This is a genomic window from Vibrio profundi, from assembly GCF_043642225.1.
Taxonomy (GTDB): domain Bacteria; phylum Pseudomonadota; class Gammaproteobacteria; order Enterobacterales; family Vibrionaceae; genus Vibrio; species Vibrio profundi_A.
Map to the genome: position 1 here is coordinate 1 of NZ_JBHZSF010000010.1, position 115,343 is coordinate 115,343.

The following is a 115,343-nucleotide window of genomic DNA, read 5'->3' on the forward strand; positions in this document are numbered from 1 at the left end:
GTAGTTCAGTTGGTTAGAATACCGGCCTGTCACGCCGGGGGTCGCGGGTTCGAGTCCCGTCCACTCCGCCACTTATTCAGAGTTTCAGCTCTTTAAAACTGAAAATAGGGGTGTAGCTCCAATTGGCAGAGCAGCGGATTCCAAATCCGCGTGTTGGGAGTTCGAATCTCTCCACCCCTGCCATATTTAAAGCCTCAGCAGAAATGCTGAGGCTTTTTTGCATCTATCAACCTATGTTTGCTCTTCTCAATATTGATAGAACATCACTTTATACCGATTTCCTTCCCGAAAAATTAGCGATATATTTCGAAAAAGTTTAAGAACAATGGCAAGATATTTTCAAATTCATACCAAATAAAAATATGACACCAATCACCGCTCTTGCTCTCGTTATCGAGCAACAGCAGGAAGTTCTTGTGGGATAAATAAAATCCCATCAGCAATTGATGTCGGAGTATAGATAGGTAGGCTACCACCAGCGAAGCGAATTGTTTGAGGCTGATTAAATAAAGCTGTTGATGTAGATTGAGATTTAAAATCAATGAAAGTATCAGGAAAGCCTAAGCTGAATAGTGAATGGTTAACTGTTCTTGCTTCTGAATAATAAGGCACGGTATTAATTGCCCACTGCGAACTATCTGGGGTGTAAGCGGCTAAACGCCCTCGGTAAGTCAGTTGTATCACATTATAAGTTGATTTATCAGGATACCGTTTATGAATGGCATCTGTTACTGAACCATGGATAGGTATGGCGTGAATGTTGTGAGCCCATATGGCTGTTTGCCCGCTATCTGGCAGGTTGAACCACTCCTCCCTTAACCAGCGAATGTTTTCAGCTGATTGATTATCAGTAAAAGCATCTTCTAATCCGTTTATTTGGAAGTAGCTATGAGCAGATAAGCTTTTCGCTACCTGTAACCAAAATGATGCGTAGTTTCTAAATTCTCTAGGTGATGTCGGATCGTAATCTGGAATCATTTCAAGTTCTTTCTGAGTCGTAAGGGTGGAGATTAATTCAGATAGAAGTGAAGTTAGCTGATGATGGTCAGTCACAGTGAATTCTCGGTCTGCATACCAAGGGCACATCATTATCGGAGATAATGATTTAATGGTGGCGAAGCTTTCTTGATATAAAGATTGGGAGACTAAATAATTTTCTAGCTCATCGAACATGACACTACATCCTGGATCGCTGTTGATTCTTGCATCGTATCCAATGAGTAGTAGGGGGGTAGTGTCTTTCGGTAACTGATCTACATAATTAAACAAATGTGCTAACTCTGCACTATAGCGGTGTCCGAACATATAATTGGCATCAGGTCCTGTAACCGCGTCCAGCAAATTTTGCTCATCAGCCAGATAGTTTTGCCATGCGGCTAATCCATCATATAACCCTGCTTCGAATGCTATGAAATCAAGATTACCTTCTTCATGGAGGGCTTTTAACATCCGTGCTCTGTAGCTATAGGCTTTAGAGCCCTGATGACTAGCTTCACCTAACCCAATAAAGTCATAGCCAGCAGTCGCGCTGACAAATTGTCTAAGATCTGAGTTACCATAGATGAAGCTTGTACTTTCGAGTGGTGAATGTTCGATTGTGAGGTTTTCTGTATCACTGTTACATCCCATTAATAGAGTAAGCCCAATCAAACTTAATTTTTTCATTATTTAGTCCTTTAGATTGTTTAAAGGTATTCCACTCTATGCTTGGTGAGTTGTTTAGAAGGGGTTTTATAATATGCGACTGATTTTTTAATTTATATTTGTATTTTGCGGTAAGCATTGTGTGAGAATTAACCTAAAATTCATTTTTAGACTATGATGAAATGTTGAAAATTAAGGAAGGTTAATTGTGTTGCGTTTTATAACTGTACTTCTGGGCTGTTGGCTTATAAGCACTTTCACTTTTGCAACTCCGTGGGAAAGTTTTACCACACCTTCTACACAACCCACTCAATCTATAGGCAGTTATGCTAATGGTTGCCTTGCTGGTGCTGACACTCTTCCTTTACAAGGTGAGGGATACCAGGTTATACGCCCTCAAAGGCAACGTTACTACGCTCACCCTAATACCATCACCTTCATTCAAAGTTTAGCTAAGGAGTTGCAGGAAAAAGAAATACCTAGAATATTGATCGCTGATATTGCTATGGCCAGGGGGGGATTATTTTCTTTTGGGCACAGTAGTCACCAAACGGGCTTAGATATTGATGTTTGGCTCAGAGTTACAAAGCTACCTCTGTCAGAAAAAGAACTAGAGAATCCACGAGCGACGAGTGTTGTAGATATTCCTAATTATCGGACTAATCAACATTGGCAGCCATACCATTTTGACATAGTAAAGAGTACAGCGCTAAAGGAAGATGTGGCTAGAATATTTGTCCATCCAGTGATTAAAGAAGCGTTATGCTCAGCTGAAAGCACAAATGAACGGGAGTGGCTAAGAAAAGTGAGACCATGGTTTGGGCACCACTCTCATATGCATATTAGGCTTAAATGTTCTGAAGAAGATATACACTGTATTGAACAAGCACAACCGCCAGAAGGTGATGGTTGCGGTGAAGAACTTGCAAGTTGGAAACCAAAGAAAGGGCAACCTGCTGATAAACCAAATTACATTAAGAAGGCGAAAAAAAAGCCTGAACTTTGTCAGGCTCTTTTGAGAGAGTAAGGGAAGACTATGTCATTCCTTGTATGATAACGAACTTTTCTAGAAGCTCTTCATCAGTCTCAATATTATTAGGATCTGTGATGATACATTTTGTTATTGGGCACACAGATTGGCACGTCGGCTTATCATAGTGCCCTTTACATTCAGTACATAGCGCGGGGTCAATCTCATAGATTTCGTCACCCATAGTAATGGCACCATTAGGACATTCTGGGTCGCACATGTCGCAGTTAATGCAGCTATCTTGAATCAGCAGTGCCATTATTACTTACCAGAAGCGTTACGCGTATCTTGACCTTTGCTCAAGTTACGCATTAGTAGACCGTATTCTAAATCTAGGTCTGCTGGCACAGGAATGAAGACAAAATGCCCGTTGCCTTTAGCATCGTCAACCGCTTCAGATTTTCGGTTTTCCATGACTTCTAGCTTAAACACAACGTTACCTTTCGGCGTCATCATTTCTAAGCTGTCGCCAACTAGGAACTTGTTCTTCACCTCTACTTCCGCAAGGTCGCCACGGCGCTTACCTGTGAATTCACCAACAAACTGTTGAGTATCAGAGATAGAGTAACCGTACTCGTAGTTTTGGTATGCATCGTGTGTATGACGACGTAAGAAGCCCTCAGTGTAACCACGGTGAGCTAGGCTCTCTAGTGTGCCCATTAGGCTTTCATCGAATGGTTTGCCTGCCACTGCATCGTCAATAGCTTTACGGTAAACCTGAGCAGTACGTGCACAGTAGTAGAAAGACTTAGTACGACCTTCAATTTTCAGAGAGTGAACCCCCATCTTAGTTAGGCGCTCAACGTGTTGGATTGCACGAAGGTCTTTTGAGTTCATGATGTAAGTGCCATGTTCATCTTCAAACGCTGCCATTTTCTCTTCTGGCTTGTGTGATTCAGAAAGCAGAACCACTTCGTCTGTTGGTTTACCAAGACCTAGTGTGTTGTCTGGACGTTCGTCTTGAACTTCAACGTCTTGAATCTCAACACCTGTTGGGTTTGCTTCAACGATCTGACCGTTCTCGTCTTCTTTTGCCGCTTCTGTCTTGTATTCCCAACGACAAGCGTTAGTACAAGTACCTTGGTTTGGATCGCGCTTGTTCATGTAACCAGAAAGTAGGCAGCGACCAGAGTACGCCATGCAAAGAGCACCGTGAACAAAGATCTCTAGTTCTGTTTCTGGGCAGTGTTCGCGAATTTCTTCGATCTCTTCAAGTGATAGCTCACGAGATAGGATCACACGCTCAACGCCTTGTGTAGCCCAGAATTTAACGGTCGCCCAGTTTACAGCGTTAGCTTGAACTGAAAGGTGGATTGGCATTTCAGGGAATGCTTCACGAACCATCATGATAAGACCTGGATCAGACATGATTAGGGCATCAGGACCCATATCAACAACCGGCTTAAGGTCGCGAATGAAAGTTTTTAGTTTAGAGTTATGCGGCTGGATATTACATACCACGTAAAGCTTTTTGCCTTGAGCATGTGCTTCGTTGATACCAATCTGTAGGTTTTCGTGGTTGAACTCATTGTTGCGCACACGAAGGCTATATCTAGGCTGGCCTGCGTAAACTGCATCAGCGCCATAAGCGAATGCGTAACGCATGTTTTTAAGGCTTCCTGCCGGTGATAGTAGTTCTGGTACAAATGGTTTTTGTGTAGTCATTGCTCTTTCTCTAAGTTCTGATCTCAAGTCAGGCCAATATCACTAGATGATATTGGAGGGGCGCAAATTCTACGCTAAAAACGCTGAGCTGAATAGCCCTAATCATTCTAATGAGAATAGAGGGGGAGATTTCGGGAAAGGACTCGCCCAGAAAGAGTATCTAGGCGAGGGAGAGCTATTAAGCGTTAGGGTGAGGTAGGCCGCCTAACGACTCAAATAGGTTTGGTAAGAAAGCACTGAATTCACCACATAGAAGTGAGAAATCTGCATCGAAGCGAGCTGCTTGATCTTCACGTGGGATATCATCATTTTCATCTTTCAAGTCATCGCTGTATTTTAAGCGCTTGATGCTGCCGTCTTCGCCAAGGATAAACTCGATACGATCTTGCCAATTGATCAATAACTTGGTTACGACTTTGTTTGCTTCAATGTGGCTTTGAATTTCATCGGCAGAGAGTTCTTGGCTCTTACAGCGAATAACACCGCCGTCTTCCACTATCGCTTTGAGTTCAGCTTCATCGAGAACTTGGATACCTTGAGGGGTTTCACCTGTTTTTACCCATTCAGTCAATGTGTTTTCAATCGGTTGTTCAGGGATTGCAGGTACCACTGGCAGGCTGCCCATTGTTTTACGAAGTAGTGCTAACACATCTTCTGCTTTTTTGTAGCTGCTCGCGTCTACCACAATAAAGCCTTCTTTTGGCATGATCAGCGCGTAAGTAAAGCTACTGCGGCTGAATGCTCTAGGAAGTAAATCGATGATGATGTCTTCTTTTAGGTTATCTTTTTCTTTCTTTTTTAATGGCGTGCCGGTTTCAGCTTCCAGAGTTTCCACTTTTGCATTCAGAGATTCTTTAATCACTGAAGCTGGTAGCATTTTTTCTTCTTTCTTTGCGCAGATAAGAATGCGGTTTTCTGAAACGTGCGTCATCATGTCGCCATGTTTACCCATCGCATGTACCCAACCAAACTTTTGCTTGTCTTGGCTGCCGCATGGAGTAAAGCGGAATTCTTCAAGCTGTTTTTCTAGCTGATCGGCGTTGAACTCAATATCACGATTGAAGCGATAAACTAGGCAATTTTTAAACCACATAATATTTCTCTTACCTTTTTTAGAAGACGCTCATGATAGGAGATTTCCTATCGTTTGTCTTAGATGATATTCAAAAAGTAAAAGTGAATCGTGTGAGACAGTTATGTGAAAATTTGTTTGCAAAGGTCACAAAAGTGTCATAATTAATGCTGATAATGCAATGCGTTGATTAAATACAAAGGTTTTCAATTATGTCGAGAAGGATTCTGGTTGTTGAAGATGAAGCACCTATTCGAGAGATGTTGTGTTTTGTTCTTGAGCAAAAAGGTTATCAAGCAGTAGAAGCCGAAGATTATGATACGGCGGTAACTAATTTATGCGAACCTTTCCCAGATCTAGTGTTACTAGATTGGATGCTACCTGGCGGTAGTGGCATTAACTTTATCAAACATATGAAACGTGAAGAGTTAACCCGTAACATTCCAGTAGTGATGTTGACGGCACGTGGTGAAGAAGAAGATAAAGTACGCGGGTTGGAAGTGGGTGCGGATGATTACATTACTAAACCTTTCTCTCCAAAAGAGTTGGTTGCACGTTTAAAAGCCGTTATTCGCCGTGTGACACCTACTGCACTTGAAGACGTAATTGATGTGCAAGGTTTGAAACTGGATCCTGTTTCTCACCGAGTAACATCGAACGATGGTCCAGTTGATATGGGACCTACAGAATTTAAGATGCTGCACTTCTTTATGACTCACCAAGAACGTGTATATAGTCGTGAACAATTACTAAATAATGTTTGGGGAACCAACGTTTATGTAGAAGATCGCACCGTGGACGTTCATATCAGACGTTTACGTAAAGCACTGGAATCAGCTGGGCATGACAAGTTGATTCAAACCGTGCGTGGTGCAGGTTACCGTTTCTCAACCAAAGCCTAATTGAGATTTGTGTAACCGACAGCGGAGTTATTGATGGTTGAAAGGTTAACCTGGAAAAAGCTGGCTTGGGAGCTGGCTTTTTTTTACGCACCTTGGGTGTTTGTTGGATGGATATTCGGATACATGCCGTGGCTGCTTTTAGTGGCTACGGCTTTGCAGCTTGTATGGCATTTGCATAATCAAATGCGTTTGTCGGCTTGGCTATGGGATGAGAAACGCCTTACTCCTCCTTCTGGGACGGGGAACTGGGAGTCGTTGTTCAATGGTATCTATCGACTTCAGCAGCGCCAGCGTAAGAAGCGTAAAGAGCTGACGAATTTAATTCGCCGTTTCCGAAATGGTGCGGAATCTCTACCCGATGCTGTGGTCGTATTTCGTGGCGAAGGCAACATTGTTTGGTGCAACAAACTAGCGCAACATCTTCTGGGCTTTCGTTGGCCGGATGATTCGGGGCAGCCCATCTCAAATCTCATCCGTACACCTGATTTTATCAAATACATCAATCGTCAAAACTTCTCAGAGCCACTAGAGATGCCTTCACCACTGAATGTGGAGCGCATGTTAGAGCTACGTATTGTGCCTTACACCGAAGGTGAGCACTTGATGGTGGTACGTGATGTTACTCAGCTCAAACAGCTAGAGGGGATGAGACGTAATTTCTTCGCGAACGTTTCACATGAATTACGAACCCCTATGACGGTACTTCAAGGCTACCTTGAAATGACGGAAGACCCTGACATGGTGGTGGGCCCAATGTGGCCTAAAGCTCATGGTGTAATGACTGAGCAATTGAATCGAATGAATAGCTTGGTCAATCAACTGCTGACACTCTCAAAAATTGAAGCAGCACCAATGCATGAGCTTGATGAAGTTGTGAATGTCCCGGCTATGTTGGAAGTGTTAGAGAAGGAAGCGGCGAGCTTAAGTGGTGATCAAGCGCATAAGCTCAACTTTAATATCGATAATAGTTTGCGGGTGTTAGCAGACGAAGATCAGTTACGCAGTGCAATTTCTAACTTGGTTTATAACGCGGTGAAGTACACTCCGGCAGGGGCTGAAGTTAATGTGCGTTGGTATCAAACCAGTCAAGGAGCTTGTTTAGAAGTCTCTGATACCGGAGAAGGGATTGAGCCACAGCATCTCCATCGTTTAACTGAACGTTTTTACCGAGTCGATAAAGCTAGGTCACGAGATACCGGAGGCAGTGGGCTCGGTTTGGCTATCGTAAAACATGCGTTGACTCATCACGATTCCCATTTGGAAATACACAGTGAACTTGGTGTAGGCAGTACTTTTTCTTTCACTTTACCTAATCGGTTAACGGTATGAAGAAAGTAATTCTAGCCTTATGGGCCAGTTTCAGCTTATTGGCGACTCAAGCCGCTAATGCCGACGAGTTAGATAATTATCAAAAGATCCCTGGGGTGTCGGGTAACTTGCTTTCTGTTGGTTCAGATACTTTGGCAGGAATGACGACTCTATGGGTAGAAGAGTTCAAAACTTATTACCCAAATATTAATGCTCAAGTTCAAGCTTCAGGTTCAGCCACAGCGCCTCCAGCACTGACTGAAGGAACTGCACAATTTGGCCCTATGAGTCGGCCAATGCGCTTAAGAGAAATCGAAGCTTTTGAGCGAGAACATGGTTATAAACCGACGGCACTTCGTGTCGCCATTGATGCTATTGGCTTATTTGTTCATCGTGATAACCCTATCGAAGGACTTAACTTCCAGCAAATTGATGCCATTTTTTCCGAAACGCTCCGCTGTGGAGCCAACGAAAAAATGAAAACGTGGGCTGGATTAGATGTAGGTGAACCTTGGTCTAATCGCCATTTTCAATTGTTTGGACGCAACTCGGTATCTGGCACTTACGGTTATTTCAAACAAAATGCCTTATGTGGTGGCGATTTTAAGAATCGAGTGAACGAACAGCCAGGGTCGGCCTCGGTTGTTCAGTCGGTGGCCTCATCTATTAGTGGAATTGGTTATTCAGGAATTGGTTATCGAGTAGCAGGCGTTAAATTAATTCCCATTGCCCAATCTGGTGATGATTACGTACACGCTAACCGAGAAAATATTTTGAATGGAACCTATCCTCTTTCTCGATTCTTATATGTTTATGTAAATAAACACCCGAATAAACCTTTGTTACCTGTCGAAAAAGAATTCCTGACGTTTATATTTTCTAAGCAGGGGCAGGAGTTGGTAGAGAAAGATGGTTACCTTTCGATACCAAAGGAATTCGCTAAGCAAGAACTTGCCAAAGTTGGGCTTTAGCTCGCTTACCTTATCGAAATCAGGTTGGTAGCGAGAGCTGCCAGCCTATGCTTTCCCATAGCACCTGCTCATTGAAAAAATCCGCGGCGAGTAGCTTGTTGTCTTCAAGCCAATGCTTATTTGTGCACGTTAAAGCCCACTGATCGGTATCGATCAGTTTGATCGCTAGATCTAATTGTGGCGCGTCACTGCGTTGCCCGTTAACCAGAATCGCAATCCTAAGAATTCGAATTAAATCGATGACTTGCTGATCTTTAAACAAATTGAAAGTAGGCATTTCATGGATCTTCAGCGCTTTACGTTGAAAGCGAGCCAAAGTAGATAGCAATAACTGTTGCTCAGTATTAAATCCCGGCATTGTAGTGTGGCGAAGAATGTACGCCGAATGGCGATGAAACGCTCGAAAGGCAATACTAAGTCCTACTTCATGCAACAACGCTGCCCAGTTGAGCAAATCGAACAGCTCGCTGTTTTTTTTGATGCCTAGGAGCTGGTGAGATTGTTTTAGTAATAGGTGAGCTTGCTGCTTCACGTTGTTCGCATGTTCGATATCTACATGATGCTTTTCAGCGAGGTTCTCTGTCGTGCGCATTCGAATATCGGTGCGGTGGAAGCGCTCTTCCATTTCATAAAGCAGCCCCTCTCGCAGTGCGCCATCCGAGTAATGCAGCTCTGACACCTCTAAGTCTTGAAGAATGGCGGATAAGATAGCCACACCAGCCGCAAAAACGGGTTTACGTTCTTCACTTAACCCTGAGAGCTTTAAGTTATCGACGCTACCAAATTCACATAACTTTTCGATTAACTTTTCTAAGCGTTTAGGGGTGATGATGCCATCGGAATAGTTCATCCCGATTAATACTTCTTTGATTGCTTTGATGGTGCCTGATGAGCCTATGGCTAAGTCCCAGCCATGCTTCTTATATTGATTGGTAAGAGGTTCAATTTTTTGTTCGGTGGCTAATATCGATTTAACGAAGTTAATTTTAGCTAGCTTTCCTTGAGTAAAGTATTTGTCGCTAAAACTGACACAGCCCATTTGTTTACTGTTGACGTATTTAGCAGATAGGTGATTACCAATGATAAGCTCGGTACTGCCACCCCCGATATCAATGACTAACTTGGAAGGTGACTCAGTTTGTGTATGAGCGACGCCCAAATAAATAAGACGTGCTTCTTCTTCTCCTGGGATGACCTCAATGGGGAATGGCAGTATCTCTTTCGCTCTCTGAATAAAAATATGAGCGTTATTGGCTTGACGTAAAGTATGGGTTGCAGCGATACGGACATTGTCAGGAGCGAAATCGGTGAGCCTTTCAGCAAACATCGCTAAGCATTCTAAGCCGCGTTCAATGGCTGCATTGCTCATGTTTTTTTGCTCATCTAACCCTTGAGCAAGACGAACCCTTTGCTTGTGTCGACTGACTAACTGCAAATCTTGTCCTACGACTTTGGCGACGACCATATGAAAGCTATTTGAACCAAGGTCTATGGCTGCAATTTGTCTGACGGTCTGATTAAGGTTCTTGCTCATGGGTAATTGATTTCTCCCGACTCTTACGAGTTTGTTTCTCTACTTGCTTTAAGTATTCATAAATTGCGATTTGAGAACGACGCTTTTTCTTGTTGCCCCTTGGAACGTAACGATTACTCATCTCTTTATCAATCAGTCGAGCTTTTACGGTATCAGTAAAGTGAAGCTCGATGATGTCTATGATCCTTTGTTTTAACCTATCGTCTAGGATTGGAGTTGCGACTTCTATTCGGTGATCCAAATTACGAGTCATCCAATCCGCTGAAGATAGATAAACAAGTGGGTCGCCATCGTTATGCAAAATCATGACTCTTGGGTGTTCTAAAAAACGGTCAATAATACTGATGATTTGGATATTCTCGCTGACTCCTTCTATTCCTGGAACCAGTGAACACATACCACGAATAATCATTCGTATTTTGACTCCTGCTGAGCTGGCTTCGTAAAGTCTGCTTATGAGTTTTTTGTCGACCAGATTATTCATTTTTAGTGTGATCTTGGCCTTTTTGCCAGCTTTAGCATTGTCTATTTCATTTTCTATCAGCGCATTAATTTTTTTACGCGAATTGCGTGGTGACACTATCAGTTCATTGAACTTGACGGGGCGATACGGGTTTTCAATGTAACCGAAGACGTTTCTTACTTCATAAGCGATATCGTGATTTGCCGTCAATAAGGAAAAGTCAGTATAGATACGGGCATTCTTCTCGTGAAAGTTACCCGTTCCAATATGCACGTAGTAATTGATTTCATCTTGTTCGCGGCGGCTGATAAGCAAAAGCTTTGAGTGAATTTTAAGGCCAGGGACGCCGAACACTACATGCACACCAGCTTCTGTCAGTAGCTTTGCCCATTCAATGTTTGCCTCTTCATCAAAGCGAGCTTGAAGTTCAACTACAACTGTGACTTTTTTCCCATTATGTACCGCATCAATAATTGAGCTCATGAGTTTTGAATTTTTTGCCACACGGTAAATATTGATTTTGATGCTTAAAACCCCAGGGTCAAAAGAAGCTTGTCGAACCAATTCTGTGATGTGGTTAAAGGTGTGGTAAGGGTAATGAAGCAAGATATCTTGCGCTTTGATGGCATCAAAGTGGTTGTTGTAGTGATCGAAATCAGCACAGGTCATCGGAGTTAGGGGTTTATTTTCTAGATACTCTCTACCCATGTTAGGGAAATCGATAAAGTCTTTGAAATTATGATAGCGTCCTCCCGGGATCAAACTGTCGTAATTCGAGATGCCAAGTTTAGCGCAGAGAAAATCCAGCATCGCTGGTGGCATGTCTCGTTCATACACGAACCGAACCGGTAATGCGGTCAGCCTTTGTCCAAGCCCTTCCGACATTTGCTCAAGCAGACTGTGCTCCACCTCATGGCTTAAATCATATTCAGCATCACGGGTCATTTTCATCGCATAGCAGTTGAGTTGATCATACTCAAAAAAACCATAAAACAGTTCGTTGAGGCAATAGCGGATGATATTGTCGAGCAAAATAATGGTTTTACGCTGCTTACCTTTTTGCTCTGGTAAAGTTACGAAACGGGGCAGGTGATCCGTTGGGATCTCTAAAAGGGCATATTGCGCCGCGCCTTGGTGGATGAGTTCCACAGTAAGGTAAGCGTACTCATCTTTCAAAAATTGCAATACATCGATATCTTCAGTGATGAGTAAAGGGGTAATGTGCGGAAGAACTTTCTTTTTAAAGTATTTTTTTACCCATTTTTGTTGAGCTTCATCGAGCTGATTTTCATTGACGAGGAAAATTCGGCGACGAGCCATTTCTAAGATCAGCTCGTTATAAAGCTCGTCGAAACGCTGATTCAGTTTTAACGCTTTTGCCTGCATTTTGGTGAGCAGGTGCTTGGAATTATCATTTCCCCCACGTTCTTGGCTGATTAAAATCCGACGCTTAACATCCGAAAAGCGTACCTTGTAGAACTCGTCGAGGTTATTTGAAAAAATGCCGAGGAAGCGAATTCGCTCGATTAAAGGAACCGATTTATCAGCAGACTCTTGTAAAACTCTCTCGTTAAAAGATAACCAGCTTAGTTCTTTTTCGATATAGAGTTTTTCTGCATTCATGATTCAATCCTAGACATTCAGAAGAGCTTGATATCTCTCAAATTACAAAAAAATGAGCAGCGTAGGCTGTTTTTGTTACGTTATTATTTCAGCCAAGGGTTCTGATAAAAGTTACTATTAGTTTCAGTTGTTTAATGTGAACTGTAATATAATTGTCATGTAAACGACATACTATGACAGTAGCTCAAAAAAGGTAGAGAAATCGATGGCCGCAGCCGAATTTTCATTAAAGGAACGAGATAAAAAAAGGTGGTTGAAAGATCGTCTGGTTCGTTTTGCGGTGACTTGTGGCGGCGTTAGTGTATTAGCTGCGTTAGTTTTGATCTTTGTTTACCTTGCGATGGTGATTCTTCCTGTCTTTTCTGACACTGGCTTAGAAACGGATCAAATCGTAAAACCTGTTACGATTGAACAGCCTGTCGCGTTAACTATAGATGAATATGGCTCTAATGCGTTAATTATTGACGCTAATGGACGAGCTGATTTTTGGGCGTTAGGTGAGTCATCTATCACACCATATTATTCTGAAGTTGCACTCTCCCAGCCAGTCGCATTTGCGAAAAGCCCTGCTGCCAATAATTGGTTTGCTTTTGCGAATGCGCAAGGCAAGGTTCAACTCTTTCAACCGGAATTCTCAGACCCTCTCTGTATACAAGGGCAAACCCCGACCTCAAATATTGAATACCTGCAACCATCGGGTAATCCAATTTCATTCAGCTCTTCGAGTAACCCTGTACGAGAATTCTCATTCTCTGTCAGTAACCAGCGACTTGTCGTGGCAGCGCAGCTTAATGACGGGGCGATCGTTGTAAAAACTTATCAAGCTGCATTGAATGGAGAGTACCGTGAAGTTGAATCCCAAATGTTATCTTCTGATATCGGGTGGCAAGATCAGCTACTCATGACTCCTAATGGGCAGACGTTGTACTTACGTCATGGCTCAGAGCTTATCGTTTTACCCCTAGAGGACGGAAAGTTCAAAGTTAGAGATGTATTGGATTTAAGCTTAGGGGATGCTCAACACGCCGTAAAAAATATCGACTTGTTGTCTGGAGCATATTCACTGTTAGTAAGTCATATCGATGGTCGAGTGTCACAGTGGTTTGATGTTTTAAAAGATAAGCAGCGTCAACTGACTCATATCCGAGATTTTCAGTTAGCTTCAGAAGTTCAGTTTTTGTTGCCTGATACTTATCGGAAAGGTTTTTACAGTTTTTATAAAAATGGCACCTTACAAAGCCATTACACCACCAGTGAAAAGCTGGCGATGTTTGAGAGGGCATTCACTAAATCGCCTCAGCTGGCGGCAATGTCCCCAAATGAGCTCCATCTAGCTACTTTAATTGATGGTGTTGTGAGCATCGCGAAAGTTGATAACGAATACCCTGAAATATCCTTTTCATCACTGTGGCAGAAGGTATGGTACGAAAGTTACCCAGAGCCTCAATACGTATGGCAATCTACTTCGGCCAATGACGATTTTGAAGGGAAGTTCAGTTTAGTACCGATCACATTTGGGACGCTAAAAGCCGCGATGTTCGCCATGTTATTCGCTGTGCCTGTGGCGGTTCTTGGTGCGATATATACCGCTTACTTCATGTCTCCTAAAATGCGCAGAGTCGTTAAGCCATCAATAGAATTAATGGAAGCGTTACCGACCGTAATCATCGGTTTTATTGCTGGCTTATGGTTCGCTCCTATTGTCGAAACTCATTTAACGGCGGTTGTATCGCTAATGCTGTTATTACCGCTGAGTACGATTTTGGTGGGTTTGGTTTGGCATTGCTTGCCTCAAGACGTGACTGGGCGGTTCCCAAATGGTTGGCATGCACTTATTTTAATTCCAGTGCTTATCATCACAGTGATCGCAGGCTTTGCGTTTGGTAACCAAATCGAGTCGGTTTTGTTTGGGGGAGACCTAAAAATCTACCTAACGAATCTTGGTATCGATTTTGATCAGCGAAATGCGTTGGTGGTCGGGTTCGCCATGGGTTTTGCCGTTATCCCGACTATTTTTACGATAGCGGAAGACGCAATCTTCTCTGTCCCGAAGCATTTATCGGATGGCTCCCTCGCACTAGGTGCGACGCCTTGGCAAACCTTGATTTATGTGGTGTTGTTGACGGCAAGTCCGGGCATATTTTCTGCCATTATGATGGGGTTAGGGCGTGCCGTTGGAGAAACCATGATTGTGTTGATGGCGACGGGTAACACCCCAATTATGGATTGGAATATCTTAGAGGGAATGAGAACGTTGTCGGCAACGATTGCCGTCGAGTTACCAGAGTCTGAAGTTGGTAGCTCACACTTTAGGTTGCTGTTCCTCGCGGCGCTATTACTGTTTGTGTTTACCTTTGCGGTTAACTCAGTTGCTGAATGGGTAAGGCAAAGGCTACGGGATAAATATCGTGCGCTGTAGTTCATTTCCTTTTGGTACTTATATTTTCTTAAGAGAGTCACACGATGTTTAAGTGGTTTCAATCAGGCTCTCCTTGGGTATGGCTTACCGGTGGGGCTGTTAGCATTAGTATGCTTTCGGTTTTGGGGCTAATGCTACTGATTGGCTGGAAAGGGCTGACTTATTTTTGGCCTGCACCTTTGTATCAATGGCAAGTCGATGCCGTAGAGTCCAATGCAGATCTACCTCACGGGGCTGCATCGGCTGAACAGAATGTATTGATTGGTCAACTATATGAACGTAAGTATATTCCGGTTGAGCAAATCGCTGACGCCGAAAAGACGCTTCCCGAGGAGGTACTAGACAAAGGTTTCGTTAAAAGGCTGAGCATTAAGATAGCGAATCGAGAGTTATATTCGGCCGACTTTGTTTCTATCTTAGAGGTGAACTTACAAGAGGCATCAACCCCGAAGGAATGGGCGGTCATAGAAAGAAGCAGAGGTGGGTACTTTTTCGGAAAACCGGTTGGTTTTAAAACGATAGAAGGGGTTCGCACTCAAAATATAGAGCATGACCTAGTAAGGGGCTTGGCGTTTGCGGATGCCCTAAGGAATGAAACTCAACGTATCGTTGATCAAGAGATCCGTAGTGTCAGTTGGGAGTTAGAACAACTGCGTTTACAAAAGCGTAAGCGGTTATTGAATGAAGACTTAACGGATGAATACTTAGCTTCATACGAGTCTCAAAAGTCTCAGCTAGACGAAAAGCTTTTAGCTTCCGAGACAAAGCTCGATAAGCTGCGAAGGCAACTGAATACAGAAGCGCTGTTGGTTAAAGATATGACGGGGGAAACCGTTGAAATATCATTGAGTCATATACTCGATTTTTGGTATCCGAATCAGATGAACATGTTGGAAAAAACGGTTCATTGGAGCAAGCAAGTTTGGAAGTTTTTGTCAGATAACCCAAGGGAATCCAATTCAGAGGGCGGCGTCTTTCCTGCTATTTTTGGTACTGTTTTGTTAGTGATCCTAATGTCGATTATCGTTATGCCTTTGGGAGTGATAGCGGCGATATACCTTCACGAATATGCAAAAAATAATACGCTGACACGTGTGATTCGGATCGCTGTGATTAACTTAGCGGGGGTGCCGTCGATTGTTTATGGTGTCTTCGGTTTGGGTTTCTTTGTTTATACGATTGGTGGCTCAATTGACTCGCTGTTTTACACTGAGCGTTTACCTGCTCCTACCTTTGGCACACCAGGGTTACTTTGGTCATCTCTGACTTTAGCGGTACTGACTTTACCTGTGGTTATTGTCACGGCTGAAGAAGGGTTAACCCGGATTCCAAGCAGTGTTCGTCACGGCTCGTTGGCGTTGGGAGCGACTCAATTTGAGACGCTGTGGCGGATCGTTTTGCCTATGGCAAGCCCAGCCATTATCACAGGCCTTATTTTGGCAATCGCTCGTGCGGCCGGTGAAGTTGCCCCTTTAATGCTAGTGGGAGTAGTGAAGCTGGCGTCGAGCTTACCAGTAGATGGCCAGTTTCCTTATGTGCACTTAGACAGAAAATTCATGCATTTAGGGTTTCATATTTATGATGTGGGCTTTCAAACGTCGAACATTGAGGCGGCTAGACCGTTAGTGTACGCCACTTCATTTTTGCTAGTGACGGTAATTGTTGGGTTGAATTTAACGGCGATTAACATTCGAAATAACCTACGCGAAAAGTATCGAACTTTAGGACAAGATTAAGCATGTTTTCAATTAATGAAACTCTAGGCTACCAAGCTCCGTTAGATGTGAATAACTTAAGTGATGAGCAAACGGCGATTGCGATTGAAGGGCTAAACTTGTTCTATAAAGAAGCTCAAGCGCTTGATGATATTTCGATGCGCATTCCTAAAGGGCAAGTTACTGCATTCATTGGCCCGTCTGGGTGTGGAAAGTCGACGCTTTTACGTTGTATTAATCGAATGAATGATCTGGTTGAAGGCTGTAAGGTTACGGGGAAAGTGCGCCTACATGGAAAAAATGTGTACCACCCGAAAGTCGACGTAGCCACATTAAGGCGTCGGGTGGGGATGGTTTTCCAAAGGCCGAATCCGTTCCCTAAATCGATATATGAAAATGTGGTTTATGGGCTGCGCTTACAAGGGATCAGTAATAGTCGTACCTTAGATGATGCTGTCGAGCGCTCGCTACGAGCAGCGGCGCTTTGGGATGAAGTAAAGGATAGGCTACATGAAAATGCGTTTGGATTGTCTGGCGGGCAACAACAGAGGTTAGTCATCGCTAGGGCAGTAGCTATTGAACCTGAAGTTCTGCTGTTAGATGAACCTACGTCTGCGCTTGATCCTATCTCAACTCTCACCATTGAAGAGTTGATTAACGAGCTGAAGACACAATATACAGTGGTGATCGTGACCCATAATATGCAGCAGGCAGCGCGAGTGAGTGATCATACTGCATTTATTCATATGGGGAAGTTGATCGAGTACTCAGATACCGACTCTATCTTCACTTCACCATTGAAAAAACAAACGGAAGACTACATTACAGGTCGATACGGATAGTCAAACTCCCTTTCATAGAATAAGGAACAAACATGCAATTTGGTCGTCACATCTCTGGTCAATTCAATGTCGAGTTGGAATCTATTCGTACTCATGTTTTAACCATGGGAGGCTTAGTTGAGCAGCAACTTTCGTTCGCAATGCAAGCGCTGCATAAAGCTGATGATGAATTAGCTAAGAAGGTGGTACGTGATGATCATAAAGTGAATGCGATGGAAGTTTCGATTGACGAAGCGTGTACTCGTATTATCGCTAAACGTCAGCCGACAGCGAAGGATTTGCGCCTTATTATGGCGATCATTAAAACCATTACTGACCTTGAAAGAATTGGTGATGTCGCAACTAAAATTGCTCGCGTTGCCATAGAGTCACCGTCTTCGAAGAATCAACAATTCCACGTGTCTCTTGAACCATTGTGCCGTCAGGCGATTACTATGCTTCATCAGGTATTAGATGCCTTTGCTCGAATGGACGTTGATTCCGCAGCAGAAGTTCATAAGTTGGATGATAAATTAGACGCAGAATATGAAGCTGTTATTCGACAATTGATGACTTACATGATGGAAGACCCAAAAAATATTCCGAATATTTTACAAGTTATGTGGTCGGCACGTGCGATTGAGCGGGTGGGAGATCGTTGTCAGAATATTTGTGAGTACATCATCTACTTTGTGAAGGGAAAAGATGTTCGCCATTTAGGCGAACAAAGTATTGATGATGTACTGAAATAACTGAGCTATAAAAGGCGTTAGTTAACGGTTAAAAGCTAAAGTTGACGCCTAAGTTGAGGTTTCCAGTCGTATCGTAGAGCTCGAATGTTTTGTTGTGATCAAAAAAGTTAAAATCTAATCCAGCTCTCAAGCCGATATTTTCTGTCGCTTGATACACATACGCACCGCCAAGACTCAATCCCGTCGCACTTTTTGATTCATTCGTTGAGCCTCTTTTACCATCGTAGTCGGCTAGCCCAATTTCAGCTTGGAAACCATGCTTTTTCGATGAGCCAAGCAGTTGCTGCATCCCTAATCGATAAGTGTTGATGGTCTCATCATAGCTATTTTTTTTATACCAAGTTTCAGAATAGCTAAAATACACGGCATCCAAATCGAGCATGTCGGAAGCGCCAACTTGGATACCAAAACCGTGGAAGTCTCCCAGTTTTAGTTCAGGGGAAAGGTGTAAACCACTGGCTGATACCGCAGTGGAAGAAAGCGCAAGGCTAAGAAGAAGAGTTTTGATTTTCATATTACCACCGAGACTAATTTGATGGCCGACCGTGGCGTATTGCATTTCCATATACCTGACTTACCATTGAATGATGTTCATGTGGTCAGGTTGATAGCGCTATTTTATGAATGGATTGAAAATAAGGCTAAATGCTATTGGTTATAGCCTTAATAACCTGAGCTTATTAATGGTAGCGTCATAGTTGTATTTTCAATCAATGATCTTGTGTTTAGTTTAGAATTTGTAACCTACAGTCAACGAGGTTTGATTCAAGTCGTAGTCGTCAATCATCATATAGTTGAACCGTAGATCGGTATAAAGACCAAAATCAAAATTGGCGCGTAAGCCAATGCCGCTAAGGATAGAAGTGTCAGTGGCCGAGATAGAGCTAGAGCCTCCCGAGCTAGTCACGGTCAATTTATCTTTAATGTGGGCAAACCCAATAGCCCCATAAGGCTTTAGACTGAGTTCCTGAAGTTTAAATGTGTAACCGATATCAGCATCCACTTTTAATGCGCTGAGGTCTGTTTCGTACTTGTTGTTATTGAGTGTTATCTCGTCGGCATTTTTTTCAAATGAAAGATTGAAGCCAACAATTCGGTTAATGTCATAACCGTATTCAAGCTTCAAACCACTACCAATATCTGAAGACGGGTAACTTGATAGGTAATGTTCTTGGTAACCTGTAGATACACCTACGCCGACTCGGTGACCTTGATAATGGGGTTGTGCTAATGCGGTAGTTGCCGCAGTTATAGTGATGACTGTGGCGATGGATTTGAATAATTTCATGCGACTCTCGGAATAAGTGGATAGTGCGTCCGGCACTACAATGTTTGTCACGTCCTTATAATGAAGTTCCCCGCTGTCCCTAGCAGGGAGAGAGTGCTCTATTTAAAGCTGTACTGAAGACCAACGCCGCCAGCTACATCTGAAGAAGAGTATTTACCTGATGTCTCATAGTGGAACGTGCCAGAAACACTTAGGTTTTCATTGATTCCATAAGCGCCACCTAACGCTAGTGCTTCTTTAGAGCCCGCGAAGCCGACACCAGCACCGATAGCAAATTCACCGTCAGCAACAAATGGACGTGCGTTAGTTACTGCGTGCAAACTTGCACGGATACCATCCATTTGTTCTTCATGTTCTTTGAATTTGCCGCTGTATTCAGCAGCCATTGCTTCAAAGCTCATTTCTAGCGCAGAAGAGCGCTCAGCTTCTGTTGGGCCTGAAATATCTGGCACGTCAATGTCATCGCCTTCGATTGGGTGACTTGGCTCTGGTAATGTAGGCTGAACCGGTAGTTGAGGCTGAGTTGGCGTTTGCTCTATCGGTTGAGACGGCGTTGGCTTCTCGATTGGGTGTGATGGCTTTGGCAACTCAATCGGGTGGCTAGGCTCTGGCAACGTCGGCTGAACTGGCAATTGAGGTTGAGTTGGCGTGTGCTCAATTGGCTGAGTTGGTTTTGGCAATTCAATTGGATTGCTAGGTTCTGGCAAAGTTGGTTGTACTGGCAACTGAGGTTGAGTTGGTGTGTGCTCAATCGGCTGAGCTGGGTTTGGTAGCTCAATCGGATTTGAAGGAGTACCTTCAATTGGATTTTGGATGTTGATATCTGCAAATGCAGGTAGTGAAAACGCAGTGGCTAGAGATACTGCAATAATTGATTTTTTCATTGATACACTCTCAATAGTATTAGAAATATTGAGCATCCCTACTTAGTTTGCACTGTTTGTACTGACTCCCTGTCGATGAATAGAATATTAAACAGTGTTTTATTTTTATTCTAAGTAGGTGTTTGTATAATTGTTATAAGTTTTGCTTATTGGACTGTTCTGTAAGAGCATCCTGAATTTCATCGAAAAGCCAGTTAGTCATTGGAGCATTACGATTTTTTACATGGAGATGCGCATGTATTGGGGCTTGAAACGGTTTATTTTCTATCTGAACATCAATAGCTCTCAAGCCGGTATAGTTTTCAACAGGGAAAAGGTTGGAGTGAGGCATGTACATATCGGTATGAAGGACCACGTCAATAATGGCCATAATCAGCTCAGATCGGAAACCAACTTTATTTTCAATTGAGTAACGATCCAACAATTGGGCGGTATAACTAAAAGTGTCATTCCAACCTGGAGATATCATTGAGGCAATTTCGTACCCCGCCATATCTTTAGGTTCTATGACTGATTTTTTGACAGGGTGTCCTTCCCTTACGAAAATTCGACCAGTCAAATCGATCAACTTTTTTGCGTAAACTTCTTTGCTTGAGTTAGGAATGATGTAACTCACTCCTAGGTCTACGGTACCTTTTTGAATATCTGTTTGTGTGGATTGACTCCAGCTAAGTAGTTCGAGCTGGGCATTTGGGGCTTTAGCTTTAATTCGTTTGAATAATGTTCCGGAAAGACACGTTAGTACCACAGGGGATAAAGCTAATCTGATCCTGTGGTTTATGGCGCTCGGGTCGAACTGGTTAGATGCGTTGAGAGCGGTTTCTAAACCATCAAAATAAGGCGTAATGCTATTGGCCAATTGTTCACAGAAAGATGTTGGCTCTAGTCCTCTGTGAACCTTTACGAATAGCTCGTCGTCAAAGTGATGGCGAAGTTTTTGCAGAGCCTGACTTACCGCAGGCTGAGAGACAAACAGCCTTTCGGATGCTTTACGCGTGTTCTTTTCTTGATATACCACTAAAAAAGTTCTCAATAAATTGAGATCTAAAGTGCTAAATAAATCCTTTGCCATTGCTATCAGTCTACTATTCGTGAAGTCCTATATAAGCAATTCTAACTTAACTGATAGAGAGTTGCGTCTACCCAATGTCATGCTATGTGATAGGAATATCTTTAGTACTTTTGAACAACCGTTTTTATGGCTCGGATCTGAGATGAATCGGTGATTGGAATCACGTAATCATCGTATTCCGCTTTCCCCATTTGAGCGCTTGACTGGAATGTCATGTAACTTTTTCTGGTGGACTTGCCTGATAAGTGGAGTGCCGGTACATGGCTTAAGGTTAGTAGTTTTTCAGCGTTGTCGGCATTGACTCCAGCGCCTGCCATTATATCGATTCTATGATTCGCTAATTTGACCATTGAACTCAGTACTTCCACACCTTCTTCGGCGGTGGTTGCTAACCCTGAAGTTAAAACTCGTTCACAACCAAGAGATATGACAGCTTCAAGGGAGGTCTTGTAGTCTCTACATTGATCTATGGCTCTGTGGAAGGTTATCCCCAATTGGTAGTGGTTGGCGACTTCGACAAGCTTTTTCATCGTGATCATGTCTACTTCGCCATCTGGGGTGAGGGCACCCAGCACGACGCCATGTAGCTTTGCTTGTCCTGCCGCATGAATATCGTCAATCATGCATTTAATATCATCTTGATTAAAAATGAAATCTCCTTGGCGAGGGCGTATCATGGCATAGACTGGAACGGTCGAGGCTATTGCAGCACGTTTCATCAGGCCAACACTTGGTGTTAAGCCTCCAAGGGCGAGTGAGGAACACAGTTCTATCCTATCAGCACCGCCATCAATAGCATGGTGAAGGGATTCCATATTGTCGATACAAACTTCAATTTCAATGGGCATGTTAATGTCGTCTAAAAGGGAGCAGAAGCTTGATCATAACAGCGCGAGAAATGGAAAACATCGTCACACGATAGGAGAATAGAGGTAAAGTTTCGCTTCTTCACTGCCTCTTTTAAGCCTCTTTAGGTACCGGCAGGATTAGCTGATATAAAAAAGCCCGAAGCGGTTAACTTCGGGCTTTTATAAGGACTTTACTTCTTAACTGATTGGCGGTGCGCTTTGCGCTGTTAGCTTATGCTTTATTTCTCTTTATAGAGATTCATCCAACCATTGACCCGTGTTGAGTTCGGGCTTAAGAGGTAATTACTTGCTTAGGTCGTCAGCGTGCTCAGATAGGAATGCTGCAACACCTTTTGGAGATGCGTCCATACCTGATTTACCTTCTTCCCATTGTGCAGGACAAACTTCACCGTTCTTCTCGTGGAAGTTTAGTGCGTCTACCATGCGCAGCATTTCGTCGATGTTACGACCTAGTGGAAGATCGTTAACAACTTGGTGACGAACAAGACCGTCAGCATCGATTAGGAAAGAACCACGGAAAGCAACGCCTGCTTCTGGGTGCTCAACGTCGTATGCTTTACAGATTTCGTGCTTAACGTCAGCAACTAGAGGGTACTTAACTTGACCGATACCGCCATCTTCGATAGCAGTGTTACGCCATGCGTTGTGAGAGAATTGAGAATCGATAGAAACACCGATTACTTCAACGCCTTTAGCTTGGAAATCTTCTAGACGGTTGTCAAAAGCGATTAGCTCAGAAGGACAAACGAATGTGAAGTCTAGTGGGTAGAAGAAAACAACCGCTTTCTTACCTTTAGTGAATTCTGCGAAGTTGAAGTTATCAACGATTTCACCGTTACCTAGAACTGCTGCAGCAGTAAAGTCAGGGGCTTGACGACCTACTAGTACCATTTTGGAATCTCCTAAAAAATTAATGTCCAAACATCTTTGTTTGGGCTTTCGTTTCTACGCGACAAACTATAGTACAAAAGTTACTATAGAAAAAAGCGAATTAAATAGATTAACTTAATCGAAAAAAGCGATAAGTATAATCAATAATCCATTCACACTATCTCCTTCATATGACAGAGTAATTGCATGAATAAGTGGCCGAGCTTAAAACAACTTCATTATCTCGTGACTCTACATGAAACCCGACATTTTAGTGATGCAGCAGACCGATGTTTTGTCAGTCAATCTACCTTAAGCAAAGGGATTCAAAACTTAGAAGAATTGATAGGCTGTCCCCTCTATGAAAAAAAAGACAAGAAGAGTCCATTAGTCTTTACTCAGGCGGGTGAGCTGGTGGTTCAGCATGGTCGTGAATTGTTAGCTAAAGGACAAGATTTGGTTGAGCTTGGGCAGATCTGCCAAGGTGAGACCATGCAAGGGCAATTGAAAGTAGGGTGTATCCCGACAATTGCTCCATTCCTGTTATGCGACTTAGTCCAAGAAGCTAACCAACGATTCCCTCAACTTAACCTTCTGTTACGCGAAGATACGACAACAAACTTATTGGCAGCCTTGAGACACGGCGAATTAGATGTACTGATTTTGGCATTGCCCGTCGACATCGCGAACATGGAAAGTAAGGTGGTGGGGCAAGATCCATTTCGCATGGTGATTAGTCGAAACCAAGTCGATGGGATACGTGTACCTATTAAATACGATGATTTGCCTGATGAATCAGTTTTCTTACTTGAAAATGAACATTGCCTTACCGAGCATGCCGTTTCCGCATGCAAATTAACGGAACGTGAAAAAATAAACCCTTTTACAGCGACGAGCTTGCATACCTTAGTTCAAATGGTGGCGAATGGCCTAGGGACGACCTTTATCCCACAAATGGCGATCGATCATGGCCTTCTAGAAAATCAAAATTTGGTTGTGATTGACCCTCCTGGCCAGCAGGCATATCGCGATATTGGACTTGTATGGAGGCCTAGCTCCTCAAGAAGAGAAACTTTTCATCAATTAGCGGAAGTGGTATCTGAACTGCTTTAGCTGATGGTCTTACGTAAAAAGCTCACTAGTTCTAGTGAGCTTTTTAGCATTTTATTCTGAGAGTGTTATTTAACTTGTAAAATTTTACAGGTAAATTTTGATGAAGCTTTCATAAAATTCAATAACTTCACAATCGCTATTTTACAGTACTAAATTGGATTTCTGTTTAAAAGTTATCCATATATAGCATCTAACCTGCTGTTTTATAAGAAACTCATATCACACTCATTGTTTCGAACATGCGTTTGAAACGTGTTTTAAGTGTAAAACTTAATGTAATTTAATTACGTAATTGGTTACATTTTTGGTGTCTTTTTCAAAGGGTTAAGTACAACCGAATAAAACTTTGAATTTAACCATTTGTTAACTTTAGAACTTTTACTCTATCCAATGTTGTTGTAAGTTAAATGCATGCCAGTTAAGACTTATGTCTAGTTATCTAAGGGTTGTAAACACTTTCTAGCTGAGTCAACTTAATAGGTGTAGACAGACAAGAACCTTAAAGAATCCAAAATGGAATTGAATAATCTTTGTGGTTTAAAACTTACAAATGTCGGAAAAGGAAAGGGACTATGCTTGCTCAATCAACTGAACACTTACCAGAAAGCACAAAAAATAAAAGTGCACAGCCAAATAACGAAGGCATGCTTGAGGTGACTGGTACCCTTTCACCAGAACATCAAGCTATTTTCCCTAAAGAAGCCCAAACCTTTTTATCTTTGCTTTGTGAAAAGTTCGCGCCACAAGTAGACGAGCTACTCATTGCAAGGGAAGTGAAACAAGCTGCGATTGATGCTGGACAAATGCCGGACTTCTTAGAAGATACGTTAGATATCCGAGAAGGCAGCTGGAAAATACAAGGGATCCCCCAAGATCTGCAAGATCGCCGAGTAGAAATTACCGGACCTACCGATCGAAAAATGGTGATTAATGCACTGAATGCCAACGTAAAAGTGTTCATGGCAGACTTCGAAGATTCAATGGCGCCAGCATGGGACAAAGTGCTAGATGGCCAGGTGAACCTTCGTGATGCCAACGCGGGTACGATTAGCTATACCAACCCTAGCAATGGCAAACACTACCAGTTAACTGACGACCCAGCGGTATTGATTTGCCGAGTGCGTGGGCTACACCTTCGTGAGAAGCATGTGACGTTTAACGGTGCTGTTATCCCTGGAGCTCTGTTTGATTTCGCACTTTATTTCTACAACAACTATCGAACTCTATTGAAGAAAGGCAGCGGCCCATACTTCTACGTTCCTAAGCTTCAGTCTCACCATGAAGCGAAATGGTGGAGTGACGTATTTCATTTCACAGAAGATTACTTTGGCCTTGATACCGGAACGATTAAAGCAACGGTTTTGATTGAAACGTTACCGGCAGTGTTTGAAATGGATGAAATACTTTTTTCTATGAAAGAACACATTGTAGGCCTTAATTGTGGTCGTTGGGATTACATATTCAGTTATATCAAAACCTTACGTAAATACTCAGACAGAGTGTTGCCCGACCGCCAAGTGGTCACTATGGATAAACCGTTCCTAAACGCTTACTCAAGACTATTGGTAAGAACGTGTCACCGACGTGGAGCATTTGCTATGGGAGGTATGGCCGCCTTTATCCCAGCAAAAGATCCACAAACGAATCAACAGGTGCTCGATAAAGTACATAACGATAAATCACTGGAAGCCAATAATGGACATGACGGTACATGGGTAGCACACCCTGGCTTAGCTGACACCGCGATTGCTGTTTTTGATGAAACGTTAGGTGAACGTTCTAACCAACTTGATATCAGTCGAAACGAAGATGCGCCAATCACAGCGGAAGAGCTGCTTGCGCCATGTGACGGAGCAATCACTGAGCAAGGCATGCGCCACAATATTCGAGTCGCGCTGCAATACATTGAAGCTTGGATTTCTGGCAACGGTTGCGTGCCTATCTATGGACTGATGGAGGATGCGGCAACTGCCGAGATTTCGAGAGCATCAATTTGGCAATGGATTCAGCACGGTAAAAAGATTGATAACGGCCAAGTCGTGACTAAAACACTTTTTGAAGATTATTTAGCACAAGAAATTCTTGTGGTTAAAGAGGAAGTTGGCGAAGAGCGCTTTACCAATGGCCGTTTTGATGAGGCATCAAAGCTGATGGCTCGCCTCACCACCAGTGACGAACTCGTTAACTTTTTAACAATTCCAGGTTACGACTACCTAGATTAATTTGGGTAAACGTAATTATAGAAGCTAGTAACATCATAATATTTATAACAATTTTACATCCAATAACGTGAACATTCGCTTTCGACATCAGGTTTTGTAGTACTGATCAAGGAAAGGACGACAAAGCGCAAGAAGCGCTCATAATGAGAGGGATAGACCATGACATTAACTCGCCGCCAACAAATCGAAGCTCTGGAAAAAGATTGGGCAACAAACCCGCGTTGGGCAAACGTGAAACGTACTTACACAGCCGAAGAAGTAGTTGAATTACGTGGCTCAGTTGTACCAGCTAATACACTGGCACAACGTGGTGCAGACAAGCTTTGGGAGCTAGTCAACGGTTCATCTAAGAAAGGTTATGTGAACTGTCTGGGGGCATTGACTGGTGGTCAAGCGGTTCAGCAAGCAAAAGCGGGCATTGAAGCGATTTACTTATCTGGCTGGCAGGTTGCTGCAGATAACAACACGGCTTCAACTATGTACCCTGATCAATCTCTATACCCTGTAGATTCAGTACCTTCAGTGGTTAAACGCATCAACAACTCATTCCGTCGTGCAGACCAAATCCAATGGGCGAGCGGTAAGACTCCAGAAGATGAAGGTGGTATTGATTATTTCCTACCAATCGTAGCGGATGCAGAAGCTGGCTTTGGCGGTGTACTTAACGCTTACGAATTGATGAAGAATATGATCGACTCTGGCGCAGCTGGTGTTCACTTTGAAGATCAGTTAGCTTCAGTTAAAAAGTGTGGTCACATGGGAGGCAAAGTTTTAGTCCCTACTCAAGAAGCGGTACAAAAACTAGTAGCTGCTCGTCTAGCTGCTGATGTTGCGGGTACAACGACGCTCGTAATCGCTCGTACAGATGCGAATGCTGCTGATTTGCTGACTTCTGACTGTGACCCATACGATAGTGAGTTCATCCAAGGTGAGCGTACATCTGAAGGGTTCTACAAAGTAGATGCTGGTATTGACCAAGCTATCTCACGCGGTCTAGCTTACGCACCTTATGCTGATTTAATTTGGTGTGAAACTGCAACACCATGTTTAGAAGAAGCTCGTAAATTTGCAGAAGCGATTCACGCTAAATACCCTGATCAGCTGTTAGCTTATAACTGTTCACCATCGTTTAACTGGGAGAAGAATCTAGATCAAGAAACGATTGCCAAGTTCCAGCAAGAGCTTTCTGATATGGGCTACAAGTACCAGTTTATCACTTTAGCGGGCATCCATAACATGTGGTACAACATGTTCGAATTAGCTCACGCTTATGCTCAAGGTGAAGGCATGCGTCACTACGTTGAGAAAGTACAACGTCCAGAGTTTGAAGCTGCAGAAAAAGGTTACACATTCGTTGCGCACCAACAAGAGGTGGGTACTGGTTACTTCGACCGTATGACGAATACTATCCAAGGTGGTAATTCATCTGTAACAGCGTTAACTGGCTCCACAGAAGAAGAGCAATTCTCTTAATTGACGATTCTCTTAACCAATAATAACTATAATCAATCCATTTGAGCGGCCTTAGTGCCGCTCCTTTTTTATGGAGATAACCAAGTATGAACTGGTTATAGTTTAAAGAAGCTCAACAAGTCTTTTTGTTTGACGGCCAGTGATGACAGTTCTTCGCTGGCCTTTTTGCTTTCTTGGATACCGGAAACATTCTGATTAACAATGTCAAAAGTTTGAGAAACGTTTTGAGATATATCTTGTGTCACTCCCGATTGCTCTTCAGAGGCCGTCGCCACTTGCGTATTCATATCTGAGATTAGGCTTACAGATTGGCTGATTGAGGTGAATGATGAACGCAGTTGCTCACTGAAACTGCGAGAGTCTTCAGCCAGTGATAAGTTAGACTGCATAAATTGGTTCGCATCTTTTGCTTGGGTTTGTAATCGAGAGATGATCTCTTGAATATCGACGGTCGACTTTTGTGTTTTTGCAGCTAATGAGCGAACTTCATCGGCAACAACCGCAAAGCCACGACCTTGTTCACCCGCACGGGCTGCCTCAATAGCAGCATTAAGTGCGAGTAAGTTGGTTTGCTCAGAAATTGAGTTAATCACTTCAACAACGGTACCTATTTCTACAGAGTACTCCTGCAACTGATTCACAATTTTTGAAGTTTCTTCAATGGAGTTTTCGACTTTCCGAGATACTTCGTCAGAAGAGTCTAGTGAACGCCCACCAACTTCTACGTTAGACGTAGCATCCGTTGCTGCGTTTTCTGCGTTCGCTGCATTCTGGCTGACTTCTCCCGCTGTACTTGAAAGTTCATTAATGGCGGTGGCGATTTGCTCCATTTGGCTTAACTCTTGTTGCGCGTTACTTTCCGTTTCCGTCATGACCGCAGCAAGTTCGACTGAGGCCGAAGATACATTATCCGAAATTTGATGGAAGCCATCGATAATACGGCGTAATTCCTGACGCATTTGCAATATGTTCGAATAGATACCTGTTTCATTGCCGGTAACTGAAATTTGTTTGGAGAGATCGCCCGACGCCACCTCTTCAACAATCGTTTGGATATCACTTGGTTCACCACCAACAACTTTGAGCACACTGCGATAAATAGCCACGGCGATCCCAAGTGCAATAATGATGACGATTATCGAAAGGATGACCAAAATGATTTGGGCATTGGCAAAGCGTTCAACCATATTGGGTCCAACAGAATCTTGCTTATCTTTTGTTGAAAGTTTTATAGTTTCTATGGTTCGAGCGGCAGATACACCAACGACATCAAGCGTGGACGAAATGATGCCGTTTCTTTCATTGATGGTCTGTACTACGTCATTAAAAGTCGCACTGTAGGTATTAAATGAACGGTTGAAGTCAGACACGTAAGCCAGTTGTTGAGATGACATTAATTGGGATTCAATTTTTTTACCAAGCTCCATCGCTAGACCAAATTCTTTATTGGCACGCATAGCGTCTTCAGACTTGTTGTCTGTTAGAAACTTAGAGGCGTAAAGCCGAGAAAGCAGTACGTGCTCTTGCAGTTTCCCTGAACTGATTGCGACTTCTAAATCTTCTTCCACTGACGCCTGAGTCATTAAGTTAGTGACGGCTTGTCTCATTGCTAAGCCGGAAGGATCAAGCTGGTTTGATACTAATTGATTGCGTGTGTTGACTAACTGGACAACTTTCTCAAAGCCTTGTTTATATTGATTTAGCTGGTCTTTGATTGAGTTGAAGTCGTTTTTATGAGAATCATCAATGTGTGAATTCAGTACATCATTGATGAGGTCGAGAGATGTGCTAATGCGCTTGTTGAGATTTTCAATGTGTTTGCCGTTTGGGCTCTTAATGTATTTCAGTGCCGCTAAGCGAGCCTCCAAAATATTAGCTTGAACTCGGCCTGTCGATACACTGGTCAGTGCGAGTGAGCGGTATGTGTTAAACCCATCGCTAGACTGAAAAAAACGTAAAGACGCGACGACTGAGATAACCAAGATTAACGCAAGGATGACGCCAAAACCTAGCGTAAGTAATTTTTTCAGACTCATAGCAATACTTCCCGTAGTAACCTTTCATCGAGCGCAACCCTGCTCGGTGTACACTGTTATTAACAAAACGATTAGTAAAATATAGACGGGGTATTGGAGTATTGCTTGATTTAGGAAAGCAAAGTATCAAAAAAACAAAGCGGCGGTGGTAAGAGAGATATTTGATTAGGTGGCAATTCCCAAAGGTTTAGGCATCACACCGGAAAGCCCTCTGCATAAAGAAGGCTGCCTAACCTTAACCGACACCGCTTTATGAAACGGTCATTAGACTTGCTGGTTTTCAACCTCTAATTCTTCAGGCTCGACTTCTTCTTGTAGTTCTAGCAAGTTAATCGCGATAGACACAAAGTCGCTGTCGGTAATAATACCCACTAATTCGTTGTGCTCAACAACCGGTAAACAACCCACTTTATGCTTCTGCATATACTTGGCACTTTCTTTCAAACCAGCTCTTGGTTCGACAGTCATGATGTTAGTATGCATAACATCTTTGAGTGGTGTAGAAAGAGTAAAAGACTGAGCACTAGGGATATTCTGTAAGCTGGATTCCTGAGCTGACAAAATATCTCGCTGAGTAACAACACCGAGCAATTGTCGGTCTGCGTCTACGACTGGAATATGACGGATATCTAGTGCATCCATGGTGCTTTTGGCATCCGCTAGGGTGTGTGAGCGCAACAACGTATGAGGGTTTCGAGTCATCATATCTTCAACTTTGATCATCATGACCTCCTTTATCATTATGAGTTACTTAAACTATAGTTTCTTCCGCCGTAAATATCTGAGAGCTAACTCATTTTTAAGTCAGGTTTTGACAATAAATTTCGTTTGAAATTGTTACTGATTTTTCGGCTCAATTTTTACGCCTATTTACAATAATCAGCCCCATCAATCCTTGCTATTGCGTGGGGTACGCCTATACTAGCCCACTGCGAAAAATTTACTCGCGTCATATTCTTTACCAACGAGACAAGACCAGAACAATGCAAGTTTCAGATTTTCACTTTGAACTACCTGACGAGCTGATAGCTCGCTACCCTCAAGAGGAACGTACCGCTAGCCGACTGCTTCAACTAGATGGCAATACAGGTGCATTAACGGACGGTTCTTTCAAGAACGTATTAGATCTGGTTCAGCCAGGTGATTTAGTGGTATTCAATAATACTCGAGTGATCCCTGCTCGCTTATTCGGTCGTAAAGAATCTGGCGGTAAGTTAGAAGTGCTTGTTGAAAGAATGCTGGATGAAAAAAGTATTCTTGCTCATGTACGCTGCTCGAAATCACCAAAGCCGGGTACGAAGCTTTTCTTAGGTGAAAACGATGAATATGAAGCTGAAATGGTGGCTCGCCATGATGCGCTATTCGAAATTCGTTTTACTTCAGATGACAGCGTATTAAACATCTTGAACGATGTTGGCCATATGCCATTACCACCGTACATTGACCGCCCTGATGAAGACGCAGATAAAGAGCGTTATCAAACGGTTTATAATGAAAAGCCAGGTGCAGTAGCCGCACCAACGGCAGGTCTTCACTTTGATGATAACTTGCTTGATCAAATTAAAGCGAAAGGCGTGGATTTTGCGTACGTGACTTTGCACGTGGGTGCAGGCACATTCCAGCCAGTAAAAGTGGACAACATCAACGATCACCACATGCACGCAGAGTACGTTGAAGTACCGCAAGAAGTTGTCGATTCAATTGCTGAGACTAAGGCGCGCGGCGGGCGTATTATTGCTGTTGGTACTACATCGGTTCGCTCTTTAGAGAGTGCAGCGCAAGATGCACTAAAAAATGGTACAGAGTTAGTGCCTTTCTTTGGTGACACAGAAATCTTTATTTTCCCTGGCTATGAGTATCAGTTAGTTGATTGCTTGATCACTAACTTCCACCTGCCTGAATCAACGTTAATTATGTTAGTGAGCGCATTTGCCGGCTATGAAAATGTAATGGGTGCGTATGATCACGCGGTGAAGAATGAATATCGTTTCTTTAGCTATGGCGATGCCATGTTCATCAATAAGAAAACGAGCTAATTTTAACCAGCTATAAATAAGAATTTACGGGTGCTAGCAGTAGGCTAGGAGATTGGGTAGAAACGCTGCTTTATCTCTCGCAAGGAATCCGCGACCGCTCCTCATAGAATCTTAACGTTAAGGTTCTGAATTAACAGTCAGATTGTTTCTCTGGCATATTGGAGGCTTCGTGAAATTAAAATACGAACTTAAAAAAACAAACGCTGGTGCACGTCGTGGTCAGCTTCAGTTTGAACGTGGCACGGTGGAGACACCTGCATTCATGCCAGTTGGTACTTACGGTACGGTAAAAGGCATGACACCTGAAGAAGTAAAAGATACAGGTGCAGAAATCCTACTAGGTAACACATTCCACCTATGGCTACGTCCTGGCCAAGAGATCATGAAAATGCACGGTGACTTGCATGACTTCATGAACTGGCAAGGTCCTATCCTGACAGATTCAGGCGGCTTCCAAGTATTCAGCCTAGGTGCGATGCGTAAAATCACTGAAGAAGGCGTACATTTCCGTAACCCTGTAAACGGTGACAAGATCTTCATGGACGCTGAAAAGTCGATGGAAATCCAAAAAGATCTAGGCTCAGACATCGTTATGATTTTCGATGAGTGTACGCCTTACCCTGCGACACACAAAGAAGCAAAAGATTCAATGGAGATGTCTCTTCGTTGGGCTGAGCGTTCACGTAACCACTTCGACAAGCTTGAAAACCCGAACTCACTATTCGGTATCGTTCAAGGTGGCGTATACGAAGACCTACGTGACGTATCTGTTAAAGGTCTAACTGAAATCGGTTTTGATGGATACGCGGTTGGTGGCCTAGCAGTAGGTGAACCAAAAGAAGATATGCACCGTATCCTTGAGCACACATGTCCTCAACTGCCAGAAGATAAGCCTCGTTACCTAATGGGTGTAGGCAAACCTGAAGACTTAGTTGAAGGTGTTCGTCGCGGTATCGACATGTTTGACTGTGTAATGCCAACGCGAAATGCACGTAACGGCCACCTGTTTGTGACTGAAGGTGTGATCAAGATCCGTAATGCGAAGCATAAAACGGATACAACGCCTCTAGATTCAGAGTGTGACTGTTACACTTGTAAGAATTACAGCAAATCTTACCTACATCATTTGGATCGCTGTAATGAAATCCTAGGTGCAAGACTGAACACCATTCACAACCTGCGTTTCTACCAACGAGTCATGTCAGACATCCGTCAATCTATTGATGAAGATCGTTTTGAAGAATTCGTTGAGGAGTTCTACGCACGAATGGGACGTGAAGTGCCACCACTAGGTAAATAGTTTCTTAGTATCTTTTTGCGAGCCCTATCTCTGTTCAAGGAGTTAGGGCTTGAAAACGAAAGGGTACAGCCCAATTAGTTGGATTATCAATAAAATATAAATAGAGGATGTTTTAATGTTTATTTCTCAAGCTCACGCAGCAGCAGAAGGTGCACCAGCAGGCGGCGGTTTCGAAATGCTAATCATGCTAGGTATGTTCGCTGTAATCTTCTACTTCATGATTTACCGTCCACAAGCTAAACGCGTAAAAGAGCATAAGAACCTTATGTCTTCTATGGGCAAAGGTGATGAAGTACTAACAAGCGGTGGCCTAGTAGGTAAAATCACTAAAATCGCTGAAGATAATGACTACGTTTCAATTGAGCTTAACGCTAACAATGAAGTTGTAATCAAAAAAGACTTCGTAACAGCTGTGCTACCAAAAGGCACTCTGAAATCTCTATAAACAGCTAGAGGATCCTCGCTGTGCTAAACCGTTATCCGTTATGGAAGTATTTGATGGTGGTGTTTACCATCGCTATCGCAGCGCTATACGCTCTTCCAAATATATATGGTGAAGATCCGGCAGTTCAAGTTACAGGGGCGCGTGGCGCCTCTGTAGATATGTCTACGCTGGATGCTGTCACCAAAGCTCTTGATGAAGAGAGCCTTTCCCATAAATCCGTTGCACTCGAAAACGGTTCTATTCTTGTTCGTTTTAACGATACTGATACTCAAATCAGCGCTCGTGACGTGATCTCTGAAGCATTAGGCAAAGACGTAATTGTTGCGTTAAACCTAGCCGCTTCGACTCCTGATTGGCTTGAATCCATTGGTGCAGCACCAATGAAGCTTGGTCTTGACCTTCGTGGTGGTGTTCACTTCTTAATGGAAGTGGATATGGATGCTGCGATGGAAAAACTGGTTGGTCAGCAAGAAGAAGCATTCCGTAGTGAACTTCGTGAAGAAAAAATTCGTTATCGTGCTATTCGCCCATCTGGCAAAGATGCGGTTGAAGTATTGCTGCGTAACGAAGAGCAATTAGACAAAGCGAAATCACTGCTTGAGTCTAAGCACCCTGATATGCTGTTTGTCGATTCTGAATCTAACGGTCGTTTCTCTCTTATTGCTAGTTTTACAGACGCTCGTTTACAAGAAATCCGCAATTACGCGGTTGAACAGAACATCACCATTCTACGTAACCGTGTTAATGAACTTGGTGTAGCGGAACCTTTGGTTCAACGTCAAGGTGCTAGCCGTATCGTAGTGGAACTTCCTGGTGTACAAGATACTGCTCGTGCAAAAGAAATTCTTGGTGCGACGGCGACTCTTGAATTCCGTGAAGTGGATAGCTCAGCAGATCTTGCTGCAGCGGCTTCAGGTCGTGCCCCTGCGGGTAGCGAAATCAAGCAAGATCGTGATGGTCGCCCTGTGGTACTTAAGAAACGCGTTATTTTAGGCGGCTCAAGTATTACTGATGCAAGCTCAAGTGTTGATGAATATGGTCGTCCGCAAGTTAACATCTCGCTAGACAGCGAAGGTGGCAGCAAAATGTCAGCATTCTCTCGCCAAAACATTGGCAAGCTAATGGCGACGGTTTTTGCTGAGTACAAAGACAGCGGTCGTAAAACACCAGAAGGTCGAGTCATTCTTGATAAACATGAAGAAGTGATTAACCAAGCGACGATTCAGTCTGCACTTGGTCGTAACTTCCGTATCACAGGTATTGATTCAGCGGCTGAAGCGCACAACCTTGCGCTATTACTTCGTGCAGGTGCTTTGATTGCGCCAATCTCAATTGTTGAAGAACGTACGATTGGTCCTTCAATGGGTCAACAGAATATCGACATGGGTATTATGGCGATGATCTGGGGTATGGCTGCGGTAATGTTATTTACGCTGCTTTACTACCGTAAGTTTGGTTTTATCGCTAACGTTGCACTGATGGCGAACCTTGTCCTTATTATCGGTGTGATGTCGATGATCCCAGGCGCGACAATGACGCTTCCTGGTATTGCCGGTATCGTATTAACGGTTGGTATGGCGGTGGATGCTAACGTCCTCATTTTTGAACGTATTCGTGAAGAAATCCGGGAAGGACGCAATCCTCAACAAGCGATTCACCAAGGTTATGCGAACGCATTTAGTACTATTGCTGATGCGAACATCACCACGCTCTTAACCGCTATCATCCTATTTGCTGTAGGTACTGGTGCGATTAAAGGCTTCGCGGTGACATTATCTATCGGTATCATCACTTCTATGTTTACTGCGATTGTAGGTACACGTTGTATCGTGAACCTAATGTATGGCGGTAAGCGTATTAAGAAATTGTCGATCTAAGGCTGGATTTAATTATGTTTCAAATAATGAAAGCGGACAAATTGATCGACTTCATGCGTTGGTCAAAAGTCGCATTCGTCTTATCTATCCTCATGATTGGTACGGCAATCTTTACACTTTCAACTAAATCGTTGAACTGGGGTTTAGATTTTACAGGCGGTACTTTGATTGAAGTAGGTTTTGAACAACCTGCGAACCTAGAAAATATCCGAAGCGCTTTAGAAGCAAAAGGGTTTGGTGATGCAACCGTTCAAAACTTTGGTTCAGCTCGTGATGTGATGGTTCGCCTTCGTCCTCGTGACGGTGTGGCGGGCGAAACGTTGGGCAACCAAATCTTATCTGCGATTGAGCAAGGTACGGGCGAGCAAGTAGAAATGCGTCGTATCGAGTTCGTAGGTCCAAACGTTGGTGATGAACTGACTGAAGCTGGTGGCCTTGCGATTTTGGTATCACTGATCTGTATCTTGATTTACGTATCGGTACGTTTTGAATGGCGTTTAGCGGCGGGTGCGGTATTGGCACTGGCGCACGATGTGATTATCACGTTAGGCGTGTTCTCATTAATGCAAATTGAAGTGGACTTAACTATCGTTGCTGCATTGCTTACGGTAGTAGGTTACTCACTCAACGATACCATCGTGGTATTTGACCGGATCCGTGAAAACTTCCGCAAGATGCGTAAAGGTGAAGCACCTGAAGTTATGAACAGCTCAATTACTCAAACATTGAGCCGTACTTTGATCACGTCTGGTACGACATTATTCGTTGTGATTGCTTTGTTTACTCAAGGCGGCGCAATGATTCACGGTTTCGCGACCGCGCTTCTATTAGGTATTACCGTTGGTACTTATTCTTCTATCTATGTGGCCTCAGCCCTAGCGATGAAGTTGGGTATTACACGTGAGCACTTAATGCCACCTCAAATCGAGAAAGAAGGCGAAGAATTTGACGAGATGCCATAAGAGTTAATTTGGCTTTCGAAGGTTCAAATAAAGCCGCTGGGAAACTGGCGGTTTTTTTGTATTTGGTATTTACGGAAATACTTTTAAGAAGGGCGGGTTGAAAGGTGTTTTTCTTAGGTATAAAAAAGCCCTGCTCATAGAGCAGGGCTTTCAGTAATCAGCGTGACGGGCTATGGATTACTTTAGCATACCTTCATTGCTGTTCTCGCGAACATGCTTAAGGATAGCTTTAACACCACGTGCACTTGAAGCTACAATGTTACCAGACTTCATGTACTCAGTACCGCCTGCAAAATCAGTTAGGATTGCACCTGCTTCACGAGCGATCAGGTCACCAGCAGCCATATCCCAAGGCTTAAGGCCAAGTTCTAGGTAACCGTCTACACGGCCAGCAGCTAAGTAACATAGGTCAAGTGCTGGAGAACCAGTACGGCGGAAGTCAGAACAATCGATGAATAGACCAGAAATGATCTTCATGAATGATTCAGAGTGTTGCTTCTGGTTGAATGGGAAACCAGTTGCGATAACGCTACCTTGAAGGTCTTTCAGTTGGTTAACACGCATTCGAGCGTTGTTAAGCTGAGCGCCAGCACCACGTTGAGCTGTGAATAGCTCGTTTAGCATTGGATCGTATACACAAGCAACTTCTGTACGACCGTTCATGCGAACAGCGATAGAAACTGAGAAGTGTGGGAAGCCTTTTACGAAGTTGTTCGTGCCATCTAGTGGGTCAACAATCCATTGAACATCAGAGTCTTTACCTTCAGTAAGACCGCTTTCTTCTGCAACAATGCTGTGCTCTGGGTAAGAACTCTTGATTGTTTCGATAATCATGTACTCAGCTTCTTGAGCAATGTTAGTAACTACGTCGTTGTTACCTTTTTGAATTGTTTCGATTTTATCAACAGTTTCTAGCGATTTAGCAATATGGTTGCCTGCTTTACGCGCAGCGCGTATCGCAATGTTTAGCATTGGATGCATATGGTTTTTCCCACAAGATGTTAAAGAACGATTTTTAGCGGCGGCGAGTATATCAAAGTTTCAAAGAAATGGAAGTGGTTATTTTTTGAACTGTTAATTTCACATATCGGGAAGGGCCTGACCATTTTACTGAGTGATGTGGTAATATCTCGCGGTTCATTTATAAGTGGTGTCATTTAGCATGTTAGATAATGTGAAAGTCGTTCTGGTTGGAACTTCTCATTCTGGAAATATTGGGTCTGCAGCCCGTGCAATGAAAGTAATGGGATTGAGCCAACTGGTACTAGTTGATCCTCAATGTGAGGTTGATGAGCAAACTATGGCTTTGGCAGCAGGTGCGGGTGATATCGCGGAAAATGCAGTGATTGTCAAAACACTTGATGAAGGCATCGCTGATTGCGGCTTAGTCGTCGGCTCAAGTGCTCGTTCTAGAACATTGGAGTGGCCGATGCTAGAACCTCGCGAATGTGGCGAGAAGTTTGCGGTCGAAGGGGAAAAGCACCCTGTTGCCTTAGTGTTCGGTAGAGAACGAACCGGCCTGACAAATGAAGAGCTGCAGAAATGCCACTATCATGTGTGCATTCCAGCTAACCCTGAGTACAGTTCGCTTAATTTAGCCATGGCTGTTCAGACGCTGAGCTACGAAGTTCGAGTTGCACACTTAAATAAAGTTGCTAGTCAGTACCCACCTCAAGAGCAAGATGAGTATCCGCGTCATAAAGAACTAGAAATGTTCTATACGCACCTTGAAAAAGTGATCATTGATACCCAGTTTATCTCACAGGATAAACCAGGTCAGGTTATGAACAAGCTGCGCCGCTTGTTTAGTCGTGCGCGTCCTGAGCTTCAGGAAATCAACACATTGCGTGGCATTTTAACCTCTATAGAAAAAGCAAATAACAAAAAATAGAAACCTTATTCTAAAAAGGGATAAATACCTGACTAAAATAGTCAAATAAATACTTGACCAAAATGGTCGGGTATGAAAAACTTCCAACCACATAAACAATGTGGATACGGTGTGGTATGAAACTAACATCTAAAGGAAGATATGCGGTAACAGCCATGCTAGATGTGGCACTGCATTCGCAAAAGACCCCAGTACCTCTGGCTGATATTTCGGAACGCCAGGGTATCTCGTTATCTTATTTAGAGCAGTTGTTTTCTAAGCTACGCAAAGCGGGCTTAGTAGCAAGTGTTCGCGGCCCTGGCGGTGGTTATCGCTTAGGGGCTGATGCGCATGATATTGCCGTCGGAACCGTTATTTCTGCTGTCGATGAATCTGTTGACGCGACCAAATGTAGCGGCAAAGGCAACTGTCAGGGTGGTAGCCGTTGTTTAACGCATACTCTTTGGCATGATTTAAGCGCGCGCATCAGTGACTTCTTAAATAACATTACGCTTGGTGAGCTAATGAAAGATAATGAAGTCTTAGAAATTTCTGATCGTCAGGATATAAACCTAGCGATCAATCATGGTTTTGCACAGAAAAATACGAGCACTACATCGATTAGTGCAGCGCCACATGGCGTTAATGCCCGCTCTTAGCGGTCAGTTTTTACATTGGAGTAGAAAATGAAACTGCCTATTTACTTTGACTATTCAGCTACTTGTCCGGTTGATCCTCGTGTTGCTGAAAAAATGGTTCAGTGCATGACGATGGATGGCAACTTCGGTAACCCAGCCTCTCGTTCACACCGTTACGGTTGGCAGGCAGAAGAGTCAGTAGATAATGCACGTGAGCAAATTGCTGATTTACTAAACGCTGATCCACGTGAAATTGTATTTACATCTGGTGCGACAGAATCAGATAACCTAGCTATTAAAGGTGCAGCGCACTTTTACGGTAAGAAAGGTAAGCATATTATTACCTGTAAAACCGAGCATAAAGCGGTTCTTGACCCATGTCGTCAACTAGAGCGCGAAGGCTACGAAGTAACTTACTTAGAGCCTGAATCTAATGGCATCATTGATTTAAACAAGCTTCAGGACGCAATGCGCGATGACACTGTACTTGTTTCTATCATGCACGTTAATAACGAGATTGGTGTAATTCAAGACATCACTTCAATCGGTGAGCTATGCCGTTCTCGCAAAATCGTATTCCACGTTGATGCGGCACAATCTGCGGGTAAAATCCCACTAGACGTAAAAGAAATGAAAGTAGATCTAATCTCACTTTCTGCTCACAAAGTTTACGGTCCTAAAGGCATCGGCGCATTGTACGTAAGTCGTAAGCCTCGTATTCGCCTTGAAGCACAAATGCACGGTGGTGGCCATGAGCGCGGTTTCCGTTCTGGTACATTAGCGACTCACCAAATCGTTGGTATGGGTGAAGCTTTTGCAATTGCTAAGCAAGACATGCAAAAAGATTTTGAACACGCAAAAGCACTGCGTGAACGTCTGCTTAATGGCGTTATCGATCTAGAAGCTGTGACAGTGAACGGCGATTTAGACCAGCGTGTACCGCACAACTTAAACGTGAGCTTTGCGTTTGTTGAAGGTGAATCTCTGTTGATGTCTCTAAAAGATCTAGCAGTATCTTCTGGCTCTGCATGTACTTCTGCAAGCTTAGAACCTTCATACGTGCTACGTGCTCTTGGTCTAAATGACGAACTTGCACACAGCTCAGTACGATTCTCATTCGGCCGTTTTACAACGGAAGAAGAAGTGGACTACGCAATCAAACAGATTCGTGTAGCAGTAAACAAATTACGCGACATGTCTCCTCTATGGGATATGTATAAAGAAGGGATTGATTTGGACACCGTTGAGTGGGCTCATCATTAATCTCAAGGATATAGAGGATTCGAGGTAACTATTATGGCTTATAGCGAAAAAGTAATTGATCACTACGAAAACCCACGTAACGTAGGTTCGTTTGATAAAGAAGACCCAAGTGTAGGTAGCGGCATGGTTGGTGCACCAGCTTGTGGTGACGTAATGAAACTGCAAATCAAGGTAACACCAGAAGGTATTATCGAAGACGCTAAATTCAAAACTTACGGTTGTGGTAGCGCAATCGCTTCTAGCTCACTAGTAACAGAGTGGGTTAAAGGTAAAAGTATTGATGAAGCAGCTGCAATCAAAAACTCTGAAATTGCAGAAGAGCTTGAACTTCCACCTGTGAAAGTTCACTGTTCAATTCTTGCTGAAGACGCAATTAAAGCAGCTGTTGCGGATTACAAGAAAAAGCGTTAATCGCTGATACGCAGTAAGAAAGTCTAGGGAGTCGGGTTGGCTCCCTCCTGAGTTCTATTTTAATAATAAAAGCACAAGGTTGTAGTATGGCCATCACCATGACAGATACGGCGGCAAGCCGCGTTCAATCATTCTTAGATAACCGTGGTAAAGGTATCGGGTTACGCTTAGCAGTGAAAACGACTGGCTGTTCGGGTATGGCATATGTACTTGAGTTCGTTGATGAATTAAACGAAGAGGACCAGGTGTTTGAGCACTCAGGTGTTAAGGTTATTATTGATCCTAAAAGCTTAGTTTACCTTGACGGTACAGAGCTAGATTATGTGAAAGAAGGCCTAAACGAAGGTTTTGAGTTCAACAACCCTAACGCGAAAGGCGAGTGTGGTTGTGGCGAAAGCTTCAACGTGTAACATTACTCGATATGAGCGTGCCACTTACTATTGGTAAGTGTGTCGATAGCAATTAGGCTCGGAGTCGAGCCTAAATTCTAGGATTGGTTTTCACATGAATCACTTTGAATTATTTGGGCTACCACTTCAGTTTTCACTGGATGGTAGCCTTCTTTCTTCTCAATTTAGAGATTTACAGCGTCAGTTTCACCCGGATAATTTTGCGACCGCTTCAGAGCGTGATCGCTTACTCGCAGTTCAAAAAGCCGCTCAAATTAACGATGCTTATCAGGTATTGAAGAACCCAATTCAACGCGCTGAATATATCTTGCTTCAACATGATGTTGATATCCGTAGTGAACAGCAAACCATGCAAGATCCTATGTTCCTTATGGAGCAAATGGAGCTTAGAGAAGAGCTTGAAGATATCGCCTCTGGCTCAGACCCTGAAGATGCATTATTTGCATTTGAGGGAAAGGTCAGCAAAATGTATAAACAACAACTAAAAGCTGTAGAACAAGAACTCTCTGATAATGCTTGGATAGACGCGGCAGATCGAGTTAGAAAGCTCAAATTTATTGCAAAATTAAAGAATGAAATCGAATTAGTCGAAGACAGACTTCTTGGCTAGTTTGAGATAAAAAGGACCCATCCATGGCATTACTTCAAATTGCAGAACCAGGGCAAAGCGCCGCTCCTCATGAGCATAAGCTTGCTGTGGGCATTGATTTAGGCACGACTAACTCTTTAGTCGCTTCTGTACGCAGTGGTGAAGCCGCCACTTTAGCTGATGAGCAAGGGCGTAGTATCTTGCCGTCTGTTGTTCATTACACATCAGACGCCCATACCACTGGTCATGAAGCTCGCTCCCATGCGCAAACTGATCCTAAAAATACTATCATCTCTGTAAAGCGCTTGATTGGTCGTTCTCTTAACGATATTCAGCAGCGCTACCCATCTCTACCATACCAGTTTGAATCTAGTGATAATGGTTTGCCTGTTTTATCAACAGCGCTTGGAACTAAGAACCCAATTCAAGTATCAGCGGATATCTTAAAGTCGTTGGCTCAGAGAGCTGAAGCGACGTTAGGCGGCGATTTGTCTGGTGTTGTAATTACAGTACCTGCTTATTTTGATGATGCTCAAAGAGCTGGAACTAAAGATGCAGCGCAATTAGCGGGGCTACATGTACTGCGCTTATTAAATGAGCCAACTGCAGCAGCAATCGCATACGGTCTAGATTCTGGTCAAGAAGGCGTGATCGCCGTTTATGACTTAGGTGGTGGTACGTTCGACATTTCAATTCTTCGTCTCTCTAAAGGCGTATTTGAAGTGTTGGCGACTGGCGGTGATTCTGCATTAGGTGGTGACGATTTCGATCATTTAGTGGCGGAGCACTTCCAACAGCAAATTGGCCTATCTGAACTCACCGCAGAGCAAAATCGTGCGTTACTTGATGCGGCAACGGAAGCTAAAATTGCATTGTCCGATGCTGAGACGACCGATGTATCGGTGCTGGGTTGGAATGGTTCATTAAGCCGCGAAGAATTTAATGACATCATTAAACCTCTCGTTAAGAAAACGCTTCTTTCTTGTCGTCGTGCATTAAAAGATGCAGATGTGGATGCTGATGAAGTTCTTGAAGTCGTAATGGTGGGTGGTTCGACTCGTACGCCTTTAGTTCGTGAAATGGTCGGCGACTTCTTAGGTCGTACACCACTGACTAGCATTAACCCTGATGAAGTCGTCGCGATTGGTGCCTCTATTCAAGCAGATATCTTAGTTGGTAATAAGCCAGACTCGGAAATGCTGCTATTGGATGTCATCCCGCTTTCTCTTGGTATTGAAACCATGGGTGGCCTGGTAGAGAAAATTATTCCTCGAAATACCACAATTCCAGTCGCTCGCGCGCAAGAATTTACTACCTTCAAAGATGGCCAAACGGCAATGACGGTGCACACTGTTCAAGGTGAGCGCGAAATGGTTGACGATTGTCGCTCTCTGGCTCGATTTGCTCTAAAAGGCATTCCTCCAATGGCGGCAGGCGCAGCGCACATTCGTGTTACTTACCAAGTGGACGCTGATGGCCTATTGTCTGTTACTGCGATGGAAAAGAGCACTGGCGTTCAAGCTGAAATCCAAGTGAAGCCATCTTACGGCTTAAGCGATGACGAAGTCGCGAATATGCTAAAAGACTCAATGACGTTTGCAAAAGAAGACATGCAAGCGCGAGCGTTAGCTGAACAACGCGTAGAAGCGGATCGCGTGATCGAAGGTTTGATTGCGGCCATGCAAGCTGATGGTGATGAGCTACTTTCAGAAGATGAAAAACAGCAATTATTGAAAGCGATTGAATCTTTAATAGAGCTTCGTAACGGTGATAGTGCTGATGCGATTGAGCTCGGAATTAAAGATACCGACAAAGCAAGTCAAGACTTTGCTTCTCGTCGTATGGACAAATCGATTCGAGCAGCGTTGTCTGGTCAGTCTGTCGACAATATTTAATAGTTAGAGAATAGAAAACATGCCTAAGATTATTGTTTTACCTCACGAAGACCTATGCCCAGAAGGTGCAGTTTTAGAAGCAAAGACGGGTGAAACTGTTCTTGATGTTGCATTGAAAGCGGGCATTGGAATTGAGCACGCGTGTGAAAAGTCATGTGCTTGTACTACATGTCACGTTGTGATTCGTGAAGGTTTTGACTCACTTGAAGAAAGTGATGATCTTGAAGATGATATGCTTGATAAAGCTTGGGGCCTTGAGATGGAATCTCGCTTAGGTTGCCAAGCAAAAGTGGCTGACGAAGATTTAGTGGTCGAAATTCCAAAGTACACCTTAAACCTTGCGTCAGAAGATCACTAAAAACTGACTAAGGAAGAGTAATGAGCTTAAAATGGATTGACTCGCGAGATATCGCGATTGAACTTTGTGACTTGTATCCTGACACGGATCCTAAAACGGTTCGCTTTACGGATTTGCATCAATGGATTCTTGAATTAGAAGATTTTGATGATGATCCTAAGCATTCAAATGAGAAAATCTTAGAAGCCGTTATTCTGTGCTGGATGGATGAAATGGACTAGTGAAGTTCGTTTCAAATAGCTTGGTTTTAAAACACAGCCCAGTTAACAATTTTTACTAAAAAAAGCGGACCTTTTGGTCCGTTTTTTTATCAAAGTGACATTTTACCTCTACATAATGCTAACATCATTCCGCTAATAAAAAATAATCTAAACAACGTTGCCGCAACTTTGAAAGCGACGTTGATTAAAGACAAGGAGAATTCATGTCTACACAGATGTCTGTATTTTTAAGTCAAGAACCAGCTCAGCCTCAATGGGGTGACAAAGCTATTTTATCTTTTGCAGAGAATGGCACGACGATTCATCTAGGTGAAGGTCACGATCTTGGCGCGGTTCAAAGAGCGGCTCGTAAGCTTGATGGTCAAGGCATTGTCTCAGTGTCACTTGAAGGTGATAACTGGGATTTAGAAAGCGTTTGGGCTTTTTACCAAGGTTACCGTAGTCCGAAGAAGAAAAATGCAGTGGAGTGGGTTGCATTAGAAGCTGATGCTCAACAAGAACTAGAAGCTCGCATCAAGTCTACAGATTGGACTCGTGACATTATCAATAAAACAGCGGAAGAAGTGGCTCCACGCCAATTAGCTACAATGGCTGCTGAATTTATTAAGTCGGTTGCGCCTGAAGGTACTGTTACTGCAAAAGTCGTGAAAGACAAAGATCTCCTCACTGAAGGATGGGAAGGCATTTACGCGGTAGGTCGTGGTTCTGAGCGTACTTCTGCGATGCTTCAACTGGATTTTAACCCAACAGGTGATGAAAACGCGCCAGTCTACGCATGTCTTGTAGGTAAAGGTATCACTTTTGATTCAGGTGGCTATAGCATTAAACCTGGTCAATTCATGACAGCGATGAAAGCTGACATGGGTGGTGCAGCAACGATTACCGGTGGTTTAGGACTAGCGATTGAGCGTGGCTTGAACAAACGAGTGAAGCTTATTCTTTGTTGTGCCGAAAATATGATCTCTGGTCGTGCTCTGAAATTAGGCGATATCATCACGTATAAGAACGGTAAAACGGTCGAGATCATGAATACGGATGCTGAAGGTCGTTTGGTTCTTGCAGATGGTTTAATGTATGCCTCTGAGCAGAACCCTGAGTTGATCATCGACTGTGCAACATTGACAGGTGCAGCGAAAAACGCATTGGGTAATGATTACCATGCTCTACTAAGTTTTGACGATGAATTATCTCAAAAAGCACTCGTTGCAGCGAACCAAGAGAAAGAGGGTTTGTGGCCTTTACCGCTCGCTGATTTCCACCGTGGTATGTTGCCGTCAAATTTCGCAGACTTATCTAATATCAGCTCTGGCGATTACACGCCTGGTGCGAGTACAGCGGCTGCGTTTTTGTCTTACTTTGTCGATGATTACAAAAAAGGCTGGCTGCATTTTGATTGCGCTGGTACTTACCGAAAATCGGCAAGTGACAAGTGGTCTGCAGGCGCAACAGGTATGGGCGTAAGAACTCTAGCGCGTGTACTGACAGAAGAAGCAAAATAAAAACAAGCAGCCTACGGGCTGCTTTTATAACGACAATAATGAAGTAAAAGGAAACATTATGGCTCTAGAAAGAACGTTTTCGATTGTTAAACCGGATGCCGTTAAGCGTAATCTTGTGGGTGAGATTTATCACCGTATTGAAAAGGCTGGTCTACAAATCATCGCGGCAAAAATGGTTCAGCTAACAGAAGAGCAAGCGAGTGGCTTCTACGCAGAACATGAAGGTAAAGAATTCTTTGGTCCACTAAAAGAGTTCATGACTTCTGGTCCTATCATGGTTCAAGTACTTGAAGGTGAAAACGCAATCGCTCGTTACCGTGAATTAATGGGGAAAACAAACCCTGAAGAAGCTGCATGTGGCACTATTCGTGCAGATTACGCGATCAGCATGCGTTACAACTCTGTACATGGTAGTGATAGCCCTGAATCAGCGGCGCGTGAAATTGAGTTCTTCTTCCCAGAAGCTGAAATTTGCCCACGTCCGGCTGAATAATAAAACTCACTAGAGACAGCAAAGGCTTCACATATGTGAAGCCTTTTTTCGTTCAAAAAGAGATTATTTATTACGTGCGTAAACTTTAATCACTTTACTTTGAATGTCTTAGAAAACTCAGGGTTTTACAGCCCTTGTTGAAGTTGCGTAAAGCCTGTACAATTCGCGCCCTTAATTATTGTTTCGTCATTGAGAGGCACCATGACAACAGCTAAAGTCAATCTACTCGATTTTGATCGTAAAGGTCTTCGTAAATTTTTCACTGAAGAATTGAATGAGAAAGCTTTCCGAGCAGATCAAGTAATGAAGTGGATGTATCACTTCGGTGTCGATGATTTCGAAAACATGAACAACATTAATAAGAAGCTACGTGAAAAACTACAGCGTCGCTGTGAGATCGTTGCTCCTGTTGTTTCTGAAGCTCAACACTCTTCAGACGGTACTATAAAATGGGCGATGCGTGTTGGTGACCAAGATGTTGAAACCGTATACATCCCAGATGGTGACCGTGCAACCTTATGTGTCTCTTCGCAAGTTGGCTGTGCATTGGAATGTAAATTCTGCTCGACCGCTCAACAAGGTTTTAACCGAAACTTAAAGGTTTCTGAGATTGTTGGCCAAATCTGGCGTGCAGCTCGTGAAATTGGATTAGAAAAAGAAACAGGCCGTCGCCCAATTACTAACGTTGTAATGATGGGTATGGGTGAGCCGCTTCTGAACATGAAAAATCTAATGCCATCATTAGAAATCATGCTCGATGATTTAGGTTTTGCATTGTCTAAGCGCCGTGTAACTGTATCTACTTCAGGTGTTGTTTCAGGTTTAGATCAAATGACGGATAACATTGATGTTGCTCTAGCGATTTCTTTGCATGCGCCAAATGATAAATTACGTAGCGAAATTATGCCGATCAACGATCGTTGGGATATTGAAGACTTCTTAGCGTCGGTACGTCGTTATATCGCTTCATCAAATGCGAACCGTGGAAAAGTAACGGTTGAATACGTGTTACTTGATCATGTTAATGATGACATGGACCACGCTCGTGAGCTTGCTGAGCTGATGAAAGATACCCCATGTAAGATCAACTTGATTCCATTTAACCCTTACCCAGGGTCACCATACAAGAAGCCAAGTAATTCTCGTATCGACAGATTCCAAAAAACGTTGATGGAATACGACTATACAGTCACGGTGCGTAAAACCCGTGGTGATGATATTGACGCAGCATGTGGTCAGTTAGTGGGGGATGTGATTGACAGAACCAAGCGAACCAAGTTGAAAGCAACTGGTGAAGCAATCCCAGTCAAAGCTGTTTAAGATAAGTTTGAAGACAAGCCAGAAGCAAAACTTCTGGCTTGTTTGTTTTTAGGCTTTTTTGTGGCTTTGTCCCATGCTTTCTTAGATATTTCGTCAATTTTTGGACAAAAGCTTGAGCTAACGGTAAATTTTGTTGAAAGAGTTTTTGTCTTGTCTGGCCATTGGCTTATGATGAGACTAGCTCAGCTTTATGCTGAGGATAAGTTAGTTACTTGCTGCATAGGTCTATTCAGGTTGGCTACCCGCTGAATTCGATAGTGTATTTCTTATATGACTAGTCGTTGTTCTTCAGAAACTGCTGCATGCACAAGTCTCTAAAATAATTTCACACCTATGACGTAAGCATCGATTGAGATAGTTATTACAAAAAAAAGAAACTCTCAATGCTACGGAATAATACTTAGAAGTTCGCACGCATGAACACTAAACAAGATATTCAAACACCGCAAGACACGACCACTCAACCAGAAGCTGGTACTCTGTTAAGACAAAAACGTGAATCTCTAGGGTTAAGCCAAAAGCAGATCGCGGATAGATTGAAACTAAGAATATCTGTCATTGAACAAATTGAAGACAACCAGTTTGAATCAGGACAAGTCGCAACCTTCACTCGAGGTTATTTACGCTCTTATGCCAAAGCGGTTTGTTTGGATGAAAAGGTTGTACTAAATGCACTTGATCATGCTGGTGATGCGCAGCATCAAGAGCAAGAAATGCAAAGCTTCTCTCGCAAGACAAAAACTGAAAAACACAACAGTCGTATCATGAGCCTTACGTGGGGGATCTTTGCTGTGATTGCAGGTATTTCTTCACTATGGTGGTGGCAGAATCAACAGCAAGACACCTTGTCATTATCCTTAAGTGAGTCGGCTGAAAGTGCTCAAGTATTAGCAGAAGAAAGTACAACAGTGGATGTGGTCGAGTTAGAAACAATTTCAGAGCCCCAAACCGAGACTGAAGATATCAGTAGTGATGTGAGCGAAACGGTGAGTGCAGAGGTTGATGAGCCTACTGCAGAAGCTCCAACGCCAGCAACGCTCCCTGAAATCGAAGAGACAGTCGCGGTTATAGAAGAGCCTGAAGTAGTCGAAGAAAAACCAACACTCGCTGCGGAAAAGGTCGCTGAACCTTCATCCCTAGAGAATGAACTTGCGCTTCAGTTTTCTGCTGATTGCTGGATTCAAGTAAAAGATGCTACCGGGAAAACACTATCTACGGGCATCAAAAAAGCAGGGCAAAGCTTAAAACTATCTGGAACTGCACCGTATAAAGTGGTGTTAGGTGCGCCTGAAGGCGTATCAATGACATTTGCAAGTGAACCTGTCGACCTTTCTGGGTATACTTCAGGCAAAGTAGCCAGAATAACCTTACCTTAGAGTTAATATGCAACACGAATCTCCTATTATTCGTCGCAAATCAACCCGTATTTATGTGGGTGATGTGCCGATCGGTGATGGTGCACCTATTGCTGTGCAATCCATGACCAACACAAGAACAACAGACGTAGCCGCAACCGTTGCTCAGATCCGAGCTTTGGAAAATGTGGGCGCTGATATCGTTCGCGTATCTGTACCGACTATGGATGCCGCTGAAGCATTTAAGCAAATCAAGCAGCAGGTTTCTGTTCCTTTGGTCGCTGACATTCACTTTGACTACCGTATTGCGCTGAAAGTGGCTGAGTACGGCGTAGACTGTTTGCGTATCAATCCAGGTAACATCGGTAACGAAAGCCGTATCCGCTCAGTTGTTGATTGTGCTCGTGATATGAATATTCCGATTCGTATTGGTGTTAACGGCGGTTCTCTTGAAAAAGAGATCCAAGAGAAATACACAGAGCCAACAGCAGAAGCGCTTGTTGAATCAGCAATGCGTCACGTAGATATCTTAGACCGTCTCAACTTTGATCAATTTAAAGTGAGCGTTAAGGCATCTGACGTATTCCTAGCGGTAGGTTCATACCGTTTACTGGCGAAACAGATTGATCAACCGCTTCACCTTGGTATTACTGAAGCTGGTGGCGCACGTGCAGGTGCGGTTAAGTCTTCTGTTGGCTTAGGTATGCTTCTTTCTGAGGGTATTGGCGATACGCTACGTATCTCGCTAGCGGCGGATCCTGTTGAAGAGATCAAAGTTGGCTTCGATATTCTTAAATCTTTGCGTATTCGCTCGCGTGGTATCAACTTCATCGCGTGTCCGAGCTGTTCTCGCCAAGAGTTCGATGTTATTAACACCGTAAACGCGCTTGAAGAGCGTCTAGAAGACGTGATTACCCCAATGGATGTTTCTATCATCGGTTGTGTGGTGAACGGCCCAGGTGAAGCAGAAGTATCTCATCTAGGCCTAGCGGGTAGTGCACGTAAGAGTGCCTTCTACGAAGATGGTAAGCGTCAGAAAGAGCGCTTTGACAACAACGACCTTGTTGATCAACTTGAAGCTAAGATTCGAGCAAAAGCATCAGTGCTTGATCAAGCAAATCGCATTGATGTAGAAAACCTAGAAGATTAATAAAACGCGATGAGGTGTGGTTGCCTATGGCATTAACACCTGGTCGTGAGAAATTACGGAATAAATATTGTGGCTAAAAATATCCAAGCAATCCGAGGCATGAACGACTGCCTTCCAACTCAATCACCACTGTGGCAGAAAGTAGAAAACGCAGTAAAAAACGTGGTGAGTGCACACGGTTACAACGAAGTGCGTATGCCTATCGTTGAAGAAACGAACCTATTTAGCCGCGCAGTGGGTGAAGAGACAGACGTTGTTTCAAAAGAGATGTACACCTTTGATGACCGTAACGGCGATAGCCTAACGCTACGTCCAGAAGGCACAGCAGGTTGTGTACGTTCATGCATCCAAAACAGCCTTATTAATCGTGATGAGCAACGCCTATGGTACATGGGCCCAATGTTCCGTCACGAGCGTCCTCAAAAAGGTCGTTACCGTCAATTCCACCAATGTGGTGTGGAAGTGTTTGGCCTAGACGGTCCAGACGTTGACGCAGAACTTATCATGATGACTGCACGTCTATGGCGTGAGCTAGGCATCGACAAGCACGTTCGTCTAGAGTTGAACTCAATTGGTTCTACTGAAGATCGCGCAAACTACCGTACAGCACTTGTTGCGTTCCTTGAACAGCACATTGATGTACTAGACGAAGATTGCAAGCGTCGCATGCACACCAACCCACTACGTGTACTAGATACTAAAAATCCAGACATTCAAGCTATCTTAGGTGACGCACCTCGACTATCTGAGTACTTAGGTGAAGAGTCTAAGCAACATTTTGCTGGTTTGTGTGAACTTCTTGACGCTGTTGGTATCGAATATCAAGTTAACGAACGTCTAGTACGTGGTTTGGACTACTACAACCGCACAGTATTTGAGTGGATCACTGAAAGCCTAGGTGCTCAAGGTACCGTATGTGGCGGCGGTCGTTACGACGGTCTTGTTGAGCAACTTGGTGGTAAAGAAACGCCAGCAGTTGGTTTCGCAATGGGCCTAGAGCGTCTAGTTCTGATGATGGAAACGCTTGAGCTAACAGAAGTTCGTCGCAGTGTTGATGTTTACATGGTTGCGGCTGGCGAAGGTACAATGATCGCGGGTATGCAATTAGCGAATCAATTACGCGATACCGTTGAAGGTGTGCGTGTAATGAGCCACTTTGGTGGTGGTAGCTTCAAGAAGCAATTCAAACGTGCAGACAAAGTAGGTGCGGTTGTTGCGTTGGTACTTGGTGAAAACGAAGTTGCAGATAATACAGTTGTGCTAAAAGATTTGGTTGGCGGCGAGCAAGAAACCGTGTCTCAAACGGAAGTTGCAGCGAAAGTCGCTGCGCTAATCTAACGATAAGCCAATAGAAATTTAAAGCGGTAGAAGATTCTATCGCTTTGCAAAGAATTGAAGAGGACAGGAAGTGGAACTTTACGATACTGAAGAACAACAAGTTGAAGCCATTAAAGATTGGTGGAAAGAGAATGGCAAAGCAGTGATCTTTGGTGCTGTGGTTGGTTTAGGTGGTCTATTTGGTTGGCGTTACTACCAAGATGCGACAATTCAAGCTCGTGAAGCTGCATCTGAGCAATATACTTCAGCAATGGAAAGCTTAGCGGCGCAAGGCGTTGACGCTCAAGCGACGGTTCAAACTTTTATTGATGGTAACAGCAAGGCTGAATACTCAGTACTTGCGGCTATGCAACTTGCGAAAGTTCAAATTGAAGCGGGTCAGCTAGATGCTGCGCTTGAGCAACTGCTATGGGCGAAAGCAAATACGAAAGATGCAGCGTTAACACCGCTAGTCGCTTACCGAGTTGCTCGCGTCCAAGCTGAAAAAGGTGAATTTGATGCGGCACTAACAGAGTTAGCTGCGATTACAGATGAATCTTGGAAAGGCCGAACTGCTGAACTTCGTGGTGATATTTCCCTTCGTCAAGGTAACGAAGATGCGGCTTACAGTGCTTACACTGAGGCTCAGCAAGCAAGTGATGCAAGCCAAGCACTACAAATCAAGTTAGACGACTTAGCAAAGTAAGGGCTACTTCTAAATGAAGAAAATGTTCCATAAAGCTGTCGCCCAAAAAGCCATCGCTTGTGCTGCTGCAATTGGCATCTTAGCGGGATGTGCGAGTGAAGAAGATACTATTATCATGGCGCCGGTACCGACAGTCACGAGTGAGTTTACTCCAAGTACTGAATGGTCAGCGTCTATTGGTAATGGTGTCGGTCATTACTTCTCGAAGTTAATGCCGGAGTACGCTTACGACAAAGTATTTATTGCGAGCCGAGACGGTATCGTTAAAGCATTGGATCCTGCTACAGGTAAAGAGCTTTGGAAAACTGACCTAGAGCGTGAAGTGTATGCTCGTTTGTCAGGCGGTTTGACTGCAGCTTACGGCAAGATTTTTGTTGGTAATGAAAATGGTGAAGTCATTGCGCTAGATGAGTCATCAGGTGAAGAGTTATGGCGAGTTGCTGTTAATGGGGAAGTTCTAGCTGCTCCAGCAACAGATAACAACCTAGTGATAGTGAACACTAGCCGTGGCATGCTTATCGCGTTAAACCAATCGACGGGTGAGCAGAAGTGGACGATCAGTACAGAAGTTCCTAGCCTAACATTGCGCGGTGATAGCGCGCCGGTAACGGTTTCTGGTGGTGTCTTCTGGGGAACGGCAAATGGTCGTTTAGCCGCTGCAATTGTTGAACGTGGTCAGTTGATTTGGCAACAACCTGTAGGAACACCAAAGGGTGCTACCGAAATTGATCGTTTGGTTGACGTTGATGCATCTCCAATCATATTAGGTGGTACGCTTTATACGATTGGAATCAATGGCCAGCTAATTGGTATTGATTTACGGTCTGGCAAACCAACTTGGAAGCGTAATTATTCTTCTGCAGTTGATATGGCTAGTGATGGTAGTCGCTTATTTGTGGTCACGGATAAAGATCATCTGGCAGCGGTAGACGCAAGAAGTGGTACTGAGCTTTGGAGTACCGATAAGCTAGAGCATCGTTTGCTAACTGCTCCTGCGATCATTGACGGGTATGTAGTAGTGGGTGATACCGAAGGTTATCTGCATTGGCTAGACCGTGCAACAGGTGATTTTGTCGCACAACAGCTAGTAAATGATAGTGGCTTCTCTGTAGGCCCTCTTGAACTACCTGATGGCTACGTAATCGTTACTCGCAATGGCGATGTAAAGAAACTGACGATTAGCCAATAAAGCGTGATATAATTCACAATCGGCTCCTGGTTGGTAACAGCCAGGAGCCGTTTTATTGAGATAAATTGATTAATCCGTGTGGTTATAGGTAAAAATTTAAGCTTGCTGGCAAGTGTTTACCTATAACTACATTAAGAAAAGAAATTGTAGAGGTTGTTATGGTACCTGTTGTTGCTCTAGTAGGGCGTCCGAACGTAGGTAAATCTACGTTATTTAACCGATTGACTCGAACTCGTGATGCATTGGTTGCGGATTTCCCTGGCTTAACGCGTGACCGTAAATATGGCCAAGCTCAGCTTGGTGAACACGAATTCATTGTGATTGACACTGGTGGTATCGATGGTACTGAAGAAGGTGTTGAAACAAAGATGGCAGAACAGTCATTAGCAGCGATCGATGAAGCTGATGTTGTACTGTTCATGGTAGATGGCCGTGCTGGCTTAACACCTTCTGATGAAGCGATTGCCGCTCACCTACGCAAGATAGAAAAGCCATCAATGCTTGTTGTAAATAAGGTTGACGGTATTGATGCAGATGCTGCAAGCGCTGACTTCTGGCGTCTTGGTGTTGATGATATGTACCAAATCGCAGCAGCTCACGGTCGTGGCGTAACAGCGCTTATTGACCTTGCTTTGAACCCATTTGCAGAAGCGTTAAAAGCTGAAAATGGTGAAATCAGTGATTTGACTGAGTTTGAAGACGAAGAAGCAGAACAGCTAGATTTCACTGAAGAAGAAGCTGAAGCTGAATTTAAGCGTCTTCAAGACCAACCTATCAAGCTTGCAATCATTGGTCGCCCAAATGTTGGTAAGTCTACACTGACAAACCGCATCTTAGGTGAAGAGCGTGTGGTTGTGTACGATATGCCAGGCACTACGCGCGACTCTATTTATATCCCAATGCAGCGTGATGAGCGTGAATACGTACTGATTGATACTGCAGGTGTTCGTCGCCGTAAAAACATTAACGAAACCGTTGAGAAGTTCTCGGTAGTTAAAACGTTAAAAGCGGTTGAAGATGCTAACGTCGTGCTATTAGTGATCGATGCTCGCGAAAACATTTCTGATCAAGACCTAAGCTTACTTGGCTTTGCATTGAACGCAGGTCGTTCAATCGTTATTGCGGTTAACAAGTGGGATGGGCTAGATAATGATGTGAAAGAGCGTGTTAAGAAAGAACTAGATCGCCGTTTGGGCTTCGTTGATTTCGCACGTATCCACTTCATTTCTGCACTTCACGGTACTGGTGTTGGTCACTTGTTTGAGTCGGTAGAAGAAGCATATAAATCTGCGACGACTCGTGTTGGTACATCTGTTCTGACTCGTATCATGAAAATGGCTACAGACGATCACCAACCGCCTATGGTTCGTGGTCGCCGCGTGAAGCTGAAATATGCGCACGCTGGTGGTTATAACCCACCTATCGTTGTTGTGCACGGCAACCAAGTTCGTGAATTACCGGATTCATACAAGCGCTACTTGATGAACTACTACCGTCGTTCATTGGAAATCATGGGTACACCGATCCGTATCCAGTTCCAAAACAGTGAGAACCCGTTTGAAGGTAAGACTAACAAACTGACTATCTCTCAAGAGCGTAAACGTAAGCGTATGATGAGTATGATGAAAGGTCGTAAGTAACCTTAACAAAATTTGAAAATACCCAAGCTTCGACTTGGGTATTTTTTTAAGTAAAATTTGTACCTACTAATAATTTAAAAATAAAGACAACGGACAGCAATGAACATGTCAGCAACCACAACTCAGTTTTGTCACCAAACTTGGTCATTAGAAAGCCAAATACAACTGGTGAAGTACCTAGAAGATGTGACTTATGTAGTCACCCAAAGCACACCATTTCATCCTGTTAGCCATATATGGCCAGATCACCCCGCCGATAGAGGCTACGGAGAAGTGAACGGTCAGCAGTATCCAGTTATCGATTGCTTGGTTGGAGCGATTGAATTGGAAAGTGGTGAGCTTTATGTCGGGGAATCAATCCCGGTTAAGCGTGATACGGAAGGGTGGGCGTTTGTAGTGGTGCATTGCTTGCCAGTAAATTCAATGGTTACTGCTGATACCCCGATTACGTGGGTAGTTGATCAAGATTATCAAGATAGCTTAAGCCGTGGACATAGTGCTGGGCATTTTGCGTTTTTAGCATTAAACAAAGTATTGGATCAACATTATTGGCGGAAGGATGCAGATCGTAAAGACTCTTTAGGGCATTACGACTTTAATAGTTACGCTCAAGAAACAAGTTTCGTTACACCTAATCTGTGCACTGATACTTATCGTCTAGGTAAAACCCTGAGAAAGCGTGGTTTGAATGTCGCAGATATGGTGAGTGACCTCGAGGGCATTCAACTACAGGTGAATAATCAGTTAAAAATGTGGTTTAGCGATATTATTTGCGTGTCAATGAGACTGGAAGGAGAAACTCTTACTGACTCCCGTTATTGGGAGTGTGAGATAAAAGGAGAGGGATCCGTTTCTATTCCATGTGGTGGAACGCACGTGAAAAGTAGCTCAGAGCTAAGTGGTATAAGGGTTTGCTTAACGATGCTCGATGCTCAAAATGTTCAAATGCAGACTTTTGTAGATGGAATATCCAGATAACATTGGATTGTTATAAAACTCTGAAATATTCATTTTTAAATAATTTATAGGTTTTTTGTGCTATTTAAAATTGAAATGCAGCACATGTAACTTATGCTTTCGGGGTGTGGTGATATAAATATTCTTTTAAGGGTAGATCGCTGATCAAATAAGATAAAGCAAATGATCAAGTTAGGATCTTTATGATGTAAGAAAGCATAAAGCTCTGGGCAGGCACCAAGGCGTACATTTACAGAAGTTAGATCAAAACATCGAGCCAACTTTAAAGTAAAGTATAGTGAAAAGAATGATCAAAGTGGTACATATGAACGAGAATCAATGCCCAAAGTGTAATCAGGATCTAACTTGGAACGGTCGCTATGAGTGCGGTAAATGTAAGACACACTATACAAAGCTAGCCTACTGTCCTGATTGCGACTCTCAATTAGAGAAGTTACAAGCGTGTGGATCTGCGAGCTATTTTTGTAATGGTGACTGTAACGAGCTTAAGTCTAAGTCGAGAGTAAAATTCGAGTTTCAACCTGTGGAATAACTCATTCACTTAGTTTTCTTATTAGATACAAAAAAGCCCTGTCGATTATCGATAGGGCTTTCTCGTTATATACATTCGAATCGGCTTTAAACTAGTTCTTAGATACTCTTGCTGTTACTTGCGAGCTAATCACGCCATCTTCAACCTGAGTGGTGATCACTTCACCTACTTCGACATCGTTAACCGATGACACAGTCTTGCTCGATTCTGAATGAGTAATGCTGTAGCCACGCTTTAGGGTTGCCAGTGGACTAACGGTCTCTAATTTCTCGGCTGCCATGGCTAGCTGGTGGCGAGTCGTTAGTAGTGTCTTATCCATCGCATCTAATAGCTTTTGCTCAGAACGTTGCAGATGCAGTTTTTGTTCACTCAAGCGCTTAACAGGCGAGTTCAATTGAAGCTGATGCTGCTTACGTTCGACACGCTGTGCATGCTGCTTTAGGTATTGAGCCATACCGCGACGCAGACGCATGTCTAGATCATCAAGCTGCTGACTTTGCTTTTGCAGTTGGTAGCTAGGGTGTTGTCTTTCTAAGCGGTGTTTCAATGCTTGAGTCGACTGCGCTTGCTTCATTAACACATGGCGAATCGCACTCACTAAGCGAGCACGTTTAGAGGCAAAAGCTTGTTCTTTATGACTGTTGTCACGGCTAACTAATTCAGCCGCCGCTGATGGAGTAGGGGCGCGCATATCAGCAACAAAGTCAGCAATCGTCACATCCACTTCGTGGCCGACTGCGCTGATGATTGGAATCTGGCTTGCTGCAATTGTGCGAGCAACGATCTCGTTATTGAAACACCATAAGTCTTCTAATGAACCGCCGCCACGACCCACGATCAATACATCACATTCGCTGCGCTCATTGGCACGTCCAATCGCTTGAGCGATCTGAATCGAAGCTCCTTCACCTTGTACCATGGTCGGATATACGATGACTGGCAATGAAGGGTCGCGTCTCTTGAGAACATCAAGAATATCGAAGAGGGCTGCGCCTGTTTTAGAGGTGATGACACCAACGCATTTAGGGTGTTCTGGGAGAATTTGTTTACTGGATTGAGCAAATAGCCCTTCTGCAGCGAGGTTCATCTTCAGCTTTTCAAACTCTTGCTGAAGCTTACCATCACCCTCTGGCTGCATGCTTTCGATGATTAGTTGATAGTCACCGCGTGGCTCATAAAGAGACAAACGTGCTTTGACTAAAACTTGATTGCCGTTCTGAGGCTTAAAGGTGACTCGTCGGTTATTGCCACGAAACATGGCGCACTTAACTTGAGCGCGAGAGTCTTTAAGCGTGAGGTACCAGTGACCAGAGACAGGTGCAGAGAAGTTTGAGATTTCACCAACGAGCCAGACTATTCCCATTTCGTTTTCTAATAGGAGACGAACCTCTGAGTTGAGGCGAGAAACAGTAAAGATGTTTGGATTAGTCATAAAAGCACTATCTTTCCTTGAAGGAAGGTCTTTCTTAGAATCTCACAGGGCGTGAGTATGGAAGATAGCGGCAATATAATACATAGCAAGGGGGTAAATGCAAATTAAAAATACAAAAATGTGTAGCCAAGCGATTTCGCCGTGCGTATAATCCGTCTGCAATATCAAATCCAAATCACTTTATTATGCGAAACGATAAAGTTGGGTTTACTCCTTTTAACACCTTTGTTGTGAGATATTGCAAATGCTACGAATCGCAAAAGAAGCTTTAACTTTTGATGACGTTTTACTCGTCCCAGCACACTCAACCGTTCTTCCGAACACAGCTGATCTTCGCACTCAGTTAACGAAAAACATTTCTTTAAACATCCCAATGATCTCTGCATCGATGGATACTGTTACGGAAGCACGCCTAGCAATTGCCCTTGCGCAAGAAGGTGGCATTGGCTTTATTCATAAGAATATGTCAATCGAGCAGCAAGCTGAAATGGTTCGCCAGGTTAAAATTTACGAAGCTGGTGTGGTTTCTCACCCAGTAACTGTAAATCCTGACGCGACAATCGCTGATGTTGTAGCCCTTACCCAAAAACACGGCTTTGCCGGTTTCCCTGTTGTTACTGAAACAAACGAATTGGTTGGTATTATTACTGGCCGTGATGTTCGCTTTGTTACTGACCTTTCTAAGAAAGTTGATGTAGTAATGACGCCTAAAGCTCGCCTTGCTTCTGTTAAAGAAGGTGCAACTCGTGAAGAAGTTCAAGAGAAAATGCATGAAGCGCGTGTTGAAAAAGTTCTTGTTGTAAATGATGACTTCCAACTAACTGGAATGATCACTGCAAAAGATTTCCACAAAGCAGAACGTAAACCAAACGCTTGTAAAGATGAGCGCGGCAGCCTACGTGTAGGTGCAGCTGTTGGTGCTGGTGCTGGTAACGAAGAGCGCGTTGCTGCTCTAGTTGAAGCTGGCGTAGACGTTCTACTTATCGACTCTTCACACGGTCACTCTGAAGGCGTACTCAACCGTATCCGCGAAACTCGCGCTGCATACCCTGATCTACAAATCATCGGTGGTAACGTAGCAACTGGCGCTGGCGCTCGTGCTCTTATCGAAGCGGGTGTTAGTGCGGTTAAAGTAGGTATCGGCCCAGGTTCAATCTGTACGACTCGTATCGTTACTGGTGTTGGTGTTCCTCAAGTAACAGCAATCGCAGACGCAGCTGAAGTTGCAAACGAATACGGTATTCCAGTAATCGCAGATGGCGGTATCCGCTTCTCTGGCGATATCTGTAAAGCTATCGTTGCTGGCGCATCTTGTGTGATGGTTGGTTCAATGTTCGCGGGTACTGAAGAAGCACCGGGTGAGGTTATCCTTTACAACGGTCGTTCTTACAAGTCTTACCGTGGTATGGGTTCTCTTGGCGCTATGTCTCAAGGCTCTTCTGACCGTTACTTCCAATCTGACAACGCTGCAGACAAGCTTGTTCCAGAAGGTATTGAAGGTCGTATCGCATACAAAGGTCGCCTAAAAGAAATCGTTCACCAGCAAATGGGTGGTTTACGTTCAAGCATGGGCCTAACAGGTTCTGCGACGATTGAAGACATGCGTACTAAAGCTGAATTCGTACGTATCTCTGGTGCGGGCATGAAAGAGTCTCACGTACACGACGTTCAAATCACTAAAGAAGCACCAAACTACCGTTTAGGTTAATTGGATTACGTTGAGTTCAACAAACTCAACGTAAACGTTTGCTTTATCTCTTGAAGAGTTAATGTGAGGCGAGTACACTCGCCTCCGTTTCATCACTTAGCTTATAAGACTGCTTAAAATGACTAAAAATATTCATGACCAACGTATTCTAATTCTAGATTTCGGCTCTCAGTACACGCAGCTTGTTGCGCGTCGTATTCGTGAGATCGGTGTTTACTGTGAACTTTGGAGCTGGGACGTAGAAGAAGCGGATATTCGTGAATTCAATCCAGACGGTATCATCCTATCTGGTGGCCCTGAAAGTGTAACGGAAGAGAACTCTCCACGTGCACCTCAGTACGTATTTGATTCAGGTGTTCCTGTATTCGGTATTTGCTACGGCATGCAAACTATGGCTGAGCAACTTGGCGGTAAAGTAGCAACGTCTACTGAGCGCGAGTTCGGCTACGCTGCTGTACAAGTGACTGGTGAATCTGCACTTTTCGCTGACCTTGAGTCTACTCAAGATGTTTGGATGAGCCACGGCGACAAAGTAGTTGAGATTCCAGCTGATTTTACAAAGATCGCTGAAACAGACACTTGCCCATACGCTGCAATGGCAAACGAAGAGAAGAAGTACTTCGGTGTTCAATTCCACCCAGAAGTAACACACACTAAAAACGGCCTGAAAATGCTTGAGAACTTCGTTCTTAACGTATGTGGTTGTGAAGGTCTGTGGACTTCAGCTTCAATCATTGAAGATGCAGTTGCACGTATTAAAGAACAAGTAGGTGACGACGAAGTTATCCTTGGCCTTTCTGGCGGTGTTGATTCATCTGTAGTTGCGATGCTTGCTCACCGTGCTATCGGCGACAAACTAACATGTGTATTTGTTGATAACGGCCTTCTTCGTCTAAACGAAGCTGAGCAAGTTATGGATATGTTTGGCGACCAGTTTGGCCTAAACATCATCAAAGTAGATGCAGAAGATCGTTTCCTTAAAGCTCTGGAAGGCGAAGCTGAACCAGAAGCTAAGCGTAAGATCATTGGTCACGTATTCGTAGATATCTTCGATGAAGAGTCTAAGAAACTGTCTAATGCTAAATGGCTTGCTCAGGGTACTATCTACCCAGACGTAATCGAGTCTGCAGCATCTAAGACAGGTAAAGCACACGTAATCAAATCTCACCACAACGTTGGTGGCCTTCCTGATGATATGGAAATGGGTCTTGTTGAGCCTCTACGTGAGCTGTTTAAAGATGAAGTACGTAAGATCGGTCTAGAGCTTGGTCTTCCATACAACATGCTTTACCGCCACCCATTCCCAGGTCCAGGTCTAGGTGTTCGTGTTCTTGGTGAAATCAAGAAAGAGTACTGTGATCTACTGCGTCGCGCAGATGCTATCTTCATTGAAGAGCTTCACGCTGCTGACCTTTACCACAAAGTATCTCAAGCATTCACGGTATTCCTACCAGTACGCTCTGTTGGTGTAATGGGTGATGGCCGTAAGTACGATTGGGTTGTGTCTTTACGTGCTGTAGAAACTATCGACTTCATGACTGCTCATTGGGCACACCTACCATACGACTTCCTAGGTAAGGTTTCTAACCGTATCATTAACGAAGTAGATGGTATTTCACGTGTTGTTTACGATATTTCTGGTAAGCCACCAGCAACTATCGAGTGGGAATAATTCCGACTAACTATATGAATATGCTCTAATAACATACTCATAAATAAGAAGCCTCAAACACTGTTTGAGGCTTTTTTGTTATTTGGAGCAGGTGTACATTTAGTTTGTAGCACAATGAAAGGTAATTTATAAATTAGCCCAAGTCTGTCGCATTTATTTACAATTACTATCTGTTGTTCTGTCTTCATTATTCAGACCTATCTACTCTCTTATTGACTTATTATGGACAAATAAGAGAACCCTATATGTTTAAAACTAAATATTTAACTGCGGCATTAGGATGCGCAATCGCTACCAGTGGTTTCGTCTCTATGACTGCCAATGCAGCAATGAATATCCAGCCTGATCCTCAAAATCCTACTGGTTATCTTGTTTCAAGAGCGGATCTCCAAGCCGCAGAACAAGCGCAGACTTCAGACCCTATGTATGCGATTTGGTCACAAGCCTTACAAACCCGTTCGAATACGATAGTAGAAGCGATTGTTCCGGGAGCAGCTTCAAACCCAGACAACGTAAAACGTGTCGAGCGTGTGTTTCCTCAATCTGAGTGGGACTTCCTAACGCAAATGGCCGCACCTGAATACACGTATACACGCTTCTTACGTGCCGTGGGTAAGTTCCCCGCATTTTGTGGCGAGTACACCGATGGACGTGATTCTGATGCTATCTGTAAGAAATCCATCATCACGGCGTTTGCACATTTCTCTCAAGAGACAGGCGGCCATATTGCCATTGATAATACGTCGGATAATCCATTAGCGTTAGAAGAGTGGCAGCAAGCACTTGTGCACGTTCGTGAAATGGGGTGGTCTGAAGGTCAGGAAGGTTACACCACAGGTTGTGGCCAAAATGATTGGCAAAATGCACGCTGGCCATGTGCCGCGGGGCAAGGTTACTTCGGTCGTGGTGCTAAACAACTTTCTTACCACTTTAACTACGGCGCGTTCTCTGAAGTGATGTTCGATGGTGATGCGACGGTTCTTCTCAATAACCCGGGACTGGTGGCTGATTCTTGGCTGAACTTGGCATCGGCAATTTGGTTCTTCCTGACTCCACAGGCTCCTAAGCCAGCGATGCTGCATGTGATTGACCGCACTTGGAGCCCATCTCAGCGCGAAATTGATGCCGGTATTGGTTACGGGTTTGGTACTACGATCAATGTAATTAATGGTGGCATTGAGTGTGGTGAACAGAATAAGACGAAAGGTCAGCCTGTTAACCGTATTCGTTATTGGGAAGGGCTAGCTGTACACTACCAGATCCCAGTAGAAGCGGACGAGAAAAACACTTGTTGGCAGCAAACGCCTTACGGCAGCTTGAACTTGAATGGTGCGACGGATGTGCTGTACACCAACTGGGATGGTAACTGGAAGTATTATGCAGACCGACCTGAAGGTTACTCATTTGAGTGTGAACTGGTTGGGTTCCAAACTGCGTACTCGGCACTAGTACCAGGTGATTACGAGAAATGTGTAACGAACTTCTATGGTTCGCACGCAAGTTGGCCAGAAGTTAAGGTTGTCGATAAACTGGATCCAATTGACCCGGGTACTAACCCTGGTGGCAATGGCTGGGATGCAAATAAAGTTTACAATACGGGCGATCAAGTAACATCTAACGGTGCGACTTACGAAGCGAAGTGGTGGACTCAAGGTGATGATCCGGCTAACGGCGGTCCTTGGAAATTAGTATCAGGTGAGCCTACGCCTCCAGTGGTAACCGACCCAACTCCAGTTGATCCTCCGGTAACAGAACCTGAACCACCAGTCGTGACTAACCCGCCTGTTACAGAACCGCCGGTGACTGAGCCACCTGTCGTTGTTGACCCGTCGGTATTTATCACGTGGGAACCAGGTGTGAGCCAAGTGAGTGACGGTGATAAAGTGACATACCAAGGTAAGTGTTTTGTTGCGAAAAATGGCCCAGGAGTGTGGGAATCACCAGTCCAATCTAATTGGTTCTGGGATGAGATAAGCTGTCAGTAATGGATAGTTAATTTTTGCTAGCTTAGGGAGTGAGGATTCACTCCCTTTTTTATTCAGATTCCGAAATGGCTTCCCAATGTGTTGGTGGAGTCAGCCCCCACCGCTTCATTTCAAATGGGCTGTATATGGCTTTACCTTGTTTACCGATATGAATCGGTACTTGGTTGGTTTCGGTACCGCTCAGTACCTGATTGACCATCTTACCCGCGTCTTCTCCTTGGCTTTTGCCAAATAAAACCACACCACCTGCTGTCATACCCTTTCCAACCGAGAAATCCCAAAAACCAAAAATGGGGACGGGGGAGTGCTGATTGGTCCAAGCCATCACAGTATTGGAATCCACATTGTTACCGTCACTATCAATAAGGGTGTGATAAAGGCCGATGACAATCGCCGAAAATCCGCGATGTTTTGCTTGGCTGACAAGATTTTTCCACTCATCTTTCGTTTTAACGTTTTTTATTTCTACGCCAGCCTTCAAATTGCCTCTTACGGATTGGTACTTCTGCGATATGAACTTTTTCGCAATTTTTGATGTTACGCCTGAGTCGAATAACACCAAAATCTCCCCTTGTTTATTGGGCAGTAAATTACCGATTTCATTAATACTTTTTATAAGTAACGGCTGCTCTAAGACGCCTGTGATTTTTGCTTTCCCTTGGTAACGTGACAACAACTTACGAGGGTTGGAGTTGATGCCAAGGAACACAATGGTAATCGGCTCTTTGTACAGTTTAGGTAGCATATATTTTAATGCATTGTCGTCACCTAGTATGACCACTTTAGGCTTTATCTGGTGGTAATAAAGGTAGGCTTTGTCTGCCATTTTGGGGTATTCACTCTCGGGCAGGCGTTTAGTATCCATTTGAAATGTATGAATGTGGTGTTGTGGGTTTATGGTCTCCGATAGTCCTTCAACATAGTCTTGGTCCCAAGGGTATTCGGAGTGATAGCTTTCTATCACAAGTACATTGGCTCCAAATACAGGAGCTGCCAGTAAGCAGAAAATTAAGGATAGGCAGGCTTTCATAGCAATTTATTTCATCGAGAAACCATGCTTTAAGTGTAGCTAAGCTATTCGCTTCTATACTGAAAAGTGTGCCTCGATTTGGCATAAGGAGCGCAAAGCAATGAGCCGAACGAAAAAGTTTGAAGACAGCGATAGTAATCCGATTTATAGCCGAATAGGGCGACGCATCATATTAATCATGGTGTTGTTGAGTGGCATGGTGACTCTACTTGGTACCACCATTCAACTTTACTGGGATTACAACCGTGAGTTCAACAGTGTGGAGCAAAGACAACAAGAGCTAGAATCGGTGCATGCTGAATTACTTGCGGCATCTCTTTGGAGCTATGATCTGGTGTTGCTTCAACAAAAACTAGAGGGGCTTATTAACTTACCTAAGGTGAATTATTTAGAAATTCGCTCTGGGAGCTATAAATTTTCTGCGGGAGAACAAGTCGAGCAATACCCGATCAAAGCCGAATTTCCTTTACAGTACCATTCGCAAATTGATGATGAAGTCGAAGTGCTAGGGGTTCTGTATATGGAGTCCAGTGGAGAGGAAATCTATACCTATTTGATCAGGCAGTTTCTCATCACTTTGGTTATCAATGCGATTAAGACCACGATAGTGTGTTATTTGATCCTCATGGTTTTCCACAAGAGCGTGAATCGACGTATTTTTGCGGTAGCGACCTATTTACGGAAATATAACCCTCGTCATCCAAGTGAGCCTTTAGACCTCCCATATCAGCCATGGGTGATGGAAAAAGACGATGAGCTAAAATGGTTGGCTGATGAAACGAATAAAATCACTTCTAACATAAGTTTGTTGTACAACAATATCCGTTTTGAACAAGAACGCTTTGCTGACTTTGCCGCGGTTTCCTCTGATTGGTTATGGGAAACAGATGAGATTGGACGATTGGTTTTTGTGTCGGAAACCATGCAGCAAACGTTGAAGATTGAATTAGATAAACACCCTTTTATTAAAGATGTCGTTGGCTTGGGAAACGCTTACGAGCTGCACTCTTTATTTAGTAAGCAAAAAGATTTTTCCATGTGTGAAGTGATTATTGAAACTGGTGAGCAAAGAAAGTACATGTTTTTCCAAGGGATGAGTGTGGCTGATGAGGATGATAAATTCAAAGGGTTTCGAGGAAGTTCGATTGATGTGACGGCTTTAAAACAAGCTCAACATGGATTGGAAGACCTGAATCAAAATCTCGAGAAGAAAGTTACAGAACGAACTCTGGATCTTGAACAAAGCATGCAGCGTTTAGAAGAAGCTCAAGGGCAGTTAATTGAATCAGAGAAATTGGCAGCGCTTGGTGGCTTAGTCGCCGGTGTGGCTCATGAAGTGAACACACCTCTTGGCATTGCGGTAACGGCTTCGTCACTGATTAAAGAGTCGTGTCATGAATTGAATAGTGCGTTCAATTCGCAAACCTTAACCAGCCAGCAATTCGCCACTATCATGGAGCAGATGGGACAAGCCAGTGAGTTGCTAGAAGACAATTTGAACCGTGGTGCTAAGTTGATCCGAGATTTTAAACAGACAGCGGTAGACCAAGTCTCTGAAAATCGCTGCCAGTTTAACGTGAGTCAAACGTTGCATGCGTTGGTTGCCAGCTTACACCCTGAAACTCGTAAGATCCCCGTCGCTCCTCAGTTAGAGGGCAATGCATCTATTACGATGAATAGTTTACCTGGTGTATTAACACAAGTTGTGTCGAATCTGATCCTCAATAGTGTCAATCATGCGTTCTCAGAGCAGACCCAAGCGCAAATATCGCTGTCGTTTTCTTTGGTTGATGACAATGTCGTGTTTGTCTACAAAGACAATGGTTGTGGTGTCGATAAGTCATTACATCAGAAAATCTTTGAACCTTTTTTCACTAGTCGAAGAGGGGAAGGGGGCTCTGGGTTAGGGCTTAATTTGGTGTTCAATTTGATCCATCAGAAACTCGCGGGTCAGTTGAGTTTTGAGTCTGAGTTAGGTGAAGGCGTCACCTTTACTTTCACAGTACCGCAAAAGTTGCCTCAAAATATTGGGAAGTAGAGAACGAGTTGATCAGTCGGGGTGATCTTCACGAATCTTGATGAAGTCATCCCAATACTCGATCAGTAAATCTACTAGCTTGGGCTCAAAGTGTTTGCCTTTCTGAGCCACTATTTCATTACGAATATCTTCGTCAGACCATGGCTGCTTATAGCTACGTTTAGAGCCGAGAGCGTCGAAAACATCGGCCAAAGCGGTAATTCGGCCAGAAATTGGGATTTCAAATTGGCTAAGGTTTGCTGGGTATCCAGAACCATCCCATTTTTCATGGTGATATTGAGCAATGTCTTTTGCGACAGATATTAGCTTACGTTTGGACTGGCTGAGAATATCGACCCCATATTCGACATGTTTTTGCATGATGGCCCATTCTTCGGCATCTAGCTTACCGGGTTTATGAAGGATGCTATCAGGTATGGCGACTTTCCCTACATCGTGTAGAGGCGAGGCGTGTTTGATCATCTGAGCTTCATTACTCGGCAAACCGTATAGGTCGGCTAAGCGTTCACTGAACAACGATACTCGTTGAACGTGAGCGCCAGTTTCTTTACTTCTCGCTTCAACGGCGTTGGCAAGGTTGTAGACAAGCTCTTTAGAGGTCTCACGAAGGTCGACCAGTAGGTTAAGGTTTTCGAACGTTAACCCAATATTGTGCATGTATATCTCTAAAAGCTGTTTGTCTAAATCACTGAGCTTGCTTGATATGTTGATATAAAGAAGGCTATCTACACCGGCTTCATCTGTCATATGGAAGACATAAGCATCGTCGAAGCTTTGGCTTTTTTGTTGATTGAGCGCGAATTGGCAGCGGTCAGCAACGTTCTCTGGGAGCACTTCAAATAAACACTCAGAATAGGAATCGACATAAGTGCCCGTTGCCGCCAAGGTGAGTGCTCGAGAGGCTTCTCCATCGGGCCTAGGTTTCACTAAACAATAAAAAGCAGAGGCATCCAATTGGATTAAGGAAGTCAGCTGGCTCAGCACAGAAGACGCGTAATCTTTTAAGGTGGTGGTGTTTTGCACGTTCGCCGAAGCTTGGATCACTTTACTTAACCCCTCTTTTTGCACTTCTATCGTGGTGAGGTCTCGATAGGCGCGAAGCATCGAGTACAAGAGGGTTTTGAGCTTCTGCGTGGTCAGTTCCGTTTTCTCTTTGTAATCATCGATTTCGTATTCTTGGATCACAAAATCTTCTGGGGCTTGCCCTGCTTGTCCTGTTCGTAACACTAAACGAATCTTGGTATTTTTCAGCTCTTCTCGGATGAATTTTATTACGTCCAACCCAGCATGATCATGCTCCATCACTACATCAACTAAGGCTAAAGCGATGTCTGGTTGTTGGCTTAGGATCTCTTTTGCTTCAATACCCGAATAGGCGGAAATGATCTCTAACTTTTTTCCTTGAAAATGGAAGTTTGTTAGCACGAGTTTAGTGACTTGATGCATTTGCTCGTCATCATCCACCAACAGAACTTTCCAAGGGGCAATATCCTTGTTGGTTTGAGCTGGTGGTGTAGGTGTTTGAGAGGGCTCACGGTGATCGGCAAACAAATCCATATGCTGTCTCGGCTTAAAGTTTACGTCCTGTCTTATAGGTTTAGCATATTTCATAGAGATACGTATGAAATCACCATAATGTCATTGTTTTTTAATGCGGCTTTGAGTCCAAAGTTATTGTTTAGGGAATAAAGTTCTGTACTGATGTTTGCTTTGAATATATATTCATTTTTAATTGCTAACTATGTTTATTTTTAGGAGCGTGGTGTACCTATGGAACAAACGGATATAACTTCATTACTGCCCATTATTGTGACTTTAATGTTGTCGCTAACCACACGTAATGTTGTCGTGGGATTATTTGCTGGTGTGTTAACTGGCGTCACAATGCTCACAGGGGCATTTAGTGAATTGAACCCTCTAGCCACTTTTGGGGTTATGGTTAAAAGCTACTTAGTCCCTCAATTGACTGATAGTTACAACGCTGGCGTGATCATGCTATTGGTGTTCATTGGTGGTTTTGTTGCGCTGATGGAAAAATCTGGCGGGGGAGTAGCGTTTGCCCAGAAGGTAACCACTTGGGTGAAAACAAAATGTCAGGCTCAAGTATCATCTTGGTTTGGCGGGATTATTATCTTCTTTTCAGATTTAGGTACCCCTCTGATCGTTGGCCCAGTTTTTCGTCCTTTATTTGATAAGCTCAAAATCTCCAGACAAAAATTGGCTTTTGTCATTGATTCAACTTCGTCTCCGGTCGCGATACTGATCCCGTTCATTGGGTGGGGTGTTTACATCATGGGCCTAATTCAAAAAGAGTTCACAGCATTAAGAGTTGAGATGTCGGATTGGGATGCGTTTATCGGTGCGATTCCATTTCAGTTGTACGCGTTCCTAGCCATTTTTATTGTCCCATTAGTGTCATTGAAAAAGTTGGATTTTGGTCCAATGGCAAAAGCGGAGCGCGATGCTAAGTTAGGTGTTATTTCACAGTCAGCGTCGGATTCTCTAAAAGTGTTCTCGCATAAAAATGCAAAGCCATCATTTGTGTGGGCTCCACTTTTAGTAATGGTCGTCGTGCTGTGTACTATGTTGGTCCCTCAAGGTTTCCCTTTTCAAAAAGTCGCAGGTTCTGCATTCAGAGCTGCGCTGTCGTCTGCGTATTTTTTTGCTGCCATTACCTTGATGTCATTGATGGCCTTTCACGGGGTAAGAAAGCTCAATGATGGTATTTCAGTGTACCTAAAAGGGATGGGAAACATGATGCCGGTTGCCATCATTCTTGTTCTTGCATGGGCGTTAAGCACTGTCGGGAAAGAGCTCGGTGCAGCGGCGTATATCGCGGAGCAAGCTCAAAGCGGTTTTCCATATTGGCTAGTGCCAGCGGTAGCCTTTTTGCTGTCAGCTATCATTTCGTTTGCGACGGGATCGTCTTGGGGAACTTTTGCGATCATGATGCCACTTGTGATTCCTACCGCGGTTGCCATTGACGCGCCGTTACTTGTCGCAATTGGCGCAGTGCTGTCTGGTGGGCTATTTGGAGATCACTGTTCGCCTATTTCAGAAACGACCATCTTGTCATCAACAGGCGCAGGGTGCGATCAATTTGAGCACTTTAAAACTCAGTTACCTTATGCACTGATGAATGGGGCAATTGCGCTTGGGTGCTTCGTTATCGCAGGTATCACCGCAAGTGCTTTAGTGGTTATTTTCGCTTTGTTCCTTCAAGTCATTGCCGTAACGGTTTTGTCACGGTTAGACAAGAAACGGACAGCCTCTCAGCCGACGGTCGTGAATCCGGCCAGCTAACTCACGGATTATCATTTTTATGAATGAATCAGAGGTCGAATGAGGCCTCTTTTTTATGTGAGATCATTTGTACAACCTTAGTTTTCGATTTCTTGATTTTCCTTACTGCCTGCTTATGAATTAAAATTTTCTTACAATTTTTATCGGTTTTTTTGATAACCAATCACAGAGTAAGGTAAATTCGTAATGTCGACCAAATTAGCAAACCCTGCGCCTCTTGGCCTAATGGGCTTCGGTATGACTACCATTTTGTTAAATATCCATAATGCTGGCTTCTTTCCAATTGATTCCATGATTTTGGCAATGGGTATCTTTTATGGTGGTTTGAGCCAAGTACTGGTTGGCATGATGTGCTTTAAACGTGGTGATACTTTCGGCACGACTGCATTTACTTCATATGGCTTATTCTGGTTAACGTTAGTTGGCTTGATTGTTATGCCTTATATGGGGCTGCCTGCAAGCCCAGCTAGTTTTATGGGTTGGTACTTGTTGCTTTGGGGTGTGTTCACTGGCTTTATGTTTATCGGCTCACTTTGCTACCCAGTGGCAAAGCAAGTGGTGTTTGGCTCTTTGACGATTCTTTTCTTCTTGTTGGCTGCTCGTGATTTCACAGGTAGTGAATTTATTGGAATGATCGCAGGCTTTGAAGGCATCTTCTGTGGTGCGTCTGCTATTTACTTCGCAATGGCTCAAGTAATTAATAATGAATATGGCCGCACTGTTATGCCAATCGGTGAGAAGAAAGCCGCTCCTCAAGTGATGACGCAAGAGATTGCAGCATAAGTCCTGTTGGTGTGAAAATAATTTGGGAACAAAAAAGGGTTAGCCATGGCTAACCCTTTTTTATTTGACGCTATTAAGCAGATGGCTGCTCAACAGGGTTCGTTTGGTTTGTTTCCTCTTGAGGAGACTTGCTTGTTTTACGTTTGTATTTTTCTTCCCAGTAAGTCGCACCTTTAATACCAAGCTTGACAGGGTTAAACGTGTATTCAGTCACGCCAGCGCGCTGTTGCTCTTCATAATCGTGAAGTGCTTTGATTGCTGGTTTAGCCATGAAGAAGATGATGATGATACCAACGATGTTTAACCACGCCATTAGACCAACACCCACATCACCCATCGCCCATGCAAGGTTTGCAGTTTTCACAGTACCGTAGAAAACAGCTGTGATTAGTACTGCTTTTAGCGCGAACATCATGCCAGGGATCTTGATAGTACGACGCAGGTAAGCAATGTTTGTTTCTGCGATGTAGTAGTAAGCAAGAATCGTTGTGAATGCGAAGAAGAATAGAGCAAATGCGATAAACGGTTTACCGATACCTGGCATTGCACTTTCAATTGCCATTTGTGTAAACACTGGGCCATTCGCGCCAATGTTTTCAGCTAGGTTTTGAACAAGGAATACGCCTTCAGAACCACCGTGAACGTTGTAAGCGCCAGTGATGATGATCATAAACGCTGTAGCAGAACATACTAGAAGAGTATCGATGTAGATAGAGAATGATTGAACCAAACCTTGCTGTGCTGGGTGATCAACACTTGCAGCTGCTGCTGCGTGAGGACCAGTACCTTGACCAGCTTCGTTTGAGTAAACACCACGTTTAACACCCCAACCAATTGCAGCACCGAAGCCAGCCATTGGAGTGAATGCATCGCCAATAATCATTGAGAAAACAACTGGTACTTGACTGATGTTTAGTAGAATGATGATGAACGCTACGATGATGTACGCCAGTGCCATGAATGGAACGACGATCTGCGTGAAGTTTGCAATACGCTTTACACCACCAAAGATGATGAAGCCAAGAATGATTGCGATAACCGTACCAGTGAAAATTTTAGCGAAACTGAAGGTACCAATAGCGGTTTCAATCATGTCACCAGAACCGAATGCTGCTTCAACGGCATTACCGATACTGTTTGACTGTACGCCCGGCAGTAAAATACCACAAGCGAAGATAGTTGCGACAGCGAAGATCCAAGCATACCACTTCTGACCCATCGCTTTTTCAATATAGTAAGCAGGGCCGCCACGGAATTGACCTTCGTCTTCTTCTTTGTAGATTTGAGCCAGAGTTGATTCTGCAAATGCAGTTGCAGCACCGAAAAATGCTACTACCCACATCCAAAATACAGCACCAGGGCCACCAAAGCCAATTGCTGCTGCAACACCAGCAATGTTACCAGTACCAACACGTCCTGAAAGCGAAACGGCTAACGCTTGGAACGATGAGATACCTTTAGCTGAACTTTTACCAGATAGAAGCAAGCGCCACATTTCAAAGAAATGACGGACTTGAACAAATCGAGTCATGATGGAGTAAAACAAACCCGCGCCCAAGCACAAGTAAATCAGTACTGGACTCCATATTATTCCATTCAAAAAATCAACGAGTGACTGCATGAGTATTTTCCCTGTTATTGACTGTTATGTTTATTTTTCGTTCGACATATTAATCTTTTTGTAACTTAAATGTTAATTTATTTGTCTGCTTTTCCCTTAATGCGTGATGGCGAGCACGAAATACCATCATAATGTTAATGACTGGTATCTGATCGGTTATATCGCTTTATTGACTATATATATTCATGTAATGCATCATTTCCCAGAATTTAGTTCGGTTAATATTGGGTGTTATGCAACTTATTTAATTCTTATTTTACAGAATTAAATAGCGTGTTCTGCTATCTAGTTGGTTGCAAAGTGAACAGTGGACGTCAGCTACGAGTATCGAGACATGCTCAAGTCTCTGTGTTCTATGTCCGCTGGCCGCTTGGATATGAGGTCGGCCAACAACTTTCCAGAGCCGCAGGCCATGGTCCAACCTAGTGTCCCGTGACCGGTATTGGTAAATAAGTTCTTGATTGGAGTTGCCCCAATAATTGGCGTGCCATCGGGCGTCATCGGCCTTAACCCAGTCCAGTATTCCGCTTTCGAGAGGTCACCGGCTTTTGGAAATAGCTCTTTGACCACTAAATCTATGGTGGAGGTACGTTTTTCTGGAATGGAAAGGTCAAACCCCGTCAATTCAGCCGTTCCTGCGATTCTCAACCTATCTTCAAATCGAGTGACCGCCACTTTATAGGTTTCATCCATCACCGTAGATAAAGGCGCGTGGTCGCTATCTTTAATGGGTAAAGTTAAGGAGTAGCCTTTGACTGGGTAGGTAGGCAGTGAAATCCCCAAAGGTTTGAGTAGTTTGGCGGAGTAACTCCCGCACGCGACGACATACTGATCGGCATGCAGTGATCCTTGGCTGGTGCTGACTGACTGTATTGAAGCGCCATTACGTTCAATCTTATTTATCTCGGTATCAAATATAAATTTCACGCCAGACTGTTTTGCTAATTGCATGAGTTGTTGGCAGAAAATAAAGCAATCACCTGTTTCATCTTCAGGCAAGTGAAGCCCTCCAACGATTTTATCTTGAACATGGGAGAGGGCTGGCTCTTGCTCAATACACTGTTTAGTGTCGAGCAGAGAGAATCGAGTATTACTCTGCTTCAGCAAAACCATATCTTTCTCAATCGCTTGAAGCTGTTTAGCACTTCTAAACACTTGTAGAGTACCTAACTGTCTTCCCTGATACTCAATTCCGGTTTGATCCCTTAGTTCGGTTAGGCATGTTTGACTATAATTCGCGAGTCTAAGCATTCTTGCTTTGTTGGTTTTGTAGTTTGCATGGCTACAATTTCGGAGCATCTTGGTCGCCCAGTTCATCATCTCAACGGATAATTTTGGTTGTATTTTGAGTGGCGCATGTTCTTGAGTCAGCCACTGAATGGCTTTTAAAGGGATTCCTGGTGCAGCCCAAGGTGATGAATAGCCGTAAGATATTTGCCCCGCATTCGCGAAGCTTGTTTCTTGTCCGCACTCGGATTGTCTATCGACGACGGTAACTTCGTGGCCTTGTTGAGACAAATACCACGCACTGGTTAACCCAATAACACCACCACCTAGCACTAATACTTTCATTGTAACCCCTCAATTTTCGTTAGCGGTATTATTGAGTAATTTACAAACTGCTAACAATCGATAAGAATTAATAACTGTGTATAGTTTTTCTAAAGGCTAGAGATGCAGTACCTCAAAAATAATATGGCATCGTCACTGATGACTTTTGTCGAAGTGGGGCGATATGGCAGCTTGACAAAGGCCGCTAAAGCGAAGTGCCTAACGACAGGGGCGGTGAGTCAGCAGTTATTGCAGCTCGAAAGTAATCTTGGTTTGCAGCTTTTACATCGTCACTCTCGCGGTGTGACTCTAACTGAGTCCGGACAATTACTGTATCGCGTTGCATTATCGAGCTTTGAAGACATCGATACCGTTTTGGGCAGCTTACAGGCTAAGTCTTCCCTTCATTCCGAAGTCCGTTTGAAACTAACTCCCTCATTTGCTTTTAAATGGCTAGTGCCACGGTTGGAAGGTTTCCATCGTCAGTACCCAGATATTCAAGTGCAGACTTTTGCTGAGGGGGCGCTAGTGGATCATACATCTCGCGATTTTGACTTAGCGATTGATTATGGCGAAATACCTTACCGAGAGGGAGGGGCGAAGTTACTGATGGAAGAGCGATTGATTCCTGTGATGAGCCCGCTATATCTTCGAGAGCGAGATTGGTTACTGGCTCCGACGCTGCAGACAGAACAGTGGGAAGACGTCACTTTGCTGCATGATGCCCAACCTTGGGATAGCGCCCCACGAGATTATGAGTGGGCGTATTGGGCTCGGGAAAATGGCTTATCTTTTGAGACGGATAGAGGACACTTCTTTAATCGAACGGATATGGCGATGTCTGCAGCTGAAGCCGGAGTAGGGATAGCGTTAGCGAGAGAAGCCTTGATTCAAGATGAAATAAAATCGGGTCGATTGGTGGCGCCTTTTCCTTCTATCAGCGCCAAAGCAGGCTACTTTTTACTGTCACATACCGCTTCCAGTGCTGCAGAGTGTTTCTCGCTGTGGATGAAGCAACAAGTTGCTATGAACCCCACGAATTAAAAAAGTAAAACTCGACGAGAAATGTCTTCTCTTGCCTCCTACACTTATCAATAACTGTAGGGGGTAAGTCATGGATACTGACAAAAATACATGTGGCTACGTAAATCCGGACGGTTGGCATTGTGAAGAAGAATGTGGGGAGTCAGGCCTGTGTTATTGGCATGATCCCAAAGTTGATAAAAGTGGCGACGACGTAAAAGAAAAAATAGAACGTTGGGCTTTAAATGGTAAACCCCTCGATGGTTTCCAGCTCGCCAAAACAAATTTGAAAGACATCGATTTAGTCAATCGAGGGTGTAAAGATGGGTATTCGTGCCGTGAAGCAGACTTTTATCGAGCTGATTTAACGGACGCTCACTTTTTTGGCTTAGATTTGCAAGGTTCATCTTTAATGAAAGCCAAGCTGTTTCATGCAAACTTGCATTGCGCGCACTTGGAAGACTGCAATTTGTTGGGATCCGATTTAGGTCGTTCTCGCTTAGATAACGTCAAGTGGGGTCGGTATTTAAAGCAAGAAACTGATGCAAAAAAAGCATTGAGTCGAGGTGAAAAGAAGCGAGCTATCGACTTATATCAAGAAGCCGAAGAGGTGTGCCGTAACATTCGTAAGCAGTGCGAAAAACAAGGTCTCTTCGAAACCGCAGGCACTTTCTTTAAGAAAGAGATGCGGTTTCGTCGCTATCAAATGCCAAGGTGGAGCCTCCAGCGTTTTATCTCAAAAATGGTCGATTTTTTTTGTGGTTATGGGGAGTCCCCGTTAAGAGTGGTGCTGTTTTCTGTGGTGTTGATCTTAACGTGTGCAGTGGCGTATTTTTTGTTGGATACGGTGGTTGCGCATTCGGCACAAGGACACGGAATCAAGTTCTTAGCGCTCGAGTTTTTTAATGCTTTGTACTTCAGTATTGTGACCTTCACGACGCTCGGATATGGGGACATTTCACCAGTAGGGGCGGCGAGGTTTATTGCCGCATTCGAAGCTTTCATGGGCAGTTTTACTATGGCGTTATTTGTGGTGGTGTTTGTGAAAAAAATGACCCGTTAGTTGAACCGAAAGGAAGCATTGTGACGAAAAATTAGGCTGTTTTGTTGTGAGTTGTAATTTTGTGTCGCAATGCTATCGGTTAGTGTTATTGACGATATCAATGAAGGTGTAATTCTCTGTAAATAATGAGAAAATGCGTTCTCTATATATAAGTTTTTATAGAGTTTATTTGATGCAATCTCGACACTCCCCAAAAAATAAGAAACTTAAAAAGCGCAAGAAAGTGAGCCTGACTCAGTTTTTGCTCCAGCGTGTTTTATGGTTGATGCCATTAACGGTTGGTCTGCTAACGGCTTACGCCTTGAGTAAGTGACAGAAGTGAGCATGTTCTGTTCGCCTGATTTTCATTGAGCTTTAAACGCTCTTCTGCCTTTAATCCATCCTCGTTAATATTCGAAGATGGTCGGTTCACTCTTGAACTCAATTTGATGATCTTTCCGCCAATCACTTCGTGAGTTTACTTCTTTTTACTTTGTAATGTTTAAGTGGTTTCTTGTCGATGATTTGTATTGGTAGCAGAGTGTTCTAGCTTCTCCACCTCTCTATCTAACTCGGCTATTTTTTTCTCCATAAGATCGTGGCAGTGATCCGCCAATAAGCGAGCATCCTTGAGAGAGTATGTAGAAGTGTCGATAGGAGGAAGCATTTCTGAAATAACGACTCCGTTATCGCGACGATTTAAGTCTATCTTGTTATGGTTAGTGCTGACACACATTGGCGTAATCGGTACTCCCGCTTCTATTGCCATGCGAAATGCGCCCGTTTTGAAAGGTAAAAGTCCTCTACCTTTACTTCGAGTGCCCTCCGGGTAAGCCCAGATAGATAAATTCCTTTTATGGATCGCTTCAGAAACTTGTTGGATAGTATCTCTCGCCTTTGATTTATCCTGTCTGTTAATCAAAATATTTCCAGTGATCCAGTAAAGCTGCCCGAAGAATGGAACCCAAATAAGCTCTTTCTTGCCGAGTGATACCGTTCTTGGGCGGAGCATTCCCGGCGCGGTAACGAAGTCAAAGACACTTTGGTGATTGGAAATGTACACGCTGTTTTTCGGAGTTGGCGCGTTTTCCAACCCTCTTTGTACCAAGGTTAAACCTATCATTTTGTGCAGTAGATTGAACCAACGACAAAAGAAATACACATGGCTCGGGTTTCTTGGGGTAAATAAGCAATAGACGAACGCGAATAGGGTTGTGAACACTATAAAAATAGCAGCGATGAATAGGCGGAAAATAGCAAGCACACTTGTCTCCTTATCGGTAAAGCAGTAGAGATAAACCAATGAATAAAATTAGAGTTTTAATTCTATTTAACTAAAATGCAACATTTTTTAGAGGAGTTTAGTTTGCAATCACAATTTGAGAAAATTGTAGGGGAGAAGGTTGGGAAGGTGTGACAGGTAGGTAGAGTTAAGTCATTATTTTAGTGAAAGAATATCAATTCATAGATACTCACGTGCTGATTAAATCAAATAGGAAAACAGAATGAAAAAAGTGAGCGTTTGTTTAGCGATGGCGTTACTTGCTATTCCTAGTTACGCCAAGGTTGCTCCTATTTCATCTTGGCAGTGTGACATGATGAAAAAACAAGGTGTACTGAGCGGGGGAGCTCCGATTGGTTGCGACCGCTTGGCAAAAGTTGATTTTGAGCATGTCAGTTTCGAGGGAGAAACCCTTAGAGGAAGTATGATTGTACTTGATGTCGTTGCCCCCTCTGTAGAGCAAATATTTGATGAGTTAAAGCAACGCGGATTTCCGATTCATTCAGCCCGCTTAATGCGAGAATTCAAAGGAAATGATAATGTCTCTATGGATGCCAATAATAGTAGTGCATTCAATGCACGCCCGGTTACAGGCGGAGAAAGTTGGTCTAAACACGCTTACGGTGTCGCGATAGACATTAACCCGGTACAAAATCCATTTTTAGCGTTTGATGAATCAGGAAGCATTACTGTTAAACCCGAAAAGTCAGCAACTCGTTATGTAAACAGAGCTCGTTATCGTGCACGTAATCAGATTGAGCGTAAAGGTATGGCGGAAGAGGTGGTGGAAGTATTTGCTCATCATGGCTTTTTGATTTGGGGCGGGGATTGGAATACCCCCATTGATACCCAACACTTTGAAGTAGGTTCTCGGACCTTTATCAATCACCTTATTTCTTTGCCTAAAGATCAAGCAATAAGTGCGTTTGAGCGATATACCCAAATGTATCGCCAGTGTTACTCTCAGGAGCAACCCAACTCAAATGAAAAGGCTAGAGCGATTTGCGCTCGGAAGACTGTAACTAATTTTGTACTTTAGTCAGTATCCAGCTTATGCATTCCAGTTAAGTCTATCACTAACTTAGTTTGTGGTAGTAGAGTGCTTGAGAAAACAAAAAGGGCCAACTCTTGCGAGTTGGCCCTTTCCAAACGTTTGGTGGAGCTGGCGGGAGGCTGACTCCTAGATGTTTTATCATTTTAAAACAATAACTTACATTATTCAAGCGTAGGTATTAAGTACCACTTCGAAGGTCAATCTGTAACCTCTCCATCACTTACCTTATACAGCTCAAGTACTCCACTAGCCGATTTTTACTTTCAAAAAACATTGAATTCTGATGATTCATACCTTCCTGATAACAGTCTTTCTCCTTAAAAATGATAATTTTTGAGATTTAGATCAAATTTTTGTAATGATGAATTTTTTGAAAAATACTCCAATATCACAATCTGAACCAATAACTTAAAGAGAAATGCATGCATTAAATGCTTGTTTTTTAATATGAAATAGCGAGCAATAGTGGTCTTGAATCAATTCATTGAGTTCGGATAATATTCTTATCGAAGCTTGGTTATTCATAAATTAAAGTAATGAAAAATAAGTGTGTAAGACGTTTGAAAACCAGATGTGTCGAAGAGGATATTCGAGGATACGAACAACATAAGCGATTTTTGGGAATAAGAGAAAGGAGTATTTCAGAGAACAGTGAAAGGATCAGGAAGGTTCTTAAACTTACAGATAAACATATATATAAATGGTCAAATAGAGATGCTTTATATATCTATTACAGAATCTACAAGATCCCTGTAAATGCCAGTAAGAATAAACTACTCAGGGGTATTGATGGGAAAGAAATAGTTGACATAGGAGAAAAATACAAACTTAGAACTATCTCAGATGAAACAGCAAAAAAATATATACAATCAATTAAAAGCTTTACTAATTGGTTGGTTCAATCAAATAGGATTAATAAAAATCCATTTATAGGATTGATTCCAAAACGGACAAAAGTAAAGAAAGAGTTAAAAAGACACAAGTATGACCAGAGCCAAATAAATAAAATTTTTTCAGATGAATTATTTTTTAATGAAGACTTTTTTAACTCTCACAAATATTGGATACCAATTTTAGCAATTGAGCTAGGCATGAGACAAAATGAAATAGCACAATTATATAAGAGAGATATTACCTTGGTCGATGATATTTGGTGTTTAAGTATAAATGATGATTCAGATGACAAGTCAGTGAAAAATGAGTACTCAGTACGACTAATACCACTAACAAAAAACATTATTCGACTAGGTTTTATTTCCTTCATATCTAATAAAAATGATAGGTTATTTACTGAGTTAAATTATGGCAGGGCAGGGTATGCAACTTCGGTTACAAAGTGGTATTCATATAAGAGTAATAAGTGGGGGTTCGGTAAAAAAACATACGTTTCATTCGTTCAGGCATTACTTTATAGATAACTTGAAACAGAGAGGATATAGCCTACCAGTTGTATCAGAGATTTCTGGTCATTCATATAATAGCATTGCTTTTGAAAGGTATGGGAAATCATATTCTATAAAGTATAAAAAAAAGATACTAGATGATTCATCGAATGTGGCAATTTCAAGGCTACCAAGTTTAACTAATAATAAAAAAATCACTTTTGGTATATTAACTAGAAAGATTGGAGAAAAATGTGAAACTATTTTCCGGTTTTGGAACAAAAGAAAGAAAAAAACATCAATGTAAGAACAGTAGCAAGAGTAATAAACCACAACCAAAATTAGATCGAAGTTTTGATCGAATAAAAGTAAAACCAGAGCTATCAGATGAAGCTATGTATGGCTTTATAGGAGAAGTGTCGAAATTTCTTTCTGAAGGAAATGAAGCTAATGACAAGTGTATTGCTCTTCATATAATGGGGCATATTTCAGCGTCTATTTACCCGGAGTTGCTTTACAAACCATATGGACCATTAAAAACTGTAGCTAGGCTTAACGCAATTGTTGTAGCGCCAAGTGGTGCTGGCAAAGGAATTTCATCTGATCAAGCTAGTATTTTGTTCAAAAAGGCTGAGTCTATATCTGAAGGCTGTGTTTCACCTGTGTTGGATGGAAGTCTCTCTACCCCAGAAGGGCTCGCTGCTCACCTGAACGAAAGTGAAAGTGGTGATAAAGCTTCCAGGTTATTTATAGTAGAAACAGAAATGCTTAATATCATTAAAAAATCTTCAAGTAATACTAGTACATTGAGTGTTGCTATAAGAGACTTATATGACGGTAAGCCTTTAAAGCAAATAACTAAGTATAATCAAGTTGGGTGTGAAAATCCTCATGTGGCTATTCTTGCTCATATAACACCATCAGAGTTTATTAATGCAATTAGTGATGTTGATATATCTAATGGTTTTTTAAATCGTTTTCCAATTTATTACAGCTCAGATCGTAAGTTTATACCAATTAAAAGCGAAGTATGTGAAGAAGAAATTGAAAAACATTCAAAAAAATTATGTGAAATTCTAGTCTGGGCTAATGAAAATTCAAGAAAGTTCGAATGTACAGAAGAATATATCAAGCTCTGGAAAGAACATTATGTTGGTTTGAGGCAGTTTGATGATGCTGGGGATGTAGAGCAAAACCTTATGACTCGTGCTGCTCACTATGTTGAGATGTATGCGATGGTTTTTGCCGCTACTGACAAAACGTCAGTGCTAGAGGAAAAGCATTTGATTGCGGCTTTGAAATGGTTTGAATACTGGAATGATTCTGTCATATATATTTTTGATACCGAAAAAGAAAAACATAAGAAAGAAATGATAAGAAAGGTATCAGACAAGGTCTACTCGATTATTGAATTAGAACTTAAGAGTCAAATAAAAATGGGCAAGACACCTATTACAAAAAAACTTTCTGGTGTTCACAGTAAAGAGGAAATTTCTGAAGCAATAAAGTATTTACAAGAGACTAACCCACCAAAAATCAGAGTGGAACGTAAAGAAAGGAATAGGGTTGAAATAAGTCTTTATTAAAGTAATAAGTTCAAAATCTCAGAAGTCTCAGAAATCTACCAAAACTAAATTGTCAATTTTATTATTCTTGGGAGTTTGAGGGTAACCCTCAACAAGCAGGCAAACTATACTTACGGCGAAGCAATGTAAATAGTTTGCCTATCTTGAATACAGTTCTAATTTATTAGGTTATTTGAATTTCATTAAACTATTTATTAAGTTTAATGAAAAGTTAGATGAAAGGGTGGACTGTTAGAACTGAATCAACAAAAAATGGCACGAGAGGTTTAGCATCAAGAGAAAACTATCTGGCTAATATTAATCATGATAACCATAAATGTACCGAGGAAATATTAGGAATATTTGGGAATGAACGAAGTTGTAGCAATATGGCTTATGCTGGGGAGTGTTATGCAGTTAAGCAAGCAAGTCGAGGAAAAGGAGGTCGACCACCAAGTAGTTATGCTATTGAATTTACGCTAAACCTCCCGAAAGGGTACAGGCCAAGTACATCACAATGGAGAAAAATTGTTGAGTATTGTTTGATTGAAGTATCCAAGGCTTGCTCAATCTCACCACGTCAATTGGCTAAGACTTCAAGAGCAATCGTACATAGGCAGTTGCAAGACTCTAAAACACAGGGTACTGGAGACCATTGTCATTTAGTCATTGGTAAATTCTGTATGGATGGTACCTATCTAAGAAACTTACAGCGTAAAAGTGTTACAGCTAGAATCAAGCAAGCATTCAATTATGCTACAAAAGAATATTGTGGCTTTGAGTGGGAGAAATATTGTTATCGAATGCCAAAACAGAAGTTTGCTAACAAACATGCTATTCCAACTTGGAGAATTAAGTTAGCTAGAGAAAAAATCGAGATTGATAAAAGAGTTTTGCTGATTGAAAAGGAAAAAGAAATACTCGATAAAGAGAAGTTATTAAAGAATAATTTTTTAAATCAACTTGAGAAAATTAATAAAGCCGTGATTGATAAGGACTATAAACAAGTTAGAAGACAAAGGAATAGATTAGATAAAACTATATTGTTATTAAGTGATATTAATTTGCCTGATGAAGAAATTAGTGAGTTGGATGATTGTTTGTTGTCGATTAACAACAAAATTTCAACTGTTGCACCAAACATAAAACCTATTAGTGAAAGGATGCGTAAAGGTTTTAATTAAAAATTATGAATTGAATTTATGAGTATAATATTAAATGTGTTTAAAAATAGGCTTCTTGTTGAAAGGTCATTTGAAACAAACTCTTTATGGCCTTTTGAGGAAGAGCGATTATTTGAATTCCACCTATCTATTGCACCAAAAAAAATCCCAAGCGAAATTGCTAGAAGATACAATATTAGTAAAGATGAGGAAAGGTGTTATGAAATAGAGTTTGATAAGTTGAAAATCGAGGATTCTCGTGTTGAAAACGTATTTTTGTCTGACATATTGTTTGGTATAGAGTCACTGAGTATCACTCTAGGCAGCAATGAAGCTATCCAAAAGATGTCGTGTGGTGACTATGAGATTATTTCTACGGAACTGACAAAATTAAAACGACTAATTACTAAATCAAAACGCAGAACAAGTTATATTTGTGGTGGATATGACCCTCAACGCTACAGAATGTATCAAGTGAGTAGTGAACCTCATACTTCGGATAGGTATTTATTGACTAACTTATTTGGGTATGAAAAGGACGTTATAGAGCAGTTTAGAGATAATTTGATTGAGAGTGTTTCTACTAGAATTGAAGATAATAGTGGAATGATATGTGCCAGCGAAGAATATTGTTTGGTAAATGAGTCTGGAGACGTAGTCGAGTCTATTTATATGAGTGATCTCGAAGTTTCTGAGGACAAGAAGGTTAAATTTAAAGTTAGAAATAAAAAAAGCAACTATGGATATTGAAGATATAACTCGTGAAGATGAAATGGAGTCTCATGACTTTGTTAAAAACAAAAGTAAATTATTGTTGAAGAGTTACGTTTCCTCGAAGTATCACTCTTCTTCAAAGGAGGAAGGAAAGATAATTTTAAGTGTCATATTCAAATATATTGATGTCGGTCTTATCGTAATGAAAGAACCAGAGAAGCTACCAAAATTGGTACCTATAATCGCTAACGTATCGCGTTCTTGCATAAGAAAGTTGAAGGTAAAAGGTAGTATTGCATCTAATTATATCAATGAAAATGGTTCATTAAACCATGACTTTGCAGTCAAATATATTATTGATGCGATAGAAGAACTATTGACGAGTGAAGTCATGCTTAGATCTAAGCATCAAGTAAGTAGACTAAAGGATGTAGAATTATTATGATTTTATATCCAAGTTAATTATCAGCCAACCTATACTATGATAGGTTGGTCTTCGATGAAATTCAGTATGTGAGCGAATGGTTTTTGGTATTCAAAGCTATTTGCTCTTCTGTAATTCAATTTTACCTGCAGTTTGCAAACCCTTTTGCCAACAGCGGTTTGTCCAATAAACACCAACAAGTTTAATTGTATCGTCTTCAAATCTAATATGAAGTTTGGCTGAGCCATCAAATTTAGAGTCGTCAGTAGATTCTGGTTGGTCAATTACAGATTCAAAAATATAACTAAGGTAGAAGGAACCATCACGTTGGTCTTTATATATTTCACTTTGTACTACAGTACTTCTTTGATATTGATCATCAGAAACGAGTCTTATGTCAAAACTAAACAGTGAGGCTTTTATGACAATGTTCACATTCTTTTTTATTGGATCTCCATGTTTGTCCTTATAAGTGGAAATAACTTCTCCTGTCCAATCTCCGTTTAAATCGGGACAAACATTTTGATTCAGCAACTTTGTCCCTAGATAAGGAAAACGCCATACAAGTCGCCATAAATAGGTGCCTATTAACCATACGAGAGCCGCAAAGGTGAGAAGTACTGGAACTGTTATACGGGAGATGATATTAAATCCATCTTCTTTTAAAAAATCGTTAATCCCAGACCAGCCCTTAGTAACCCAAATAACACCCAGTGTCGCTAGTGTACAAATGAGAAATATCATTATTTTTGCTAAGCCAAATTTTGGAAATACTTTCCACATATCGTTTCACCTAAACTCTCAATTCCAAGTATTGTGTGCTGCGAAATCATAGGTAATTTCACCGTTATTCAAGTCTTCCATGTATTTAGAGCGTTCGCTGATTAGTTACAATCATCAACAATCGCTTTTAAAATCTTCTTACCATCCCAAATACCATACCATCGAGAAATCTGGCCTTGTATTATTAGTATCATTATCCTATTTGGTAATTTTTTTCTCCAATCATTTAAATCAATAGTAGAAGGAGAGGGGTGGTTTTCTGCATGTGTATGCCAATCACCAACAAATGTTTGTGTCGAACTTGAAGCCTTCCAGTTTTGTAAGGCAATTAGTTGATGTGATTTACTTTTTCTAAAGAAACGAAATCTAGATTGTAGATCACCCTGAGAAGGAGTAGTAATTTTAACCACGTTTAAGTGGGGTCCTCTGTACTCACCAATTAGAATCCCTCCAGATTCAGGTGTAGTTAAAGCTGCTTGTATATGTTCTTCCATTACAGCTAGTACACTATTATCAATTCGGGCAAAAATCGTTTCGCTTTCGTCGCAAATTATTACTGACATATAGGACAACTTCGCATTGGATCTACTTTTTTTTCTGAATAGTTGATAGCAAGTTCAGATAAGTTTTTTTGCAAGAAATTCAGTTGTTTGCTTTTTTCTTGTTTTATTAGTCGAAGGGCTAGCGAAGTTGCTACCATGCTAGCTTCCGGTCCAAATGGTAGGTGGGATTCACCACATGTCCGCTTAAACGTATTACTAACATCTGGGGTATTCTTGTCTTTGAAAGAGGGGTATCGGTCTTTCCTTGGATTGTTTTTGTATTCAAAAAGGCATGCAAAACAGGCGCCTTGTCCGTGGTCAATGAAAGATTTTGCTTGATGGCCAAAGCCAGAAATCCAGCTATGTATAAGAGTAGTGCTAGGGCTAGTTTTTCTAGCGATGGTTTCCCGATACCATTTTGCTAATAGTATTGAAAAGCTTTGATTGCCAGTAGCATCAACGATTAGATCCCATCCAAGATCCACATCCTTTTTGGTAAAAGTTTTGTATGAGTATATTTCACTTGTAAGACTATGCTGTCTCATGAAGTGTGCAAGTGACTCACTTTTGTTTTCGTTCAAATACTGGATACCTAGTATATGCCTACCTAGGTTTCCGGTTTTCAAGATATCATCATCGTAAAGTGCGATCATACCTCGACCAGATCCTGCACCAAATTGAACTAATCCTTGAGTCAAGTATCCACCAATAGTCCCGCATCCAATCACACATACTCGTTTATCTTTTAAATTACTGGGCGAGGAATTATTACGTGTGTAGAAGTACTCCTGAGTTGCATTGTCAACACGAAATCTTTGAAACGAGGTTACACAGTGGTTCTTTTTCAGTGCAGAAATGTGTAACTTGTAGTGTCGTTTCTTCTTCTTCGGTAAGGAGACCCCCAATGCTGCTTTTCCCAACTGTGTTAAGGTGAATCTAATTGCTACACTGATCGAACCTGACGTAAGCAGTACCATAAAAGTGGAGCTTTCTTTAGCCTCATTCCGCAGTTTATCCAATAAGCTACTTGTAGACCTTGAGTCTACTTTCCCTAACCATTCGATTATGTCTCCTAGACTTCGAGGTGGCCATGACTGGTCAAAAGGGATGAAAAATAGGCAATTGACCTTTACGCTAAGCACTTTACAAAGCTCTTTAGGCAGAGCTGACTCTTCTAAAGTACTATTTCTCTTCATGCTCCACTCATTTGCTTCGTGGGAATTGGAGGCAATTACATATTCAGTATAGAGACTCTCTAATGATATTGGACTACGGTCATAGCAGAATAGTCGAGGTGTGATTGCATCAGAAAGAAGAAAACATGTGCGTTCAGATTCCCAATAACTGGCGAACTCTACTGCGATATCTCCTAGATTGCTACCATTGGCCCAGCCGTCAATAATCTTCTCTAGTTGATCAAGGCATGCAGAGATCACTGCTCTTGGGGTTAATGGATCGACGTTCTTTGTTGCCTCATCGAATAGGCAGATAGTGCGGTTCCCTTCCAAATGAGGAAGGCGGACATTCGATAAACATTCCGGTATTTTTTTAACCAGAGGCTTTGGCAGTCTAAGTAACGAGGGGTCCTCTATAGGTATATAGATCAGAAAATCACCAACTTTCGTAGAGTAGCTTTTTTCGAAAGCTGTGATAGGTGGGTAAGAGCTTTGTATAGGTTTGTAACTAAAACCCCACGCTAAGAACTCATTTTCAATATCCGCTTGTTTATCTCTCATCCTGCTTCGCCATTGGGAACCACTGGGGCTGGTGTGGTTTTAGGTGATTGAGACATGACAATATTTTCTGAAGTGACAATTAAGTCATTTCTGTTCGGGACTCTAGAGCCTAGAATCCTTCTAAACCCTTCCAAAGATTGCTGTTTAGTTTGAGCTTCTTTAAGCGAAAAATTAATTTCTTGAGAGAACTGCATAGCAGCTTTTCTATGTTGCATCACCTCATGGCTCTCTAGTCCTGCTGGGTATAGATCAGGCTTATTACTATCTACAGGATTTTTAACCCCTTTAGCCAATTGGTCGTGAAGTTTATTAGCACATAGCATCAAAGCTTCACTTTCTTGCTTAGGTTTAAGTTTTTCTCCGCGAGCTGAAACAACCTCAGAGAATGTTTCAACTACACAAGCCATCAGGGCAATAGAAGACGGTCCCCCTTTTGCGAAGTGATGGTCACGCCAAGCTTTTAGGTGTCTAGAAACGTTGCGTAATATATCGCCATGAAATCTAACATGGTCTTTAAACCACTCACTGATAGTGGCTGGATCGCTGTTGATCCAGCTTTCTCTATTACGTACTGCTAAATATATATCATCTTTATCCAACAGAGAGCGAGAGTCAGCAAACCATTCTATGTTGGAGCTACTGTTTTTCGCTTTCAACGATTCCATAATTGCATGTCGCTCGGCAGGTATTGCATACAAAGGTACATCAATATGGATCAAATCATTGACAATCAGCCGAGCACACGTGTTTTTTTCTTTAAATTTCCAGCCTTTAGATTGAGCTAGAGTGCTTAACGAATAGTCAACAATAGAGAAAAAGAGGTCTTTAGAAATAATTGGGTTAGCTCGGAAAATATCTAAAGGTAAATATACCCCGTCATCTAAATCAATTTGTTGAGGAGGGTTATGGCAAGGTAAGTTTAGAGTTTTATATACAAAGCTACCCTGACTCATGAATTTCGGTTTAAGAGTTGCTAAAGATTGCTTTTGTTCCGGAGAGAGTTTTCGGAGTTGGTCAGCTAAAGCCAAGAGAGATGTGTTTTCTCTTAATTGCCATCTGCCGTATGTATCTTTCTCAAATGTATTACGGACTTCCAAAAATGTCTTCCGGATAGCTGCTCTTACTTCTTCTCTATACTGTCTTAACTCAGATAACATACTTTTTGTTGGAGTTATCTTTGAAAGAAAACTGTCTTCCGAACTACTTAATAAACGTGTTGCGTTATATTTCATCATTGATCCCTTTCGCTAAATACAAGTTTACATTCGGCTTGGAGTCTCTTCACTTACTGAAATACCAAGCAACAACACCATATGCAACCAAGGTGTATTACGATACATATCTTTTAAAACCTCTTCAATAGCATGGGCTTATCGTAAACGAAATAATTTATATCTATGCTTTAGGAGCTTTTAATAGTAAGCCTGATTCCATCCACGTTCATGCACATGTCTTAGGTAAAAAGTTTGAAGGTATACTATTAACGATAGAAACTAACCGTGACGGGTGAATCGATTTTCCGTATCGATCATATGTGATGTTGCTTTGGGAATGCCCTAGCAGTTCACTCGCCTCGCTTGCAGGAACCCCATTATTTTTTAGGTAGGTTGCAAAAGTGTGCCTAAAAGAGTGAAAGTCATATCCTTTTTCAAAACCCAATTTGGTCTTGTAACGGCCAAACCATTTTGATGCGTTACTGGCATAACCATCTCGCCCTAAAGTTAGCTCAGGGAACAGTTTGTCGTTAGGTAAACTGTCGATGTATTCAAGGAAACCAAGTCTGAGTATTTCCTTATGCAAAGGAATTACACGACGACTAAATGTGTTCTTTAACTTCTGTCCTGAAAAACGCTCATCTATTCTAATTACCCATATACCTTTCTCTACATATACATCATTTCTATAGAGTTGGCAGAGTTCATTGAGTCTTGCTCCAGTAAATACTCCCAAAATTGGCAGCCAATACTGGTATGGATGTTTGTAGCTTCGATTAACGAATATTTCTGAATAGAAGATTCTGGATAGTTGTTTTGCTGTATATGAGTTTTTCGCCTCAGAGTCCTTTCTTTTCTTTTTAAATTTAATTCCTTTAAAGGGGTTGATGTCAGTTAATTCCATTTGGAGACACCACTCAAAAAAAGATGAGGATTTTTGAATGTAGTCTTTTACTGACTCCACACTTAACGTTGGCAAAGTAATCACCTCGTTTAGTTTCAGAATCTCTTTTGGCTCCAAGCCAATAAAGTCTTTTTGCTTCTTTGCATTTACAGGGTATGCGTGTAAAAGCTGCCTAACCTTGTTTGCCTCTAGTCTGCGTATATCTCTTAGGTTGTTCGTCGAGAGAAGCGCTAATACCGTTTTTACTTTGGCGTGTGACATTGCAATTGTCTTATCACTAGCTAGGTCTTTTCTTGATTCGCTGTACATAGTTAGGGCTTGGTAAGCACATATACGCTTTGTTTTCTTTGGAGATTTGTGATTAATCGTTTGATTTTCTGTTGGCGGAGTGAAGAAGCTTTTATTGTAAATGGCAGTCCGAATGTCTAGTTCGAGCCTAAGTGCTTTTAGGGTAGCTTGCTCTTTGTCTTTGGTGTTTAGCGTTTTTTTGTACTCAGAAACGTCAGAAAACAAGTGCCGATGTTTATGTGGGATCTGAAATCGAAACTGCCAAGTTCCATTTTTAGAAGCTTTTAGATATCGCATGTTTAGTACCAAGTTTTAGTACAAACAGCCATTAAAAAAGGCTGATTGAACGAAAATTCGTTTCAAATCAGCCTCTTACGTCAATTGGTGGAGCTGGCGGGAGTTGAACCCGCGTCCAGAAACTATTCATCATTGGTACTACATGCTTAGTCGATCTTTAATTTCACCAGTAACCTGCGAACCGACACGCTAGTTAAAGGCTAACCTGAATTAGAATTCGCGCTTTTCCTCTCAGGTGGGAGAAGCCACGCTAGCTTGTTTGGGTTTGATCTCTTGTTGGTCCCCGTCTTACGAGCGGAAGCTAGGGCAAGAGAGCTCTGAGCAGGTTATTAAGCTGCTAGTGCGTAGTTTTCGTCGTTTGCGACTATTTTTTTGCGGCTTTTTACGTGGCCAACCGCCCCACGGCATGCACCTCAGACTTCAAAATTCCTGTCGAATCCTAAATCAGCCCCAAGTGTTCTTCGCATAGTACCAGAAAAGCTTACCCTGTCTAGCATTGTGCGTTTAAGTGCTCAATATTAGCGCAAATTACTCTTCATAATTCGTGCTTTATCGCGAGCCCAGTCTTTTTCTTTCATATCGGTACGTTTATCGTGCAATTTCTTACCCTTAGCGACACCAATTTTAATTTTTGCCCATGAGCGAGACCAGTACATGGTCGTTGCTACAAGCGTCATACCTTCACGGTTTATACGACCGATGAGGTTATCGAGTTCTTTACGTTTTAATAGAAGTTTACGGATGCGTGTTGGGTTAGCCACTGTATGAGTACACGCTTGAGTTAGCGGTGTAATGGTCATACCGCTGATAAACGCTTCGCCGTCACGGACGTAGACGTAGCTTTCAGCAATATTGGTTTTACCTTCACGTAAGGATTTTACTTCCCAGCCTTGAAGCTCAAGCCCTGCTTCAATTTCATCATCGATAAAATATTCGTGGCGAGCTTTCTTATTCTGCGCAATGGTATTGCTACCAGCTTTGGATTTTGATTTATTCTTTGCCATAATGGCCTCATTATACGGATTGCGCCGCTATTGGGGAATCCTTTTGTTTGCGCTCTAGCTCAATAGAATTAGAATTGTTGACAGCTTTAATGTAACGCTGTCTTTCACAGGAGTCTATATGCCAAAGGTTACTCGTTCAGCATTGGTATCATTTAGTGCTGATCAAATGTTTGATTTGGTCAATGATGTTGCTCGTTACCCTGAATTTTTGCCGGGTTGTTCTGGCTCGCGTGTGATTGAATCTTCAGACACTGCTATGGTTGCATCAGTAGATGTCTCGAAAGCGGGTATTAGCAAAACTTTCACGACTTCAAATGATCTGACCCAAGGTGCGAAAATTATGATGGAGCTGGTCGACGGCCCGTTTAAGAAATTGCAAGGTGGTTGGCATTTTACTCCGCTTGATGAACAGGCATGTAAAGTCGAATTGAAGTTAGAATTTGAGTTTTCAAGTCGAATGATTGAAATGGCTTTTGGTAAAATATTCAATGAGCTAACAGGTAATATGGTTAGTGCTTTCACTCAACGTGCAAAACAGGTGTACTAAGCGATGAGTATTGAGTCGGATATGATTCACGTTGAAGTGGTTTATGCGCTTCCTCTTGAGCAGCGTGTTTTTACTTTGGTTGTGAATAAGAATGCGTTGGTTGAAGATATCATTAAACAGTCTGGTATCTTAGAGCTGTACCCTGAAATTGATTTATCAAAAAATAAAGTCGGGGTGTTTAGCCGTAATGTGAAGCTTGATGCCACAGTTCGAGATAAAGATCGCATTGAAATTTATCGTCCTTTGTTGGCAGACCCGAAAGAAATTCGCCGAAAAAGAGCTGAACAAGCAAAAGCTGAAGCGAGTAAAAAATCTTAGTGTTGGATAATAAAAGAAGGCTCGCAATCGCGAGCCTTCTTTTTAATTGTTTTGTATAAACTTAGCGTAAGCTTTCGAAAAACTCATCGCTAGCGTCAAAATCACCAGCAATGGTCACTAAGGTGCCTGTTGCGTCAAAGTTGACAATAAGATTCTTCTGAATGGAATCATCGTGGCCTTTTGTATGGTGGTAAATGTAGTACCAGGTATCAGGATAGCCATTTTCGACGAGCATTGGAGAGCCCATTACGTAACGAACCTGAGCTTTAGTCATTCCAAACTTGAGTTGATCGACGGCTTCTTGCTCCACGTAGTTACCTTGGTTGATATCAATTCGGTATACGATCTTTTCTAGTAAAGAACAGCCGGTCAACATTGTTAGTGCAAGTGGAACCGCAACTAACCACTTCTTAATTTGCATAGTCTCAGATCTTAGTAATTCGCTTAAATTCTGCTTGATAATAAACAAGCTCACGCAAGAAGTAAAAAGCTCCTTGCACTTTGAACTGTTTGAGACTACCAATTTTGAAATAAGTTGCAAATTTAGCCCAAAAATTTGGTGCTATCGATTTAAACCTTGAATATTTGGTTATGCGGCTATTAGTAATTCTTTTGCATTTGCTAAGGTGGATTCTGTTATTTGGCTACCGCCAAGTAGCCTTGCAAGCTCTGAAATTCGTTGGCTTTCATCAAGGTTATGCATTTGAGTCTCGGTTTTGCCTGACTTGGTGTTTTTTGCAACAAAAAGTTGCTGGTGTCCACAACCTGCAACTTGGGGTAAGTGTGTCACACACATAACTTGAGTGGATTCCCCAAGTTTACGCAGCATTTTACCGACGACGGCTGCGGTAGGGCCGCTGATACCGACATCTACTTCATCAAAGATGAGGCTTGGTGTGTCGACTTTCTGAGCGGTAATGACTTGTATCGCCAAAGATATACGAGAAAGCTCACCACCAGATGCTACCTTGGCAATAGGCTGCATTGGTTGGCCAGGGTTGGTTGATACAACGAAAGTGACGCTATCTGTCCCTAATGGAGAAGGGTGGGTGCTGTTAGACACTTCAATGGCAAATTGGGCTTTTTCCATGCTTAATTCATGCATGCTTTGTGTGATGAGCTTGTTGAGCTCTTTTGCGTAGCGACACCTTGATTTGTGTAGTTTTTCAGCTTTGGCGACAAAGTTCTGATATTGCGCTTCTACATCTTGTGCCATTTCTTCAAGCTTTTCATCAGAGCAATCTAATTGCTCAATTTGCTCTAATAAATCTTGATGATGTTGATAGAGCTCTTCCGGTAAGACGTGGTGTTTACGAGACATCGTCATGACTTTTGAGAACCTTTCTTCAACATAAGCCATTCGCGCTGGGTCTACATCTATGCCATCAAGGTACGTTCTTAGTTCGCTGTTTGCTTCTTCAATTTGAATTATCGCCTCGGCAAGCATGTTTGGTAGTTCGACGAGTTTCTCATCGAGTTCGGCCAATTGAATTAATGAATGGTTTGCTGACTGCAAAATGCTGAGAGCATTCACTTCGTCGCCTTCATAAATCAGTTCAATAGCCTGTTGGCAAGTTGAAGCGAGCTCACCGCTATTAGATAAGCGTTTATGCTCTTGCTCTAACTCATTGAATTCTTCTTCGCCTATCGCGAGTTCATTGAGTTCTTTGATCTGATATTCCAACAGTTGCTTTTGTGCTTGGTTTTGTTGACTGTTTTCTTTGAGCTGTTTTAGGTGGTTGTCTGCTTGGCGCCAAGTTTGATAAGCGTTTCGGGTTGATTTCAGGAGGTTCAAGTGGCCAGCATATTGATCAAGCATTGCCATTTGGTATTCGCTTTTCATCAGTTGATGGTGAGCGTGCTGACCATGGATGTTGATCAACAATTGTCCAAGCGATTTTAATTGTGAAAGAGGGACGGGGCTACCATTGATGAATGCTCGCGATCGGCCTTCTTTAGAGATGGTTCTGCGCAGAATGCACTCGCCGCCATCGAGAAGTTCGTTATCTTCAAGCCAACGAGTTGCGTTGACGTTGTTATCCAGTAAAAAAGCGGCACTGACTTCGGTTTTATCTTCACCTTGCCTTACCATTCCGGCATCAGAACGGCCACCGAGACACAACCCGAGGGCATCAATTGCGATGGATTTACCTGCACCAGTTTCACCGGTGATTGTTGTCATGCCTTTAGAAAGTTCTAGCTGTAAAGACTTAACAATAGCGAAATTATTAACACTTAAATGAGCCAGCATTTTTATTTACCTGTATAACTGAACAATACTGTATAAGAAAACAGTATATACTGTTTCTTTATACAGTAAAGTTGGTGTCGGTAAATTTTGTGAAGAAAGTAGCGTTACGACGCGTTATTGAATGCATGGGTATTGGGGAATTAAAAAAGCCAACTATAAATGTAGTCGGCTTTAATGGGATTCAATAGGGAAAGCTAGAAGAGTTTACTCGACCAGCCTAATTTATTCCGTAATACATGATAGTAGCTGTAATCTTTCGGATGGATCAGTTTTAGAACGTTCGGGCTTTGATAGATATGGATTTCATCTCCAGGTGACACTGGTAAGGAGATTTGCCCGTCACAGCTTACTTCTTGAGTGCCACGATTATCAGGTGACACAACGAGCTTTATGTGACGCTTGCCATCAACCACCAGAGGTCGGCTCGACAAGGTGTGCGGAAACATAGGCACTAATGAGATCGCATTGAGGCTTGAAGACAGGATTGGTCCACCGCCAGAAAGAGAATAGGCAGTTGAGCCTGTCGGCGTTGAAATAATCAGACCATCGGAACGCTGAGAAAACGCGAAACTATCGTCGATGTATACTTCAAATTCTATCATGTGCGCAACTTGACCCGGGTGAAGCACGGCTTCATTTAGCGCTGCGTTGTGACTTTTGATTTGCCCATGGCGGTGGATTTCTGTTTCCAGAAGAAAGCGTTCTTCTTCCATATACTCACCATTCAAAACGTCAGTTAACGCTGATTGGAAGTTCTCTGGATTGAGATCAGTTAAGAAGCCTAAATTACCTCGGTTTACGCCGATAACAGAAATATCGAATCGAGATAAAATACGAGCAGCGCCCAACATATTCCCGTCTCCTCCGACAACGATTGCGAGATCAGCAAGCTTACCGAGTTCAACTAAACTTGAGAAATGTTGTTTTGGAATTTCTTCCAAAATATTGGCGAGCCTGTCATCAATAAATACTTGATAACCTTCAGATGTTAGCCAGTTAAACAGCTCTTTATGAGTCTGAATTGCTTGCTGATCTCTTGGTTTACCAATAATGGCAATGACTTCAAATGGCTTTTTCATAGGTTTTCCAACCGAATTAGGCTTGAATCAGAATTCTTCATCCCCATAATAAAGGCAAGTTGAATGTCTATGCGAGTGTTTTATATCAATTTCGGGCTGAAATAGGCCGGTCACTTGTATCGAAAACTGAATTCTGGAGATATCATGAGCAACGAAGAAAACAAAGTAACTGAAGAAGAGCTAGATCAAATCATTGCCGAGGCAGAGAAAGTTGAAGAAGTAGAAGTTAATGAAGAAGCTTCTGACGAACAAGAAGCTAAGATTGCTCAACTAGAAGCTGCATTGTTATCTAGTGAATCTAAGGTAAAAGAACAGCAAGATTCAGTGCTACGTGCGAAAGCAGAAGTAGAAAACATGCGTCGCCGTACTGAGCAAGAAGTCGATAAAGCGCGTAAATACGCACTAAATAAATTTGCTGAAGGTTTATTACCAGTTATCGATAACTTAGAGCGTGCTATGCAAGCTGCTGATACTGAAAATGAAGCGGTGAAACCATTGCTTGAAGGTGTCGAACTGACTCATAAAACGTTTGTCGACACTGTCGCTAAATTTGGTTTGAAAGAAATTAACCCTGAAGGTGAAGCATTCAACCCTGAATTCCACCAAGCGATGTCTATCCAAGAAAGCCCAGATCATGAAGCAAACACAGTTATGTTTGTCATGCAAAAAGGCTATGAGCTAAACGGACGAGTGGTTCGACCTGCGATGGTTATGGTAGCGAAATAAACGACTACGAAAAATATTATTAAAGGAGAGGCATAAGCCTCTCCTTTTTTTTATCCAAATTCTTTCAAGGCTTTATTCATAAGGGATTTACTCGGTGTTTGGTTAATGGGTAGTGATTTGTATTCAGAACAGTGGTTTAGAGTTTTGTGTTATGAAACTGGTTGTTTTTGAAGAAATGCTCCAATGTCACATCTGTAACTTTTTTGTAAAAAAATGCTTTTATTTGTTATCGTGATATGTAAAATCCTCTGCAATATCGAGAGATAGCTCGCATATATAACTATAAAAGTACAATTTTCAAACATAACAGACTGGAGAAGAACGATGGATAAATCGCTCTCAAGTAAGATTTTTGTAGGCTTGTTCGCCGGCCTACTGATTGGTACTGCTATTCAGTATCTATTTAACGGGATTGCTGTATTTGATACGTACCTACTTGGCCTAGCTGAAGGCGCAGGTGGTATGTTCGTTTCACTTATTAAGCTTCTTGTTGTACCTCTTGTATACGTGTCAATTGTTTGCGGTATCGTAGAACTAAAAGACATTCGTTCATTTGGTCGCCTAGGTGGTAAAACTTTTGCTCTTTACATTATCAACACCATCATCGCAATCTCTGCTGCACTAACCATTGGCTTGATCTTCCAGCCAGGTGCCGGTGCTAGCCTAGCGGGTACGGTTTCTGAGACGATTGCTTTAACAACAACTGAAACTCCTGACATCTTCTCTCTGGTTGTAAACATTGTTCCTAGCAACCCAGTACAAGCGTTCGCAAGTGGCGACATGCTTCAAATCATCTTCATGGCGATTCTGACGGGTCTTGCTATTCAAGCTCTTGATTCTCGTGGTGGCCCAGCTATCAAGACGTTCAAGATGGCGAACGAAATCATGATGAAGCTTATCGGCCTAGTTATGAGCCTAGCGCCATTTGGTGTATTCGCGCTGATGATTCAACTAGGTGCAACACTAGATGCAAACACGCTAATGTCGGTAGCAGGTTACGTAGCACTTGTTGTTGCAATGCTAGTGTTCTGGATCTTCTTCTTCTACCCGGCAATGGTTGGTGCGTTCACAGGTATTTCTCCAAAGCAGTTCCTACGTGCAACTCGTGAGCAAATTCTATTCTCACTATCTACGGCAAGTTCGAATGCAACAATCCCTGTAACCATGCGTACCCTGACAGAGAAACTGAATGTTTCTAAATCTGTAGCGGGCTTCGGTGTTCCACTAGGTGCAACAATGAACATGTCTGGTGTATCTATCTACATCGCACTAGCAACTATGTTCGTCGCTAACGCATTTGGTCAGCCAATCAACACAGCAGACATCTTTACTCTTGGTCTAACTATCTTGCTTCTATCTATTGGTGCTGGTGGTGTTCCAGGCGGCGGTGTAGTAATGGTAGGTGTTCTATTGCACCAACTAGGTCTACCACCAGAAGGTCTAGCAATCGTTGCTGCTGTTGACCGTATTTGTGACATGTTCTGTACTTCTTCGAACGTTGTTGGTGACACAGCAGTAAACACAATTGTTGCTAAGTCTGAAAACGAAATCGGCGTAGAAAAAGACGAGTCAGCTGAACCAGTTCAAGCTAATGCTTAATTAAGCGACAGACTTAATATGAAACGGAGCCAATCGGCTCCGTTTTTCGTTTTTGTGGATGCTGAAGCATTTAGAAATAATTTAAAAAAATTCAAAAAATGCCCTTGAAATGGCTTCGTACGCCCTTATCTATTGGGCATACGAAAGCAAAACATTGCATTTTAATTTTGTGTATTAGGGTTGAATCCCTGATTACCACCCCCACATAGTGGGTATAGCAAAAACTAAATAGAATTTATTCGGAGATAGCCTGATGGGTCGAATCATTGGTATTGATTTAGGTACTACTAACTCTTGTGTTGCTGTTCTTGACGGCGACGCACCACGCGTAATTGAAAATGCTGAAGGCGAACGTACTACAGCATCTGTAATCGCATATACAGACGGCGAAACGCTAGTTGGTCAACCTGCGAAACGTCAAGCGGTAACTAACCCTCAAAACACACTATTCGCTATCAAGCGTCTAATCGGTCGTCGTTTTGAAGATGAAGAAGTTCAGCGCGATATCGAAATCATGCCTTTCAACATTGTTAAGGCTGACAACGGTGATGCATGGGTTGAAGCGCAAGGCCAAAAAATGGCTGCTCCTCAAGTATCTGCTGAAGTTCTTAAGAAAATGAAGAAAACAGCTGAAGATTTCCTAGGCGAAGAAGTAACTGGTGCAGTTGTTACTGTTCCTGCTTACTTCAACGATGCTCAGCGTCAAGCGACTAAAGATGCTGGTCGTATCGCTGGTCTTGATGTTAAACGTATCATCAACGAACCAACTGCAGCTGCACTAGCTTACGGCCTAGACAAAAAAGGCGGTGACCGCACTATCGCTGTTTACGACCTTGGTGGTGGTACTTTCGATATCTCTATCATCGAGATTGACGAAGTTGAAGGCGAGAAGACTTTCGAAGTTCTTTCTACTAACGGTGACACGCACCTAGGTGGTGAAGATTTCGATAACCGCATGATCAACTACCTAGTAGATGAGTTCAAGAAAGAGCAAGGCATCGATCTTAAGACTGATCCACTAGCAATGCAGCGTGTTAAAGAAGCAGCAGAAAAAGCGAAAATTGAGCTTTCTTCTACTACTCAAACTGACGTAAACCTACCTTACGTGACTGCGGATGCAACTGGTCCTAAGCATATGAACATCAAAGTGACTCGTGCGAAGCTTGAGTCTCTAGTTGAAGACCTAGTTCAACGTTCTCTTGAGCCACTAAAAGTTGCTCTAGCGGATGCTGACCTATCTGTAGGCGAAATCACTGACGTTATCCTAGTTGGTGGCCAAACTCGTATGCCTATGGTTCAAGCTAAAGTTGCTGAGTTCTTCGGTAAAGAAGCTCGTAAAGACGTAAACCCTGACGAAGCAGTAGCAATGGGTGCTGCAGTTCAAGGTGGTGTACTAGCTGGTGACGTTAAAGACGTACTACTTCTAGACGTTACTCCTCTATCTTTCGGTATTGAAACGATGGGCGGCGTAATGACTAAGCTAATCGAGAAAAACACAACTATCCCTACAAAAGCGGATCAAGTGTTCTCTACAGCTGAAGACAACCAAAGCGCGGTAACTATTCACGTACTACAAGGTGAGCGTAAGCAAGCGACTTACAACAAGTCTCTTGGTCAGTTCAACCTAGAAGGTATCCAACCAGCACCACGTGGCATGCCACAAATCGAAGTAACTTTCGATCTAGATGCTGACGGTATCCTAAACGTATCTGCGAAAGATAAAGCGACGGGTAAAGAGCAGAAGATCACTATCCAAGCATCAGGCGGTCTGTCTGAGGAAGAGATCGAAGCAATGGTACAAGAAGCAGAAGCTAACAAAGAAGCGGACAAAAAGTTCGAAGAGCTAGTAACTGCACGTAACCAAGCTGACCAAATGATCCACGGCACTCGCAAGCAAGTAGAAGAAGCTGGTGAAGCTCTACCTGCAGACGAGAAAGAGAAAATCGAAGCGGCTATCACAGCACTAGAAGAAGTTAAGTCTGGTGACGACAAAGAAGCTATCGACGCAAAAGTTCAAGAACTTATGCAAGCAGCTCAAAAGCTAATGGAAATCGCTCAACAGCAAGCTCAAGCACAACAAGCTGCTGGCGCTGAAGCAGGTGAGCAACCTAAGCAAGACGACGATGTTGTTGACGCAGAATTCGAAGAAGTTAAAGACGACAAAAAGTAATTTCGTCGCAGAGTAGCCTGATTTCGTTGTCGGAAGTGCTCACCTTCTAGCGTAGGCTCCGCGCTTCCTTCTAGAACTCAAGCTATCTGCTTAGAAATTTGTCTTGAAGACTTGTTAATACGGGCGTCAGAGGTAACTCTCACGCCCGTAAATTTGTATTTGGACTTGTCGATCTAGATAATAGCTTTATTCGGCGTTTCAGCCGGCAGAACTTTTATCTAGATTGATACACAGACTACTGAAGTGATCATTCGGTAGTAGCAATTATTTTGGTGACCTAGAACATGTCAAAACGTGATTTTTACGAAGTATTAGGCGTAAGCCGCGATGCATCAGAGCGCGATATTAAAAAAGCGTACAAACGCTTAGCGATGAAATTCCACCCGGACCGTAACCAGGGTGACGAGACCGCAGCAGATAAGTTTAAAGAAGTAAAAGTAGCGTACGAGATCCTAACTGACTCTCAAAAGAAAGCAGCTTACGACCAATACGGTCACGCAGCCTTTGAACAAGGTGGCATGGGCGGCGGCGGTGGTTTCGGCGGCGGTCAAGGTGATTTCGGTGACATTTTTGGTGACGTGTTTGGCGACATCTTTGGTGGCGGTCGTCGCGGCGGTGGTCAGCAACGTGCTCAACGTGGTGCGGACTTACGCTACAACATGGAACTGACTCTTGAAGAAGCGGTTCGTGGGTGCTCAAAAGAAATTGAAGTACCAACATTGGTTGAGTGTGATACCTGTGACGGAAGCGGTGCTAAAAAAGGCTCGTCTGCACAAACTTGTGGCACCTGTCATGGCCACGGCCAAGTACAAATGCGCCAAGGTTTCTTTGCGGTTCAACAGACTTGTCCTACTTGTAACGGTAAAGGCAAGATCATCAAAGACCCATGTAACTCATGTCATGGTCAAGGCCGCAAACAGAAAACGAAAACACTTAACGTTAAGATCCCATCAGGTGTGGATACTGGCGATCGTATTCGTTTATCTGGTGAGGGTGAAGCGGGAGAAACAGGTGCACCAGCAGGTGACTTGTATGTTCAGGTTCACGTGAAAGAGCACAATATTTTTGAGCGTGATGGCAACAACCTTTACTGTGAAGTTCCTGTCAGTTTTGCAATGGCAGCTTTAGGTGGTGAAGTAGAAGTTCCAACTCTAGACGGACGCGTAAATCTTAAAGTGCCAGAAGAAACGCAAACAGGTCGTATGTTCCGCATGCGTGCTAAAGGTGTGAAAGGTGTTCGTGGCGGCGGTGTAGGTGACCTAATTGTTAAGTTAGTAGTTGAAACGCCTGTTAAGCTAAGTGCGCGTCAAAAAGAATTGTTGAAAGAATTTGAAGAGACTTGTGGTGGCGAAGCGGCAAATAAGCATAAGCCTAAATCAGAAGGTTTCTTTAACGGTGTTAAAAACTTCTTTGATGACCTAACCAAGTAAGTATTGGTTAAGCTCTATATTAAAGCCCGCATTATGCGGGCTTTTTATTTTCATGGACAGAAACTCGGTTCCTAGCTATTTCCAGCAATCATTGGGCGCTTGTATTCCTGCATGGGACAAGGTGATCTTGTCTGTACTGAGCTCTAAACATGGGTCTTGCTCTTGCGCTCCAAGCGGGTCTGCAATCACGGTATACGCGGTTAACGAAGATGAGATAGATAGAGTAAATCGTAATGTATCGATCTCGCAAAATGTACAGGTTCCTCCTGAAATGAGCCCTTCTGCGGCAGAGATATAGTTTGTCTGATAATTGCTTTCGATTTGTAGTTGGATCTTTGCTAAGTCAGCAAGGGCGACTGTGCGCTGAGACCTGAGTACATGATTGGCATAATTTGGATAGGCGATGGCAGCCAACGAGGCGAGAATTGCAACGACTATCAATAATTCGACCAATGTCATTCCTTTCACTTTCCTTTTGTTGGTGTTGCAGCCATTTTTTCGAATCATTTCTAGTAGTCCTTTCAATTTACCCTTCCTATTTTTTATAGCTGCTAGCATCACTTCAAGGCTTATTTCAATCGTAATTTCAATTACATAGGATTTTGGGAAATGACTCGCGGGTTTACTCTTTTAGAACTGTTGATCACTATTTCGGTCATGATGATTTTGCTTGCGTCTGCCGCCCCAAGTTTTAGTTCAGTCATAAAAACAGTGAAGGTTCAGCGGTTGGCGTCTGAGTTGAACGGCTTTTTAATGCAGGCTAAAGCGGAAGCAGTAAGTAGAAATGAAGACTTATGGGTGAGGTTCTCTTTCAGTAAAGATGATCCACAGGCTGCGGGTGAATGGTATTTGGATATGATGAACTCAGCTAATGAAGTGTTGTTCCAGCTAGATGGCACGCCTTTTAGCGATATTAATATCAGCCACAATTATTCTTCACAAAAGATAAAATTTGAGGGGGTCCGCGGGCGACCAAGTGCCGGCAACATCACGTTGAATTCTGACTCTACTTCCAACAACGTCTTAAATTTGGTCTTATCTAACCCTCCGGGGCGAATTAAAGTTTGCGGCTCGAATAGTGAATTGTATGACTACCCGAAGTGTTAACGTGAGGGCGTTATCGAGCCAACACGGAGCGACCCTAGTTGAGCTTTTAGTTTCTTCGACGCTCGGGATTTTCGTGATTGGAATAATAGGGAGCATTTTTGTCACTGGACAGAGCGTTGCGAAAGACAAAGGTTTAGAGCTGCTGCTGTTGCAGAATTTGACCAGTACCATGCAGGTGATGAAAGAGGATATTCAAAGAGCGGGTTATGATGGTTTGAATGGACAGTCCTTAAAACTATCTGGATCTGTGGACACCATTCAGCTCAGCGGTAGCTCTGCGATTGGGTTTGTCTACTATTTAGAAGGCTCAAACAATAATAAAGACTTTCGAAATATCGTTTATCGAAAGAATGGGAAAAAACTGCAGGTTTGCGAAAAAGGAACCACCTCAGCGACTAACCTACTTGAGTTCAGTGATGTCTCTACATGTCACTCTTTACTGGATGAGAAGATCATTCAAGTTGATGAGTTTTTAGTGCAATCCTCTCACTTATCTCAAGGTGGGATCAGTTCAATGATTGCTGATATCTCAATTGAAGCATCTATTCCTGCTGCGCACTTATCTCAGTCTGTCGCCATTAAAGTTAAGCTGAGGAATTGGCAGTGATGCGATCTGGAATCGAGCGAGGGTTCATAACCCTATTAATGACATCCGTTCTTCTGATTGGAGTCCTGATCATAACGTTAGGCCATTACCGCACGGTTTTTCATCAAATCAAGGTTGCTCAAAATGAAGTGAGTGGAAGAAAAGCTCACTGGAAAGCCGAAGCGGGGATTGAGTGCACGTATTCTTATTTACGAGTAACTAACAAAACTGTCTCCGATATTAAAACACCAGCTACGAATGCGACAGATTACCCCACTTTTTGCTCCCCTTACTCCGCGTTACCTAGCTTAGACATCGCTGATGCAAGTTCGGCTAATGCCTATACTGTGAATGCCACCGCTAGCAATTATACTTTACATAAAACGGTTCTTGAGCTGTCTTTGACCGGAGCTGGTGCAATTCAATCTACAGGGCCTATTGAACTAATCGGCACCGTTAGTATTAAACCTACCGCGAAAGCAACGCCTTTATCTGGCAACGAATACGAATGTGTCAGTGTTGCGTTTGCTGATGAATTTACTTATCGATATGACGCTACCCATGGTGACTCTGGACAAACGCAAGGGTTAGAGGTGCTAGACCCAAGTGCGGATGGACCATTTAGCGGGTTTAATGGTGTATGTCATGAAGACTATAAAACGGTAATCCCGAAAGTGACCGGAAGCGTGTATTCAATGTATGCCCCTGATCATCAAGGAACAAATCCAGCTCCGTTTGAAAAAGACTTTAATCCAAACCAAGATTTGAACCCGTTTCCAACATTCTTCGGCTTACCTAAAACGGCACAAAATATTGAAGATTTATCTCAAGATACCGACAAGTTCACTCGTGTAGTGCTGTCCAATGCGACAAGTTGTGGTAATGAGATTACTAATCACTTTACCGCTGGCCAAACGAAAGGCCTTTGGATCAAAGGCAATTGTCACATTAACAGCGCTGTGACAGTCATAAGTAATGTGTCTCAGCTACTTGTTATTCAAGATGGTGTACTCGCTCTCAATGGTGCGATGGCTTACAACGGCGTTATCTATCACTTAGTTGATTATCAAAATATCGATGTAAAGAATCGCATCGATGATTTTTGGGAAGGGTTAGCAACTCCCAATGTGTTTGCTCCTTTCATCAAACCTATTCACGATTCGAGTGTGCCCAAAAAAAGCGTAGGTATTCAATTTGCGTCGGGGCTACCAGCTGGAGGCCTGATTTTCGACGCCCCAGCAGGGGTTTCGACGATTGTCGGGGACATGGATTTAGACTTTCGTTCTGCGGCTAACCCAATCGATCCCCCCCCAACATATGCGTGGCAAAAAGGTTCTTGGAATGATCTGTAAACAAAAAGGCTTCAGCCTGATAGAGGTGCTTATTTCATTCCTGTTAATTGGAGTGTCCGCACTCGGCTTAGTGAAGTTGCAGATTTATGTTGAACAAAAAGCCGATTATGCCATACAGAGTATTGAAGCATTACATTTTGCAGAGCGACAAATGGAGTACTACAGGACACGAGCTGAGAATGTAAGCGGCGCTGTTGGCTTGATTGATTTTAGTGAGTTGGAGTTAACGGAGCACTGTTTGAATTTAAGTCACACCAATTCGCTGAGCGGGTTAGCTAGTTCTGGCTATGACTACTCTTGTACGGTCGATGGAGTAAGCGGAGTGTTATCTGGTGCATTAAAGAATGTTAACGTGACGGTGACTTGGGTCGATAGATTGAACGCTGTTCAGAGTTTAACGCTCGAAACCATGCTATCCAAATACAGTGAGTTCGATTGATTTATACGTTGGATAATTTCAATGTGATGATATTTTGCAGTTCTCAGACATTGTTTGCGTGCTAGTTAAATTAATGTATATGAAATGGTGTTTTAGTTGTTTTTGGTTTGTTGTACAACTATGGCTTTTTTGCAAAATATGTCTCCATTTATGGAAAATTAGGTGGAATCTTGTGCTTTTTAATGACCATTTTAATAGAATATGTTCTGTACCAATGGGTCATGGTCATAACTTAAATTAGACCTCATTAAACAACATCACATATGGAGTTACGATGAGTAACCAAGCCGTAAAACAAGCACCAGACACTGGAAAAACCAGTGGTATGGATCGCTTTCTAAACTTCATTGAACGTGCAGGTAACAAGATTCCAGATCCCGCAATCTTGTTCTTTTGGGCGTTAGTTATTGTATGGGTATCATCTGCACTTTTGTCGAATGTTTCATTCGATCTTATCAACCCTCGAACGGGTGATGCACTACAAGTAAACAACCTTCTTACTGGTGAAGCTCTTGCAAGCTTCCTCGCAAATATGGTGACAACGTTCACTAGCTTTGCACCTCTTGGTATCGTACTTGTGGCGATGCTTGGTGTCGGTGTTGCAGATTCTTCAGGCTTTATTCAAACTGGCCTTAAGAAAATGCTTAACTTCACGCCAGCTAAGCTTCTAACACCAATGCTTATCTTGGTTGCAATTGTTTCGCACACTGCTGCTGATGCGGGCTATGTACTCGTTATCCCACTAGGCGGTATCATTTTCCACGCAGCGGGTCGTCACCCTCTAGCGGGTATTGCAGCAGCGTTTGCTGGTGTATCTGGTGGTTTCTCTGCAAACTTTATCCCTTCTGGTATTGATCCTCTATTAGCTGGCTTTACGCAAACGGCAGCGAACGTTCTCGATCCTGAATACATCATTAACCCACTTGCAAACATCTTCTTTACTGGCCTTTCTTCAGTAATCATTGTTGCGATTGGTTGGTATGTAACAGAGAAAATCATTGAACCACGTCTAGAAAAAATGCCAGTTGATGAAGATGCTGAAGAAGCGCCTGATCTAGGTACTTTTACTGCAACTGAATCAAAAGCGTTTAAATATGCTGGTTGGGCAATGGTTGCTGGCATTGGTCTTCTTGTAGCTGCACTTATCCCAGAGAACTCAGCGCTTCGTTCACCTGAAGGTGAGTTAACGGCGTTTACTGCACCAGTGATGAAGTCGATTGTTCCACTTATCTTCATCCTGTTCATTATTCCAGGTATCGTTTATGGCCGTGTTGCTGGCACATTTAAGAACAGCAACGATGTCATCAAGGCGATGTCAGATACAATGGCGACGATGGGCGCATACATTGTAATGTCGTTCTTCTGTGCTCAGTTCCTATCAGCATTTGGCCAATCTAATATCGGTACTATGCTTGCGCTTTACGGTGCAGAAGGCCTGAAAGCAATGGACTTACCTGGCCAAGCAACAGTTGTTGGTATGATTCTCCTTACAGCAGCGGTTAACTTACTCGTTGGTTCGGCATCGGCTAAATGGGCTCTGATTGGTCCAATCCTAGTTCCAATGTTAATGGCAGTAGGTATTTCTCCTGAGCTATCTCAAGCGGCATACCGTGTAGGTGATTCTGTATCGAACATCATTTCACCTCTAATGGTATTCTTCCCTCTTGTAGTGGTTTACTGTCAACGTTACGTCAAGTCGACAGGTATCGGCACACTAGCGTCATTGATGATGCCGTTCTCTATCGCGATGCTAATTGGTTGGACTATCTTCCTACTCGCATACTGGGCACTAGGTATTCCACTAGGTATTAACGCGCCATACACTTACACAATGTAAAGTGTGAAGAGTTAATGAAAGCCCGCGCTACTGAGTGCGGGCTTTTTTGTTGTAAATTTAAAGCAGGGCGATAAGCTATCGCACAAATGTTAATTGACTAGGATGAGACTGTATTTTGGATAATTTCACGCCTCAAGATGAACAATTCATGCGGCGAGCCATAGAGCTTGCTCACCAAGCTGAATTAGAAGGGGAGGTGCCTGTTGGGGCGGTCTTAGTCAAAGATGGCGACATTATTGCTGAAGGGTGGAATCGCTCAATAGGATCGCATGATGCGACGGCTCATGCTGAAATTGAGACGTTGAGAAAAGCAGGACAAGTGCTAGAAAACTATCGTCTATTGGATACGACCTTATATGTGACGCTTGAACCTTGCCCTATGTGCGCAGGGGCGTTATTGCACAGCCGAGTAAAGCGGGTTGTATTTGGCGCACCTGATCTCAAAGCTGGTGCGGCAGGAACCGTGCTGAACCTGTTTGATAGCCAGGCGTCTTATCATTATGCCGACGTCGAGCACGGCTTGTTAGAGGAACAGTGTCGCGAGCAATTACAAGCATTTTTTAAAAGGCGTCGAAAGGAAATTAAAGAAAAACGAAAACAGCAAAAACAAGAAGACGAGAAGACTTTAAGTAGAGAGGAATCTAAAAAGAGGTAAGCGTTTCATTCTCCGTTTACCTCTAATGTAAACGCTACAAAGCAAGCATTTGCATAAATGCACGATTGCGCCAAATGATTTTCTTTTTATTGTTTGAAAGCATGCGTTTACGACGGTTTGCCGCGACGGTCTTATCGAGGCGTTTTGTCTTTAGTCTCCGCTTCATCATTTGACGATGTCCTATTGTTTAGTGGTCTTAAAGTTTTTGGCTTGATTATTCTTTGGATGAATCAAGCTCCCTGCGTTTATAGAGTTCAATTGTTACCATAGTATGACACAGGAATTGAGTGACAGATTTTTGTGTTACTGAACTAAGATAAAAAAAGAGCAATGTATTGAACATTGCTCTTTTTCATTACTGTGTTGGTAAGGCGTCACTAATGCTGGAATCTGCTGCGCTAATTGTTGAGTCAGAGGCCGATACTGCAAGCGGTGGAATGACGATAAGATCATCAATATTTTGTTGATTCTCTACCATAGTTTGTTTGTCGACATGCCCTATGATGCTTTGGTAATAACGGCGAATGTTTTCAACGTAATTACGGGCTTCATCACCTCGAGCGTAGCCGTAACGAGTTTTACTGTAATACTTTTTCTGCCTCAATAGAGGTAAGCGATCCTTCACGTCACCCCAAGCATTTGGGTCTCCGCCTTGAGACTTTGTTAATCGGCGCGCATCCATCATATGGCCAAAACCAACGTTATAAGACGCGAGTGCGAACCAAATTTTTTCATGTTCAGAGATTGAATCTGGTACTCGTTTGACAATACGACGTAGATATTCAACGCCACCCTGAACGGATTGCTCAGGATCCAATCGGTTAGTTACACCGACGCTTTTGGCGGTTGGCAGCGTTAACATCATCATGCCGCGAACACCGGTCGGAGATTTGGCTACTGGGTTCCAATGTGACTCTTGATAAGCGAGCGCGGCAATTAAACGCCAGTCAAACTCTTGAGAGTATTGTTGGAATAGGGGCGACCATTTTGGGAGCTTGCTATCTAGTGCTCGAATAAATGCGCGAGTGTCCACATAATCGAAGCTGCCAATGTGTCCGATGTATTTTTCTTCTAAGCTTGCTAGCTCTCCAGACTGTTTATAGTTGCCAAAAAATTCGATTAGCAGCGCATATAAGCTCTCATCCTCAGATTTATTTAAGTACCAAGAGATAGGTTGGTCTTCGGTGAGCTCAAAGGCTAACGCTAGATCTGGGTATAAACGTTGCGCCAGGGAAAGCTCTACGGAATCAGCGACAGTAAATTGAAGTTTTCCATTGGAGACGCGACGCAATAAATCATGGACGTCTGCATTGCCGACCGCTTTGTACTCTAGCTCTGGATTTTCTTTTTGGATGGCCTGAAGTGTTGGTTCAAAGTGAGACTCTTTTACCACGACTAAAGCAGGATCGAGCGTCGTTTGGTTGGCTTCCAAATGCTCAGCTTGACGCTTTTGCTCAAATTGGATCAGTTGCTCTAGATTTCTCGGTCGCCATTGACCCTTTTTATAAACCACTTGTTGGCTAACGTAGTAATACGTCGGCCCTGCTCGGAATGAACGAGTGAGCTTGGAAGTTTGGGTTAGCCCTGTTGCGATGAGGTCGATCTCGCCTTTTTTTAGGGCAGGGAATAACCCCGATAATCGGTAAGCAGGTTTAACTTCTAACTTAACACCGAGCTGTTTGGCGAACTCACGAGCGAGCTCGTAATCAAGCCCTGTTGGCCCATCTGGACCAATATAGTATGAGAGTTGGTTGTTGAGAGTACCGACACGAAGCACTCCGCGTTCACGAATTTGGTCTAGCACGCTTTTAGGCTCGGACTCTATTTGACAACCCACGATCCCTAGAATACTGAAAAGCAACAATAATGCTTTTGCAGAAAAACGTAACGTTAGTTTTGACATGAATTAAATTCCGTACGACGAATAGTGCCTTTATACCAAACCGAGCATCACTGGCATAGCTTGAATCATTAAGCAGGTGTAAAAGTGGTGGCAGAATCGACAAAAAGCCTGTAACCGCAGGTTGACAAAAAAAATAACGCAAACGGTTGCTTTTGGTGTTACATCACAAAAGTAATTGCTTTATAATGCGCTCGCAAAGGAGAGGTGGAATCGGCATAGGTTCGAAGAAAACAGTTAGATTTTCCCTATAACCCACTGAATTTATTCCAATATCACCTTAATCAATTGCATAAGAGACCTAAGCACATGAGAATTTTGCGTGGCTCCCCAGCTCTATCTGAGTTTCGTGTTAACAAGCTTTTAGAGCTTTGTCGTGAATTAAGCTTACCTGTAACAGGTATTTACGCTGAGTTTGCACACTTTGCTGACTTAACGGCAGACCTAGACGCGTCTGAAGTTGAGAAGTTAGAAAAGTTACTGACTTACGGTCCAACGATTGAAGAGCATAAACCAGAAGGTTTATTGCTTCTTGCAACGCCACGTCCAGGCACTATCTCGCCTTGGTCTTCAAAGTCGACAGACATCGCTAACAACTGTGGTCTTGATAAAGTCGTTCGCCTTGAGCGCGGTACCGCTTTCTACATTGAAACTTCTTCTGATCTTTCTGAACTTCAACTTGTTGAACTGAAAGCGATTCTTCACGATCGTATGATGGAAGTGGTTTTCACTGACTTCGAATCTGCGGCAGCATTGTTCACCGTTGCTGAACCAGCACCTTATGCGGAAGTTGATCTCCTTACTGGCGGTCGTAAAGCACTTGAAGAAGCAAACGTTACCTTAGGTCTAGCGCTTGCAGAAGATGAGATTGATTACCTACTTGAAAGCTTTGTCACTAAGCTTGAACGTAACCCGACTGACATCGAGCTAATGATGTTTGCACAAGCGAACTCAGAGCACTGTCGTCACAAGATCTTCAACGCTGATTGGACTATCGACGGCGTTAAGCAAGAAAAATCATTGTTCAAGATGATTAAGAACACTTTTGAAACGACACCAGAGCACGTTCTGTCTGCTTACAAAGATAACGCGGCAGTAATGGCTGGCTCTGAAGTCGGTCGTTTCTTCCCAGATCCAGAAACTCGTCAGTACAACTACCACCAAGAGAAAACACACATCTTGATGAAAGTTGAAACGCACAACCACCCAACGGCAATCTCTCCGTGGCCGGGCGCATCTACAGGTTCAGGCGGTGAAATCCGTGATGAAGGCGCAACAGGTATTGGTGGTAAACCAAAAGCTGGTCTTGTGGCGTTCTCTGTATCTAACCTTAAGATCCCGAACTTCGTTCAACCTTGGGAAACTGACTTTGGCAAGCCAAGCCGTATCGTTACTGCTTTGGATATCATGCTTGAAGGTCCTCTTGGTGGCGCTGCATTCAACAACGAATTTGGTCGTCCAAACCTACTTGGTTACTTCCGTACTTACGAAGAGAAAGTAAATTCTCACGCAGGTGAAGAAGTACGTGGTTACCACAAGCCAATCATGCTGGCTGGTGGTCTTGGTAATATCCGTGACGAGCACGTTCAGAAGAAAGAGATCCCAGTAGGTGCAAGCCTAATCGTTCTTGGTGGTCCTGCTATGAACATCGGCCTTGGCGGCGGTGCGGCATCTTCAATGGACTCTGGTTCTTCTTCTGAAGATCTTGATTTCGCTTCTGTACAACGTGAAAACCCAGAAATGGAACGCCGTTGTCAGGAAGTGATCGACCGTTGTTGGCAGCTAGGTGATGCTAACCCAATCGCATTCATCCACGATGTGGGCGCGGGCGGTATTTCGAACGCACTTCCTGAATTAGTAGACGACGGTGAGCGCGGCGGTATCTTCAACCTACGTGACGTGCCAAACGATGAGCCGGGCATGAGTCCACTTGAGATCTGGTGTAACGAATCTCAAGAGCGTTACGTAATGGCAGTTGCTGATAAAGACATGGCAACATTCGACGCTATTTGTAAGCGTGAACGCGCTCCTTACGCAGTGGTTGGTAAAGCAACTGAAGAGCGTGAACTTAAACTTGAAGATTCACACTTCGACAACACGCCAATCGACATGCCAATGGACATCCTATTAGGTAAAACACCTAAGATGCACCGTGACGCGAAAACGCTAAAAGCGAACAACCCTGCGATTGACCGCTCTGGTATTGAAATGAACGAAGCGGTTGACCGTGTTCTTCGCCTGCCAACTGTCGCTGAGAAAACATTCCTAATCACTATCGGTGACCGCTCGGTAACTGGCCTTGTTGCTCGTGACCAAATGGTTGGCCCATGGCAGGTTCCTGTTGCTAACTGTGCGGTAACGGCAGCTAGTTACGACTCTTACCACGGTGAAGCGATGTCTCTTGGTGAGCGTACGCCAGTAGCTCTACTAGACTTCGGTGCATCGGCTCGTCTAGCGGTTGGTGAAGCAATCACAAACATCGCAGCGACTAATATCGGCGATATCAAACACATTAAACTGTCGGCGAACTGGATGTCTCCAGCGGGTCACCCGGGTGAAGATGCAGGTCTTTACGAAGCGGTGAAAGCAGTTGGTGAAGAGCTATGTCCTGCACTGGGTCTAACTATCCCTGTGGGTAAAGACTCAATGTCTATGAAGACGAAGTGGGAAGAGAACGGCGAGCAGAAAGAAGTAACTTCTCCGCTATCTCTTGTTATCACGGCATTTGCTCGTGTTGAAGATGTTCGTAAGACGATTACGCCTCAGCTTCGCACTGACAAAGGTGACACATCACTAGTTCTTATCGACCTAGGTAACGGCAAAAACCGTCTAGGTGCAACGGCACTGGCGCAAGTTTACAAGCAGCTTGGTGATAAGCCAGCTGACGTAGACAACGCAGCACAGCTAAAAGGTTTCTACGAAGGCGTTCAAGCACTGGTTGCTAACGACCAAGTTGTGGCTTACCACGATAAAGGCGATGGCGGTCTATTTGTTACTCTAGCTGAGATGGCGTTCGCGGGTCACTGTGGTGTTAATGCTGATATTGCTGCACTTTTATCTGCATCAGAGAACAGCGAAGACGCACTAGCTGCACTATTCAACGAAGAGCTAGGTGCGGTAATCCAAGTTCGTAACGATGATCTAGACGCAGTTCTTTCTACGCTTGCAGCAAACGGTCTAGAAGCGTGCTCACACGTAATCGGTACTGTTGAAGCGTCTGATGAGCTAGTGATTAAGTCTGGTGAGTCTGTAGTGATTGAACGTAACCGTACTGAACTACGTACTATTTGGGCTGAGACGACGCATAAGATGCAAGGTCTACGTGATAATCCAGCATGTGCTGACCAAGAGCATGAAGCGAAGAAAGACAACTCAGATCCTGGTCTAAACGTGAAACTAAGCTTCGATGTGAACGAAGACATCGCAGCGCCATACATTGCTAAAGGCGCTAAGCCTAAGATGGCGATTCTACGTGAGCAAGGTGTTAACTCTCACGTTGAAATGGCAGCAGCATTCGACCGTGCAGGTTTCGAAGCAACTGATATTCACATGAGCGACATCCTAACGGGTCAAGCGGTACTAGAAGAGTACAACGGCCTTGTGGCTTGTGGTGGTTTCTCTTACGGTGACGTACTGGGCGCTGGTGAGGGGTGGGCTAAATCAGTATTGTTTAATGATTCTACTCGTGACCAATTTGAAAGCTTCTTCAAGCGTGAAGATACCTTCTCTCTAGGTGTATGTAACGGCTGTCAGATGTTGTCTAACTTACGTGAACTCATTCCGGGTGCTGAGTACTGGCCACGTTTCGTTCGCAATGAATCTGAGCGTTTTGAAGCACGTTTCAGCCTAGTTGAAGTTCAGAAATCTGATTCTGTATTCTTCAATGGCATGGAAGGTTCTCGTATGCCAATCGCGGTTTCTCACGGTGAAGGCCGCGTAGAAGTGCGTGACAACGACCACCTAAACGCGATTGAAAACTCAGGTACGGTTGCTCTACGTTATGTTGATAACCATGGTAATCCAACGCAGCAATACCCGAATAACCCGAACGGTTCGCCAAACGCTATCACAGGTTTAACAACGACGGATGGCCGCGTGACTATCATGATGCCTCACCCAGAGCGTGTATTCCGCACAGTTGCTAACTCTTGGTCTCCAGAAGGTTGGGGCGAGAACGGTGCTTGGATGCGTATGTTTCAAAACGCACGTAAGAACGTGGGTTAATCATACCGCGTTAATCTAAATTAGATTAAGCAAAAATCAAAAGCGCAGATCGAAAGGTCTGCGCTTTTTTATGGATGTAATTCTTTAAGAGTTAGGATCAAAAAAGCCGCTGGAACGAATTCCAGCGGCTTTCTATTTTTCTAGCTCTAAGCAGGAGCAATTAGTTATTGCTGTGCAACTCGCTGTTCAGCTCAACCGCTGATTTGTTTGCAAGACATTCGATCTGGCCAGTCACTGAGTTGCGACGGAATAGCAGATCAGAAACACCAGCAAGGTCACGAGCTTTAATGATTTCTACTTCGTTACCTTCTTTATCAAGCATGCGAACCTTAGTACCAGCCGTCACATATAGGCCAGACTCAACCGTACAGCGGTCGCCCATTGGGAAGCCAAGACCAGCGTTTGCACCTAGAAGGCAGTTTTCACCGATAGAGATAACCATAGTACCGCCACCAGAAAGCGTACCCATGATAGAAGCTCCGCCGCCGATGTCTGAACCGTTACCCACAACAACACCCGCAGAGATACGACCTTCAACCATGCTTACGCCAGTTGTACCAGCGTTGAAGTTGATGAAACCTTCGTGCATAACTGTTGTGCCTTCACCAACGTGTGCACCAAGGCGTACGCGAGAAGTGTCAGCGATACGAATACCCGCAGGCACCACGTAATCCACCATTTTAGGAAATTTGTCGACACAATCGACAGACAAGGTTTCGCCAGCAAGACGAGCTTCGATTTGACGCTCTGCAAGTTCAGGAAGATCGATAGGACCTTGGTTTGTCCATGCGATGTTGTGCAGCAGACCGAAGATACCGTCTAGTACAGTACCGTGTGGTTGAACAAGGCGATTAGAGATAAGTTGTAGCTTTAGGAAGCCTTCAGCAACAGAAGCTGGCTTCTCGTCAGTCGCAAGAACAACAAGAACAAGTGGTTGCTCAGATGCTGCTGCTTTTTCTGTGAAAGATGCGTTTGCTGCATCGTCGTTTGCTGAGAATGCTTTCGCTAGTTCTGCGCTTTGTGCAGCAGAGATTTCGATAGCTTGGTTGCCTTCAGTGTAACCAGAAACTTCTGCTACAGCTGCAACAAGTGCATCGCTTGGGTTTAGAAGCGGGTTAGGGAAAAACGCTTCAATGATTTTATTGTCGCGGTTTTTGGTTGCCGTACCAAAGGCTAGTGAAAAGTAAGCCATGTTGAATCTCCATGTGTTGAGTCTTGATTTTGCTCTATACGCTTTAGGTTTCAAATTGTCCTAAGGTGAGCAAAGTTAATTTAATTGCGTTCATCATAAAGAGAGCGTCCTCGTTATGAAAGGGCGTGCGAAGAGAAAGTCTGTAAAATGATATTGCTTGTCTTTTTAGCGATAGTTTTCTTCTATGAGAAAATCGAACATCTGCGTTGAAGCTTACACGAATAGCGCTTTGTAAGCCTGTTTAATCTCACCGGTTAAGGTCAAAAACAATATCATCACTGTTACCGAAACTAGCTCTTTTAAGGAAGCGACTTGCGGGCTCGCCACCGGTTTTTAATGCAAATGACGCGAGGCTTTAAATGAACATGTGCTTGGGAATGCGAAAGCGGGTTGATAGTTTTCTGATGTGGGAGATAGTTAATGAGCGTTCGCCCTTTAGAATTAGAGAAACAAGAGACTTCCCACCAATTTCGTTTACAAAATCTGTTAGTTTCAAATGGTGTTGATCAATGATCACTCTGAGCATGGCGATACCATTATCATAAGAGAGTGAGATGTTTTCTTGTGTCAGTAGGAATGAGTACTAAGGAGTTATTTTTTGTTGGCGAAAGAAAGCGAATTTCGAGTGATTTAGGCATAAAAAAACGCCACCCGCATACTCGAACTACGAGTAAGCTGGTAACGTTCTGCACTTTGAAGTCTCAATAGTGAGCGGCTTACGCTGCGTCTTCTTCCTTTGGATCTTCAACTGCTTCTACTTTTGTTTTTTTTGGAGCAGGCTTGCGTTTCGCACCAAGAGCATAAAGAACTTCTTCTTTATTTTTAGCTAGGTACATAGCCAGCTCTTCTTGCTTCGCTTCGTCTTCAACTAACTCGCTTTTGTTTAATAGTTCAAAAAGCTCATCAGCCATATCTAACATTTTGTCGTAAGCGTCAGCTTCGGCTTTAGAGGTAAAAGTCATTTTCTCTTCTCCGTTGCGTTCCACCACGTACTTGACGATAACAGCCATGGTTAATCCTCTAAGTTTGATTTATTTTTACTGGCTTTTTATACAGTTTTGTACGCCAAAAGTCTAGCTGAACAGGGAAGTCTGAGACGTTACCCCGATTGTTGCGACCAGTTTTGACAGTAATCCATAAACGCCTTTAGTAGCGGACTTTGATACTTGTCTTTGTGGACTAGCATCCAAAATCGTCTTTGCATATCTAACGGAACATTGAGTACTTTTACTTTGCCTTGCGCAATCGCGGGCTCTGCCGCAAGTTGAGATAGGCAGGCAAAGCCGAGTCCAGCAGAAACAGAGTTGATAATGGCTTCTGTGGTATTAAGTTCAAAAGATTCATACCAGTTATCCAATCGAGGGGCGACCGAACGCAGGAAGAACTCTCTGGTGCCAGACCCCGGTTCACGGAGTAGCCAATGGCTATTTTCAAGGTCGTGTAAAGTGACGACATCTTGTTGAGCTAGGGGGTGATTCACACTGGCAATCACACACATCTCATCGCCACTAAATTGAGTCGATATCAATTCGGGATGCAATGTTTTCCCTTCGATTAATGCAATGTCGAGTTCGTAGTCGATGAGACGCTGACAGATAAGTGCACTGTTCGAAATGAAGAGTTTTTGATCTTGATGAAGAGTTTGTTCTCTAAACCCTGACAGAATATACGGAGCAACTTGATTACCAATAGTATCACTCGCACCCACTTTCAAACGCCCATTGAGAGATTGCTGCTGGTTAAATAAGTCGTCGATATCTGAAGCGCGATGAAGAATTTCATCGGCTAAAGGAAGCAGTTTTTGCCCTTCTTGATTGAGGATTAGTCGATTATTAACTCGATCAAACAATGAGTGGCCGAGCTGCTTTTCCATTTCAGACAATGCCATGCTGACAGCAGCTTTAGAAAGAAATAGTGCTTCAGATGCTGCGGTTAAGGTGCTGTGTTGAGTAATGGTGACAAACACTTTCAGTTGTTTAATCGAAATATTGGCCATGTTCTAGTGCGTTCAGTTTTGATTAACGAGTGTTTTATATAATTGGATATAACAGAACGTAGTGCAAGCGTAATATTGCTTTATCGGGCTGGTTTGTAGTAGCCCTAAGAGAGGCAATGATGATTAAGTGGATAAAAAACGTAGTAGTAGGTGCACCAACGCCGATGGCTGGATTGGCTTTAGCTATCGCGAGTT

The 115,343-nt window shown here is 43.0% G+C and carries 100 protein-coding genes, 1 tRNA gene, 1 other RNA gene and 1 pseudogene (1 of these 103 running past the window's edge); 66 read left to right on the forward strand and 37 right to left on the reverse strand.

Features of this window, described 5'->3' with window-relative positions:
* Nucleotides 1-106 precede the first annotated feature (106 nt).
* Nucleotides 107-183: transfer RNA gene (locus tag ACHUFI_RS15030), tRNA-Trp, on the forward strand.
* 207 nt (nucleotides 184-390) lie between these two features.
* On the opposite strand, the gene ACHUFI_RS15035 is transcribed toward ACHUFI_RS15030, so the two are convergent.
* Nucleotides 391-1,665 carry an erythromycin esterase family protein gene (locus ACHUFI_RS15035; RefSeq protein WP_394250525.1) on the reverse strand — a complete coding sequence of 425 codons (1,275 nt, stop codon included), beginning with the start codon at nucleotides 1,663-1,665 and terminating at the stop codon, nucleotides 391-393.
* A gap of 187 nt (nucleotides 1,666-1,852) precedes the next feature.
* On the opposite strand from ACHUFI_RS15035, the gene mepA reads away from it, so the two are divergent.
* Complete coding sequence (gene mepA / locus ACHUFI_RS15040) at nucleotides 1,853-2,671, forward strand: penicillin-insensitive murein endopeptidase (RefSeq protein WP_394250527.1); 819 nt, start codon at nucleotides 1,853-1,855, stop codon at nucleotides 2,669-2,671.
* Nucleotides 2,672-2,678: 7 nt separating this feature from the next.
* Here the strand turns inward: mepA and ACHUFI_RS15045 are convergent, their stop codons facing one another.
* From ACHUFI_RS15045 to rdgC, 3 genes are all read right to left on the reverse strand, one after another.
* Complete coding sequence (locus ACHUFI_RS15045; RefSeq protein ID WP_137374998.1) at nucleotides 2,679-2,933, reverse strand: YfhL family 4Fe-4S dicluster ferredoxin; 255 nt, start codon at nucleotides 2,931-2,933, stop codon at nucleotides 2,679-2,681.
* A gap of 2 nt (nucleotides 2,934-2,935) precedes the next feature.
* The gene (gene trhP, locus ACHUFI_RS15050; RefSeq protein WP_394250530.1) at nucleotides 2,936-4,339 is read right to left on the reverse strand and encodes a prephenate-dependent tRNA uridine(34) hydroxylase TrhP; all 1,404 of its coding nucleotides are present in this window, start codon (nucleotides 4,337-4,339) and stop codon (nucleotides 2,936-2,938) included.
* A 178-nt stretch (nucleotides 4,340-4,517) separates the two neighbouring features.
* Complete coding sequence (rdgC, locus tag ACHUFI_RS15055) at nucleotides 4,518-5,432, reverse strand: recombination-associated protein RdgC (RefSeq protein WP_394250532.1); 915 nt, start codon at nucleotides 5,430-5,432, stop codon at nucleotides 4,518-4,520.
* Between the two features lie 191 nt (nucleotides 5,433-5,623).
* Between rdgC and phoB the strand changes: the two genes are divergently transcribed.
* From phoB to ACHUFI_RS15070, 3 genes and pseudogenes are all read left to right on the forward strand, one after another.
* Nucleotides 5,624-6,313, forward strand: a complete 690-nt coding sequence (phoB, locus tag ACHUFI_RS15060) for a phosphate regulon transcriptional regulator PhoB (protein ID WP_394250534.1) — start codon at nucleotides 5,624-5,626, stop codon at nucleotides 6,311-6,313.
* Between the two features lie 33 nt (nucleotides 6,314-6,346).
* Nucleotides 6,347-7,642, forward strand: a complete 1,296-nt coding sequence (gene phoR / locus ACHUFI_RS15065; RefSeq protein ID WP_394250535.1) for a phosphate regulon sensor histidine kinase PhoR — start codon at nucleotides 6,347-6,349, stop codon at nucleotides 7,640-7,642.
* 56 nt (nucleotides 7,643-7,698) lie between these two features.
* A pseudogene (locus ACHUFI_RS15070) lies at nucleotides 7,699-8,592 on the forward strand (PstS family phosphate ABC transporter substrate-binding protein); the annotation flags it as partial.
* Between the two features lie 19 nt (nucleotides 8,593-8,611).
* On the opposite strand, the gene ppx reads toward ACHUFI_RS15070, so the two are convergent.
* Nucleotides 8,612-10,126, reverse strand: coding sequence for an exopolyphosphatase (gene ppx / locus ACHUFI_RS15075; protein WP_394250537.1), 1,515 nt, complete (start codon nucleotides 10,124-10,126; stop codon nucleotides 8,612-8,614).
* Nucleotides 10,110-12,212: a polyphosphate kinase 1 gene (gene ppk1, locus ACHUFI_RS15080; RefSeq protein ID WP_394250539.1), complete on the reverse strand. Its 2,103-nt coding sequence runs from the start codon at nucleotides 12,210-12,212 to the stop codon at nucleotides 10,110-10,112. The genes ppx and ppk1 overlap by 17 nt, the downstream gene beginning before the upstream one ends.
* 205 nt (nucleotides 12,213-12,417) lie before the next feature.
* Between ppk1 and ACHUFI_RS15085 the strand changes: the two genes are divergently transcribed.
* The 4 genes from ACHUFI_RS15085 to phoU are packed head-to-tail and all read left to right on the forward strand — an operon-like array spanning nucleotide 12,418 to nucleotide 17,919.
* Nucleotides 12,418-14,631 (forward strand): ABC transporter permease subunit, encoded by a 2,214-nt coding sequence (locus ACHUFI_RS15085; RefSeq protein WP_394250541.1) that lies wholly within the window; start codon nucleotides 12,418-12,420, stop codon nucleotides 14,629-14,631.
* Nucleotides 14,632-14,675: 44 nt separating this feature from the next.
* The gene (pstA, locus tag ACHUFI_RS15090; protein ID WP_394250543.1) at nucleotides 14,676-16,367 is read left to right on the forward strand and encodes a phosphate ABC transporter permease PstA; all 1,692 of its coding nucleotides are present in this window, start codon (nucleotides 14,676-14,678) and stop codon (nucleotides 16,365-16,367) included.
* 2 nt (nucleotides 16,368-16,369) lie between these two features.
* A complete protein-coding gene (pstB, locus tag ACHUFI_RS15095) occupies nucleotides 16,370-17,188 on the forward strand; it encodes a phosphate ABC transporter ATP-binding protein PstB (RefSeq protein ID WP_394250545.1) in 819 nt (272 codons plus the stop codon).
* A gap of 32 nt (nucleotides 17,189-17,220) precedes the next feature.
* Nucleotides 17,221-17,919, forward strand: coding sequence for a phosphate signaling complex protein PhoU (phoU, locus tag ACHUFI_RS15100; RefSeq protein WP_394250549.1), 699 nt, complete (start codon nucleotides 17,221-17,223; stop codon nucleotides 17,917-17,919).
* A 28-nt stretch (nucleotides 17,920-17,947) separates the two neighbouring features.
* Here phoU and ACHUFI_RS15105 read toward each other — a convergent pair whose 3' ends face one another.
* The 6 genes from ACHUFI_RS15105 to ACHUFI_RS15130 all read right to left on the reverse strand — a co-directional run bounded on the left by ACHUFI_RS15105 (nucleotide 17,948) and on the right by ACHUFI_RS15130 (nucleotide 22,923).
* A complete protein-coding gene (locus ACHUFI_RS15105; RefSeq protein ID WP_394250551.1) occupies nucleotides 17,948-18,433 on the reverse strand; it encodes a hypothetical protein in 486 nt (161 codons plus the stop codon).
* Nucleotides 18,434-18,649: 216 nt separating this feature from the next.
* A complete protein-coding gene (locus ACHUFI_RS15110) occupies nucleotides 18,650-19,207 on the reverse strand; it encodes a porin family protein (RefSeq protein WP_394250553.1) in 558 nt (185 codons plus the stop codon).
* Nucleotides 19,208-19,305: 98 nt separating this feature from the next.
* Entirely contained in the window at nucleotides 19,306-20,091 is a 786-nt protein-coding gene (locus ACHUFI_RS15115; protein WP_394250555.1) for a YadA C-terminal domain-containing protein, read from the reverse strand.
* A gap of 133 nt (nucleotides 20,092-20,224) precedes the next feature.
* Nucleotides 20,225-21,163 carry a LysR family transcriptional regulator gene (locus tag ACHUFI_RS15120; RefSeq protein ID WP_394250557.1) on the reverse strand — a complete coding sequence of 313 codons (939 nt, stop codon included), beginning with the start codon at nucleotides 21,161-21,163 and terminating at the stop codon, nucleotides 20,225-20,227.
* Nucleotides 21,164-21,264: 101 nt separating this feature from the next.
* Nucleotides 21,265-22,011 (reverse strand): copper homeostasis protein CutC, encoded by a 747-nt coding sequence (locus ACHUFI_RS15125; protein ID WP_394250559.1) that lies wholly within the window; start codon nucleotides 22,009-22,011, stop codon nucleotides 21,265-21,267.
* Between the two features lie 303 nt (nucleotides 22,012-22,314).
* Nucleotides 22,315-22,923 carry a peroxiredoxin C gene (locus tag ACHUFI_RS15130; protein ID WP_017053745.1) on the reverse strand — a complete coding sequence of 203 codons (609 nt, stop codon included), beginning with the start codon at nucleotides 22,921-22,923 and terminating at the stop codon, nucleotides 22,315-22,317.
* A gap of 186 nt (nucleotides 22,924-23,109) precedes the next feature.
* On the opposite strand from ACHUFI_RS15130, the gene ACHUFI_RS15135 reads away from it, so the two are divergent.
* The 3 genes from ACHUFI_RS15135 (at nucleotide 23,110) to aceA (ending at nucleotide 27,710) form a co-directional block, all read left to right on the forward strand.
* The gene (locus ACHUFI_RS15135; RefSeq protein ID WP_394250562.1) at nucleotides 23,110-24,015 is read left to right on the forward strand and encodes a hydrogen peroxide-inducible genes activator; all 906 of its coding nucleotides are present in this window, start codon (nucleotides 23,110-23,112) and stop codon (nucleotides 24,013-24,015) included.
* Between the two features lie 644 nt (nucleotides 24,016-24,659).
* Nucleotides 24,660-26,237 (forward strand): malate synthase A, encoded by a 1,578-nt coding sequence (gene aceB / locus ACHUFI_RS15140; protein WP_394250802.1) that lies wholly within the window; start codon nucleotides 24,660-24,662, stop codon nucleotides 26,235-26,237.
* Nucleotides 26,238-26,396: 159 nt separating this feature from the next.
* Nucleotides 26,397-27,710 carry an isocitrate lyase gene (aceA, locus tag ACHUFI_RS15145; RefSeq protein WP_394250564.1) on the forward strand — a complete coding sequence of 438 codons (1,314 nt, stop codon included), beginning with the start codon at nucleotides 26,397-26,399 and terminating at the stop codon, nucleotides 27,708-27,710.
* 95 nt (nucleotides 27,711-27,805) lie between these two features.
* On the opposite strand, the gene ACHUFI_RS15150 is transcribed toward aceA, so the two are convergent.
* Both ACHUFI_RS15150 and ACHUFI_RS15155 read right to left on the reverse strand, forming a co-directional pair.
* Nucleotides 27,806-29,746: a HAMP domain-containing methyl-accepting chemotaxis protein gene (locus ACHUFI_RS15150; RefSeq protein ID WP_394250566.1), complete on the reverse strand. Its 1,941-nt coding sequence runs from the start codon at nucleotides 29,744-29,746 to the stop codon at nucleotides 27,806-27,808.
* A 264-nt stretch (nucleotides 29,747-30,010) separates the two neighbouring features.
* The gene (locus tag ACHUFI_RS15155; RefSeq protein ID WP_394250804.1) at nucleotides 30,011-30,469 is read right to left on the reverse strand and encodes a CBS domain-containing protein; all 459 of its coding nucleotides are present in this window, start codon (nucleotides 30,467-30,469) and stop codon (nucleotides 30,011-30,013) included.
* Nucleotides 30,470-30,729: 260 nt separating this feature from the next.
* Between ACHUFI_RS15155 and queA the strand changes: the two genes are divergently transcribed.
* The 5 genes from queA (at nucleotide 30,730) to secF (ending at nucleotide 36,366) form a co-directional block, all read left to right on the forward strand.
* Entirely contained in the window at nucleotides 30,730-31,782 is a 1,053-nt protein-coding gene (queA, locus tag ACHUFI_RS15160) for a tRNA preQ1(34) S-adenosylmethionine ribosyltransferase-isomerase QueA (RefSeq protein WP_394250568.1), read from the forward strand.
* Nucleotides 31,783-31,951: 169 nt separating this feature from the next.
* Complete coding sequence (gene tgt, locus ACHUFI_RS15165; RefSeq protein WP_394250570.1) at nucleotides 31,952-33,082, forward strand: tRNA guanosine(34) transglycosylase Tgt; 1,131 nt, start codon at nucleotides 31,952-31,954, stop codon at nucleotides 33,080-33,082.
* A gap of 115 nt (nucleotides 33,083-33,197) precedes the next feature.
* The gene (gene yajC, locus ACHUFI_RS15170) at nucleotides 33,198-33,527 is read left to right on the forward strand and encodes a preprotein translocase subunit YajC (RefSeq protein WP_137359103.1); all 330 of its coding nucleotides are present in this window, start codon (nucleotides 33,198-33,200) and stop codon (nucleotides 33,525-33,527) included.
* A 20-nt stretch (nucleotides 33,528-33,547) separates the two neighbouring features.
* Nucleotides 33,548-35,404, forward strand: coding sequence for a protein translocase subunit SecD (secD, locus tag ACHUFI_RS15175; RefSeq protein WP_394250572.1), 1,857 nt, complete (start codon nucleotides 33,548-33,550; stop codon nucleotides 35,402-35,404).
* A 14-nt stretch (nucleotides 35,405-35,418) separates the two neighbouring features.
* Complete coding sequence (gene secF, locus ACHUFI_RS15180) at nucleotides 35,419-36,366, forward strand: protein translocase subunit SecF (protein ID WP_137359105.1); 948 nt, start codon at nucleotides 35,419-35,421, stop codon at nucleotides 36,364-36,366.
* A 177-nt stretch (nucleotides 36,367-36,543) separates the two neighbouring features.
* Here secF and suhB read toward each other — a convergent pair whose 3' ends face one another.
* Nucleotides 36,544-37,347, reverse strand: coding sequence for an inositol-1-monophosphatase (suhB, locus tag ACHUFI_RS15185; protein WP_394250574.1), 804 nt, complete (start codon nucleotides 37,345-37,347; stop codon nucleotides 36,544-36,546).
* A 181-nt stretch (nucleotides 37,348-37,528) separates the two neighbouring features.
* Between suhB and trmJ the strand changes: the two genes are divergently transcribed.
* From trmJ to ACHUFI_RS15285, 20 genes are all read left to right on the forward strand, one after another.
* Entirely contained in the window at nucleotides 37,529-38,257 is a 729-nt protein-coding gene (gene trmJ / locus ACHUFI_RS15190; RefSeq protein ID WP_394250576.1) for a tRNA (cytosine(32)/uridine(32)-2'-O)-methyltransferase TrmJ, read from the forward strand.
* 116 nt (nucleotides 38,258-38,373) lie between these two features.
* Nucleotides 38,374-38,895: a Fe-S cluster assembly transcriptional regulator IscR gene (gene iscR / locus ACHUFI_RS15195; protein WP_394250578.1), complete on the forward strand. Its 522-nt coding sequence runs from the start codon at nucleotides 38,374-38,376 to the stop codon at nucleotides 38,893-38,895.
* A gap of 27 nt (nucleotides 38,896-38,922) precedes the next feature.
* Nucleotides 38,923-40,137: an IscS subfamily cysteine desulfurase gene (locus ACHUFI_RS15200; protein ID WP_394250580.1), complete on the forward strand. Its 1,215-nt coding sequence runs from the start codon at nucleotides 38,923-38,925 to the stop codon at nucleotides 40,135-40,137.
* A gap of 33 nt (nucleotides 40,138-40,170) precedes the next feature.
* Complete coding sequence (gene iscU, locus ACHUFI_RS15205) at nucleotides 40,171-40,548, forward strand: Fe-S cluster assembly scaffold IscU (protein ID WP_004740340.1); 378 nt, start codon at nucleotides 40,171-40,173, stop codon at nucleotides 40,546-40,548.
* Between the two features lie 86 nt (nucleotides 40,549-40,634).
* Entirely contained in the window at nucleotides 40,635-40,958 is a 324-nt protein-coding gene (gene iscA, locus ACHUFI_RS15210) for an iron-sulfur cluster assembly protein IscA (protein ID WP_137359110.1), read from the forward strand.
* Between the two features lie 94 nt (nucleotides 40,959-41,052).
* A complete protein-coding gene (gene hscB / locus ACHUFI_RS15215; protein WP_394250582.1) occupies nucleotides 41,053-41,568 on the forward strand; it encodes a co-chaperone HscB in 516 nt (171 codons plus the stop codon).
* A gap of 23 nt (nucleotides 41,569-41,591) precedes the next feature.
* Nucleotides 41,592-43,442 (forward strand): Fe-S protein assembly chaperone HscA, encoded by a 1,851-nt coding sequence (gene hscA, locus ACHUFI_RS15220; protein WP_394250584.1) that lies wholly within the window; start codon nucleotides 41,592-41,594, stop codon nucleotides 43,440-43,442.
* A 19-nt stretch (nucleotides 43,443-43,461) separates the two neighbouring features.
* The gene (gene fdx, locus ACHUFI_RS15225) at nucleotides 43,462-43,800 is read left to right on the forward strand and encodes an ISC system 2Fe-2S type ferredoxin (RefSeq protein WP_004740336.1); all 339 of its coding nucleotides are present in this window, start codon (nucleotides 43,462-43,464) and stop codon (nucleotides 43,798-43,800) included.
* A 20-nt stretch (nucleotides 43,801-43,820) separates the two neighbouring features.
* Nucleotides 43,821-44,021, forward strand: coding sequence for a Fe-S cluster assembly protein IscX (gene iscX, locus ACHUFI_RS15230; protein WP_137359114.1), 201 nt, complete (start codon nucleotides 43,821-43,823; stop codon nucleotides 44,019-44,021).
* Between the two features lie 203 nt (nucleotides 44,022-44,224).
* Nucleotides 44,225-45,520: an aminopeptidase PepB gene (gene pepB / locus ACHUFI_RS15235; protein WP_394250587.1), complete on the forward strand. Its 1,296-nt coding sequence runs from the start codon at nucleotides 44,225-44,227 to the stop codon at nucleotides 45,518-45,520.
* Nucleotides 45,521-45,578: 58 nt separating this feature from the next.
* Nucleotides 45,579-46,013, forward strand: coding sequence for a nucleoside-diphosphate kinase (gene ndk, locus ACHUFI_RS15240; RefSeq protein WP_394250589.1), 435 nt, complete (start codon nucleotides 45,579-45,581; stop codon nucleotides 46,011-46,013).
* A 201-nt stretch (nucleotides 46,014-46,214) separates the two neighbouring features.
* Nucleotides 46,215-47,333, forward strand: coding sequence for a dual-specificity RNA methyltransferase RlmN (gene rlmN / locus ACHUFI_RS15245; protein ID WP_394250591.1), 1,119 nt, complete (start codon nucleotides 46,215-46,217; stop codon nucleotides 47,331-47,333).
* 416 nt (nucleotides 47,334-47,749) lie between these two features.
* Entirely contained in the window at nucleotides 47,750-48,709 is a 960-nt protein-coding gene (gene rodZ / locus ACHUFI_RS15250) for a cytoskeleton protein RodZ (protein ID WP_394250593.1), read from the forward strand.
* 7 nt (nucleotides 48,710-48,716) lie between these two features.
* Nucleotides 48,717-49,838 carry a flavodoxin-dependent (E)-4-hydroxy-3-methylbut-2-enyl-diphosphate synthase gene (gene ispG / locus ACHUFI_RS15255; protein WP_394250595.1) on the forward strand — a complete coding sequence of 374 codons (1,122 nt, stop codon included), beginning with the start codon at nucleotides 48,717-48,719 and terminating at the stop codon, nucleotides 49,836-49,838.
* Nucleotides 49,839-49,907: 69 nt separating this feature from the next.
* Entirely contained in the window at nucleotides 49,908-51,176 is a 1,269-nt protein-coding gene (gene hisS / locus ACHUFI_RS15260; RefSeq protein WP_394250597.1) for a histidine--tRNA ligase, read from the forward strand.
* A 70-nt stretch (nucleotides 51,177-51,246) separates the two neighbouring features.
* Nucleotides 51,247-51,861, forward strand: a complete 615-nt coding sequence (locus tag ACHUFI_RS15265) for a YfgM family protein (RefSeq protein WP_394250599.1) — start codon at nucleotides 51,247-51,249, stop codon at nucleotides 51,859-51,861.
* Between the two features lie 13 nt (nucleotides 51,862-51,874).
* On the forward strand, nucleotides 51,875-53,050 hold the full coding sequence (bamB, locus tag ACHUFI_RS15270) for an outer membrane protein assembly factor BamB (RefSeq protein ID WP_394250601.1): 1,176 nt from the start codon (nucleotides 51,875-51,877) through the stop codon (nucleotides 53,048-53,050).
* Nucleotides 53,051-53,208: 158 nt separating this feature from the next.
* Nucleotides 53,209-54,690, forward strand: coding sequence for a ribosome biogenesis GTPase Der (gene der / locus ACHUFI_RS15275; RefSeq protein ID WP_394250603.1), 1,482 nt, complete (start codon nucleotides 53,209-53,211; stop codon nucleotides 54,688-54,690).
* Between the two features lie 99 nt (nucleotides 54,691-54,789).
* Nucleotides 54,790-55,668 (forward strand): alanine--tRNA ligase, encoded by an 879-nt coding sequence (locus ACHUFI_RS15280; protein WP_394250605.1) that lies wholly within the window; start codon nucleotides 54,790-54,792, stop codon nucleotides 55,666-55,668.
* 304 nt (nucleotides 55,669-55,972) lie between these two features.
* Nucleotides 55,973-56,200 carry a zinc ribbon domain-containing protein gene (locus ACHUFI_RS15285; protein WP_394250607.1) on the forward strand — a complete coding sequence of 76 codons (228 nt, stop codon included), beginning with the start codon at nucleotides 55,973-55,975 and terminating at the stop codon, nucleotides 56,198-56,200.
* A gap of 91 nt (nucleotides 56,201-56,291) precedes the next feature.
* Here the strand turns inward: ACHUFI_RS15285 and xseA are convergent, their stop codons facing one another.
* Nucleotides 56,292-57,632, reverse strand: a complete 1,341-nt coding sequence (xseA, locus tag ACHUFI_RS15290; RefSeq protein WP_394250609.1) for an exodeoxyribonuclease VII large subunit — start codon at nucleotides 57,630-57,632, stop codon at nucleotides 56,292-56,294.
* 244 nt (nucleotides 57,633-57,876) lie between these two features.
* Here xseA and guaB point away from each other — a divergent pair, with 244 nt between their 5' ends.
* From guaB to ACHUFI_RS15305, 3 genes are all read left to right on the forward strand, one after another.
* Complete coding sequence (gene guaB / locus ACHUFI_RS15295; protein ID WP_394250611.1) at nucleotides 57,877-59,340, forward strand: IMP dehydrogenase; 1,464 nt, start codon at nucleotides 57,877-57,879, stop codon at nucleotides 59,338-59,340.
* Nucleotides 59,341-59,458: 118 nt separating this feature from the next.
* The gene (guaA, locus tag ACHUFI_RS15300; RefSeq protein WP_394250613.1) at nucleotides 59,459-61,012 is read left to right on the forward strand and encodes a glutamine-hydrolyzing GMP synthase; all 1,554 of its coding nucleotides are present in this window, start codon (nucleotides 59,459-59,461) and stop codon (nucleotides 61,010-61,012) included.
* Between the two features lie 245 nt (nucleotides 61,013-61,257).
* Nucleotides 61,258-62,997, forward strand: a complete 1,740-nt coding sequence (locus ACHUFI_RS15305) for a chitinase (RefSeq protein ID WP_394250615.1) — start codon at nucleotides 61,258-61,260, stop codon at nucleotides 62,995-62,997.
* Nucleotides 62,998-63,046: 49 nt separating this feature from the next.
* Here the strand turns inward: ACHUFI_RS15305 and ACHUFI_RS15310 are convergent, their stop codons facing one another.
* A complete protein-coding gene (locus tag ACHUFI_RS15310; RefSeq protein ID WP_394250617.1) occupies nucleotides 63,047-64,027 on the reverse strand; it encodes an ABC transporter substrate-binding protein in 981 nt (326 codons plus the stop codon).
* Nucleotides 64,028-64,127: 100 nt separating this feature from the next.
* Between ACHUFI_RS15310 and ACHUFI_RS15315 the strand changes: the two genes are divergently transcribed.
* The gene (locus ACHUFI_RS15315) at nucleotides 64,128-66,065 is read left to right on the forward strand and encodes a PAS domain-containing sensor histidine kinase (RefSeq protein WP_394250619.1); all 1,938 of its coding nucleotides are present in this window, start codon (nucleotides 64,128-64,130) and stop codon (nucleotides 66,063-66,065) included.
* A 12-nt stretch (nucleotides 66,066-66,077) separates the two neighbouring features.
* On the opposite strand, the gene ACHUFI_RS15320 is transcribed toward ACHUFI_RS15315, so the two are convergent.
* Nucleotides 66,078-67,622 (reverse strand): DUF3369 domain-containing protein, encoded by a 1,545-nt coding sequence (locus ACHUFI_RS15320; protein WP_394250806.1) that lies wholly within the window; start codon nucleotides 67,620-67,622, stop codon nucleotides 66,078-66,080.
* Between the two features lie 213 nt (nucleotides 67,623-67,835).
* Here ACHUFI_RS15320 and ACHUFI_RS15325 point away from each other — a divergent pair, with 213 nt between their 5' ends.
* Nucleotides 67,836-69,368: a Na+/H+ antiporter NhaC family protein gene (locus tag ACHUFI_RS15325; protein WP_394250620.1), complete on the forward strand. Its 1,533-nt coding sequence runs from the start codon at nucleotides 67,836-67,838 to the stop codon at nucleotides 69,366-69,368.
* A gap of 186 nt (nucleotides 69,369-69,554) precedes the next feature.
* Nucleotides 69,555-70,151 (forward strand): acetate uptake transporter, encoded by a 597-nt coding sequence (locus ACHUFI_RS15330; RefSeq protein WP_394250622.1) that lies wholly within the window; start codon nucleotides 69,555-69,557, stop codon nucleotides 70,149-70,151.
* Between the two features lie 73 nt (nucleotides 70,152-70,224).
* On the opposite strand, the gene ACHUFI_RS15335 is transcribed toward ACHUFI_RS15330, so the two are convergent.
* Both ACHUFI_RS15335 and ACHUFI_RS15340 read right to left on the reverse strand, forming a co-directional pair.
* On the reverse strand, nucleotides 70,225-71,772 hold the full coding sequence (locus ACHUFI_RS15335; protein WP_394250624.1) for an alanine/glycine:cation symporter family protein: 1,548 nt from the start codon (nucleotides 71,770-71,772) through the stop codon (nucleotides 70,225-70,227).
* 318 nt (nucleotides 71,773-72,090) lie between these two features.
* Nucleotides 72,091-73,344: a D-amino acid dehydrogenase gene (locus ACHUFI_RS15340; RefSeq protein WP_394250626.1), complete on the reverse strand. Its 1,254-nt coding sequence runs from the start codon at nucleotides 73,342-73,344 to the stop codon at nucleotides 72,091-72,093.
* A 102-nt stretch (nucleotides 73,345-73,446) separates the two neighbouring features.
* Between ACHUFI_RS15340 and ACHUFI_RS15345 the strand changes: the two genes are divergently transcribed.
* Nucleotides 73,447-74,367, forward strand: a complete 921-nt coding sequence (locus ACHUFI_RS15345) for a LysR substrate-binding domain-containing protein (protein WP_394250628.1) — start codon at nucleotides 73,447-73,449, stop codon at nucleotides 74,365-74,367.
* A 70-nt stretch (nucleotides 74,368-74,437) separates the two neighbouring features.
* Nucleotides 74,438-75,409, forward strand: coding sequence for an ion channel (locus ACHUFI_RS15350; RefSeq protein WP_394250630.1), 972 nt, complete (start codon nucleotides 74,438-74,440; stop codon nucleotides 75,407-75,409).
* A 481-nt stretch (nucleotides 75,410-75,890) separates the two neighbouring features.
* Here ACHUFI_RS15350 and ACHUFI_RS15355 read toward each other — a convergent pair whose 3' ends face one another.
* Nucleotides 75,891-76,652 (reverse strand): 1-acylglycerol-3-phosphate O-acyltransferase, encoded by a 762-nt coding sequence (locus ACHUFI_RS15355; protein ID WP_394250632.1) that lies wholly within the window; start codon nucleotides 76,650-76,652, stop codon nucleotides 75,891-75,893.
* A 241-nt stretch (nucleotides 76,653-76,893) separates the two neighbouring features.
* On the opposite strand from ACHUFI_RS15355, the gene ACHUFI_RS15360 reads away from it, so the two are divergent.
* The 7 genes from ACHUFI_RS15360 to ACHUFI_RS15390 all read left to right on the forward strand — a co-directional run bounded on the left by ACHUFI_RS15360 (nucleotide 76,894) and on the right by ACHUFI_RS15390 (nucleotide 82,993).
* Complete coding sequence (locus ACHUFI_RS15360) at nucleotides 76,894-77,709, forward strand: M15 family metallopeptidase (RefSeq protein WP_394250634.1); 816 nt, start codon at nucleotides 76,894-76,896, stop codon at nucleotides 77,707-77,709.
* Nucleotides 77,710-78,260: 551 nt separating this feature from the next.
* Nucleotides 78,261-79,142 (forward strand): hypothetical protein, encoded by an 882-nt coding sequence (locus tag ACHUFI_RS15365; RefSeq protein ID WP_394250817.1) that lies wholly within the window; start codon nucleotides 78,261-78,263, stop codon nucleotides 79,140-79,142.
* Nucleotides 79,042-79,413 carry a tyrosine-type recombinase/integrase gene (locus ACHUFI_RS15370; RefSeq protein ID WP_394250808.1) on the forward strand — a complete coding sequence of 124 codons (372 nt, stop codon included), beginning with the start codon at nucleotides 79,042-79,044 and terminating at the stop codon, nucleotides 79,411-79,413. Before ACHUFI_RS15365 ends, ACHUFI_RS15370 begins: the two co-directional genes overlap by 101 nt.
* Nucleotides 79,361-80,692 carry a DUF3987 domain-containing protein gene (locus ACHUFI_RS15375; protein WP_394250636.1) on the forward strand — a complete coding sequence of 444 codons (1,332 nt, stop codon included), beginning with the start codon at nucleotides 79,361-79,363 and terminating at the stop codon, nucleotides 80,690-80,692. The genes ACHUFI_RS15370 and ACHUFI_RS15375 overlap by 53 nt, the downstream gene beginning before the upstream one ends.
* 215 nt (nucleotides 80,693-80,907) lie before the next feature.
* The gene (locus ACHUFI_RS15380; RefSeq protein ID WP_394250638.1) at nucleotides 80,908-81,855 is read left to right on the forward strand and encodes a hypothetical protein; all 948 of its coding nucleotides are present in this window, start codon (nucleotides 80,908-80,910) and stop codon (nucleotides 81,853-81,855) included.
* An 18-nt stretch (nucleotides 81,856-81,873) separates the two neighbouring features.
* Nucleotides 81,874-82,584, forward strand: coding sequence for a hypothetical protein (locus ACHUFI_RS15385; protein WP_394250640.1), 711 nt, complete (start codon nucleotides 81,874-81,876; stop codon nucleotides 82,582-82,584).
* Nucleotides 82,574-82,993, forward strand: a complete 420-nt coding sequence (locus tag ACHUFI_RS15390) for a hypothetical protein (protein ID WP_394250642.1) — start codon at nucleotides 82,574-82,576, stop codon at nucleotides 82,991-82,993. The genes ACHUFI_RS15385 and ACHUFI_RS15390 overlap by 11 nt, the downstream gene beginning before the upstream one ends.
* A 96-nt stretch (nucleotides 82,994-83,089) precedes the next feature.
* Here the strand turns inward: ACHUFI_RS15390 and ACHUFI_RS15395 are convergent, their stop codons facing one another.
* The 7 genes from ACHUFI_RS15395 to smpB form a co-directional block, all read right to left on the reverse strand.
* Entirely contained in the window at nucleotides 83,090-83,755 is a 666-nt protein-coding gene (locus ACHUFI_RS15395) for a Cap15 family cyclic dinucleotide receptor domain-containing protein (protein ID WP_394250644.1), read from the reverse strand.
* Between the two features lie 101 nt (nucleotides 83,756-83,856).
* Nucleotides 83,857-84,318, reverse strand: coding sequence for a Mov34/MPN/PAD-1 family protein (locus tag ACHUFI_RS15400; RefSeq protein ID WP_394250646.1), 462 nt, complete (start codon nucleotides 84,316-84,318; stop codon nucleotides 83,857-83,859).
* On the reverse strand, nucleotides 84,309-86,033 hold the full coding sequence (locus tag ACHUFI_RS15405; RefSeq protein ID WP_394250648.1) for a ThiF family adenylyltransferase: 1,725 nt from the start codon (nucleotides 86,031-86,033) through the stop codon (nucleotides 84,309-84,311). Before ACHUFI_RS15405 ends, ACHUFI_RS15400 begins: the two co-directional genes overlap by 10 nt.
* Entirely contained in the window at nucleotides 86,030-87,268 is a 1,239-nt protein-coding gene (locus ACHUFI_RS15410) for a CBASS cGAMP synthase (RefSeq protein ID WP_394250650.1), read from the reverse strand. Before ACHUFI_RS15410 ends, ACHUFI_RS15405 begins: the two co-directional genes overlap by 4 nt.
* A gap of 205 nt (nucleotides 87,269-87,473) precedes the next feature.
* The gene (locus ACHUFI_RS15415) at nucleotides 87,474-88,736 is read right to left on the reverse strand and encodes a tyrosine-type recombinase/integrase (RefSeq protein ID WP_394250652.1); all 1,263 of its coding nucleotides are present in this window, start codon (nucleotides 88,734-88,736) and stop codon (nucleotides 87,474-87,476) included.
* An 85-nt stretch (nucleotides 88,737-88,821) separates the two neighbouring features.
* Nucleotides 88,822-89,188, reverse strand: a transfer-messenger RNA (tmRNA) gene (gene ssrA, locus ACHUFI_RS15420).
* Nucleotides 89,189-89,254: 66 nt separating this feature from the next.
* On the reverse strand, nucleotides 89,255-89,740 hold the full coding sequence (smpB, locus tag ACHUFI_RS15425) for an SsrA-binding protein SmpB (RefSeq protein WP_137359154.1): 486 nt from the start codon (nucleotides 89,738-89,740) through the stop codon (nucleotides 89,255-89,257).
* Between the two features lie 118 nt (nucleotides 89,741-89,858).
* On the opposite strand from smpB, the gene ACHUFI_RS15430 reads away from it, so the two are divergent.
* A complete protein-coding gene (locus ACHUFI_RS15430) occupies nucleotides 89,859-90,287 on the forward strand; it encodes an SRPBCC family protein (protein ID WP_394250654.1) in 429 nt (142 codons plus the stop codon).
* Between the two features lie 3 nt (nucleotides 90,288-90,290).
* Complete coding sequence (locus ACHUFI_RS15435; RefSeq protein ID WP_394250656.1) at nucleotides 90,291-90,605, forward strand: RnfH family protein; 315 nt, start codon at nucleotides 90,291-90,293, stop codon at nucleotides 90,603-90,605.
* Between the two features lie 61 nt (nucleotides 90,606-90,666).
* Here the strand turns inward: ACHUFI_RS15435 and bamE are convergent, their stop codons facing one another.
* The 3 genes from bamE to nadK all read right to left on the reverse strand — a co-directional run bounded on the left by bamE (nucleotide 90,667) and on the right by nadK (nucleotide 93,935).
* Entirely contained in the window at nucleotides 90,667-91,026 is a 360-nt protein-coding gene (gene bamE / locus ACHUFI_RS15440) for an outer membrane protein assembly factor BamE (RefSeq protein WP_394250658.1), read from the reverse strand.
* Nucleotides 91,027-91,194: 168 nt separating this feature from the next.
* A complete protein-coding gene (recN, locus tag ACHUFI_RS15445; RefSeq protein ID WP_394250660.1) occupies nucleotides 91,195-92,856 on the reverse strand; it encodes a DNA repair protein RecN in 1,662 nt (553 codons plus the stop codon).
* Between the two features lie 194 nt (nucleotides 92,857-93,050).
* Nucleotides 93,051-93,935 carry an NAD(+) kinase gene (gene nadK / locus ACHUFI_RS15450; RefSeq protein ID WP_394250662.1) on the reverse strand — a complete coding sequence of 295 codons (885 nt, stop codon included), beginning with the start codon at nucleotides 93,933-93,935 and terminating at the stop codon, nucleotides 93,051-93,053.
* Between the two features lie 144 nt (nucleotides 93,936-94,079).
* Between nadK and grpE the strand changes: the two genes are divergently transcribed.
* The 4 genes from grpE (at nucleotide 94,080) to dnaJ (ending at nucleotide 99,860) form a co-directional block, all read left to right on the forward strand.
* Nucleotides 94,080-94,661 carry a nucleotide exchange factor GrpE gene (gene grpE, locus ACHUFI_RS15455; RefSeq protein ID WP_394250664.1) on the forward strand — a complete coding sequence of 194 codons (582 nt, stop codon included), beginning with the start codon at nucleotides 94,080-94,082 and terminating at the stop codon, nucleotides 94,659-94,661.
* 324 nt (nucleotides 94,662-94,985) lie between these two features.
* Nucleotides 94,986-96,260 carry a dicarboxylate/amino acid:cation symporter gene (locus ACHUFI_RS15460; protein ID WP_394250666.1) on the forward strand — a complete coding sequence of 425 codons (1,275 nt, stop codon included), beginning with the start codon at nucleotides 94,986-94,988 and terminating at the stop codon, nucleotides 96,258-96,260.
* Between the two features lie 253 nt (nucleotides 96,261-96,513).
* Complete coding sequence (gene dnaK, locus ACHUFI_RS15465; RefSeq protein ID WP_394250668.1) at nucleotides 96,514-98,430, forward strand: molecular chaperone DnaK; 1,917 nt, start codon at nucleotides 96,514-96,516, stop codon at nucleotides 98,428-98,430.
* 284 nt (nucleotides 98,431-98,714) lie between these two features.
* Entirely contained in the window at nucleotides 98,715-99,860 is a 1,146-nt protein-coding gene (gene dnaJ, locus ACHUFI_RS15470; protein ID WP_394250670.1) for a molecular chaperone DnaJ, read from the forward strand.
* 75 nt (nucleotides 99,861-99,935) lie between these two features.
* Here the strand turns inward: dnaJ and ACHUFI_RS15475 are convergent, their stop codons facing one another.
* Nucleotides 99,936-100,367: a type IV pilin protein gene (locus ACHUFI_RS15475; RefSeq protein ID WP_394250672.1), complete on the reverse strand. Its 432-nt coding sequence runs from the start codon at nucleotides 100,365-100,367 to the stop codon at nucleotides 99,936-99,938.
* A 102-nt stretch (nucleotides 100,368-100,469) separates the two neighbouring features.
* Between ACHUFI_RS15475 and ACHUFI_RS15480 the strand changes: the two genes are divergently transcribed.
* The 6 genes from ACHUFI_RS15480 to tadA all read left to right on the forward strand — a co-directional run bounded on the left by ACHUFI_RS15480 (nucleotide 100,470) and on the right by tadA (nucleotide 105,836).
* The gene (locus ACHUFI_RS15480; protein WP_394250674.1) at nucleotides 100,470-100,967 is read left to right on the forward strand and encodes a GspH/FimT family pseudopilin; all 498 of its coding nucleotides are present in this window, start codon (nucleotides 100,470-100,472) and stop codon (nucleotides 100,965-100,967) included.
* Entirely contained in the window at nucleotides 100,948-101,574 is a 627-nt protein-coding gene (locus ACHUFI_RS15485) for a PilW family protein (RefSeq protein WP_394250676.1), read from the forward strand. The genes ACHUFI_RS15480 and ACHUFI_RS15485 overlap by 20 nt, the downstream gene beginning before the upstream one ends.
* The gene (locus tag ACHUFI_RS15490; RefSeq protein WP_394250678.1) at nucleotides 101,571-102,905 is read left to right on the forward strand and encodes a hypothetical protein; all 1,335 of its coding nucleotides are present in this window, start codon (nucleotides 101,571-101,573) and stop codon (nucleotides 102,903-102,905) included. The genes ACHUFI_RS15485 and ACHUFI_RS15490 overlap by 4 nt, the downstream gene beginning before the upstream one ends.
* Nucleotides 102,895-103,344, forward strand: a complete 450-nt coding sequence (locus ACHUFI_RS15495) for a prepilin-type N-terminal cleavage/methylation domain-containing protein (protein ID WP_394250680.1) — start codon at nucleotides 102,895-102,897, stop codon at nucleotides 103,342-103,344. The genes ACHUFI_RS15490 and ACHUFI_RS15495 overlap by 11 nt, the downstream gene beginning before the upstream one ends.
* Before the next feature lie 274 nt (nucleotides 103,345-103,618).
* Nucleotides 103,619-105,181 (forward strand): AbgT family transporter, encoded by a 1,563-nt coding sequence (locus tag ACHUFI_RS15500; protein ID WP_394250682.1) that lies wholly within the window; start codon nucleotides 103,619-103,621, stop codon nucleotides 105,179-105,181.
* 112 nt (nucleotides 105,182-105,293) lie between these two features.
* Nucleotides 105,294-105,836, forward strand: a complete 543-nt coding sequence (gene tadA / locus ACHUFI_RS15505; protein ID WP_394250809.1) for a tRNA adenosine(34) deaminase TadA — start codon at nucleotides 105,294-105,296, stop codon at nucleotides 105,834-105,836.
* Nucleotides 105,837-105,870: 34 nt separating this feature from the next.
* Here the strand turns inward: tadA and ACHUFI_RS15510 are convergent, their stop codons facing one another.
* The gene (locus ACHUFI_RS15510) at nucleotides 105,871-106,005 is read right to left on the reverse strand and encodes a hypothetical protein (RefSeq protein ID WP_394250684.1); all 135 of its coding nucleotides are present in this window, start codon (nucleotides 106,003-106,005) and stop codon (nucleotides 105,871-105,873) included.
* Between the two features lie 186 nt (nucleotides 106,006-106,191).
* Nucleotides 106,192-107,739 carry a membrane-bound lytic murein transglycosylase MltF gene (gene mltF, locus ACHUFI_RS15515; RefSeq protein WP_394250686.1) on the reverse strand — a complete coding sequence of 516 codons (1,548 nt, stop codon included), beginning with the start codon at nucleotides 107,737-107,739 and terminating at the stop codon, nucleotides 106,192-106,194.
* Nucleotides 107,740-108,045: 306 nt separating this feature from the next.
* Here mltF and purL point away from each other — a divergent pair, with 306 nt between their 5' ends.
* The gene (purL, locus tag ACHUFI_RS15520) at nucleotides 108,046-111,960 is read left to right on the forward strand and encodes a phosphoribosylformylglycinamidine synthase (protein WP_394250688.1); all 3,915 of its coding nucleotides are present in this window, start codon (nucleotides 108,046-108,048) and stop codon (nucleotides 111,958-111,960) included.
* 160 nt (nucleotides 111,961-112,120) lie between these two features.
* Here the strand turns inward: purL and dapD are convergent, their stop codons facing one another.
* The 3 genes from dapD to ACHUFI_RS15535 form a co-directional block, all read right to left on the reverse strand.
* A complete protein-coding gene (gene dapD, locus ACHUFI_RS15525) occupies nucleotides 112,121-113,152 on the reverse strand; it encodes a 2,3,4,5-tetrahydropyridine-2,6-dicarboxylate N-succinyltransferase (RefSeq protein WP_394250690.1) in 1,032 nt (343 codons plus the stop codon).
* Nucleotides 113,153-113,868: 716 nt separating this feature from the next.
* Nucleotides 113,869-114,162: a YebG family protein gene (locus tag ACHUFI_RS15530; RefSeq protein ID WP_394250692.1), complete on the reverse strand. Its 294-nt coding sequence runs from the start codon at nucleotides 114,160-114,162 to the stop codon at nucleotides 113,869-113,871.
* An 89-nt stretch (nucleotides 114,163-114,251) separates the two neighbouring features.
* Nucleotides 114,252-115,148 carry a LysR family transcriptional regulator gene (locus ACHUFI_RS15535; RefSeq protein ID WP_394250694.1) on the reverse strand — a complete coding sequence of 299 codons (897 nt, stop codon included), beginning with the start codon at nucleotides 115,146-115,148 and terminating at the stop codon, nucleotides 114,252-114,254.
* Between the two features lie 119 nt (nucleotides 115,149-115,267).
* Between ACHUFI_RS15535 and ACHUFI_RS15540 the strand changes: the two genes are divergently transcribed.
* A protein-coding gene (locus ACHUFI_RS15540) for a TDT family transporter (protein ID WP_394250811.1) crosses the window boundary here: on the forward strand, nucleotides 115,268-115,343 show its 5' end (the start). Its footprint extends 914 nt past the window's final position; 76 of the gene's 990 nt are visible here — the first part of the coding sequence; the start codon lies at nucleotides 115,268-115,270; its stop codon lies beyond the right edge, outside the window.

What these genes read in the sequence shown, in the direction of transcription:
- ACHUFI_RS15035 (WP_394250525.1), bottom strand. Translation starts at nt 1,665, where the DNA reads ATGAAAAAATTAAGTTTGATTGGGCTTACTCTATTAATGGGATGTAAC.
- ACHUFI_RS15045 (WP_137374998.1), bottom strand. Translation starts at nt 2,933, where the DNA reads ATGGCACTGCTGATTCAAGATAGCTGCATTAACTGCGACATGTGCGAC.
- trhP (WP_394250530.1), bottom strand. Translation starts at nt 4,339, where the DNA reads ATGACTACACAAAAACCATTTGTACCAGAACTACTATCACCGGCAGGA.
- rdgC (WP_394250532.1), bottom strand. Translation starts at nt 5,432, where the DNA reads ATGTGGTTTAAAAATTGCCTAGTTTATCGCTTCAATCGTGATATTGAG.
- phoB (WP_394250534.1), top strand. Translation starts at nt 5,624, where the DNA reads ATGTCGAGAAGGATTCTGGTTGTTGAAGATGAAGCACCTATTCGAGAG.
- phoR (WP_394250535.1), top strand. Translation starts at nt 6,347, where the DNA reads ATGGTTGAAAGGTTAACCTGGAAAAAGCTGGCTTGGGAGCTGGCTTTT.
- ppx (WP_394250537.1), bottom strand. Translation starts at nt 10,126, where the DNA reads ATGAGCAAGAACCTTAATCAGACCGTCAGACAAATTGCAGCCATAGAC.
- ppk1 (WP_394250539.1), bottom strand. Translation starts at nt 12,212, where the DNA reads ATGAATGCAGAAAAACTCTATATCGAAAAAGAACTAAGCTGGTTATCT.
- ACHUFI_RS15085 (WP_394250541.1), top strand. Translation starts at nt 12,418, where the DNA reads ATGGCCGCAGCCGAATTTTCATTAAAGGAACGAGATAAAAAAAGGTGG.
- pstA (WP_394250543.1), top strand. Translation starts at nt 14,676, where the DNA reads ATGTTTAAGTGGTTTCAATCAGGCTCTCCTTGGGTATGGCTTACCGGT.
- pstB (WP_394250545.1), top strand. Translation starts at nt 16,370, where the DNA reads ATGTTTTCAATTAATGAAACTCTAGGCTACCAAGCTCCGTTAGATGTG.
- phoU (WP_394250549.1), top strand. Translation starts at nt 17,221, where the DNA reads ATGCAATTTGGTCGTCACATCTCTGGTCAATTCAATGTCGAGTTGGAA.
- ACHUFI_RS15105 (WP_394250551.1), bottom strand. Translation starts at nt 18,433, where the DNA reads ATGAAAATCAAAACTCTTCTTCTTAGCCTTGCGCTTTCTTCCACTGCG.
- ACHUFI_RS15110 (WP_394250553.1), bottom strand. Translation starts at nt 19,207, where the DNA reads ATGAAATTATTCAAATCCATCGCCACAGTCATCACTATAACTGCGGCA.
- ACHUFI_RS15115 (WP_394250555.1), bottom strand. Translation starts at nt 20,091, where the DNA reads ATGAAAAAATCAATTATTGCAGTATCTCTAGCCACTGCGTTTTCACTA.
- ACHUFI_RS15120 (WP_394250557.1), bottom strand. Translation starts at nt 21,163, where the DNA reads ATGGCAAAGGATTTATTTAGCACTTTAGATCTCAATTTATTGAGAACT.
- ACHUFI_RS15125 (WP_394250559.1), bottom strand. Translation starts at nt 22,011, where the DNA reads ATGCCCATTGAAATTGAAGTTTGTATCGACAATATGGAATCCCTTCAC.
- ACHUFI_RS15130 (WP_017053745.1), bottom strand. Translation starts at nt 22,923, where the DNA reads ATGGTACTAGTAGGTCGTCAAGCCCCTGACTTTACTGCTGCAGCAGTT.
- ACHUFI_RS15135 (WP_394250562.1), top strand. Translation starts at nt 23,110, where the DNA reads ATGAATAAGTGGCCGAGCTTAAAACAACTTCATTATCTCGTGACTCTA.
- aceB (WP_394250802.1), top strand. Translation starts at nt 24,660, where the DNA reads ATGCTTGAGGTGACTGGTACCCTTTCACCAGAACATCAAGCTATTTTC.
- aceA (WP_394250564.1), top strand. Translation starts at nt 26,397, where the DNA reads ATGACATTAACTCGCCGCCAACAAATCGAAGCTCTGGAAAAAGATTGG.
- ACHUFI_RS15150 (WP_394250566.1), bottom strand. Translation starts at nt 29,746, where the DNA reads ATGAGTCTGAAAAAATTACTTACGCTAGGTTTTGGCGTCATCCTTGCG.
- ACHUFI_RS15155 (WP_394250804.1), bottom strand. Translation starts at nt 30,469, where the DNA reads ATGATCAAAGTTGAAGATATGATGACTCGAAACCCTCATACGTTGTTG.
- queA (WP_394250568.1), top strand. Translation starts at nt 30,730, where the DNA reads ATGCAAGTTTCAGATTTTCACTTTGAACTACCTGACGAGCTGATAGCT.
- yajC (WP_137359103.1), top strand. Translation starts at nt 33,198, where the DNA reads ATGTTTATTTCTCAAGCTCACGCAGCAGCAGAAGGTGCACCAGCAGGC.
- secF (WP_137359105.1), top strand. Translation starts at nt 35,419, where the DNA reads ATGTTTCAAATAATGAAAGCGGACAAATTGATCGACTTCATGCGTTGG.
- suhB (WP_394250574.1), bottom strand. Translation starts at nt 37,347, where the DNA reads ATGCATCCAATGCTAAACATTGCGATACGCGCTGCGCGTAAAGCAGGC.
- trmJ (WP_394250576.1), top strand. Translation starts at nt 37,529, where the DNA reads ATGTTAGATAATGTGAAAGTCGTTCTGGTTGGAACTTCTCATTCTGGA.
- iscR (WP_394250578.1), top strand. Translation starts at nt 38,374, where the DNA reads ATGAAACTAACATCTAAAGGAAGATATGCGGTAACAGCCATGCTAGAT.
- ACHUFI_RS15200 (WP_394250580.1), top strand. Translation starts at nt 38,923, where the DNA reads ATGAAACTGCCTATTTACTTTGACTATTCAGCTACTTGTCCGGTTGAT.
- iscU (WP_004740340.1), top strand. Translation starts at nt 40,171, where the DNA reads ATGGCTTATAGCGAAAAAGTAATTGATCACTACGAAAACCCACGTAAC.
- iscA (WP_137359110.1), top strand. Translation starts at nt 40,635, where the DNA reads ATGGCCATCACCATGACAGATACGGCGGCAAGCCGCGTTCAATCATTC.
- hscB (WP_394250582.1), top strand. Translation starts at nt 41,053, where the DNA reads ATGAATCACTTTGAATTATTTGGGCTACCACTTCAGTTTTCACTGGAT.
- hscA (WP_394250584.1), top strand. Translation starts at nt 41,592, where the DNA reads ATGGCATTACTTCAAATTGCAGAACCAGGGCAAAGCGCCGCTCCTCAT.
- fdx (WP_004740336.1), top strand. Translation starts at nt 43,462, where the DNA reads ATGCCTAAGATTATTGTTTTACCTCACGAAGACCTATGCCCAGAAGGT.
- iscX (WP_137359114.1), top strand. Translation starts at nt 43,821, where the DNA reads ATGAGCTTAAAATGGATTGACTCGCGAGATATCGCGATTGAACTTTGT.
- pepB (WP_394250587.1), top strand. Translation starts at nt 44,225, where the DNA reads ATGTCTACACAGATGTCTGTATTTTTAAGTCAAGAACCAGCTCAGCCT.
- ndk (WP_394250589.1), top strand. Translation starts at nt 45,579, where the DNA reads ATGGCTCTAGAAAGAACGTTTTCGATTGTTAAACCGGATGCCGTTAAG.
- rlmN (WP_394250591.1), top strand. Translation starts at nt 46,215, where the DNA reads ATGACAACAGCTAAAGTCAATCTACTCGATTTTGATCGTAAAGGTCTT.
- rodZ (WP_394250593.1), top strand. Translation starts at nt 47,750, where the DNA reads ATGAACACTAAACAAGATATTCAAACACCGCAAGACACGACCACTCAA.
- ispG (WP_394250595.1), top strand. Translation starts at nt 48,717, where the DNA reads ATGCAACACGAATCTCCTATTATTCGTCGCAAATCAACCCGTATTTAT.
- bamB (WP_394250601.1), top strand. Translation starts at nt 51,875, where the DNA reads ATGAAGAAAATGTTCCATAAAGCTGTCGCCCAAAAAGCCATCGCTTGT.
- der (WP_394250603.1), top strand. Translation starts at nt 53,209, where the DNA reads ATGGTACCTGTTGTTGCTCTAGTAGGGCGTCCGAACGTAGGTAAATCT.
- ACHUFI_RS15280 (WP_394250605.1), top strand. Translation starts at nt 54,790, where the DNA reads ATGAACATGTCAGCAACCACAACTCAGTTTTGTCACCAAACTTGGTCA.
- ACHUFI_RS15285 (WP_394250607.1), top strand. Translation starts at nt 55,973, where the DNA reads ATGAACGAGAATCAATGCCCAAAGTGTAATCAGGATCTAACTTGGAAC.
- xseA (WP_394250609.1), bottom strand. Translation starts at nt 57,632, where the DNA reads ATGACTAATCCAAACATCTTTACTGTTTCTCGCCTCAACTCAGAGGTT.
- guaB (WP_394250611.1), top strand. Translation starts at nt 57,877, where the DNA reads ATGCTACGAATCGCAAAAGAAGCTTTAACTTTTGATGACGTTTTACTC.
- guaA (WP_394250613.1), top strand. Translation starts at nt 59,459, where the DNA reads ATGACTAAAAATATTCATGACCAACGTATTCTAATTCTAGATTTCGGC.
- ACHUFI_RS15305 (WP_394250615.1), top strand. Translation starts at nt 61,258, where the DNA reads ATGTTTAAAACTAAATATTTAACTGCGGCATTAGGATGCGCAATCGCT.
- ACHUFI_RS15310 (WP_394250617.1), bottom strand. Translation starts at nt 64,027, where the DNA reads ATGAAAGCCTGCCTATCCTTAATTTTCTGCTTACTGGCAGCTCCTGTA.
- ACHUFI_RS15315 (WP_394250619.1), top strand. Translation starts at nt 64,128, where the DNA reads ATGAGCCGAACGAAAAAGTTTGAAGACAGCGATAGTAATCCGATTTAT.
- ACHUFI_RS15320 (WP_394250806.1), bottom strand. Translation starts at nt 67,622, where the DNA reads ATGGATTTGTTTGCCGATCACCGTGAGCCCTCTCAAACACCTACACCA.
- ACHUFI_RS15325 (WP_394250620.1), top strand. Translation starts at nt 67,836, where the DNA reads ATGGAACAAACGGATATAACTTCATTACTGCCCATTATTGTGACTTTA.
- ACHUFI_RS15330 (WP_394250622.1), top strand. Translation starts at nt 69,555, where the DNA reads ATGTCGACCAAATTAGCAAACCCTGCGCCTCTTGGCCTAATGGGCTTC.
- ACHUFI_RS15335 (WP_394250624.1), bottom strand. Translation starts at nt 71,772, where the DNA reads ATGCAGTCACTCGTTGATTTTTTGAATGGAATAATATGGAGTCCAGTA.
- ACHUFI_RS15340 (WP_394250626.1), bottom strand. Translation starts at nt 73,344, where the DNA reads ATGAAAGTATTAGTGCTAGGTGGTGGTGTTATTGGGTTAACCAGTGCG.
- ACHUFI_RS15345 (WP_394250628.1), top strand. Translation starts at nt 73,447, where the DNA reads ATGCAGTACCTCAAAAATAATATGGCATCGTCACTGATGACTTTTGTC.
- ACHUFI_RS15350 (WP_394250630.1), top strand. Translation starts at nt 74,438, where the DNA reads ATGGATACTGACAAAAATACATGTGGCTACGTAAATCCGGACGGTTGG.
- ACHUFI_RS15360 (WP_394250634.1), top strand. Translation starts at nt 76,894, where the DNA reads ATGAAAAAAGTGAGCGTTTGTTTAGCGATGGCGTTACTTGCTATTCCT.
- ACHUFI_RS15365 (WP_394250817.1), top strand. Translation starts at nt 78,261, where the DNA reads ATGAAAAATAAGTGTGTAAGACGTTTGAAAACCAGATGTGTCGAAGAG.
- ACHUFI_RS15370 (WP_394250808.1), top strand. Translation starts at nt 79,042, where the DNA reads ATGCAACTTCGGTTACAAAGTGGTATTCATATAAGAGTAATAAGTGGG.
- ACHUFI_RS15380 (WP_394250638.1), top strand. Translation starts at nt 80,908, where the DNA reads ATGAAAGGGTGGACTGTTAGAACTGAATCAACAAAAAATGGCACGAGA.
- ACHUFI_RS15385 (WP_394250640.1), top strand. Translation starts at nt 81,874, where the DNA reads ATGAGTATAATATTAAATGTGTTTAAAAATAGGCTTCTTGTTGAAAGG.
- ACHUFI_RS15390 (WP_394250642.1), top strand. Translation starts at nt 82,574, where the DNA reads ATGGATATTGAAGATATAACTCGTGAAGATGAAATGGAGTCTCATGAC.
- ACHUFI_RS15395 (WP_394250644.1), bottom strand. Translation starts at nt 83,755, where the DNA reads ATGTGGAAAGTATTTCCAAAATTTGGCTTAGCAAAAATAATGATATTT.
- ACHUFI_RS15400 (WP_394250646.1), bottom strand. Translation starts at nt 84,318, where the DNA reads ATGTCAGTAATAATTTGCGACGAAAGCGAAACGATTTTTGCCCGAATT.
- ACHUFI_RS15405 (WP_394250648.1), bottom strand. Translation starts at nt 86,033, where the DNA reads ATGAGAGATAAACAAGCGGATATTGAAAATGAGTTCTTAGCGTGGGGT.
- ACHUFI_RS15410 (WP_394250650.1), bottom strand. Translation starts at nt 87,268, where the DNA reads ATGATGAAATATAACGCAACACGTTTATTAAGTAGTTCGGAAGACAGT.
- ACHUFI_RS15415 (WP_394250652.1), bottom strand. Translation starts at nt 88,736, where the DNA reads ATGCGATATCTAAAAGCTTCTAAAAATGGAACTTGGCAGTTTCGATTT.
- smpB (WP_137359154.1), bottom strand. Translation starts at nt 89,740, where the DNA reads ATGGCAAAGAATAAATCAAAATCCAAAGCTGGTAGCAATACCATTGCG.
- ACHUFI_RS15430 (WP_394250654.1), top strand. Translation starts at nt 89,859, where the DNA reads ATGCCAAAGGTTACTCGTTCAGCATTGGTATCATTTAGTGCTGATCAA.
- ACHUFI_RS15435 (WP_394250656.1), top strand. Translation starts at nt 90,291, where the DNA reads ATGAGTATTGAGTCGGATATGATTCACGTTGAAGTGGTTTATGCGCTT.
- bamE (WP_394250658.1), bottom strand. Translation starts at nt 91,026, where the DNA reads ATGCAAATTAAGAAGTGGTTAGTTGCGGTTCCACTTGCACTAACAATG.
- recN (WP_394250660.1), bottom strand. Translation starts at nt 92,856, where the DNA reads ATGCTGGCTCATTTAAGTGTTAATAATTTCGCTATTGTTAAGTCTTTA.
- nadK (WP_394250662.1), bottom strand. Translation starts at nt 93,935, where the DNA reads ATGAAAAAGCCATTTGAAGTCATTGCCATTATTGGTAAACCAAGAGAT.
- grpE (WP_394250664.1), top strand. Translation starts at nt 94,080, where the DNA reads ATGAGCAACGAAGAAAACAAAGTAACTGAAGAAGAGCTAGATCAAATC.
- ACHUFI_RS15460 (WP_394250666.1), top strand. Translation starts at nt 94,986, where the DNA reads ATGGATAAATCGCTCTCAAGTAAGATTTTTGTAGGCTTGTTCGCCGGC.
- dnaK (WP_394250668.1), top strand. Translation starts at nt 96,514, where the DNA reads ATGGGTCGAATCATTGGTATTGATTTAGGTACTACTAACTCTTGTGTT.
- dnaJ (WP_394250670.1), top strand. Translation starts at nt 98,715, where the DNA reads ATGTCAAAACGTGATTTTTACGAAGTATTAGGCGTAAGCCGCGATGCA.
- ACHUFI_RS15475 (WP_394250672.1), bottom strand. Translation starts at nt 100,367, where the DNA reads ATGATTCGAAAAAATGGCTGCAACACCAACAAAAGGAAAGTGAAAGGA.
- ACHUFI_RS15480 (WP_394250674.1), top strand. Translation starts at nt 100,470, where the DNA reads ATGACTCGCGGGTTTACTCTTTTAGAACTGTTGATCACTATTTCGGTC.
- ACHUFI_RS15485 (WP_394250676.1), top strand. Translation starts at nt 100,948, where the DNA reads ATGACTACCCGAAGTGTTAACGTGAGGGCGTTATCGAGCCAACACGGA.
- ACHUFI_RS15495 (WP_394250680.1), top strand. Translation starts at nt 102,895, where the DNA reads ATGATCTGTAAACAAAAAGGCTTCAGCCTGATAGAGGTGCTTATTTCA.
- ACHUFI_RS15500 (WP_394250682.1), top strand. Translation starts at nt 103,619, where the DNA reads ATGAGTAACCAAGCCGTAAAACAAGCACCAGACACTGGAAAAACCAGT.
- ACHUFI_RS15510 (WP_394250684.1), bottom strand. Translation starts at nt 106,005, where the DNA reads ATGATGAAGCGGAGACTAAAGACAAAACGCCTCGATAAGACCGTCGCG.
- mltF (WP_394250686.1), bottom strand. Translation starts at nt 107,739, where the DNA reads ATGTCAAAACTAACGTTACGTTTTTCTGCAAAAGCATTATTGTTGCTT.
- purL (WP_394250688.1), top strand. Translation starts at nt 108,046, where the DNA reads ATGAGAATTTTGCGTGGCTCCCCAGCTCTATCTGAGTTTCGTGTTAAC.
- dapD (WP_394250690.1), bottom strand. Translation starts at nt 113,152, where the DNA reads ATGGCTTACTTTTCACTAGCCTTTGGTACGGCAACCAAAAACCGCGAC.
- ACHUFI_RS15530 (WP_394250692.1), bottom strand. Translation starts at nt 114,162, where the DNA reads ATGGCTGTTATCGTCAAGTACGTGGTGGAACGCAACGGAGAAGAGAAA.
- ACHUFI_RS15535 (WP_394250694.1), bottom strand. Translation starts at nt 115,148, where the DNA reads ATGGCCAATATTTCGATTAAACAACTGAAAGTGTTTGTCACCATTACT.